The organism is Pseudomonas sp. B21-036, from assembly GCF_024748925.1.
Classification (GTDB): Bacteria; Pseudomonadota; Gammaproteobacteria; order Pseudomonadales; family Pseudomonadaceae; genus Aquipseudomonas; species Aquipseudomonas palmensis.
On sequence record NZ_CP087178.1, the window covers coordinates 5448531 to 5561025 of the forward strand.

Here is a 112495-nt window from a genome sequence, read left to right on the forward strand (position 1 = left end):
TACATGGAAGAGGCCGAACAGTTCGAGCACTGTCTGATGCTCGACCGTGGCCGCCTGATCGCCCAGGGGCTGAGCCGCGAGCTGGCCGGCGCCACCGCCAGCGGCAAGCTGGACGACGCCTTCACCTGCTACCAGAGCCAGCAGCAGGATGACCGCAGCCGCACCCAGGCGCCGCTGGTGATCCCGCCACGCCCGGCCGACGACGGCGACATCGCCATCGAGGCCCATGAACTGACCCTGCGCTTCGGCGACTTCACCGCAGTGAACAAGGTCAGCTTCGCCATCGGCCGTGGCGAGATCTTCGGTTTCCTGGGCTCCAACGGCTGTGGCAAGACCACCACCATGAAGGTGCTCACCGGCCTGATGCCGGCCAGCGAAGGCAGCGCCACCCTGCTCGGCCGCCCGGTCGACGCCAAGGACCTGGCCACGCGCAAGCGCGTCGGCTTCATGTCGCAGAGCTTTTCGCTGTATGGCGAACTGAGCGTGCGTCAGAACCTCGAGCTGCACGCGCGCCTGTTCGACCTGAAAAAGGCCGACAGCACCCCGCGCATCGCCGAACTGATCGAGCGCTTCGACCTGGGCGACATTGCCGACCAGCAGTCCGGCGCCCTGCCGCTGGGCCTGCGCCAGCGCCTGTCGCTGGCCGTGGCGGTGCTGCACCGGCCTGAAGTGCTGATCCTCGACGAACCCACCTCCGGCGTCGACCCGGCCGCACGCGACGACTTCTGGCGCCTGCTGATCGAGCTGTCCCGCGAGCAGGGCGTGACCATTTTCCTGTCCACCCACTTCATGAACGAGGCGCTGCGCTGCGACCGCATCTCGCTGATGCACGCCGGCCGTGTGCTGGCCTGCGATACCCCGGCCGCGCTGCAACAGCAGTTCGGCGGCCAGACCCTGGAAGACGCCTTCGTCACCTGCCTGGAACAGGCGCAGAACAGCAGCCCGGCGCCGACCGAGGCCCAACCGGTGAACACCACCGCCGAGGCCGCCAGCCCGCCGCCCCGCAGCGGCTTCAGCTTCGTGCGGCTGTTCGCGGTAGCCACCCGCGAAGGCAAGGAGCTGCTGCGCGACAAGGTGCGCCTGGCCTTCGCCCTGCTCGGTGCGCTGTTCATGATGGTGATCTTCGGCTATGGCATTTCGCTGGACGTGGAGAACCTGGCATTCGCGGTCTACGACCAGGACCAGAGCCCGCAAAGCCGTCTGTACCTGGAAGCGTTTCGCGGCTCGCGCTACTTCGCCGAGCAGGCGCCGATCCGCGACGCCGCGCAACTGCACAAGCGCCTGCAACGCTCGGAAATCAAGCTGGCGCTGGAGATCCCCCCCGGCTTTGGCCGCGACCTGAATGCCGGGCGCCAGCCGGTGGTGGCGGCCTGGCTCGATGGCGGCATGCCGTTTCGCGCCGAAACCAGCCGCAACTATGTGGAGGCCGTGCACCAGGCCAACCTCGAACAGCTCGCCGCGCTGAGCAGCCGCGCACAGCCAGGCCAGGCAGCGGTAAAGCTTGAAACCCGCTTTCGCTACAACCAGGACGTGATCAGCGTGAACGCCATCGGCCCCGGGGTGATGGCGCTGATCCTGGCGTTCATTCCCGCGATGCTCACGGCACTGGGCATCGTGCGTGAAAAAGAGCTGGGCTCGATCACCAACTTCTACGCCACGCCGCTCACGCGCCTGGAGTTCCTGCTCGGCAAGCAGGCCCCGTACCTGCTGGTGAGCCTGGTCAACCTGGCGTTGCTGGTGGCGATGAACCGCTGGCTGTTCGGCGTGCCCTTCAAGGGCAGCGCACTGGCCCTGGCCTGCGGCGGGGTGCTGTACCTGCTGGCCACCACCAGCCTGGGGCTGCTGATCTCGGCATTCACCCGCACCCAGATCGCGGCGATCCTGGGCACCATGATCATCACCAGCCTGCCGACCATCCAGTTCTCCGGGCTGATCGTGCCGCGCTCTTCACTCGATGGCGCGGCAGCACTGATGGGCCAGCTGTTCCCGGCCGGCTACTTCCTCGACATTGCCGTCGGCACCTTCACCAAGGCCCTGGACCTGCGCGAACTCTGGCCGCAGTGCCTGGCCCTGTTCGGGTTCTTCGCCGGCTTCACCGGGCTGAGCCTGATCATGCTGAAAAAGCAGGAGGTCTGATGCAGCGCCTGGCCCATATCTACCGCCTCGGTCTCAAGGAGCTGACCAGCCTGCGCCACGACAGCGTGCTGCTGCTGTTTCTGCTGTATGCCTTCAGCGTGGCCATCTACATGCCCGCCGCCGGCTCGGTGATCGGCGTGCACAACGCCAGCGTGGCCATCGTCGACGAAGACCACAGCCTGGTCTCGCGCAAGCTGGGCGAGGCGCTGCAACCGCCGGAGTTCCAGCCGGCGGTGACGCTGCCCTACGACCAGCTCGACCAGGCCATGGACAGCGGCCAGTACACCTTCGTGATCAATATCCCGGTGAACTTCCAGAGCGACCTGCTGGCCGGGCGCACCCCGGAACTGCAGGTGAACGTCGACGCCACCGCCATGAGCCAGGCGTTCATGGGCGCCGGCTACATCGGGCGGATCTTCGAACGCGAGCTGCTCGACTACGCCAAGCAGGCCGTGCAGAGCCCGGCGCTGCTGAGCCCACGGGCGCTGTTCAACCCCAACCTGGAGGGCGGCTGGTTTCTGGCGGTGATCCAGATCGTCAACAACATCACCATCCTGGCCATCGTGCTGACCGGCACTGCGCTGCTGCGCGAACGCGAGCACGGCACCCTCGACCACCTGCTGGTACTGCCACTGACGGCACTGGAAATCATGCTGGCCAAGATCGGCAGCAACGCACTGGTGGTGGTGCTGTGCACCTGGGTGTCGCTGGAGGTGGTGGTCAAGGGGGCATTGGGAGTGCCACTGGCCGGCTCCATGGGGTTGTTCCTGGGCGTGACCGCGCTGTACCTGTTCGCCAGTACCGCGCTGGGGATCTTCCTCGCCACACTGGCGCGCTCGACCCCGCAGTTCGGCTTGCTGGCGATCCCGGTGATCATCCCGATGCTGTTGCTGTCGGGCGGCAGCACGCCGCTGGACAGCATGCCGCAATGGCTGCAGTGGGTGATGCAACTGTCACCCTCCACCCACTTCGTCAGCCTGGGTGCCGCGATCCTGTTCCGCGACGCCGACGCATCGGTGGTGTGGCCGGACCTGCTGGCGCTGGCGGCGATCGGCCTGGCGTTCTTTGCGATCGCCCTGGCACGCTTTCGCCGCAGCCTGGCCTCGTGACTACTGCACGATCAGGTTGTTGAACAGCAGGTCGGCCACCACCGGCCGGCCTTCTTCGCCGTTGAGCACCTGCTGCACCTGCTTGAGGGCTTCCTGGCGAAGGTGTTCCTTGGCCTCGACGTTGCTCATGCCGTCCAGGCTCTGCTGGGTGAACAGGGCCACCAGCTGGTTGCGGATCAGCGGTTCGTGGTGCTTGACCGCGGCCGCATCCACATCGTTGTCCACGCGCAACGCCACATCGGCCTTGTACACGCGCAGCTTGGGGCCGCCATCAAGGGCATAGTTGCCCACCAGTGGCGGGGTCAGGGAGATGTACGACACCTTCGGCGCGCCCTCTCCGTCCTTGGCTTCTTCGGCCATGGCCGCCGCTGGCAGCATCAGGGCCAGTACCATCAAGATCCACGCTTTCACCAATTCGCTCCTCAAACAGTTGGCGCCAGCATACCCAGCGCCTTCGCCAAACCCAAGCCCGGGCTTATGCCGGCTTATCAGGCCGGGGCATGCTCGTTGACCCGACACCCTGCCCACCTACACTTATCGGCCACCACCCGCAAAGGAATAGCCCTGATGAAAGCCGTGTTGTGCAAAGCCCATGGTCCGGCCAGCGACCTGGTCCTCGAAGAGGTCGCCAGCCCAGTGCCCAAACGCAATGAAGTGCTGGTGCAGGTGCATGCGGCGGGGGTCAACTTCCCCGACACCCTGATCATCCAGGGCAAGTACCAGTTCCAGCCGCCACTGCCGTTCTCGCCGGGTGGCGAAGCAGCAGGGGTAGTGCTGGAGGTGGGCGAAAAGGCCGGGCCGTTGCAGGTGGGCGACCGGGTGATGGCGCTGACCGGCTGGGGCAGCTTTGCCGAGCAGATTGCGGTGCCGGGCTACAACGTGATGCCGATCCCGGCGCACATGGACTTCGCCACGGCTGCCGCATTCGGCATGACCTACGGCACCTCGATGTACGCGCTCACCCAGCGCGGGCAGTTGCAAGCCGGGGAAACCCTGCTGGTGCTGGGCGCGTCGGGCGGTGTCGGGCTGGCGGCGGTGGAGATCGGCAAGGCCCTGGGCGCGCGGGTGATCGCAGCGGCCAGCAGCGCCGACAAGCTGGCCGTGGCCAAGGCTGCCGGTGCCGACGAGCTGATCAACTACAGCGAAAGCGGCCTCAAGGACGAGATCAAGCGCCTGACCGGTGGCCAGGGCGTGGACGTGGTTTTCGACCCGGTGGGCGGCGAGCTGTTCGAGCAGGCGGTGCGCGGGCTGGCGTGGAACGGACGGATGCTGGTGGTGGGGTTCGCCAGCGGGCAGATCCCGCAGTTGGCGGTGAACCTGACGCTGCTCAAGGGCGCGGCGGTGCTGGGGGTGTTCTGGGGTGCGTTCGCGCAGCGCCAGCCGGCGGATAACGCCGCGAACTTCAAGCAGCTGTTTGCGTGGCATGCCGAGGGCAAGCTGAAACCACTGGTGTCGCAGACCTACCCACTGGCCGATGCCGGGGCTGCAATCGAGCAGTTGGCGGGGCGCAAGGCGGTGGGCAAGCTGGTGGTGTCTGTGCGATAGCCAAGCCCGCTCCCGCACTGCCCTGTGGGAGCGGACTTGACCCGCGATAGAGGCGTGAACGTCAGCTCATGTCCCAGGCCAGCAGCACCTGCTTGCACCCACGGCACACGAACTTGTAGAACCCGGTATCCCCGCCCGGCGCATACCCCACCGCGGCCCACGACCAGTCCTCCACGGTCATGCCGTTGTACTCGGCCCAGTGCTCCCGGGTCGCCGGCGTGGCCTCACTGATGTCCTCGGCGCTGGCGTCCCCGTGGAACTCGCAGGCGTCACCGCAATGGTGCATCCACTGGCTGTCCTGCCATGTGGGATAGCCCGGCGTGCGGTAGGCGATCTCGTCGAGCACCTCAGGCTTTATGCCCGCCTCCCCCATCGCATACACATCATGGAAACTGCCGTCGTAGCGCCTGGCCGCCGAACCATCGGCGATGCACCACGGGCAGATATCGCCCTCGAGTGTCTGCGCGGTGTACAGCGTGCCGTCATACAGGTAACCACGCGCCTGCCCGCAGCACACGCAAGCCTCGCTGCTGGCCACGATGTAATGAACCTTGCCGGGGTAATAGGTAAAGACCGGAAGTGGTGTTGTCATGGCATTCCTTCTCACAGCTGCTTGAGCGCAAGGTCACGCAGTTGCTGCGGCCAGGCGTCGATGAACATCAGGTCGGGCTGCCCGGCGCAGCGCCGCTCGATAGACGGCAGCGCTGCCTCGAACGCCTGCTGCGCCTGCTTGAACTGCAGCAGGGTGGGCGATGCGGGTGACGTCCTGGCCAGCAAGCCGATGGACGTGGCCACGCTGTCCATCTGCCACAGCGGCTGATGCGAGCGGATCTGACGGTAGGTGGTCAGGTAATAGTTGAACAGCTTGCACTGCAGCTGCGGCAACGCGGCCTGGGCATCCAGGGTCATCGCCATGGACTGCTCATCCATGCGAAAGAGCAGGCTCTGCACCACATCGGTTTTCACCGGCTCGCCCGCGGCCACCGTCCAGGGTTCGAACCGCACCTTTGCGATGGCCGCTTCTGCAGACGCACTGAACAACGCATGATCACTGTGCTTGACGGTTACATGGCTGACCGAGCCATCGCGCGAATCGACCTGGTAGCCGATGCGCACAGCGCCCTCCAGGCCCACCAGCCTCATGGCCCTCGGATACACCGGGGCCGGGGGCTGTGCGAACGTGGGCACATGCTCGGCCTGCACGGCGCAGCACCAGCACAACAGTATTCCAAGCCAGCGTTTCATCCCTGATTCCCAACACGTCCATTGATAAGGGGCGCGATGGTACCGCAGGCTTCACGCCTTGTCCGCCGAATGACAACGCTTGAAGCGTGCCTCCAGGTTGCGGTCGGGCATGGCATGGGTGCGCAGCGCCGAAAGGGTCTGCTCGACATAGTCGCGGGTGGTGCCGTAGCGGCCCTTGGCGCTGGCCAGGATATGGCTGAGCAAGGTGTCGGGCAGGTTGCCGGCATAGCACGGCAAGTGCCGCTCCAGCACGAAGCCCAGTGCCTGCACCTTGCTGCCGTCCTCGAGGCGGCAGTTGAGCCAGTGCGGACGGTACGCCGGGTACGGCATCTCGCGCTGCCACAGCGCCAGCAATGAATCCTCCAGGCGCTCTTCGGGCAGCCGATAGGCAAAGCCGCTGCACGAGCCACCACGGTCCAGGCCGAACACCAGCCCCGGGCACTCCGGAGTGCCGCGGTGCTCGTGGGACCACAGGTACAGGCCGCGATGATAGCCATGCACGCGTGCCCGCCGGCGCTCGGCCGCGCTGCATTCCGGTCGCCAGATCAGCGAGCCATAGGCAAACAGCCAGACCGGGCCGCCCTGATGGCGGGACATGGTGTGATCAACCGATTGTCGAAGTTGCTCGTGGGTCAGTTGCTGACCGAAGTCGAGCACCGGAGGGTACGCCAAACTCGAGGGTGCAGTTTCAATTGCCGACATGATCGCCGCCAGAATTCCTCGTGAACTACTGAAGTGGCCCACTGTAAAGTCATTGCACTAACAATACATCGACCGTACGGCAGATGGCCGCTCGAATACAAGCCCCCGCTGCAAACAAAGCCCCCAGCACCGGGGCTTTCAGGCCTGCTGTTTCAAGTGTAGTAATAGTTTTTGGCGGTGCTTGCAATAATTAACGCGGCCAGCACTTATAACCAACGAGGCACAATCGGGTTATTTGAATCGGCGCGTTATTGCAACGCGCCGTTATTACCTAAGTTAGCCGCGCGGGGCATAAGCGAATACATCGGCGCGCATCTGGTGTGCGTCCATGCCAGCGTCCACCAGGGCATCGAGGGTGGCGTAGATCATGGTGGGCGAGCCACTGGCATACACGTGCACGCCCGCAAGGTCGGCAATGTCTTCGCACACGGCCTCGTGCAGCAGTCCGCAGCGCCCCTCCCAGCCGCACAAGTCGCTCACTACCTTGTGCAGGAACAGGTTGGGCAGCGTTGCCCACTCGTCCCAGTGCTCGATCTGATAGAAGTCTTCCGGGCGGCGCACTCCCCAGTACAGGTGCACCGGGTGCTTGAAGCCGCTGGCCCGGCAATGTTCGATCAGGCTGTGCATCTGCGCCATGCCGGTACCGGCAGCAATCAGTACCAGCGGCCCGTCCGGCAGTTCGGCCAGGTGCGTGTCGCCAAACGGCAGCTCCACCCGCGCCATGCGGTTGCGCTGCAACTGTGCGATCAGTTCCAGTGCACTGCTCTCGCGGGCCAGCACGTGCAGCTCCAGGTCACGCCCGCTGTGTGGCGCCGAGGCCAGCGAGAACGCGGCCTTGTCGCCAGCTTCGCGCTCGATCATCAGGTACTGCCCGGCGTGGTAGCGCGGCGGCTTGCCGGCCGGCGCGCGCAGACGCACGCGCCACACGTCGCCGCCCACCTCGACACATTCGCTCAACTGGCAGGCCAGCTTGCGCACCGGCAGCTCGCCCAGGGCCAACACGCCATCCCACAGCAACACGCAATCCTCCAGCGGCTCGGCGATGCAGGTGTACAGCTCGCCATGGTCCTTCACCTCGCCATCCTGGCGCACACGGCCTTCCACCAGCAGTGCCGCGCACACATGGCAATTGCCATTGCGGCAGCTCTGCGGGCAGTCATAGCCCAGACGACGGGCCCCATCCAGTATGCGCTCACCAGGGTTCAGTGCCAGCACCGCCCCGGAGGGCTGCAAGGTAACCTGCATCAGTCTATTCCCAACTGTGTCCACAGCTCATCGATGCGTCGGGTGACGGCCTCGTCCTTGACGATGACACGCCCCCACTCGCGGGTGGTTTCGCCCGGCCACTTGTGGGTGGCATCCAGGCCCATCTTCGAGCCCAGGCCGGAAACCGGCGAGGCGAAGTCCAGGTAGTCGATCGGCGTGTTGTCGATCATCACGGTATCGCGCTTGGGGTCCATGCGCGTGGTGATGGCCCAGATCACGTCGTTCCAGTCCCGCGCGTTGATGTCGTCGTCGGTGACGATCACGAACTTGGTGTACATGAACTGGCGCAGGAACGACCACACCCCCAGCATCACGCGCTTGGCGTGCCCTGGGTACTGTTTTTTCATGGTGACCACCGCCATGCGGTACGAGCAGCCCTCAGGCGGCAGGTAGAAGTCGGTGATCTCGGGGAACTGCTTCTGCAGGATCGGCACGAACACTTCGTTCAGCGCCACGCCCAGAATCGCCGGCTCGTCAGGCGGACGCCCTGTGTAGGTGCTGTGATAGATCGGCTTGGTGCGGTGGGTGATGCGCTCCACGGTGAACACCGGGAAGCTGTCGACTTCGTTGTAGTAGCCGGTGTGATCGCCATACGGGCCTTCGGGCGCCATCTCGCCGGGGTGGATCACGCCTTCGAGGATGATCTCGGCGGTGGCGGGCACCTGCAGGTCATTGCCGCGGCACTTGACCAGCTCGGTACGGTTGCCGCGCAGCAGGCCGGCGAAGGCGTACTCGGACAGGCTGTCGGGCACCGGGGTCACCGCGCCGAGGATGGTCGCCGGGTCGGCGCCCAGTGCCACGGCCACCGGGAACGGCTGGCCAGGGTGCTTCTCGCACCACTCACGGTAGTCCAGCGCGCCGCCACGGTGGCTCAACCAGCGCATGATGACCTTGTTGCGGGCGATGACCTGCTGGCGATAGATACCCAGGTTCTGGCGGTCCTTGTTCGGACCTCGGGTCACGGTCAGGCCCCAGGTGATCAGCGGCGCCACGTCGCCCGGCCAGCAGTGCTGGATCGGCAGCGCGCCAAGATCGACGTCGTCCCCCTCGATCACCACGTCGTGGCAGGGCGCATCCTTGACCACCTTGGGCGCCATCGAGATGACCTTCTTGAAGATCGGCAGCTTCGACCAGGCGTCCTTCAGCCCCTTGGGCGGCTCGGGCTCCTTGAGGAAGGCCAGCAGCTTGCCGATCTCGCGCAGTTCGCTGACCGACTCGGCGCCCATGCCCATGGCCACGCGCTCCGGGGTGCCGAACAGGTTGCCCAGCACCGGGATGTCGTAACCGGTAGGGTTCTCGAACAGCAACGCCGGGCCCTTGGCACGCAGGGTGCGGTCGCAGACCTCGGTCATTTCCAGGATCGGGGAGATGGGGACCTGAATGCGCTTGAGTTCGCCGCGCTGTTCCAGGCCGCGGATAAAGTCGCGCAAATCGCGATACTGCATGCGGGAGCCTCGTGTTCGCCGTAGCGGTCGGGGTGCAAAGTGTAGCGCCGAACCCCGCCCGCCAGAATAGACAATGTACAGATAGCAAAAAGCCGGGTTTCCCCGGCTCTTGCGTACCGCCCGTGTTACTTGCGCTTCATCGACAGGAAGAACTCGTCGTTGGTCTTGGTCTGCTTGAGCTTGTCGACCAGGAACTCGATGGCAGCGATCTCGTCCATCGGGTGCAGCAACTTGCGCAGGATCCACATGCGCTGCAGCTCGTCGTCGGCGGTCAGCAGCTCTTCGCGACGGGTACCCGAACGGTTGATGTTGATGGCCGGGAACACGCGCTTCTCGGCAATGCGACGGTCCAGGGGCAGTTCCATGTTGCCGGTACCCTTGAACTCTTCGTAGATCACTTCGTCCATCTTCGAGCCGGTCTCGACCAGCGCGGTGGCGATGATGGTCAGCGAACCGCCTTCCTCGATGTTACGTGCAGCACCGAAGAAACGCTTCGGCTTCTCCAGGGCGTGGGCGTCGACACCACCGGTCAGCACCTTGCCGGAGCTCGGGATCACGGTGTTGTAGGCACGGGCCAGACGAGTGATCGAGTCGAGCAGGATGACCACGTCCTTCTTGTGCTCGACCAGGCGCTTGGCCTTCTCGATGACCATCTCGGCCACTTGCACGTGACGGGTTGGCGGCTCGTCGAAGGTGGAGGCGACCACTTCGCCGCGCACGGTGCGCTGCATCTCGGTCACTTCTTCCGGGCGCTCGTCGATCAGTAGCACGATCAGGTGGCACTCGGGGTTGTTGCGGGTGATGTTGGCCGCGATGTTCTGCAGCATGATGGTCTTGCCCGCTTTCGGCGGGGCGACGATCAGGCCGCGCTGGCCCTTGCCGATCGGCGCGCACAGGTCGATGACGCGACCGGTGAGGTCTTCGGTGGAACCGTTGCCGGCTTCCATCTTCAGGCGCTTGTTCGGGAACAACGGCGTCAGGTTTTCGAAGAGGATCTTGTTCTTCGCGTTTTCCGGACGGTCGTAGTTGATGGTGTCGACCTTGAGCAGCGCGAAGTAGCGCTCGCCTTCTTTGGGCGGGCGGATCTTGCCGACGATGGTGTCACCGGTACGCAGGTTGAAGCGACGAATCTGGCTGGGCGAGACATAGATGTCGTCCGGGCCGGCCAGGTACGAAGCGTCAGCCGAACGCAGGAAGCCGAAACCGTCCTGGAGAATCTCCAGCACGCCGTCACCGGAGATTTCCTCGCCGCTTTTCGCGTGCTTTTTCAACAGGGAGAAAATCACGTCCTGCTTGCGCGAACGGGCCATATTTTCTATGCCCATCTGTTCGGCCAATTCGAGCAGATCGGTAATCGGCTTTTGCTTGAGTTCAGTCAGATTCATAAGGGGAATGACGTAATCATGTAAGAAGGGGGAATTAAGCTTCTGGCTTAATGAAGCCGCGCCGCAGAGAAGGCGACAGGATCGCGTACTAATTCGAATTGAGGTGCGTCGGCGACGGCGTGCAGGGGGCACTGAAAGAAACAGTGCGAGGCCGAATGTATCACTTGCATTTTCTGGCGTCTAGTCACCAGACAGAGAAAAGCCCCGACGAATGCGGGGCTTTTTTCGACTCAGATATTGGCGTCGAGGAACGCCTGCAGCTGAGACTTGGACAATGCGCCGACCTTGGTCGCCTCGACATTGCCGTTCTTGAACAGCATCAGCGTCGGGATGCCACGCACGCCGTGCTTGGCCGGGGTTTCCTGGTTTTCGTCGATGTTCAGCTTGGCGACGGTCAGTTTGCCCTCGTAGGTAGCGGCGATGTCGTCCAGAACCGGAGCGATCATTTTGCATGGGCCGCACCATTCAGCCCAGTAGTCGACCAGCACCGGACCTTCAGCCTTGAGCACGTCGGCTTCGAAGGTGGCGTCGGTGACGTGTTTGATAAGATCGCTGCTCATGGAAGTCTCCAAGGTCGTAAGCAAAAAAACGTGGCCCATCATAGCCGCCATCGCCGTAGACAGGAAGCCACGCGCGATTGACTGTAACTATAGTTGTGCGAGACGTTGCATATCGACTGTCACACAAAAGTCATAAAAAAGACTCGCAACTGCGTCAGGTCAAGCCTTGCCACACTGCGCGTTGGCGTCGGCGGCGGATCGTGGCACGATTGCCGGGTTATCGACCGAGAACCCATCACCATGCCGCAAAACCCAGCCAAGAATCTGTCCCTGATAGCCGCCATCGACCTGGGCTCCAACAGTTTTCACATGGTCGTGGCCAAGGCCCACCACAACGACATTCGCATCCTGGAGCGGTTGGGGGAAAAGGTTCAGCTGGCCGCCGGCATCGACGAAGAGCGCCAGCTCAGCGAAGAGTCCATGCAACGCGGGCTCGACTGCCTCAAGCGCTTCGCCCAGCTGATCAACGGCATGCCTGACGGCGCGGTGCGCATCGTCGGCACCAACGCCTTGCGCGAAGCGCGCAACCGCGGCGAATTCATCCGCCGCGCCGAAGCCATTCTCGGACACCCGGTGGAGGTGATTTCCGGCCGTGAAGAAGCACGCCTGATCTACCTGGGCGTCTCCCATACCCTCGCCGACACCCCCGGCAAGCGCCTGGTGGCCGACATCGGCGGCGGCAGTACCGAATTCATCATCGGCCAGCGCTTCGAGCCCCTGCTGCGCGAAAGCCTGCAGATGGGCTGCGTGAGCTTCACCCAGCGTTACTTTCGCGACGGCAAGATCACCCCGGCGCGCTATGCCCAGGCCTACACCGCCGCGCGCCTGGAGCTGATGAGCATCGAGAACGCCCTGCACCGCCTGACCTGGGATGAAGCCATCGGCTCCTCGGGCACCATCCGCGCCATCGGCCTGGCCCTGAAGGCCGGCGGCATGGGCAACGGCGAGGTCAACGCCGAAGGTCTGGCCTGGCTCAAGCGCAAACTGTTCAAGCTGGGCGATACCGACAAGATCGATTTCGAAGGGGTCAAGCCCGACCGGCGCACCATCTTCCCGGCGGGCCTGGCGATCCTGGAGGCGATCTTCGACGCGCTGGAACTGCAACGCATGGACCACTGCGAAGGTGCCCTGCGCGAAGGCGTGCTGTACGACCTGCTGGGCCGCCACCACCACGAAGACGTGCGCGAACGCACCCTGACCTCGCTGATGGAGCGCTACCACGTCGACCAGGGGCAGGCGGCACGGGTCGAGCGCAAGGCGCTGCATGCCTTCGACCAGGTGGCCAAGGCATGGGATCTTGAAGACGGGATCTGGCGCGAACTGCTGGGCTGGGCGGCCAAGGTGCACGAAGTGGGCCTGGACATCGCCCACTATCATTACCACAAGCACGGCGCCTACCTGATCGAGCACTCCGACCTGGCCGGCTTCTCCCGTGAAGACCAGCAGATGCTGGCACTGCTGGTGCGCGGGCACCGGCGCAACATCCCCAAGGACAAGTTCGCCGAATTCGGCGACGACGGCGTGAAGCTGATTCGTCTGTGCGTGCTGCTGCGCTTCGCGATCCTGTTCCACCACATCCGCGGCACCCAGCAGATGCCGACGGTCAAGCTGCATGCCGCCGGCCAGAGCCTGGATGTGGAGTTCCCGGCCGGCTGGCTGGAACAGAACCAGCTGACCCAGGCCGATTTCGGCCTGGAAGCCGAATGGCTGGCCCGGGTCGGCTTTACCCTCAGCGTACGATAAGCACCGGGTTGCTCAGGCGCTCGAGCAGAGTGGCCTGGGCACTGCGCGGGTTCTGGTTGCCGGTCGGCGTGCTGCGCACATAGCGGCCGTCCGACTGCAGCAGCCACGCGTGGGTGTTGTCGGTCAGGTACCCCTCCAGCTCCTTCTTCACCCGCAGGATCAGCTTCTTGCCCTCCACCGGGAAGCAGGTCTCGACACGCTTGTCGAGGTTGCGCTCCATCCAGTCGGCACTGGAAAGGAACATCTGCTCTTCCCCGCCATTGAGGAAGTAGAACGCCCGGGTGTGTTCCAGGAAACGCCCGATGATCGAGCGCACGTGGATGTTGTGCGAAACGCCCGGAATGCCCGGACGCAGGCAGCACATGCCACGCACCACCAGGTCGATGCGCACGCCCGACTGGCTGGCCTTGTACAACGCCTTGATGATCTTGGGGTCGGTCAGCGAGTTGAACTTGGCGATGATGTGCGCCGGCTTGCCTTCCAGGGCGAACTGGGTCTCGCGCGCGATCATGTCGAGCATGCCCTTCTTGAGGGTGAACGGCGCGTGCAGCAGCTTCTTCATGCGCAGGGTCTTGCCCATGCCGATCAGCTGGCTGAACAGCTTGCCGACGTCCTCGCACAAGGCGTCGTCGGAGGTCAGCAGGCTGTAGTCGGTGTACAGGCGGGCGTTGCCGGCGTGGTAGTTGCCGGTACCCAGGTGCGCATAACGCACGATCTCGCCGGCCTCGCGCCGCAGAATCAGCATCATCTTGGCGTGGGTCTTGAACCCGACCACGCCATAGATCACCACCGCACCCGCCGCTTGCAGGCGGCTGGCCATCTGCAGGTTGGACTCTTCGTCGAAACGCGCGCGCAGTTCGATCACTGCGGTGACCTCCTTGCCGTTACGCGCCGCATCCACCAGCGCGTCGACGATCTCGGAGTTGGCGCCGCTGCGGTACAGGGTCTGGCGCACGGCCAGCACGTGCGGGTCTTTCGCCGCCTGACGCAGCAGGTCGACCACCGGGGTGAACGACTCGAAGGGGTGCATCAGCAGGATGTCCTGCTTGCTGATGACACTGAAAATGTTCTCGCTGTTCTGCAACAGCTTGGGAATTGCCGGGGTGAACGGGGTGTACTGCAGCTCCGGGTGACTGTCCAGGCTGGTGATGCTGAACAGGCGCGTGAGGTTGACCGGGCCATTGACCTGGTACACCTCGTGCTCGCTCAGGCTGAACTGCTTGAGCAGGTAATCGGACAGGTGCTTGGGACAGGTATCGGCCACTTCCAGGCGCACCGCATCGCCATAGCGACGCGAGAACAGCTCGCCACGCAGGGCACGGGCCAGGTCTTCGACGTCCTCGGAGTCCAGCGCCAGGTCGGCGTTGCGGGTCAGACGGAACTGGTAGCAGCCCTTGACCTTCATGCCCTGGAACAGGTCGTCGGCGTGCGCATGGATCATCGACGACAGGAACACGTAGTTGTCGCCGGGGCCACCGACGTCTTCCGGCACCTTGATCACCCGCGGCAGCAGACGCGGCGCCGGAATGATCGCCAGGCCCGAATCACGGCCGAACGCATCGATGCCTTCGAGCTCGACGATGAAGTTCAGGCTCTTGTTCACCAGCAGCGGGAACGGGTGGGTCGGGTCCAGGCCGATCGGGGTAATGATCGGCGCGATCTCGTCGCGGAAGTAGCGGCGCACCCAGGTCTTGAGCTTGGTGGTCCAGTGACGCCGGCGGATGAAGCGAATCTGGTGCTTTTCCAGCTCCGGCAGCAGCACGTCGTTGAGGATCGCGTACTGGCGGTCCACTTCGCTGTGCACCAGCTCGCTGATGCGCGCCAGCGCCTGGTGCGGCTGCAGGCCGTCGGCGCCGGCCTGCTCGCGAGCGAAGGTGATCTGCTTCTTCAGGCCCGCCACACGAATTTCGAAGAACTCATCCAGGTTGCTGGAAAAGATCAGCAGGAACTTCAGTCGCTCCAGCAGCGGGTAGGACTCGTCCAGCGCCTGCTCCAGCACGCGGATGTTGAACTGCAGCTGGGACAATTCGCGATGGATGTACAGGCTGCTGTCGTCCAGGCCCGGCACGGCAATCGCCGGCACCGCCGGGGCCGGAGCCACCACGGGCGCCTCGGCTTCGACCACCGGCGCGGGCTCGAGGTCCGGCGGGGTTTCGACCAGTTGCTCGGGCACCGGCTGGGCATCCTTCACTTCGACTTCGGTAAGTGCTTCGTTATTCATCTAGCGTTCCTGAAGGGCGTTACTGCCCTCTCATCAATTGTGCGGCGCGAACAGCGAAATAGGTCAGGATGCCGTCGGCGCCCGCCCGTTTGAAAGCGGTGAGGGATTCGAGGATAACCCCTTCCGAGAGCCAGCCGTTCTGGATCGCGGCCATGTGCATCGCGTACTCGCCACTGACCTGGTAGACGAAGGTCGGCACCTTGAACTCGTCCTTGACCCGCGCAAGGATATCCAGATACGGCATGCCTGGCTTGACCATTACCATGTCGGCGCCTTCGGACAGGTCGGCGGCCACTTCGTGCAGGGCCTCGTTGGTGTTGGCCGGGTCCATCTGGTACGAGGCCTTGTTGGCCTTGCCCAGGTTCAGCGCCGAGCCGACCGCGTCGCGGAACGGGCCGTAGTAGGCGCTGGCATACTTGGCCGAGTAGGCCATGATGCGCACGTTGACATGACCGGCCAGCTCCAGGGCTTCACGGATCGCCTGGATCCGCCCGTCCATCATGTCCGACGGGGCCACCACCTGGGCGCCGGCCTCGGCATGCGACAGCGCCTGGCGCACCAGGGCGTCGACGGTGATGTCGTTCTGGACGTAGCCTTCCTCGTCGAGGATACCGTCCTGGCCGTGGGTGGTGAACGGGTCCAGTGCCACGTCGGTGATCACCCCCAGCTCCGGGAAGCGGTCGCGCAGGGCGCGGGTGGCGCGCTGGGCAATACCGTCCGGGTTGTAGGCTTCGGCGCCATCCAGCGACTTCCTGTCCAGCGGGGTCACCGGGAACAGGGCCAGCGCCGGAATACCCAGCTTCACCCACTCCTCGGCGGCCTGCAGCAGCAGGTCGATGCTCAGGCGCTCCACGCCCGGCATCGAGGCGACTTCCTCGCGACGGTTTTCGCCGTCCAGCACGAACACCGGCAGGATCAGGTCGTCAACAGTCAGTGTGGTTTCGCGCACCAGGCGACGGGAAAAGTCGTCACGGCGGTTGCGACGCAGGCGAGTGGCAGGAAACAAACGGTTAGCGGGGGTAAAGCTCACGGCAGACTCCTGAGCCCGCGCAGGCGGGCGAGCGCGACAGTTATAAGCAACCATTATGACGCCCGTATGACGACCTGAGGCAACCCTGCGACTTATGGACGCATTCATTCTCCTTGTAGGAAATGTTCACGTCGAGACACATTTGGACACTTTCCCTAAAGCCTCCCAGGGGGTAGGCTGCGCGTTCATTTCGCCAGCACCCAGAAAATGCTTGAACAATTCCTGCAGGATTTCGGCTATTTTGCCCTTTTTCTAGGCACCTTTTTTGAAGGTGAGACCATACTGGTTCTCGCCGGATTTCTTGCGTTCCGTGGCTACATGGATATCAACATGGTGGTGCTGGTTGCCTTCTTCGGCAGCTATGCCGGCGACCAGCTGTGGTACTTCATGGGGCGTCGTCACGGGCGCAAGCTGCTGGCGCGCAAGCCGCGCTGGCAGATGATGGGGGACCGTGCGCTGGAGCACATCCGCCGCCACCCCGACATCTGGGTGCTGAGTTTCCGTTTCGTCTACGGCCTGCGCACGGTGATGCCCGTGGCCATCGGCCTGTCCGGCTACCCGCCGCGCCGCTACCTGCTGCTCAACGGCATCGGTGCCGCAGTATGGGCACTGGCCCTGGGCGCGGCCGCCTACCACTTCGGCGCCATCCTCGAAGGGCTGCTGGGCAACGTGAAGAAGTACGAGCTGTGGGTACTCGGTGCCCTGGTGGTACTGGGCGCCCTGCTGTGGCTGCGCCGGCGCTTCAAGGCCGCGCGCATTGCCCGCCAGGAAGCCGCCGAGGCCCAGGCCGAACAGGCGCGGGCCCAGGCCCGGGAGCAGCACCCTGGCGAAGGTGGCGACCGGCCATAGGCCTGGCTGCTCGCTCTCACGACTGAACACTCCCCCTGCATTGCGATCTATGTAGAGAGCCTGGCGAGAATGGCCAAATCAGGGGACATTTAGCGCCTTGAACGGGAGTAGTGAGCATGACCAAGAAAAAAGTTGCGGTGATCCTTTCCGGTTGCGGTGTGTACGACGGTGCCGAAATTCACGAGAGCGTCATCACCCTGCTGCGCCTTGACCAGCGTGGCGCCCAGGTGCAGTGCTTTGCACCGAACATCGCGCAGATGCATGTGATCAACCACCTTACCGGCGAAGAGATGCCCGAAACGCGCAACGTGCTGGTGGAGTCGGCGCGCATTGCCCGCGGCGAGGTCAAGGACCTGCGTGAAGCGAATGCGGACGACTTCGACGCACTGATCGTGCCCGGTGGCTTCGGCGCTGCGAAAAACCTCTCCAACTTCGCCGTGGAAGGCGACAAATGCTCGGTCAACCCCGATGTGCTCGCACTGGCCGAAGCCTTCGCCGAAGCGGGCAAGCCGGTGGGCCTGATCTGCATTTCGCCGGCCCTGGCGGCCAAGATCTACGGGCCAGGCGTGGTCTGCACCATCGGCAACGATGCCGACACCAGCGCGGCCGTGGTCAAGATGGGCGGCACCCATGAAGAATGCGATGTGCACGACATCGTCGAAGACACTCAGCGCAAGCTGGTCAGCACCCCCGCCTACATGCTGGCGCAGAGCATCGGCGAGGCGGCGGGCGGGATCTACAAGCTGGTCGACCGGGTGCTGGAACTGACCCACGAGGCCGACTGAGGCATCACTGCGGGTAGGCGCGTGCCAACCGCGTGAGAATACGGTCCAGCGCATTGGCGAAGGCCTGTTTCTCACGCTCGCCGTAGGGCGCCTGCCCACCACCGACCTGGCCCTGCTCGCGCAGGTCGGTGAACAGGTTGCGCACCGCCAGCCGCTCGCCCATGTTGCGCTCGTCGAATTCGCGGCCACGCGGATCGAGCGCGGCCACCCCCTTCTTGACCAGCCGATCGGCCAGCGGCACATCGCTGCAGATCACCAACTCGCCGGGCACGGCGTGTTCCACCAGGTAGTCGTCGGCAGCATCCGGCCCACTGGGCACCACGATGAGCCTGACGCAGGCAAAGGCCGGCTTGATCTGGCCCTGACCGGCGACCAGCACCACCTCGAACTGGCGCTTGAGGGCAAATTTGACCAGTTGGTCCTTGGCCGCCTTGGGGCAGGCATCGGCGTCGATCCAGACACGCATGGTTGGGTTATCCACCGCAAAAAGAACAAGGGGCACAGTATCCCTGCATTGGCGCGGCGTTGCAGCATTCGCCGACAAGCCAGCGCAGGGGCCCTCGATCAGTGCACCGAAACCCGCCGCCCTGCCAGCCAGCTGCGCCCGTACAACACTGCAATGGCCACCAGCGCCAACGCCTGCGCGGCCAGCGAATACGCATCGGCATGAATCCCGAGCCAGTCGAAGTCGAAGAACGGCACCGGCCGCGTACCGAACACCCCCGCCTCCTGCAACGCCTTCACCCCATGCCCGGCGAACACCACCGACAACGCGCACAGCAGCGCCGCGTTGATGCTGAAGAACAGCGACAGCGGCAACTTCGCCGACCCGCGCAGAATCACCCACGCCAGCCCCACCAGCAGCACCAGCGCCGTCGCCCCGCCGGCCAGCACCGCATCGTGCGCCGCAGGCCCGGCCTGCAGCCACAGGGTTTCGTAGAACAGGATCACCTCGAACAGTTCGCGGTAAACCGAAAAGAACGCCAGCACGGCAAAGCCGAAGCGGCCGCCGCCCCCCACCAGGCTGCTTTTGATGTAGTCCTGCCAGGCCGCCGCATGGCGCCGGTCGTGCATCCACACCCCCAGCCACAGCACCATCACGCAGGCGAACAGGGCGGTGCAGCCCTCCAGCAGTTCACGCTGTGCGCCCCCCACGTCGATCACGTAGGCAGCCAGTGCCCAGGTGGCAAAGCCCGCCACCAACGCCAGCGCCCACCCCACGTTGACGCTGCGCACTGCCGACTGCTGCCCGGTATTGCGCAGGAAGGCCAGAATCGCCGCCAGCACCAGGATTGCCTCCAGCCCCTCGCGCAGCAGAATCAGCAGGCCGGAGATGAAGCTCAGCGACCAGCTCAGGCCATCGCCACCCAGCAGCTTGGCCGATGCTTCGAGCTCGGCCTTGGCCGCCGCCAGGCGTTGCGTCACCTGCTCCACCGGCAAGCCGTCCTGCAACCCCTGGCGGTAGGCCATCAGGGCCTTTTCGGTGTTCTTGCGCAGGTTGGCATCGACGTTGTCCAGGGCGCTTTCCACCAGCTCGAAGCCCTCCAGGTACGCCGCCACCGACAGGTCGTAGGCCTGCTCGTGGTCGCCGGCACGATAGGCGGCCAGGCTCTGTTCGAGGGTGGTGGCGGTGTAGTCGATCAGTTGGCCAGGGCCGCGTTGCGCCGCTGGCGGCTTGGCGCGCTGGGCACGAAAGGCGGCCGCCGCCTCGCCACCCTGGGAGTCACGCACCTGCGCCGGGGTGAGCTGCGCCAGCTCGGCCAGGCTGAAGCGCCGGTCGGCCTGCACAGCACCAGGCTCGGCGCTGAAGCCGGCAATGTAGCTGGCCACATCCCAGCGCTGGCGCTCGTCGAGCTGGTCGGCGAACGCCGGCATGTCACTGCCCTCGATGCCCTGCTCCATCACCCGGTACAGCTCGGCCAGGCTCAGGGTGTCGAGCCGCGCCGCCTGGCGCAGATCGCCCGGCGGTGGTTCCAGCCCCAACCCCGCAGGCCCATCGCCGGCGCCGCCGTCACCGTGGCACACCGAACAGTGCTGGGCGTACAGCGGTGCACCGCGGGCCGGGTCCGGGGTAATCACCGGCGCTAGCGGCGCGGCACTGCTCAAGGCACTGCCCAGGGCCAGCAGCGGCCCTAGCAGCCAGGCGAACACACGGGGGCGGGGCGTCATGGGAGCCAATCTCGAACAGGAATGAGGAGGATTGCATTGTTCACTTCCACTTGCGCCGGCTCAAGCACCACCCGGAAGTTTCATGAAAAATTTTGAAACAAGTTTATCTCCTACCCCGGGAATCGACTTATTCCTACACCACACGGGAAATGTGACTACTGGCACATCCAAGAAAAAATGAAGCACAAGGCCATTAATTAGCCAGTCATTGCGTCTATAATGCCGCGCCTTTCGTTATAGCGAATGGAAATACAGGCTCCTCTGCTAAGAGGATTTGGAACTAGCGTCCAAAGGGATCACCGCCACTCGCCGGCGCCTAATGTCACTTTTCAGGGAAGAGATTCAAGATGGCCTCCCGTGTCCTCACCGTCGCCACGCTGTGCGCGATCGTCCAACTGACGGGCTGCGCAGCGTTTCGCAGCTACGATAGCGAACTCCAGGAAACCAACCAGCAGCTGGCCAGCGGCAACGTCGACGCGGCCCTGGCCCTGCTGGAAAAGAACAACAAGGGTGAGGACAAGGACCTTCTCTACTACTTCGAGAAAGGCGAACTGCTGCGCTCCAAGGGCGACCTGAGCGGCAGCCAGGATGCCTGGCGCGAAGCCGATAGCGTGGTGTTCAAGTGGGAAGAGTCGGTGAAGCTGGACACCGCCAAGTACCTGAGCCAGTTCGGCAGCTACCTTGTCAACGACAAGGTGCGCCGCTACGAAGGCTACGACTACGAAAAAGTCATGCTGACCACCCAGATGGCCCTGAACCTGCTGGCGCAGAATGATTTCGACGGTGCCCGCACCGAAATCAAGAAAACCCACGAGCGTGAGGCCGTGATCGCCGAGCTGCGCGACAAGGAATACCTCAAGCGCGAAGAAGAGGCCGAGAAGGAAGGCGTCAAGACCGAGTACAAGGACCTGCAGGGCTACCCGGTGGCCGCCCTGGACGCGCCTGAAGTGGTCGGCCTGAAGAACAGCTACCAGAGTGCGTTCAGCCACTACCTGTCCGGCTACGTATACGAGGCACTGGGCGAAAAAGGCCTGGCTGCACCGGGCTACCGCAAGGCGGCCGAACTGCGCCCGAACACCGCGCTGCTCGAGCGTGCGCTGCTCGACCTCGACAAGCCTGCCGCCAAGGGCGCCGACAGCGACGTGCTGATCGTGGTGCAGAGCGGCCTGGCGCCGGCCCGCGACTCGGTGCGCATCCCCCTGCCCCTGCCAATCAGCGGCAATCTGGTGATCACCCCGCTGTCGTTCCCGATCATCAAGGAAGACACCTCCACCGCGCACTTCAGCGAGATCTACCTGAACGACAAGACGCTCTCGCTGACCGCGCTCAACAGCACCACCGCCATGTCGCGCCGCGCGCTGCGTGACGACATGCCAGGCATCATCCTGCGCACCAGCGTGCGCGCCATCACCCGTGGCGTGGCGCAAAAGCAGCTCAACGACGTCAACCCGCTGGCTGGTCTGGCCGTGGGCATCGCCTCGGCCGTCACCGAAGGCGCCGACACCCGCACCTGGCGCACCCTGCCGGACGACACCCTGGTTGCCCGCGTGCGCCTGGCCCAGGGCGAGCACCAGCTGAGCCTGCCGTCGAACCTGGGCGGCAGCAAGATCGCCGTGAAGATCGATCGCCCCTATCAGGTCGTGGCCCTGCGCGTCGTGGGCAACCGCGTCTACGCCGGTGGCCCGGCCCTGCAAGTCACCCAGCCTGCGCCGGCCGCCGCCGTCGCCAGCCTCAAGTAAGCCAAGGAATCGCCATGCGCCTCAAGCTTCTCGCCGCGCTCGCCACCGCCACCCTGCTGGCCGGCTGCGCCACCCCACCACCGCCCGCACCGGGCAGCGCCGCCAGCAAGGTGGTCGTGATGGGCAAACTGAGCAACATCGATATCGGCCCGATGCGGGTTGCCCGCGAAAACGGCTTCATGACCGTCAAGGTCTCGCTGACCAACACCAGCCGCAGCAACAAGACGATGTTCTATCGCTTTGCCTGGCTGGGCAACGACGGCTTCCCGGTCGCCAGCGAAGAAAGCTGGAAGACCCTGAGCCTGTACGGCTCGCAGTCCACCGTACTGCCAGCGATTGCCCCGGTCCCCCAGGCCACTGACTTCCGCATTGAAGTCCAGGCCCAGTAATTTTCAATTTTCAGGAGATGCTCAACATGATGTTCGCTCGTTTTTCCCTGCTGGCCGTAGTGGTCGCGCTGGCCAGCGGCTGCGCCAACAACTCCCCTGTACTGGGCGGCAAGAACATTGGCTACGGCGACAGCAAGGCCGTTGAACTGGTCACCAACGAGTTCGGTTCCACCGACCTGCAGATGATCGCCGAAAGCATGACCCGCTCGCTGGCCCAGTCCGGCATCCTGCAGGGCCGTCCGGTGGTTCAGGTCTACGACGTGAAGAACAAGACCAGCGAGTACATCGATACCCGCGAGATCACCACCTCGATCAAGACCCAGCTGATGAAGACCGGCACCGCCCGCTTCGCCAGCGACAACAACCAGATGCAGAGCCAGGTCGACCAGCTCAAGCTGCAGAACCAGAGCGGCCTGTACAAGAAGAACACCGTGGCCAAGACCGGCAACATGATCGCTGCCAAATACCGCCTGGAAGGGTCGATCAGCTCGATCGTCAAGCGCAGCAGCGACTACAAGGACGTGTTCTACAAGTTCAGCCTGCAGCTGATCGACGTGGAAAGCGGCCTGGCCGAGTGGATGGACGAAAAAGAAATCCGCAAGACCACGGAGCGCTAAGCAATGCGTGCATGGATGGGCATCATCGGCCTGGCTTGCGCGTTCGGCGTGCAAGCGGCCCCCAAGGTAGCGGTCACCGACCTGGCTTATCAGGAGCGCGTGGAGCAGTACATCCACATGGTCTCGGCGAGCAGCAACTCGAATGCGAGCATGTACCACGCCAACGCGTCGTCCAGCTACAGCGAGTTCGAAAGCAGCCAGAGCTACATCGAGCAGACCGAGCTGCGCAAGTTCAGCGGTGACATCAAGGGCGAGATCCTCAAGTCCGGCATGTTCCAGCTGGTGCAGGGCACGCCGTACACGGCCAAGGCCAAGCAGGACGTGTATGACGTGATCGCGCGGATCAAGGCGGGCAACTACAAGGGCGCCGACTACGTACTGTTCGGCACCCTGTCGGATATCGACTTCCAGCGCGATATCACCTCGATCGACAACACCAACAGCTACTCGGCGATCCTGGGCCTGACCCTGGTGGCCGATTTCAGCCTGATCAACACCCGTACCTACGAGATCACCTCGGCGTTCACCGCCATGGGTGAAGGCCAGGACACCAAGCTGGTGAACAGCCAGGACGTGCGGGTCAGCCTGAACCGTCCGCGGGTGGTGCGTGAAGTGTCCAAGGAACTGGGCATGGATGTGGCCAGACAGCTCAAGGAGCAGCTGGTGGGTGTGATGCCGGATCAGGAACGTGCGCCGATGCGCAACAACCTGCCGCCGGATGAGCCGGCGCAGATCTTGCGCTGAGCATGCAAAAGGCGACCTTCGGGTCGCCTTTTTTATTGGGTGTCTGTGCTGGCCTCTTCGCCGGCAACGCCGGCTCCCACAAGAACAGTGGTGACCCGCGATGGAATGCGCAGCCTTCCGGTCTTAGACCGGCGCCCGGCGAATGGTCGCCAGCAATGTCGCCGCACCCAGGAACAACCCGGCAAACGTGCGGTTCATGCGCCGCTGCTGCCGGGGTGTGCGCAACAGGCGCAGCACCCGCGCCGCCAACCCGGTATAACCCGCCATCACCAGCAGGTCCACCGCCACCATGGTGCCGGCGATCGTCAGGTACTGCGGCAGCAGCTCGGCATGCGGATTGATGAACTGCGGCAGCACCGCAAGCATGAAGATCAGCGCCTTGGGGTTGCTGACGTTGACCAGAAAACCACGGAACACCAGGCTCAGCGGCTTGCCGATGGGGCGTACCGTCGAGTCGTCGGCCAGGTCTGCCGGCAGCGCTCGCCACTGTTTCACGGCCAGGTAGATCAGGTAGGCAACGCCAAACCATTTGATGACCTGGAACGCGGTAGCCGAGGCAGCGAGTACCGCGCCCACGCCGGCGGCAATGATCGCGATCTGCATCACCAGCCCCAACTGCAGGCCCAGCGCGTTCCAGTAGCCGCGCCAGAAGCCGTACTGCAGACCGCAGGACATGGACGCAATGGCCCCCGCCCCCGGCGAAAGACTGATTACCCAACAGGCAGCAAAAAAAGCCAACCACGTTTCCAGCGACATCACACACCTCGGCCCGGACCCTTGTTCAAGGGTTCCACGCTAATGCGCCGCTGAAAAAATCACCACATTTTTTTGCAGCCGGTGTTCAGGCCCCGGGTTTCGGGCTTTCGCTTACCACGGCCAGGCCGTCCGAACCGCGCCAGCGGCGCACGCTCTTCTGGAAGAACTGGCTGTTGGGCACCTGCACCAGTGCGCCGCCCGCCTCGGGCAGTTCGACCAGGGTGGTGAACAGCAGGTTGATCGCGGTCACGCGGCCCTTGACCCCCGGCTTGTCGAGGGTCTCGACCAGCTCGACAACGTCGCCGATGCGAAACGGCCCCACGGTGAAGATCAGCACCGCGCAGAGCAGGTTGGACAGTACGCTCCACATCGCGAAGAAGGCCACCGCCGCCACCGCGACAAAGCCCGACAGGGCCGTCCACAGCACCGTGGCCGAAACACCCAGGCGCTCCAGCACGAAGATCAGCGCGCTGCCCATGATCAGCCAGCGCAAGCCGCCGCGCAGCGGCACCATCAGCTCCGGCGGCAACGGGTAACGCTCGCTCAGGCGAGTCAGGCAGCGCGCCACCAGGCGTTGCAGCAGGTACGCCGCGACCAGGATCAGCAGTATCTGCAGGCCCATCCAGAAGGGGCCGATCCACTCGACCGGCAGCAATCCCTGCATCGACTCCATCAGGACAACGCCTCCAGCTCGGCCTGCATGCTTTCAAGCACTTCGAGCGCTTGCATCCAGGCTTCTTCCAGCTCGCCTTCGCGCACCTTCAGCTTGGCCTGGCGGGCCAGCAGCTCGCGCAGCTCGTCCTTGCGCGCCGCTTCATACAGCGCGCTGTCGCTCAGGCTGGCATCGACCCCGGCCAGCTCTTCATGCAACTTGGCCAGCTCGGCTTCGAGCTTGTCGGCCTGGCGCTTGTGCGGGGCCAGTTGCTGGCGCAACGCCGCCGCAGCCTGGCGCTGGGCCTTCTTGTCGGTCTTGTCGGGGTTGACCGGTGTGGTGCTGACCGGGGCATTGCGCTGACGATACTCGACCAGCCAGCGGGTGTAGTCGTCGAGGTCGCCATCGAAGGTCTCGACCTTGCCGTCTGCCACCAGCAGGAAGTCGTCGGTGGTGCTCTTGAGCAGGTGACGGTCGTGGGACACCACCAGTACCGCGCCACTGAACTCCTGCAGGGCCATGGTCAGTGCCAGGCGCATCTCCAGGTCCAGGTGGTTGGTCGGTTCGTCGAGCAGCAGCAGGTTGGGCCGCTCCCAGGCAATCAGCGCCAGGGCCAGGCGGGCCTTTTCGCCGCCGGAGAAGTTCAGCACCGGCTCGTCGATGCGCGCACCGCGAAAATCGAAACCGCCGAGGAAGTCGCGCAGGGTCTGCTCGCGCTCGGTGGGGGCCAGGCGCTGCAGGTGCAGCAGGGGGCTGGCCTTGCTGTCCAGCGAATCGAGCTGGTGCTGGGCAAAGTAGCCCACCACCAGGTTCTCGCCGCGCACCAGGCGTCCGGCCAGCGGCTCCAGCTCGCCGGCCAGGTTCTTGATCAGGGTCGACTTGCCGGCGCCGTTGGGGCCCAGCAGGCCGATGCGCGCACCCGGGGTGAGCTGCAGCTTGACCTTCTCCAGCACGGTCTTTTCGCCATAGCCCAGGCGGGCTTCGGCAAGGTCGAGCAGCGGGCTGGAGATCTTCTCGGACTCGCGGAAGGTGAAGTCGAACGGCGAGTCGACATGCGCCGCCGAAAGCTCCTCCATGCGCTCCAGTGCCTTGATGCGGCTTTGTGCCTGGCGCGCCTTGGTGGCCTGGGCCTTGAACCGGGCGATGTACTTTTCCATGTGGGCGCGTTGCGCCTGCTGCTTCTCGTACGCCTGCTGCTGTTGCGCCAGGCGTTCGGCACGGGCGCGCTCGAAGGCGCTGTAGCCGCCGCGGTAGAGGGTCAGCTTGCACTGTTCCACGTGTGCCACGTGGTCGACCACCGCATCCAGGAAATCGCGGTCGTGGGAAATCAGCAGCAGCGTGCCGGGGTAGCTCTTGAGCCAGTCTTCAAGCCACAGGATCGCATCCAGGTCCAGGTGGTTGGTGGGCTCGTCGAGCAGCAGCAGGTCGCTGGGGCACATCAGTGCCTGGGCTAGGTTCAGGCGCATGCGCCAGCCGCCGGAGAAGTCGCCGACGCGCCGGTCCATCTGTTCGTTGCTGAAGCCCAGGCCGGCCAGCAGCTTGCGGGCGCGGGCATCGGCGGTATAACCGTCGGCGCTGTCGAGCTCCACATGCAGGCGGGCCAATGCATTGTTGTCGTGCGCGGCCTCGGCGGCTGCGAGCGCAGCCTGTACCTCGCGCAGGCGCACGTCGCCATCGAGCACGTAGTCCACCGCCAGGCGATCGAGGGTATCGACCTCCTGGCGCATGTGCGCGATGCGCCAGTCGCCGGGCAGCTGGCATTCGCCCGAATCGGGCGTGAGCTCACCGCGCAGCAAGGCGAACAGGCTGGATTTGCCGGCGCCGTTGGCACCGATCAGGCCGGCTTTCTGGCCGGCGTGCAGGGTCAACTCGGCGCCTTCTAGCAGGCGCTGGGGACCACGCTGTAAAGTGAGGTTCGAAAGTCTGATCATAATGGCCGCGGAGTCTACCAGCTTCGATGGCAACTGGCGCGAGTAGGACCATGCACACCGACCTGTGGAATTTCGCTCTGCACCTGTATGCCCGGCCGGGCGTGGAGGCTGCCTGCCTGGCCTTGCAGGACGAAGGGGCCGATGTGTGCCTTCTGCTGTGCGGGGCGTGGCTTGAAGCCGGCAGGGCCGGGGTGACCCCCGAGCGCGTACAGCACCTGCAACAGCTGGCCGCTGCCTGGCAGCAGCATGTGGTGACACCGCTGCGTCAACTGCGCCGCCAATGGCGTGCAGACGCGCAGCACGACCCGCAGCTGACGCACTTGCGCGAGCAGGTCAAGGCACTGGAACTGGAGGCGGAGCGAACATTGCTGGCGCGTCTGCAACAGGCTAGCGAAGGCTGGATGAATCAGGGTGTGGCAGGTGACTGGCTGGCCGTGCTGGCCCCCCAGGGCACCCGGCACCACGACGCGCTGCAGGTGCTGCGCGTCGTGGCGGTGGCGGATCAGGAAGCAGTCGAGGGCGACTGAGTCACTGGGGTCGTCACGGGTGCAGCGGCAGGCGAAGCAGCAGGTGCGGCTGTGGTGGCCGCAGCAGGTGCCGAAGTCGCCGGTTTGGCAGCAGCGGGTTTGGCGGCGGGCTTGGCAGGGGCCTTGGCAGCAGCAGGCTTGGCAGCTGGCTTGGCCGGAGCCTTGGCAGCGGCGGGTTTGGCAGCTGGCTTGGCGGCTGCAGGTTTGGCAGGCGCCTTGGCCGCAGCAGGTTTGGCAGCTGGCTTGGCGGGCGCCTTGGCAGCGGCAGGTTTGGCAGCTGGCTTGGCGGAGGCCTTGGCAGCGGCAGGTTTGGCAGCTGGCTTGGCGGGGGCCTTGGCGGCTGCGGGTTTGGCAGCAGACCTTGCCGGAGCCTTGGCGGCTGCAGGTTTGGCAGCTGGCTTGGCCGCGGCTGGCTTGGCCGCGGCAGTTTTGGCCGCTGGCTTGGCGGCGGCTTTGGTAGCGGCTGGCTTGGCTGCAGCCTTGCGGGCCGGGGCCTTGGTGGCCGACTTGGCCGCTACCGGAGCAGCCTTGGCCGAACGCGAGGTCAGGGCCTTGGACGCTGCTTCCTGCACCTTGCCGACGCCTTGGGCGAGCTTCAGGCTTTCCTGCGCATCACGCTTGAGCTGCACGATGTACAGGCGGGTTTGCGACTGGCGATCCTTGAGCGAATCGAGCAGGGTTTCCAGTTCGCCTACGGCGCCCTTGGCCTTGTTCTGCGCCTTGTTCTTGCCGGCGACCGCAGCGTCCTGAAGTTTGAGACGCGACTTGTGAAGTTTTTCCTGCGCCTTGCCCCGTTGTTTTTCCAACTTGGCCAACAGTTTTTCAGCATCAGCCAGTGCTTGCGAGCAGGCACTTTCCAGATGCTCGAGCAAACTGCCCGAGAGTTGATGTAGCAGGTGTAATGGCGTACTGACTGGCTTCTTACTGGCCGACATGGCTTACCTCCTGGCTGACGAGAATGCGGCTCATACTAGACCTTCTGCTGCTACCGCCGCTAGGGCATGTTGACAGTAAGTAGGACGCCGCGTTGCATGCCTGGGCAAAGTTGTTATGGCTGCAGCTGCGCACAAGTGTAGATGCTGTTAAAAAGGCTGTCGGAATTTGCTCTATGCAAAGATTCATCCGGCCCTCACCATGCACTCAAACCACCTGGAGTGAGCCTGTGCCACGCTACCTGTTACTGCCCTTGCTGCTCGCCCTGCCCTGCGCATTCGCAGACACCACCGAGCCACCGGCAAGTGCTCACGACCTGTCCTATAGCGTCGGCGCCAGCCTGGGTGAACGGTTGCGCAACGAGATGCCCGAGCTGGAGCTCGATGCCTTGATCCAGGGGTTGCAACAGGCCTACGCGAACAAGCCCCTGGCAATCAGCCAGGCACGGCGCGAAGCGATTCTCAGCCAGCACGAGGCCCAGGCCAGCGAGGCCGCCGAGCAGTCGCAGGTGGAAATGCTGATGGCGGTGGAAACCCGTTACATGGCCACCGAACGCGCCCGTGCCGGAGTACGAGAACTACCCGAAGGCGTACTGGTGACCGAACTGGTCAAGGGCAATGGTGCCTCACCCAGGGCCGATGGCCGGGTGCAGGTACGCTACGTCGGCAAGCTGCCCGATGGCAGCGTGTTCGACCAGAGCGAACAACCGCAGTGGTTCAGCCTCAAGAGTGTGATCGAGGGCTGGCAGGTGGCGTTGCCACAGATGGCTGTCGGGGCGAAATGGCGTGTGGTGATTCCGTCGGCCAAGTCCTACGGAGCCGATGGCGCAGGCGATCTGATTCCGCCATTCACGCCACTGATCTTCGAGATCGAACTACTGGGGGTTGCCGACTGAATGTCGGCAACGGAGGAGACAGGGATCAGGCCTGGACGGCCTCTTCTTCCTTGTGCGCGTTGTGCAGCACTTCGATCAGGCAATCCTCAAGCTCGAAGCGCTCGTGGAGCAGGCTGCCCAGCTCGCTGAGCTTCTTGGCGAAGCGCTCCTGGTCGGTACAGTTGCCCTTGTCGCAGTGATCGTTGAAAGCCGACGCGATATCGGTAATGGCACTGATACGAGGGCTGATCTGCTTCGCCAGTTCCAGGCCCTTGTCATCTCCGAACGCCTTGGCTTCAGCCACCAACTGCTCACTGACCTCGAAGTGCCAGGCGGAGACGTAATCGACCAGTATCGCGCAGAAGCCGAGGTTCTTGTCCTTGTCCGCAAAGGCCGGTTTGGCATCGCGCAATGCGCGAAAGGCCGTGACCAGTTCGGCCCGCTCGTCCAGCCAGCGGTCAATCAGCTTGTGAACCCCACCCCAGCGTTCCTGAGCATTCTGACAACTATCTAACATGGCGGTGTCTTCCCTTCTGGGTCATGCCGCTGCGCCCCGTCGTGCGAGGTATGCACAACAAAGGGAGAAAGCAGCAGAACGGCATCGAGCAGCAGTGTTTTGGGTATGCGTGCAAGGGAGATTATTCCCGCGCGCCCTTGCCTTCAAGGTACGCAGGCGACAAGTTTCATACAAGTGTTTAATCGCCGCACCCGCGGCCATCGGTCGATTGCCTGGCCCCCGCCGGCAAGCGTCAGGGTTTCAATGACTTGCCCGTGGCCGCTGGCTGCACGTACAGCAGCCGCGCCAACGCCAGCGCCGCCAGCAGCAGGAAGGCCAGGAGGCTCCACTCCGGCAGGCTCAGGTCCAGAAAGCTCCAGGTGATCGAAGCGCAATCGGCCGAACCGAGCAGCATGGCGTGCAGCACGTCGGCAAGGCTGCCTTGCTCGATGAGCGCACCGAGGGGCATCGAGCAGGCCTCACCCGCCGCCACCCCGCTGCCCTGCAACCAGATCTGGCGCACCGCCAGCAAGCCGCCCCCCAGCGCCAGGCCCAACGCCGCAGCCGCATAGCGACGCGCACCCGGCTGACCCGGTGCATGCAGGCGCGCGGCCAGGCAGACACCGGCAAACACAACCAGCAATACACGCTGGCTCTGGCACAGCGGGCAAGGCACCAGCCCTTTGGTGAATTCGAGGTAAAACGCACCGGCGAGAATCAGTAACGACGCGACGAAAGCCAGGGAGAACAATGAGCGCAAACAGGCCAATGGCATGGCAAGTCCAGGTGCGGGAAAGACATGTAACAACGGTAGAGGAAAATCGAGCCTTGTTTCAAGGCACGACAGGCGCGATAAATCGCTGAAACATAAGGGAAGTGTCGAAGAGTTGAGGTGGATATTTCCTCTGTAACTCAGCGAAAAGTTACCCACCCCCGCAACCAGCCAAACAGTACGGGTTTAACCTGGGGCTAAACCCGTACGACGTCAGGCCCGGACGGCTTCAGGCAGAGGCAAGGCCAGCAGGCGCTCATCCAACAGGCCCAGGCCCTCCTGAAACAGCTGGTTGCTGCGCTCGGTGTCGCCCAGGCCGGCCAGCAGACGGGCCAGCTCGGCGCAGGCCTCAGGGTTGCGCTGCCGGCGCAGGCTGTCTTCGAAGTAGTCGCGCGCCTTGCCCCACAGACGATTCTGCAGGCTCAGACGACCCAGGGTCAGCAACAGGCTGGGATCGTCCGGGTGCTGCTTGAGCCAGCCCTCGGCCGTCTGCAACTGACGCGCCGGGTCGCCGCCTCGCACCAGCCCGTACAGCCGGGCCAGGTGGCTTTCGTATTCGCGCTGCAGGGCCGTACGCAGGACCTTCTCGGCGTCGCTTTCGGCGCCCAGCTGGCGCAGTTGCTCGGCATACGCCAGCACCAGTTGCGGCTCCTGGCGTTGTGCCGAGGTCAGTTGCTGCCAGGCACGTTCAAGGGACTGCTGTGCGGTCTGGTCGTCCTGCTCGCGGCGTGCGGCCAGGCTCAGGTTTTCGCCCCAGGCCCGCCGCTCCAGCTCGGCCAGTTCCGCGGCAGACAACACCTTGTCCTTGCGCAGCTCCGGCAGCAGGCGGATCACCGCGCTCCAGTCGCCACGCTGCTGGTACAGACGCTGCAACTGGCGCAGCACCTGCACGTTGTGCGGGTGGCGCTCGTGCATCGCCTGCAGGGTCACCAACGCTGCCTCGGTGTCACCGCGGTCGACCTGCAACTGCGCGTGGGTCAGGGCGATGGCCAGCTCGGCTTGCGGCTGGCGTTCCAGGGCACGTTCCAGCAGGTTGTCGCTGTCCTCGGTGCGCCCCAGTTCGTTGGCAGCGCGGGCCGCCCCGAGGTAATAGAGCAGCGGCTGGCGTTCGGCCTCGGCAGCGCGATGCAGATGGCGCTGCGCACTGGCCCAGCGGCCCTCGGCCAGGTCCAGTTGCCCCTGCTCGATGGCCAGGCGTGTACGCCGGCTGCGGTTGCGCCGCGACCATGGGTTGACCACCCCGCCCGAGGTGAACACCAGGCCCAGCACGAAGCGCACCATCAGCACCACGAGCACCACGGCCAGCAGCAGGGCCAGGGTCGCCCACAGGCTCGACTCGTAGCGGAAGCTGTCGTAGGCGATCAGCACGTACCCGCTATGCCGGGCCACGGCGATACCCAGCAGGGTCGCGGCGACGATCGCCACCACCACCCACAGGTAGGCACGTTTCATGGGGTGCCCTCCTCATGACCTTGTGCCGCCGGCTGGCGCGTGATCGATTCTTCGGCGGGCAGGTGGCGACGCTCGAGGTAGGCCTGGACCGCACCGAGGCTGTCGGCCAGGTCCGGCGTCACTACCGACACCGGCTCGTTCGCCACCGCGTTGAGCTGTTCGAGCATCGACTGGCTCTGCTCGTTGTCGTGGTTGAAGTTGGCCAGCAGCACGCTGCGCGCTTCATCCAGCGCCTGGGCATAGACCTTCGGCTCGCCGTTGAGCGCGGCCCACTGCGCCTGCTCCAGGGTCAGGCTCAGGGCCAGGCGCACCTGGTTCAGGGCCTGGCCGGCCAGCAACGGCTTAACGTTCTTGTCGGCATTGAAATCGATACGGAAGTAGCGCGACAGCTGCGCCCACCACTGTGACCAGCGGCTGGCACCGTCGCCGTCGGCAGCCAGGCCGAACAGCGGTTCGCCGCCTTCTTCGAATTCGGGGGCCATGGCGGTGAGCTGCACTACCTGCTCGCGCAGCGCGGCCAGCTTGAGGAACAGCCCGGTGCGGTCCGGTTGCTTGACGCTGTTCAGGGTGGCCAGGCTGCGTGCCAGCTGTTCGCGGGCAGCGAACGAGGCCGGGTCGCTCTGCTCGCGCAGGATCTGGTCGGCGCCTTCGACCAGCGCCCGAGCGCTGGTGATGTCCTGCAATGCCGACAGGCGCAGGCTGGCCAGGCGCAGCAGGTGCTCGGCCTCGGCCAGGCGCCAGTCCTTGCGGCTGGCACCGAGCACGGTCTCCAGGCGCTGGCTCAGACGTTGCTGGTCGCCCTGCAATTGCGCCACCAGGCGCCGGCGCTCTTCGAGCTCGGCGGCCGGTGGCAGGTCGGCCAGGCGTGACGACAGTCGCTGCTCGCCCTGCTGCAAGGCCTGGGCCTGGGCATTCAAGGCCTGCAATTGTTCGCTCTGGAGCTGGTTGGCGCCCTGCAGGTGGCGCACCTGCCAGACACCCCAGCCACCGATTGCGACACCTGCCGCACCCAGCAGCAGGGCGAACAGTGCCAGACCGGTGCCGGCCCGCTTGGCAGGGGCGGCGGGCGTTTGCGCGGGCGCTTCTGGCGCCGGCTGCAGATCATCGTTGGGCAAGGCAGTTTCGCTCACGTATCCATCCTTTGCATTGGGGCACCTCGCCAGACAGCTTAGCGCCTTAGGAGGCGGGCGCAGGGGTTTCCTGCAACGCCGCCAGCAAAGCCGTGGCACTGGCACCACGGCAATCCACTACATTCTGTGCGCCAGCGGCGCGGGCCTGCTCGGCAACACGCGGGCTCGGCACGAACAGCGGCCACGCGGCCAGTCGCGACCAGTCGCTGCCAGCCAGCTGGCGCAGGTGTTCAAGACCCTGCCCACTGCTGACCACCACGCCGTTCAGGCGTTCCGCATCGATGCGTCGCATCAGCGTGCCGACCGGGTACTCGGGCAGGCAGCGGCGGTACAGGGGCAGATAATCGACACTAGCACCCTGCGCGGTCAATCGCTCGGCCAACAGCTCGCGACCGTCTTCGCCGCGCATGATCAGAAAGCGCGGCTGGGGCTGTGCGGAAACTTCCTTCAGCCGGGTCAGCTGCAGCAGGGCTTCGCTGTCATCCCCCTGTGGCGGGAAGTGCACTTCGCAGCCATGGGCCTGCAGGATCGCGGCGGTAGCCGCCCCCACCGTGAACCACGGCAGGGCCGGCGTGCGGGGCCAGTACTGGTCGAGCAGGGCCAGGCCGAGCCGGGCTGCCGGCTTGCTGACCACGATGACCGCAGCATAGTCGGCCAGGCCGAGCACGGTGCTGCGCTGCGCATCGGTCACCGGCAGCGCTTCGATCTCGAGCAGCGGCAGGCTGCTGCCGAACACCCCGGCCTGGGCCAGGGTCGCGGCCAGTGCCGCGCAGTCGTCGGCCGGCCGGGTCAGCAGCAGGCGCCAGCCGTTCACGGGTGGCCGGCCTCGCCATACACCGCCTTGAGAATGTCTTCGGCGCCCTGGTTCAGCAGGTCTTCGGCGACGCGTACACCCAGTGCATCCGCGTCTGCGCGCGGTGCACGTGCCTCGGCGCTGAGCAACAGGCCACCGGCCGGCTCGCCCACCAGGCCGCGCAACCACAGCTGCTCGCCCTCGAGCACGGCGTAACAGGCGATCGGTACCTGGCAGCCGCCGTTGAGGTGCTTGTTCATGGCCCGTTCGGCCACCACGCGGTCAGCCGTATCGGCGTGGTGCAGCGGCGCGAGCAAGGCATGGATTTCGGCGTCGGTGGTGCGGCACTCGATGCCTACCGCGCCCTGGCCACCGGCTGGCAGGCTGTCGTCGACGCTGATGCTGGCGGTGATGCGGTCTTCGAAACCGAGGCGGATCAAACCGGCAGCCGCCAGGATGATCGCGTCGTACTCGCCGGCATCGAGCTTGGCCAGGCGGGTGTTGACGTTGCCGCGCAGGAAGCGGATCTCGAGGTCGGGGCGGCGGGTCAGCAACTGCGCCTGGCGACGCAGGCTGGAGGTGCCGACAATGGCGCCTGCCGGCAGTGCATCGAGGCTGGCATAGGTGTTGGAGACAAAGGCATCGCGCGGGTCTTCGCGTTCGCAGATGCAGAACAGGCCCAGGCCTTCGGGGAAGTCCATCGGCACGTCTTTCATCGAGTGCACGGCGATGTCGGCTTCCTGCTCCAGCAGCGCGGTTTCCAGCTCCTTGACGAACAGGCCCTTGCCGCCGATCTTCGACAGTGGCGCGTCGAGCAGCTTGTCGCCGCGGCTGACCATCGGCACCAGGGTCACCACCAGGCCGGGGTGTGCCTGTTCGAGGCGGGCTTTTACATAGTCGGCCTGCCACAGGGCAAGGGCACTTTTGCGCGTGGCAATGCGGATTTCACGAGTGGACATGGATCGATCCGTACGAGATAGATGCGCGGGATGATAACAGCTCAATCCGGGCTGCTAGCAGATCTATGTCAGTGGAGGGGTCGACCGTCCCTGGTCAAGCAGTGCTCCCGCCCCGCCCTAAAGCTGCTGCATCATCTTGCGTACGCCGGCCACATGGCGGCGGCTGACAATCAGGGCATCGCCATTGAGGCCCTTGAGAAAAAGCTGGAAATGCCCCAGCGGCGTGCGCTGCAGGCGTTCGATACGGTCGCGGGCCACCAGCGCGTTGCGGTGGATACGCACGAAGCGCTCGCCGAACTCGTCTTCCAGAGCCTTGAGCGGTTCGTCCAGCAGCACCTCGCCGCCCTCATGACGCAAGGTCACGTACTTGTGATCGGCGATGAAGTAGATCACCTGGTCGATGGGAATCAGCTCGATGCCCTTGCGGGTCCTGGCGCTGATGTGGCTGCGCGGCCCGTTGCCGCTTTCGGCGCCGGGGCGGGTCAGCGCCGCCAGCTGCACGCGGTTCGGGCGCTCGGCCTTGCGCAGCGCGTCGCGCAGGGCATCGGCCTGAACCGGCTTGAGCAGATGGCCCAGGGTGCTGTCCTTGAACGCCTGCACGGTGAATTCGTCATCCCCCGTACAGAACACCACGGCCGGTGGCGCTTCGCGCTCGCACAACCGGGCCGCCACCTGCAGCCCGTCCATGCCGGGCATGCGGATGTCGAGCAGGACCACCTCGGGCTTGAGGCTGTCGATCAATGCCAGGGCCTCTTCGCCATTGGTGGCGCTGGGCTCCAGCACGGTATAGCCCTCCAGCTCGCCGAGCATTCGGCTCAGGCGTTCCCGGGCTTGGGGTTCGTCATCAACGATCAGGACATTCATATAGCGCTGGATTCCTGCGTGAGTCTCGCACAAGGATAGCGTAGACAGGTGAAGTGACGACCGTCACGGCGATCCACGCTCAGACTCGCACGAGGGCTAAAGATTCACTGGGAGGGCGAAACCTGCCAATCCTCTGTCCAACTGTAGACGGTTGCAGGCACGCTGCCGTTCAATCGATAAATATCCTTTTGCATCGCCCCTGTCGTGGCCCCCGGCTGCGACACAAACCCGCAGTTGCGCCGACCGCCGAGCCCCGTGAGCCCCGGCAACCCTGCTATCATCTGCGCCACTTTTTCCGTTCACGCCTTACACGAGTGAATCCATGAGCACCGACAAGACCAACCAGTCCTGGGGCGGCCGTTTCAGCGAGCCGGTCGACGCCTTCGTCGCCCGCTTCACCGCCTCCGTCACCTTCGACCAGCGCCTGTACCGCCACGACATCATGGGTTCGATCGCCCACGCCACCATGCTGGCCAAGGTCGGCGTGCTCACCGATGCCGAGCGCGACAGCATCATCGACGGCCTGACCACCATCCAGGGCGAAATCGAGGCCGGCAACTTCGACTGGCGCATCGACCTCGAAGACGTGCACATGAACATCGAGGCACGCCTGACCGACCGCATCGGCATCACCGGCAAGAAGCTGCACACCGGGCGCAGCCGCAACGACCAGGTGGCCACCGACATCCGCCTGTGGCTGCGCGACGAGATCGACCTGATCCTGGCCGAGATCACCCGCCTGCAAAAAGGCCTGCTGGAGCAGGCCGAGCGCGAAGCCGACACCATCATGCCGGGCTTCACCCACCTGCAGACCGCGCAGCCGGTGACCTTCGGGCATCATCTGCTGGCCTGGTTCGAAATGCTCAGCCGCGACTACGAGCGCCTGGTGGACTGCCGCAAGCGCACCAACCGCATGCCGTTGGGCAGCGCCGCACTGGCCGGTACCACCTACCCGATCGACCGTGAACTGACCTGCTCGCTGCTGGGCTTCGAAGCGGTGGGCGGCAACTCGCTGGACGGCGTGTCCGACCGTGACTTCGCCATCGAATTCTGCGCGGCGGCCAGTATCGCGATGATGCACCTGTCGCGCTTTTCCGAAGAGCTGGTGCTGTGGACCAGCGCGCAGTTCCAGTTCATCGACCTGCCGGACCGCTTCTGCACCGGCAGCTCGATCATGCCGCAGAAAAAGAACCCCGACGTCCCCGAGCTGGTACGCGGCAAGACCGGCCGCGTGTTCGGCGCCCTGACCGGCCTGCTGACCCTGATGAAGGGCCAGCCGCTGGCCTACAACAAGGACAACCAGGAAGACAAGGAACCGCTGTTCGATGCCGCCGATACCCTGCGCGATTCGCTGCGGGCATTTGCCGACATGATCCCGGCGATCAAGCCAAAGCACGCGATCATGCGCGAAGCCGCGCTGCGCGGGTTCTCCACCGCCACCGACCTGGCTGATTACCTGGTACGCCGCGGCCTGCCGTTCCGTGATTGCCACGAGATCGTCGGCCACGCGGTGAAGTACGGCGTGGACACCGGCAAGGACCTGGCCGAGATGAGCCTGGACGAACTGCGCCAGTTCAGCGACCAGATCGAGCAGGACGTGTTTGCCGTGCTGACCCTGGAAGGCTCGGTGAACGCGCGCAACCACATCGGCGGCACCGCACCGGCCCAGGTACGTGCAGCCGTGGCCCGCGGCCAGGCGCTGCTGGCCAGCCGCTGAGGCATTCGCCAGGCCCGCCTGGCGGGCCTGGCTGCGCTGAAGTCAGCGCTTGCCGGTACGCACCATCTCGAGGAAGGCCGGCATCTGGGCTTCCTTGTCTGCGGCGTTTCTCTGCACGTTGGGGTTCTGCTTGAAGTGTTCGAGCAGGGCCTTGGCCTGCGGGAAGTCCGCCAGCACATCCATGTCGAACACCTTCTTGCCCACCGCATACGCCAGGTCGACGCTGTAGCAGAACAGGATGTCCGCCAGGGTCATCTGCTCGCCCGCCACATAGGGAGCGAAGGCACCGTTGCGCTTGAGGGCGGCAAGACCCGCCAGCAGCTCGGCCTTGGCCTTTTGCTTGATGGCCGGGTCCACCTGGGCACCGAAGAACGCCTCGGGGTAGCAGGCTCGGGCCGGCAGCTCGATGTACAGCTCGATCTCCTTGGCCAGTTCGCGCACCTTGGCCTGGGCGAACACGCCCTCGGGCAGCAGCGCCTTGCCGGGCTGGGTCTGCTCGATATAGTCAAGGATCAGGTTGGTCTCACTGAGAAAGCCGTGCTCGGTCTCCAGCACCGGCACCTTGCCGCAGGGGCTGATCTTCAGTGATGCGGGGCCGGGGCCGCCGAAAAACAGCACCTCTTCGAAGGGCACGCCCTTTTCCAGCAGCGCCAGTTTGACCATGTTGTAGTAGTTGCTGACTGCAAAACCGTGAAGCTTGAGCATGAAACATGCCTCCAGGCCGAAAGGGGTTGGCCTGGCCTTTATAGACGCTACCGCAGGCACTGACCAGCATCATGCAGTTGCTCGATAGCCAGGCATTGGCGTGCACTGCATGGCAAACTGGATGCCCATTCCGAGGAGAGCGCCCATGAGCGAGCCCACCGATATCGACAATGACGAAGAAGCGTTCGCCGAATCGACCCTGATCCAGGCCATCGAGAACCAGATCGAGAACGACAACCCGCCAGCGGCCAAGGCCACGTTCAACAAGCTGACGCTGGTGGGCTACGAGCGCGAGGACATCCTCAACCTGATGGCCCACGTGCTGGCCTGCGAGATCGACGCCATGCTCGAGGACGACCGGGCGTTCGATACGCAGTGGTACGAAACCGCCCTGCGTGCGCTGCCTGAGTTGCCACCCGAAAAGGACTGAAGCAATTACCGGCTGGCGTGGCTACACTGCAACTTCATGTACCCCTGCAAGGGTGCTGCCCTCCACTTCAGGAAAGTCCGGAGTATCTATGTCGTTTACCCCCGAGCTGATTGCCGAACTGGAAATACTCGCGCTGTTCAACCTGGACAGCACGCAGGAAGGACTGAAAGTCCATGCCACCGCAGCACCCCAGGCGATTGCCGCCGCCAAGCGCCTGTTCTCCAAGGAACTGATCACCCAGGAAGACGGCGGCTACCTGACCCCGCTGGGCCGCGATGCGGCGCAGAACGTACAGCAGTTGCTGATCATCCTGAACACGGTCGCCGAGCCGGCTTGAGAGCTTCGCTGAAGCCTTCGCCGGCAAGGCCGGCTCCTGCAGATCGATACAGGAGCCGGCCTTGCCGGCGAAGGCCACACCCGGTCAATACGTCAGGCGCTGACAAAATGGCGCCAGAAATCAAATAGATTTCAGCCCCTCGCCCCGTAGCGGCTAAACTCGCCATTGCTCCCGTGATGGCCAGTTAGAGCCCTGCAATGAACCACCCCCACGAAATTCGACCCGACCTCGACGAAGGCATCGATCGCAAGGTGCTCAGCCAGTTGCGCAAGCGCTTCCTGGCCATCAACCAGGGTCGACTGGCACGCGCCATGGAAGGGTTGTCGAGCCGCCAGCAGCAGGTGCTCAACCTGCTGGCGCTGTTCTTCCACGTCAATCACCCGCTGCTGCCCGGCTACGTATCGGGCACCACTCCGGCGGGCATCTCGTGCTACGAGCCCGACGACGAGGCGCTGGCCGAGGCCCAGCGCCTGACCCGCTCGTTCACCTACCGCAAGCGTCACGGCCAGCCACCGCGCCCGCTGCTGGGGCTGTACCTGATGGGCAGCCTGGGCACCCTGGCCCAGGCCGATGAAAGCGACATGGACGTGTGGCTGTGCCACGCCCCCGGGCTCAGCGAGGCCGAGCTGAGCGAGCTGCGCAGAAAGTGCGTGTTGCTGGAGGTCTGGGCCGCATCCCAGGGCGCCGAACTGCACCTGTTCCTGATCGAGCCGGAGCGCTTCGTCACCGGCGAGCGCAATACCGCACTGAGTTCCGACGACTGCGGCACCACCCAGCACTACCTGCTGCTGGACGAGTTCTACCGCACCGCGCTGTGGCTGGCCGGGCGCACGCCGCTGTGGTGGCTGGTGCCGGTCTACGAGGAAGGCAGCTACGCGCATTACACCCAGACCCTGCTGTCCAAGCGCTTCATCCGCGCCGACGAGAACCTGGACCTCGGCCACCTGGCCCACATCCCGCCCGGCGAGTTCGTGGGCGCCGGGTTGTGGCAGCTGTTCAAGGGCATCGAGTCACCCTACAAGTCGCTGCTCAAGCTGCTGCTGACCGAGGTGTATGCCAGCGAACATCCGCACGTGCAGTGCCTGAGCCTGCAGTTCAAGCAGGCAGTGTTCGCCAACCGTCTCGACCTCGACGAGCTGGACCCGTACATGATGGTGTACCGGCGTATCGAGCAGTACCTGCAGCACCGCGGCGAGGCCCAGCGCCTGGAGCTGGTGCGACGCAGCCTGTACCTGAAGGTGAACAAGAAGATCAGCCTGCTGGCGCGCCAGCGCAGCGGCGGCTGGCAGCGCGACCTGCTCGAGCGCCTGACCCGCGAGTGGGGCTGGGACGAGCGCCAGCTGATGCTGCTGGACAGCCGCAGCCAGTGGAAGGTGCGCCAGGTGGAAGCCGAACGGCGCATCCTGGTGGCCGAACTCAACCACAGCTACCGTTTTCTCGGCCAGTTCGCACGCAACCCGCAAGCTGCCACGCGCCTCGACCAGCGCGACCTCAACGTGCTGGGCCGACGCCTCTACGCCGCCTTCGAGCGGCGCGCCGGCAAGGTCGAGTTCATCAACCCGGGCATCGCCCCGGACCTGGCCGAAGACACCCTGACCCTGGTCCAGGCACCCAATCGCCAGGAGCCTGGGCAAACCCATTGGAGCCTGTACAGCGGCAACCTGAACGCCCATGAGTGGGAGCAGTTCGTGCCGTTCAAGCGCTGCCGCGAACTGCTCGAACTGCTGGCCTGGGCGCACCGCAACGGGGTGATCGACAGCACCACGCGCCTGGCGCTCAACCCCGGCAGCAGCGACCTGAGCGAGTACGAGCTGTTCAACCTGCTGGGCAGCCTGCAGCAGAGCGTGGCCCTGCCGTTCAAGGAAGTCAGCGAGGCGCGCCTGCTGCAACCGAGCGTGGCGGACGAGATCCTGCTGCTGGTCAACGTCGGCATCGACCCGCTGCAGCATCACCGCGACCTCAACATCCTGATGACCACCGAGCGCACCGACTCGCTGAGCTACGCCGGGGTGCGCGAGAACCTGGTGCTGACCCTGGACCAGGTGACCCTCAACAGCTGGAACGAAGTGCTGGTGCAGCGGTATGACGGCGAGCACGCCCTGATGCGCAACCTGCGCGACTACCTCAACAGCCTGGGCAGCAAGGGCCACCTGCCTACGCTGAACGTGCGCTGCTTCTGCCACAACCGCGCCCAGGCCATCGCCCAGCGGGTCGAAGAGGTGTTCGCCACCGCTCAGGCGCTGCTTGCCGAAGGCCTGGGGCATCGCTACCTGATACAGGTGCAGCATCACACCCATGTACTGGAATTGCACCACGGGGCGGTCAACCTGGTCAGCCTGGACAGTCAGGATGCACTGTTGGCATACCTGGGCGAGGAACGTGCCGATTACACCCCGCTGCACCTGGACGCCAACGTGCTGGAAGACCACGACCTGGCGCTGGTGCTGCCCCAGGGCCAGCCGCAGTGCCTGCAGGTGTTCTACCGGGTGCAGGAGAACTGGGCCGACGTCTACGTGCTGGATGAATTCAATGCGCTGTGGCAGCAACGCCTGCCCTACCACGACGACAGCAGCCTGTTGCTGCCGCTGCAGCGCTTCCTGCAATCGGTGGTGTTCCGGCACAACGCACGGCTGCCGCTGGAAGAGCTGCCGGCACAGGGCGCGCTGGACATCCTCTACTATCAGCTGTCGCCCCCCGGTATCGGCCGGGCACGCCAACTGGAGCCGCGCCAGGCACCGCCCACCACGCTGGGCAGCACCGCCTACGAAGTGCAGGCGATCATCCAGGCAGGCGTCGAAGACGCCCTGCAGGTGACGTTGTACTGCAACCAGAAGGAGTTTTCGGAGCTCGAGTATGGCGACCAGCTGTATGCGGTGGTCGCCCGCGAGATCGTCGGCCAGCGCCGTGACGCCCAGCGCTACCGCTGCTACATCACCGACCTGGACCTGTCCGACCTGCTTGCCGAAGGCCAGGGCTCGAGCATCCTGTACCTGCGCTACAAGCAGGAACTGGAGCGGGTGCTGAACCAGGCGCTGGAAGCGGCCTGATCAGAGGTCGAAGTCGCCTGCGGCTTCGGGCTGGTACTCGACTTCGAGCAGCTTGAGCTTGAGGGTCTTGCCGCCGGGCACTGGCCAGTCGATCTGCTCGCCCACCGACAGGCCGAGCAATGCGCTGCCCATCGGCGCCAGGATCGAGACCGTGCCTTCGGCGCCGGCATCCTTCGGGTACACCAGGGTCAGGTGGTAGTCCTTGCCGCTGACTTCATCGCGGCAATGCACGCGCGAGTTCATGGTCACGACACCGGCCGGAACCTCCTCGTGGCTCACTACCTGCTCGGCGCGGTCCAGCTCGTCCTGCAGGGCGAGCACACCCGGCGAGTCCTGCGTCTTTTCATCGAGGCCATCGATCAGACGCTCGAGACGCTGTACGTCCAATCGGGTGAGGATAAGGGAAGGCTTGGTGCTCATGATCCAGTCAGACTCCTTGTTCATGGGTAAAAGTGCTGGGCGTTATAAAGCAAAACCCCGCCCAAGGGCGGGGTTTGCATGTTTTTCGGCCAGGCCGATCAACCTCGACACTACCACAGCACAATAAATACACAAGAGGCTCGCCGTCGCAGCCTAGCCGGCCGCCTGGCGTCGTGCCTGTGCCTGGGCGCAGATCTCGCGGCGGCGCTGGTCGTCGGCGCTGCGCCACTGGCGAATGTCCTCGACATGGCGAAAGCAGCCCAGGCACACCTTGGCCTCGTCCAGCCGGCAGAGGCTGATGCAGGGCGACGGCACCGCCGGGCTGACATTGCTGTACAGCGGCTTGGCCGGTTTGGCAGCAGTGCTCATCTCAGATCTCGTCGAAGTCGAGCTTTTCGCCGACCCGCTCCCAGACGATGCGCTCGAGCATCTCGCCGAGCAGCTCCTCGGTCTTCTCACAGGTCCATTTGCCGCTGGCTTCGTCATAGTCGAAATGGAAACCACCCGACTTGTCGGCCAGCCACAGCTGGCGCAGCGGCTCCTGGCGGCTGAAGATCAACTGGCTGCCGTTGTCGAACTTGATGGTAAGAACGCCCGCCGAGTTCTCCATGTCCAGGTCCAGGTCGGTTTCATCGAACAGGTCTTCCAGGGCCTGTTGGGTCGCGTCGACCAGGTCGTGAAAACGCGCTTCGCTCAAACTCATTGCAAGAACCTCGAAAATGTCTGCACACACGCAAGCCGGGCAAGATACGAGCGCCGCGCCACGAATGCAAAGGTTAACGCCCGCAGCCGACACCCTGCACGGGCGCCTGTCCGACGGCGCAGCGGCTACATAGGCAAGGCGCCGGGCGCTCGGTATACTCGGGCGCAATACTGCTTAAATTCAAAGGATTTCGCCATGAAGCGCCTGATTTCCTCCCTCGCGGCGCTAGTCGCGATTGCCTGCCTCGTCTCCGCTTGCGGTCAGAAAGGCCCACTGTACCTGCCTGAAGACGGCAAAGACGGCAAAAAGTCGCAATCGCACCAGCACTGATTAAGGGATCCCCATGGACGCTTTCAACTACCGCGACGGCGAGCTGTTCGCGGAAGGCGTGGCGCTGTCGGCGATTGCCGAACGCTTCGGCACGCCTACCTACGTGTACTCGCGGGCGCATATCGAAGCCCAGTACCGTAGCTACGCCGATGCATTGCAGGGTGTTTCGCACCTGGTGTGCTTCGCCGTAAAAGCCAACTCCAACCTCGGCGTGCTGAACGTGCTGGCACGACTGGGCGCAGGCTTCGACATCGTCTCGGGCGGTGAACTGGAGCGTGTGCTGGCCGCCGGCGGGCGCGCCGACCGTGTGGTGTTCTCCGGCGTGGGCAAGACCCGCGACGACATGCGCCGCGCCCTCGAAGTGGGCGTGCACTGCTTCAACGTCGAGTCCACCGACGAGCTGGAGCGCCTGCAGGTGGTTGCCGCCGAAATGGGCGTACGCGCGCCGATCTCGCTGCGGGTCAACCCGGATGTCGATGCCGGCACCCACCCGTACATTTCCACCGGCCTCAAAGAGAACAAGTTCGGTATCGCCATTGCCGATGCCGAAGAAGTCTACGTGCGCGCCGCGCAGCTGCCGAACCTGGAAATCGTCGGCGTCGACTGCCACATCGGTTCGCAGCTGACGACGCTGGAGCCCTTCCTCGATGCCCTCGACCGCCTGCTGGCGCTGATCGACCGCCTCGGCGAGTGCGGCATCTACCTGCGCCACCTGGACCTGGGCGGCGGCGTGGGCGTGCGCTATCGCGACGAAGAGCCGCCACTGGCCGGCGACTACATCAAGGCCATCCGCGAGCGCGTGGGCGACCGCGACCTGGCGCTGGTATTCGAACCGGGCCGCTACATCGTGGCCAATGCCGGCGTGCTGCTGACCCGCGTCGAGTACCTCAAGCACACCGAGCACAAGGACTTCGCCATCGTCGACGCGGCGATGAACGACCTGATCCGCCCGGCGCTGTACCAGGCCTGGATGGACGTGACCGCCGTGCAGCCGCGTGATGGCGAGCCGCGCAGCTATGACGTGGTCGGCCCGATCTGCGAGACCGGCGACTTCCTGGCCAAGGACCGTGCGCTGAACCTGGCCGAAGGCGACCTGCTGGCCGTGCATTCGGCCGGTGCCTACGGTTTCGTCATGAGTTCGAACTACAACACCCGTGGTCGCTGCGCCGAAGTACTGGTGGATGCCGATCAGGCCTTCGAAGTGCGCCGTCGCGAAACCGTGGCCGAGCTGTTTGCCGGCGAAAGCCTACTGCCGGAGTGACCCCATGCTGCTGCGTTTTACCAAGATGCACGGCCTGGGCAACGACTTCATGGTCCTCGACCTGGTCAGCCAGCACGCGCACATCCTGCCCAAGCACGCCAAGCAATGGGGTGACCGGCACACCGGCATCGGTTTCGACCAACTGCTGATCGTCGAGGCGCCGAGCAATCCGGACGTGGACTTTCGCTACCGGATCTTCAACGCCGACGGGTCCGAGGTCGAGCAGTGCGGCAACGGTGCACGCTGCTTCGCGCGCTTCGTGCTGGACAAGCGCCTGACGGCGAAAAAGCGCATCCGCGTCGAGACCAAGAGCGGCATCATCGAACTCGATGTGCGCGGCGACGGGCAGATCAGCGTCGACATGGGCCCACCGCGCCTGGTGCCGTCCGAGATCCCCTTCGACGCCCCCGCCCAGGCCCTGAGCTACCCGCTGGAAGTGGCCGGTCGCACGGTCAACCTGGCCGCCGTGTCGATGGGCAACCCCCATGCGGTGCTGCGCGTCGACGACATCAACAGCGCCCCGGTGCACGACCTCGGCCCGCAGATCGAGAACCACCCGCGCTTCCCGCAGCGGGTCAACGTCGGCTTCCTCCAGGTCATCGACCGCCACCGCGCCCAGTTGCGCGTGTGGGAGCGCGGCGCCGGGGAAACCCAGGCCTGCGGCACCGGTGCCTGCGCCGCGGCGGTGGCTGCCATCAGCCAGGGCTGGATGGATTCGCCGCTGCTGATCGACCTGCCCGGAGGGCGCCTGTCCATCGAATGGGGCGGCCCGGGCCGGCCTGTAGTGATGACAGGCCCTGCCGTACGCGTGTATGAAGGACAGGTTCGCCTATGAGTGAGTACCAGCCATGACCGACCAGCCCCACACGCCCACCGCAGAGCCCGACGCCTCCGACGCCCAGGGCTCGACGCCCAGCGTCGGGGCCCAGGACGTGGTGGCTTACCTGCGTGCCAACCCGGCGTTCTTCGCCGAGCATGACGACCTGCTGCTGGAGCTGCAGGTCCCTCACCAGCGCGGCGACAGCGTGTCGCTGGTGGAGCGCCAGCTCAAGCTGCTGCGCGACCGCAACATCGAGATGCGCCACCGCCTCTCGCACCTGATGGACGTGGCCCGCGACAACGACCGGCTGTTCGAGAAGACCCGCCGGCTGATCCTCGACCTGCTCGACGCCGACAGCCTCGAGGCCGTGGTGATGGCCGTCGAGGACAGCCTGCGCCAGGAGTTCAAGGTGCCGTTCGTGAGCCTGATCCTGTTCGGCGATACCGTGGCCCCCGTGGGCCGCTGGGTCAACCCGACCGAAGCGCAACAGGCCATCGGCGGCCTGCTGTGCGCGGGCAAGACGGTCAGCGGCACCCTGCGCGACCACGAGCTGGACTTCCTGTTCGGCGAGGCCCAGCGCCCCGAAGTCGGCTCCAGTGCCGTCGCCGCGCTCGACTATCAGGGCCTGCATGGCGTGCTCGCCATCGCCAGCCACGACCCGCAGCACTACAAGAGCAGCGTCGGCACCCTGTTCCTGAGCTACATCGCCGAAGTGCTCGGCCGCGTGCTACCGCGCTTTACCCAGACCCTGCGCCCGGTACGCTGATGGAGCGCCAGCTGGACGCGTTCATCGCGCACCTGCGCAACGAGCGCCAGGTGTCGGAGCATACCCAGCTGGCCTACCGGCGTGACCTGGCCAACGTGCTGGCCTACTGCGGGAAAACCGGCATCGCCAGCTGGAGCGCCCTGCAGATCCAGCACCTGCGCCAGTTCGTGGCGCGCCAGCACCATGCCGGGCAGTCGTCGCGCAGCCTGGCGCGCATGCTTTCGGCGGTGCGCGGCCTGTACCGCTACCTGAACCGCGAAGGCCTGTGCGACCACGACCCGGCCAACGGCCTGGCCGCGCCCAAGGGCGAGCGCCGGCTGCCCAAGACCCTCGATACCGACCGCGCGCTGCAATTGCTCGAAGGCGCGGTGGACGACGACTTTCTCGCCCGCCGCGACCAGGCCATGCTCGAGCTGTTCTACTCCTCGGGCCTGCGCCTGTCGGAGCTGACCAGCCTCGATCTCGATCAGCTCGACCTGCCGGCCGGCCTGGTGCAGGTGCATGGCAAGGGCAGCAAGACCCGCGTGCTGCCGGTAGGCCGCAAAGCCCGAGAGGCACTGGAAAAGTGGCTGGCGCTGCGCGGCATCAGCGCCCCGCAGGACAATGCGGTGTTCGTCAGCCAGCAAGGCCGGCGCCTGGGCCCGCGGGCGATCCAGCTGCGGGTCCAGGCGGCGGGCAGCCGCGAGCTGGGGCAGAACCTGCACCCGCACATGCTGCGCCACTCCTTCGCCAGCCACCTGCTCGAATCGTCCCAGGACCTGCGTGCGGTGCAGGAAATGCTCGGGCATGCCGACATCGCCACCACGCAGATCTACACTCACCTGGACTTCCAGCACCTGGCGAGCGTCTATGACAGCGCCCACCCAAGGGCCAAACGCAGCAAGGACAGTGACTCATGAGCATTCAGCTGATCACCTTCGACCTGGACGACACCCTGTGGGACACCGCCCCGGTCATCGTCAGTGCCGAGGCCGTACTGCGCGACTGGCTGGCGGCGAATGCACCCGACCTGGGCGCGGTGCCGGTGGAGCACCTATATGCCATTCGCGAGCGCCTGGTGCAGGCCGAGCCGGGCCTGCGGCATCGCATCAGCGCCTTGCGGCGCAAGGTGCTGTTCCATGCCATGAGCGACGTCGGCTACAGCGAAGCCAGGGCCCACGCCCTGGCCAACGAGGGCTTTGAAGTGTTCCTGCATGCGCGCCACCAGGTGGATATTTTCCCCGAGGTGCAGCCGGTGCTGGAGGTGCTGCGCCATCGCTACACCCTGGGCGTGGTCACCAATGGCAATGCCGACGTGAGGCGCCTGGGGCTGGCCGACTATTTCAGGTTCGCCTTGTGCGCCGAGGACCTGGGCATCGGCAAGCCCGACCCGCAGCCGTTTCTCGAAGCATTGCGCCAGGGCCAGGCCGAGGCCGGCAATGCCGTGCATATCGGCGACCATCCGGGCGACGACATCGCTGGGGCCCAGCAGGCCGGCCTGCGCGCGATATGGTTCAACCCGCAGGGCAAGGCGTGGACAGCCGAGGGGCAGCCGGATGCCGAGATCCAGCGCCTGTCGCAGTTGCCTGAGCTGTTGCTCAGTTGGCGTTAGCCCCGCTGGCCCCATCGCGGGTCAAGCCCGCTCCCACAAGGGTTGCGGTGATCGTTGTAGGAGCGGGCCTGCCCCGCGATAGCATCAGCAGCGGCAACCCATAACGCCACCCACAAAAAAGCCCGCAGCGACGGCGGGCTCTTCTGTTCGACGGCACCCCTCAGATAGGACGGCTACCGTACTTGTTGTCTGGCTTCTTGGGCGGATCGGCGACCACGTTGGCCTCCACTTCCTGCACCTTGCCGCCACGCGACAGGAACTCTTCCATCGCCTTGGCGAGCGCATCGCGCTCCTTCTGCTTGGCTTCCATGCTGGGCATTTCGTCGACCGAGACCGCAGCCTTGGACTTGCCCTTGGCTACCGGTGCGGGGCTGTCGTCACCGCTGTCATCGGCAACGTCGTCGGCAGCCGCTTCCAGGCCTTCATCGGTATCGTCTTCGTCGCCCACTTCGAGGTCGTCGTTTTCCAGATCATCGTCGCTCATGTTCTACCTCATGACTTGCGAAAAGCAGATAAGTTATAGACCAACAGCGCCAGGTGCGGCCACTGCCGGAAAAATCCAGGGCCACGGGTAGCCCGCGGCCAGCGGCGCCCGCCCTACCGCCTGGCGAGCACCGTGCGGGCCCATGCAGGGCCCGACAAAAAGAAAGAGCTGCCGGCATTGCTTCACCAGCTGACCCCGCCGTGAGCGGCCTGTTCAATGCCAAGCCTAGCAAAGGGTATCGAAGTGCGCGGACAGGTCATCCGCTCCCTACGGCGCGCATTCTAGCGTGATGTGTGAAAAAGCAAAGTGCCTAAATATCCTTGTTCGCTGTAAGTTTTATGCTTGATGGCCATTACAGCGTCAAGCGCCTGCAAATGCCCCCGTGGAAACCGTTTGCGTGCCCTTGGATGGACAAAATCCAGGCAAAAAAATGCCCGGCAAGCCGGGCATGTTTTTTCGAGCATGTTACAGGTTGTAGCCACGCTCGTTGTGCTGCGCGAGGTCGAGGCCGACCGCTTCTTCCTCTTCGTTGACCCGCAGGCCCATCACCAGGTCCAGCACCTTCAGAATCACGTAGGTGACGATGGCGGTGTAGATCACCGTGAAGCCCACGCCCTTGGCCTGCACCCAGACCTGTGCGCCGATATCTTCGACGGTACCGAAGCCGCCCAGTGCAGGGGCCGCGAACACGCCGGTGAGAATCGCGCCGACGATGCCGCCGATGCCATGCACGCCGAAGGCGTCCAGGGAGTCGTCATAGCCCATCTTGCGCTTGAGGCTGGTGGCGCAGAAGAAGCACACCACACCCGATACCAGGCCGATCACCAGTGCGCCCATCGGGCCTACGGTGCCCGCAGCCGGGGTGATCGCCACCAGGCCCGCCACCACACCGGAGGCGATGCCCAGGGCGCTGGGTTTGCCGTGGGTGATCCACTCGGCGAACATCCAGCCCAGCGCAGCGGCGGCCGTGGCGATCTGGGTCACCAGCATGGCCATGCCGGCGGTGCCGTTGGCAGCGGCTGCGGAGCCGGCGTTGAAGCCGAACCAGCCGATCCACAGCATGGCCGCGCCCATCAGGGTGTAGCCCAGGTTGTGCGGGGCCATCGGGGTGGTCGGGAAACCCTTGCGCTTGCCCAGCACCAGGCACGCCACCAGGCCCGCGATACCCGCATTGATATGCACCACGGTGCCACCGGCAAAGTCCAGTACGCCCCAGTCCCACATCAGGCCGCCGGCACCGGACCAGACCATGTGCGCGATCGGTGCGTAGACCAGGGTGAACCACACGGCCATGAAGATCAGCATGGCCGAGAACTTCATGCGCTCGGCAAAGGCACCGACGATCAGGGCAGGAGTGATGATGGCGAAGGTCATCTGGAAGGTGATGAACACCGCCTCGGGGAACAACGAGGTCAGGCTTGCGGGGGTGACGCCGGCCAGGAAGGCCTTGGAGAACCCGCCGACGAAGGAATTGAAGTTGACCACGCCCTCTTCCATACCCGTGGTATCGAACGCCAGGCTGTAGCCGTAGACCATCCACAGAATGCTGATCAGGCCGGTGATGGCGAAACACTGCATCATCACCGAAAGCACGTTCTTGGAACGCACCATGCCGCCGTAGAACAACGCCAGGCCCGGGATGGTCATGAACAGCACCAGCGCGGTGGCGGTCAACATCCAGGCGGTGTCGCCGGAGTTGAGCACGGGGGCGGCTGCCTCCTCTGCCATGGCCATGCCAGGCATTACGAGGGACAAAAGGGCTCCTAGCCCTGCGAACTGACGCAGAGTCATATTGTTATCTCCTGGGGCGTTGGGGTTTGGGGCGGCGTTACTTAGATCGCGTCGGTATCGGTTTCACCGGTACGGATGCGGATGGCCTGTTCCAGATTGACCACGAAAATCTTGCCGTCACCGATCTTGCCGGTGTTGGCCGCCTTGGTGATCGCCTCGATGACCCGGTCCAGGTCCTTGTCGTCGATGGCGACATCGATCTTCACCTTGGGCAGGAAATCGACTACGTATTCAGCACCGCGATACAGCTCGGTGTGGCCTTTCTGCCGTCCGAAGCCTTTGACTTCCGTGACGGTAATGCCCTGCACGCCGATTTCGGACAGCGACTCGCGCACGTCGTCCAACTTGAATGGCTTGATGATGGCAGTGACTAGCTTCATGAAACTCTCTCCCGAATTGGTGGACTTGCCCCAGGAAAACAAACCCGTCTCAAGTCTAAGCGCAGTGCCTGGCTTTGTAACGCTTCGTCGGCCTCAATCCCAAGGCCCGACACCAGTGCATGAGTCACTTGGCTCTAAGCAGAAACCTTGCCATGTCTGCCAAAGCCACCAATTACAAGGGCTTGCGTGCCTTGCTTGGAATTGGCCAGTCGCCAGCAGGGCAAACACGCACAAAAACGGTGCGCTACCGATCGGGGGAATGCGCGAAAAGCGTGCGGGGCGAGCGGGCGGGGGGTGCGTGTTACACTGGACGCCTCTTTGCATTTACCGGACGGACCAACATGCTCGCGCCCAAAGCCTTTCTCGATGCCCTGAGCGACCAGGCCTCGCGCCTGTTCAGCGGTGACACCGCGCAGCCGCGCAGCGAACTGGAAAGCCAGTTCAAGGCGCTGCTGCAAAGTGGTTTCAGCAAGCTGGAACTGGTCAGCCGTGAGGAGTTCGACAGCCAGATGGTAGTGCTGGCCCGCACCCGCGCACGCCTGGAGGCGCTGGAGGCCAAGGTCGAAGAGATGGAAGCGCGGCTGAACCCGGCGGCTGCCGAGTAGAGCGCAGCGCAGCCTTCGTCGGCGGGGCCGGCGCCTGCAGGGTCATGCAGGGGCCTGCCTCACCTTCTCATACCGCACATCCCCCTCCTCCAACTGCGCCACCACCTCCCACCCCCAAGCGGCGATAGAAGCCATTGGCACGCACGCCGTCGCGGCCCGAAGGCTGCACCGGGGCGCCGTGATCTTGACCAGCGCTCCTGGCCCCGTCAACCGCTGCAAAACCTCGACTCACTCTCCCCCGCGCACCCTGCGCGCGCACCACTATCCTTGCCCCAGCCGCAGGACGCGGCATTGTCCCGATCATGGAGTGTGCATGTCCCTCGCCCTTGTCCACAGCCGCGCCCAGGTGGGCGTACTGGCCCCTGCGGTCACCATCGAAGCGCACCTGGCCAACGGCCTGCCCAACCTGACCCTGGTCGGCCTGCCCGAAGCCACGGTAAAGGAAAGCAAGGACCGTGTGCGCAGCGCCATCCTCAACTCCGGCCTGGAGTTCCCCGCGCGGCGCATCACCCTCAACCTCGCCCCCGCCGACCTGCCCAAGGATGGCGGACGCTTCGACCTGGCCATAGCCCTGGGCATCCTGGCCGCCAACGGGCAGATGCCGATCGCCTCGCTGCACGCAGTGGAATGCCTGGGCGAGCTGGCGCTGTCGGGGGCGGTGCGCTGCGTGCAGGGCGTGCTGCCTGCCGCCCTTGCCGCCCGCGAAGCCGGGCGCGCCCTGGTGGTGCCACGGGAGAATGCCGAGGAGGCCTGCCTGGCTTCGGGCCTGGTGGTGTACGCCGTAGACCACCTGCTGGAACTGGTCGCGCACCTCAACGGCCAGCAGCCCCTCGAACCCTACAAGGCCAACGGCCTGGTCCTGCACAGCCAGCCCTACCCCGACCTCAACGAGGTGCAGGGCCAGCTTGCCGCCAAGCGTGCCCTGCTGATCGCAGCGGCCGGGGCCCACAACCTGCTGTTCAGCGGGCCACCCGGCACCGGCAAGACCCTGCTCGCCAGCCGCCTGCCCGGCCTGCTGCCACCGCTGAACGAGCGCGAAGCGCTGGAGGTGGCGGCCATCCAGTCGGTCGCCAGCCCGCTGCCGCTCAACAGCTGGCCGCAGCGTCCGTTTCGCCACCCGCATCACTCGGCGTCGGGGGCCGCACTGGTCGGCGGTGGCAGCCGCCCGCAACCCGGCGAGATCACCCTGGCCCACCATGGCGTGCTGTTTCTGGATGAGTTGCCGGAGTTCGAGCGGCGCGTGCTGGAAGTGCTGCGCGAGCCCCTGGAATCGGGCGAAATCGTGATCGCCCGGGCCAAGGACAAGATCCGCTTCCCGGCCCGCTTCCAACTGGTGGCAGCGATGAACCCCTGCCCCTGCGGCTACCATGGCGACCCCACCGGTCGCTGCCGATGCAGCAGTGACCAGATCCAGCGCTACCGCAACAAGCTCTCCGGCCCGTTGCTTGATCGCATCGACCTGCACCTGACCGTCGCCCGTGAAGCCACGGCGCTCTCGCACTGCACCGACAACGGCCCCGCCAGTGCCCACATCGCAGGGCAGGTGGCTGCCGCACGCGAACGACAACAACAGCGCCAGGGCTGTGCCAACGCCTTTCTCGAGCTGCCCGGCCTGCGCCAGCACTGCGCGCTGTCCACTGACGATCAGCACTGGCTGGAAACCGCGTGCGAACGACTAACCTTGTCGCTACGGGCCGCGCACCGCCTGCTCAAGGTGGCGCGTACGCTGGCCGATCTGGAACAGGCCGCACACATTGCGCGTGTGCACCTGGCCGAGGCCCTGCAGTACCGCCCCGGGCCTTAGGTGCCTTGACGCCCATCGGTTTGTGCAATGCCGGGCGCAGCCTCATCATGCGCCCTCACTGTTCAACGCTGCCGCCGTAGCAGCCCCCTGGAGCCGAGCGATGCCACACGAAGGCAGCCTTTTGCAAACAGCCGTCATCTTCCTGCTTGCCGCGGTCATTGCGGTGCCCCTGGCCAAGCGTTTGCAACTGGGCGCCGTGATCGCCCCGGATACCAGCCACGGCGACAGCCTGGCACACCTGATTACGTCCAAATCCTAAAATCACGCAGGACCTTTCCTTACCGTTCCAAGCCGGGAAAATCCGGGATAAGCAACTGCTAAGTTGCGCTCTTCCCAGCTTGCGACACCCACTCATGACCAAGAAAAACGTTCTCCTTTCCCATTGCTTCCATTGCGCGGGTGAATCATGAGCCAGCGCATGAATATCTTCGGCAAGGGCCAAGGTCTGGACGGAGATCTCACCAGTACAGGTGCAATCTGCATAGCCAGTCATGCGCGCGGCCAGGTGCACGACATCCCTTGGCTACTTGAAGGCGACAGGACCACACCCTGCCCTCACTGCGGTGCAGAAGGCACGATCATCGAGGGTGAATCGCGCTGGCGACAGGACGGCCTCAGCACAGCCGTGGATGGCTCACTGGTTCAGTGCAAATGTCCGCTGGGCAGCAACTATGTCATTGCACCGCTACATCAAGGGCCTGCCATCAGGAGCAGCATTCCACTCCAGCCTAGCGCATCGACGCTCGGATTTGAGTCGACTCCCTCACCACGACAAGCAGTCAGCACAATGACAACATTCGCGCAGCCCAGACTGGAGCCGGGCTTTCATATTGTCCAGCACAGCCAGTCATTCAATCAGGTGCTGCATGGGCTGGCTGACCCGCAGAGGCACCTGGCCATTCGTCTGCAGCGTCTCAACCCAACCTTTGAGAACGGCTTCAAGGCAGGGGAAATCTTTGTCATCGGTGATCCAGGAAGTGCACAGATGTGTACGCGTGAGGAACTGCATCTGATGGAAGCGGCAGAACTGGCGCGAGATAGTCTTGCCGGTCTGAGCCCCGATGAGGCCGATTTCATGATGAGGCACCAGGCCGAAATCGCAGGATTACTAAGTGACGTGAGTCTGTCGATGGGGGTGGCCCAGGCCATGATGGCGAGGTCATTCGAAGACCTGAAGAATACACTGCATCAGGTCGAGCTCTTGCATCAGCAGCAATTCTCCAAGCATGGCCATTTGAAAAGCCCACAGTTCTTCGCTTCCCGTAAAGAACTTTTCAAGCGAATGGAAGCGCAGTTGCGGATAGCCTTCCTCAACAAACCGATGAACCTGGGCAGCCATGACACCTTGCGCAGAGGCCTTGGAATATCGAGCAGGAGTCTGGTGCATCATTGGAGCAAAGCGGGCGTCCCAGGACAAATTCCGGGATATGCAACGCACCTGGAGAAGGTGGCAAGGATGTCAACGTACCTGAAGACCGGCGGGCACATCGGCGTAGTGATAGGTGCTGCTTCTTCGTACTTCAAGATTCGAGAGGCGTGCATGGCTGGAGAAACCAAGGCGTGTAAAAAGATACGCTTCACCGAGGCTGGCAGTTTCTTGGGAGGGCTTAGTTTTGGTTCACTGGGGGGCGCCGCTGCAAACAGGGTTTTCGCGTTAGGTTGCTTGAGTTTAGGACCGGTGAGTGCGACCGTTTGTAGTGTCGCCATCGTCGGTGCAGGGGCTTTAGCAGGGAGTCTGGGTGGTATGTCAGGTGGTGAATGGCTAGGGGAAGTTATCTATGAGCACGCCCAGCCATGATGGCCTTCTGGGAGTCCCACTGGGCGCTGGCGTTTATGTTAACCCCCTGCTTCTTGGGGATCGGGGGCCTCTTGTCAGAGGTACAACTTGCCCATTCTCGACATTTTTCAAGTTTGCTTCACGCCTTTCGGCGCAGTGACTGTCTGCCCAGATTCTTGCAGATATGGGGAACACACGGCTTCATTTCTCGATGCATGATCGTATCAGGACTCAGCGGGATCATGTTGTATGCAAGACGCTCCATCAAACGAGGGCAGCTGGATCCGAAGGACTTTCATGAATTCCCTCTTGCGCTCAAAAGGCGCCTGACTATTACCTCATGGCTGATCATCATTGGGTTTGCCTGGTTCATGTTTGGCGTAGGCCTGCTCAACTTGAGCAAGCCGTAACGGACGGTAAACCGCCGGCTCCCCAAGCCCCTGACGCAAAAACAGGCAAGTGTTGAAGAGCAGGCAATAAGGCATTTACCAATCGAATCTGAGCGCTACAGCAACGCGCTCAAGCGCAGCTGCGACGCCTGCGAGCAGAACACCAGCCGCGCATCCCCGGCCGACATCACCACGGGCACCAGGTCCAGGCGAATGCGCGGCAGCAGGCGGTTGAGCATCTGCTGGCAATCCCGGCGCAGGTAGCTGTCTTCGCCGGTCAGGCGACTGACCAGGCGGAAAGTCAGCGAGTCCCGCGCCAGTACCAGCAAAATGTAGCGCCGCGTGCCGGTCTCGCGCAGCAGCCACACGCCGGTCGCCAGTTTCAGCAGCGGCGTGAGCGTCTCGATCAGCTTGTTGCGCTCCACGGGCACCAGGTCGTGGGGCACCCACTCGCCGTCTTCACCGTCATCGTCGCTATCGGCACGCTGCAGGGCATCGGCCTCGCGCCGATAGTGCTCGGCCGCGCCGCGGTCATCGCTGCGCAGGGCCAGCACGCTGAGCTTGCGCAGGCTGTACAGCTGCAACGGCCCGCGCTGCTCGGCCACCTGCCGCCACAGTGCTGCGGCGGCGTCCGGGCGCCCGGCCTGGGCATGACACTCGGCCAGCTGATAGCGCACCGCCGCGTCCGGCGCCTGCTGCAGTGCATCTTCCAGCAAACGCAGCGCCTCATCGCCCGCCTCGCCAAGGGTGCGGTACAGCCAGGCCAGCCGGGCAATCTCGTGGCCCGACAGCGCACGGATACGCCGTTTGCGCTGCAGGTCGTGCTGCTCGGCCACCAATGCCTCGCGCTCGTCACGGGCGCGCTGGCAATGCCGGGCATTGTCATCGGCCTGCTGTTCGTCCAGGCGCTGCGCCAATGGCAGGTGCTGCTCACCCAGCCAGGCCTGCGCCGCGCTGGGCTGGCTGCGCTGCCACACCAGTGCCGCATCGGGCTGATCGGGTGCCCCCCCCAGCGCCGCCAGGCGGTCGGCCAGCGCCGGGTGGGTATCGCTGTCGTCGGTCTCGTTGCACAGTGCGCCATGCAGCCAGCTGCGGGCCTCGGCAATGTCCTGCGGCAGGCTCGGCGCACCGCTGCGGGCCAGGTCGGTCAATGGCGTGGCGCTGCCGGCAAGAAACACCTTGGGCCAGAACGCCTGCTCCAGTGCCCGCCCCTGCAAGGCCAGGCCGACCAGCGCCTCGCGCATCGCCTCGACCCCGCCTACCCGCGCCGCCTCGGCGTCGGCCTGGTACTCGCAGCGCCGCGCAAAATCCATGCTCACGGCCAGAAAACGCGGCACGTACCAGCCCACGAACAGACGCAGCGGCGCGCTCGACAACGAGCGATGGCGCTCCAGCCGCTCGCTCGCCGCCTGCCATTGCAGCCGTGCGAAATACACGCGGCTGGCATAGCGGCCATGACGCTGGGCGATGTGCGCGCACTCATGCGCCAGGATCGCCGCACAGGCCCGTGGCGACAGCGTGTCGAGCAAGGGCAGGCCCAGCCACATCACGTTGCGCGTCCTGCGAAACAGTACGTGGTGCTGGCGGATACTGGCGTTGAAGTCGTCGTTCAGGTACACCGCATCCAGCGCAGGCGCGCCGAGTGCCAGGCGCAACCGCTCGATTTCCTCGAACAGCTGCGGCGCGTCCACTGCCTGCAGGGCGATGCCGTCCTCGCTGGAATCGGCACGCGTCGCAAAGGGCAGCTTGAGCATGCTGTAGCCGAACATGCCCGCTGGCAGGGTCACGAACCCGGCCAGCAGCCCCGCAGCACCGGGCAGCCACATGCACATCGCCAGCGGCAGCGCGCACAGGGCCAGCCCGCCCACCAGCAGAAAGCCGTTGCCCAGCAGCAGCCAGGCACGAAGTCGCAACCGTTGCAGTGCGGCCATGGGCGTTACTGCGCCGGCTTGGGCGGCAGGTCGTCGGCGCCGACCTTGCCACGCCCCAGGAACGCACCGAACACGCTGGTGACACTCTTGAGCAGGCTGTGGGAGTTGAGCACCTCGTACTGGACTTCTTGGATGCCTTCGTTGTCGGGCAACTGGGTCACGGCATGCTGCGCCCACTCGATGGCAGCGAAGCGGCTTTGCTGAACGCCCTGCCCGCGCAGGTAGGCCAGTGCGATCTCGGCACTGGTACGCGCCGAGACCCAGTCATCATCACAGTCGACCAGCGAACGCAGGTACTTCACGCCGGTTTCCTGTTCTTCGGCAGTGCCGAAGTCGCGCAGCAGGATGCCGATGCGGATGCGCGCGCGCTGTTCTGCCCGCGACGATTGGCGGGCGCCTTCGAACAGGCGCAGCACCTCGTCGAGGTTGGCACGCACACGCATGTCCAGTTCGTCGTCGAAGAGCTTTTTCCAGGCCAGGTTGAACATGCTCTGCGGGCAGCCGTCCTGGGCACCGCGCTCCAGCCAGCGCAGGCTTTCGCCCTCGTCCACATAGCGTTGCGGGGCCTCTTCACGGGCACCGGTGTGTACCTCGTGCAGGAAATAGGCCGCGCCCGGCAGGCCACGCTCGCCCCATTGCACCGCCAGGAAGTAACCCTCGTCGTGGCGCCCACCGTCCCACAGGAATGACGGCAGGCTGACGATGTCCAGGCCCGAGTCCCCCAGGTCGTGTTCGCCCAGCACCCGCGCGCGGTCCAGCAAGGCCGGCACACACTGCGGGTCCTTGTCGAAACCCCACAGGCCGAACTGGTGACCGACAGCCTTGATCGCCACCGGCACGCCCAACTCGTTCATCGCGCACATGCGCTCGACCGCCACCTTGAAGGCACCGGTTTCGTCGGCCATGTTGGCCACCATGGTGAGGTAGACGAAGCTGTGGAACGGCCCCTCGACATGGCGGAAGTACTCGCCTTCGGGGAAGGCCTGCACGCTCGCGACCTGCATCGCCATCGCACGTGGCTGGTTGTCCAGCGAATAGCTGCAGAACTGGCCGAAGTAACCCAGCGCATAACCGCGGTAAGCTGGCAGCAGGTCGCGCTGCAGCCAGGCCTCGAAGTGCTCGAGGTACTCGCGTGCAGCGTTGAATTCCTCCTTGGCGGGGTAATCCTCGTGGATGTCGTAGAACGCCAGCCAGCGGATCGCATTGCGCTGCGCCTCGCTCAGCGCGGCGCACAGCGGCCCGCTGGCAAAGCCTTCGATGTCTTCGTAGCTGCCGCCCCAGCGCGGCAACAGGTAGTTGGCATAGTTGAGCAGCGCTTCCAGGCAGTCCGGGCGCCACTCCATCACGCGGTGCAGCCAGTAATCCTGCCCCTGGTCCATCTCGTGCGCCTGGCGTTGCGGCAAGCCGGCCGGCAGCGCCGTGGGGGCCTGTTGCAATGGCGTCAGGCCGTAGTGGGCCAGGTGTTCGACCGCCATCTCCAGTGTTTCGGGGTCCTGGTTGTCGCTGGCCATGCCCTTGGCAGGCTCGCCACCGAACAGCGCGTTCAGCCACGCCGGCTCGTGGAAGTGCGCGCACAGCTCCATCAGGGTGACGCCTGCAGCCACCGGCTGCGGCGAACGTTCGAGCGCCGCCAGCAGGTGCACCGCCGACAGTTCACAGGCCAGCGCCGCGCCCAGCCAGCAGTCGTCGGTCACGCTGTTGGCCCAGCCGTTGCCGCGGATATTGCCGGCGCGGCCATAGCAGTAGTTGCCCAGGAACAGGCGCGGATGGAAGGCATCCGGGCAGGCGGCGACCCAGGCCTGCAGAAAGCGTGCGATCTCCGGCGCCGGGGTCACACTGAAGTCGAACAGCGTGCCGGTGCGGGCGGTGTCCAGATAATGGTGGGTGCCAGGCTCGGCGCTGCTCCACTCGGCCTGCAGGGCATCGAAGTAGCTGTTCAGCTCGGCGAAGGACTCGGTACGAACCAGGTCACGCAGGTGGAGGCGAATATGGGGAATGTTGTGCAAGTGGCACCCTTCAAGTCCGTTTTAGCGAGCGCGTTCAGCGCAAAGGCGCTCATGATGGCGGCGAAGGCTAAACGACACTACCGATTGGATCCAGTCCAATTGAAAAAATCGCGGGTGTTAATGATTCTCGACCGGGCGCGAGCGGTACGGGGCGTTGAAAATGCGGGCAGGTGGACGGCATGCGGGCAATGCCGAAGGCCATCGACCAGGGCATCCCTGTCGATGGCCGCGCACTGGAGCGGGGGTTACAGCAGCACGCGCAGGCACTGCCCGGCGTGGTACAGCGAAAAGCCGGTTTCGTAGAAGCCGGTGCGCAGCAACGGGGCCGATACCGGTTTCATCGGGGCGAACGGGATCGGCAGTGCATCCGGATCGTCCTGCAGCAGGTACTGTGCGAAGGCCTTGCCGATCACAGTACCGGTGGTGTTGCCACGGCCGTTGTAGCCGGTGACCGCAACGATGCCCGGGGCCGGTTCGAACAGGCGCATCAGGTGGTCCGGGGTGAAGTCGATACAGCCGGTCCAGTGCATTTCCCAGTCGACCTTGCCCAGTTGCGGGAAGTAGTGCCCCTGGATGCGGTCGGCCCAGCTGCGCACGAACCACGCCGGCTTGTTGTCGACCCGGCCCATGCTGCCCAGCAGCAGGCGGCCCTGGTCGTCGCGACGGATGCTGCTGAGCACCGTGCGCGTGTCCCACGAGCCCTGGCCGTGCTTGAGCACGTTGTCGGCCGCAGCGCCCTGCAGGGGCTTGGAAGCCACCTGGTAGTAGTAGCCGCGAAAGTACTGCTTCTGCAACGCGGTCCAGTCGCCCTCGGTATAGGCACCGGTGGAGATCACCACCTTGTCGGCGCTGACCGCGCCCTGGGCAGTCTTCACCAGCCAGGCGCTGCCTTCGCGGGTGAGCCCGGTGACAGCGGACTGCTCGAACACCTGCCCACCCAGCCGGCGTACCGCAGCGGCCAGGCCCCGGGTGTAGCCCATGGGGTTGATGGTGCCGGCGCGGCGGTCGAGCAGCGCGGCGGAAATCTTGTCGGTACCGCAGTATTCCTGGCACTGCGCACCGGTCAGCAGCTCGACATCGGCACCGCGTCGGCTCCATTGCTGGTGACGCGACTGCAGGTCGGCTACGCCGTTGGCGTTGTGCGCCATGTGCAGGGTGCCTTCGTTGCGTGCCTGGCAGTCGATGCCCAGGCGTTCGATCATGGCGAACACCTCGGCCGGGGCTTCACCCAGTACCTTGTTCAGGCGGCTGCCCTGTTGCTGGCCCAGGGTGGCCTCGACATCGTCGGGGTGGATCCAGGTGCCGGCATTGACCAGCCCGACGTTGCGCCCCGAGCCACCATGGCCGATGACACGGGCTTCGAGCAGCGCGACGGACTTGCCCTGCTCGAGCAGGTTGATGGCCGTGCACAGACCGGTGATACCCCCGCCGATCACGCACACATCGGCCTTGATCTGTGCCGTCAGTGCGGCGGCAGGCGCCGCAGGCGGAGTGACGAACTCCCACAGACATTCTTGACGCAGGTCGGTCATGGCCGCCTCCGTTGGTTGGCCTTGGAACGGGAAGTACCCTTCACCGGCAAGGCCGGCCCCTACACGGTTGCGGTAGGAGCCGGCCTTGCCGGCGAAGGGGCCGACGCGGTTATCAGTCGAACACGATGCCCTGCGCCAGCGGCAGCTCGCGCGAGTAGTTCACGGTGTTGGTCTGACGACGCATGTAGGCCTTCCACGAATCGGAACCCGACTCACGGCCACCGCCGGTCTCTTTCTCGCCACCGAACGCGCCACCGATCTCGGCACCGCTGGTGCCGATGTTGACGTTGGCGATGCCGCAGTCGCTGCCCGCCGCGCTCTGGAAGCGCTCGGCCTCACGCAGGTCGGTGGTGAAGATGCACGAGCTCAGGCCCTGTGGCACTTCGTTGTTCAGGCGCAGCGCTTCGTCGAACTCGTCATAGGCCAGCACGTAGAGAATCGGCGCGAAGGTTTCATGGCGCACCACCTCGCTCTGACCAGGCATCTCGACGATCGCCGGGCTCACGTAGTAGGCATCCGGGTACTGCTGCTGCAACTGGCGCTCGCCGCCGAACACGCTGCCGCCTTCATCACGGGCACGGGCCAGGGAGTCCTGCATGGCGGTGAACGAACCCTTGTCGATCAGCGGGCCGACCAGGTTGTCCTGGCGCGGGTCGCCGATACGTACCTTGGCGTAGGCGGCTTTGACGCGGGCCACCACTTCGTCCTTGATGGAGCGGTGCACGATCAGGCGACGCAGGGTGGTGCAGCGCTGCCCGGCGGTACCCACGGCGCTGAACAGAATGCCGCGCACGGCCAGGTCCAGGTCGGCGCTCGGGGCCAGGATCATTGCGTTGTTGCCACCCAGCTCGAGGATGCTGCGACCGAAGCGTGCCGCCACGCGTGGGCCGACTTCGCGCCCCATGCGGGTGCTGCCGGTGGCGCTTACCAGCGGTACGCGCGGGTCGTCGACCAGTGCCTGGCCGGCGTCGCGGTCGCCGATGATCAGCTGCGCCAGGCCTTGCGGCGCTTCGCCAAAGGCTTTCAGGGCTTTTTCGAACAGCGCCTGGCAGGCCAGTGCGGTCAGCGGGGTCTTTTCCGATGGCTTCCAGATCACGGCGTTGCCGCATACCAGCGCCAGGGTGGTGTTCCACGCCCACACGGCCACCGGGAAGTTGAAGGCGCTGATCACGCCAACCACGCCCAGCGGGTGCCAGGTTTCACGCATGTGGTGGCCCGGGCGCTCGGAGGCGATGGTCAGCCCGTACAGCTGGCGCGACAGGCCGACGGCGAAGTCGCAGATGTCGATCATTTCCTGCACTTCGCCCAGGCCTTCCTGGGTGATCTTGCCGGCTTCGATGGATACCAGTTCGCCCAGCTGCGCCTTGTGCTCACGCAGCACTTCACCAAACAGGCGGATCAGCTCACCGCGACGCGGCGCCGGCACGTTGCGCCAGGCCAGGAAGGCCTGTTCGGCCTGTTCGATCTTGCCCAGTACCTGAGCCTTGGACTCCAGGTGCACCGAGGCAATCGCGCTGCCGTCGATCGGGGTGTGAACGGGATGGTTGCCATGGGTGTAGGCAGAGGCCGGTACACCCAGGCGGTCGAGCAATCCATCAACCATTATTCTTCTCCTGCAAGGCGGTGAGTGGTTGTAATTGGTGATGGGATCAGTATTAATCCGATCACTCTGGCGCTACAAACGACCTTTATTCTGCACATCATTCCGCCAGGTAATGATTCGACGGGTGAGTGATACCGCTATGTCCAAACGTCTGGTGCCGTCGATGGCCGCCCTGCAATGCTTCGAGGCGGCCGCCCGACACCTGAGCTTCACCCGCGCTGCGCAAGAGCTGCACCTGACCCAGAGCGCGGTGAGCAAGCAGGTGGCGCAGCTCGAAGACATGCTGCGCCATCATCTGTTCCTGCGGATCCGCCGACGCCTGCAGCTGACCCCGGCGGGCGCGCTGTACCTGGCCGAGGTGAACAAGATCCTCACCCAGGTCGACATGTCCAGCCGCTACATCCTGTCCTACGGTCAGCAGACCGAAGTGCTCAAGGTGGCCACCCAGCCGAGCTTCGGCGTGCGCTGGCTGATCCCGCACCTGAAGGGCTTCGGCAAGCGCTACCCGAATATACACCTGGATATCTGCAACGAGATGGAGCCTTTCGCCCTGCTGCAGAACACCGCCGACGTGGTGTTCTTCTATGGCCAGGGCACCTGGCCGGGGGCCACGTGCATCGAGCTGTTCGGCGACGAGGTTGTGCCGGTGTGCGCCCCGGAACTGCTGCAGGGGCATACCCTGACCGAGGCCGGCGAGCTGGCCGAGCGCGTGTTGCTGCAAAGCACCTCGCGCCCGGAGGCCTGGCACGAGTGGTTTCTGGAACAGGGCCTGCACTCGGCCAACAGCTACCACGGCCCGCGCTTCGATACCTTCTATATGTGCGTGGGCGCCGCGTTGTCGGGCTGCGGCGTGGCGCTGGTGCCGCGCTATCTGGTGGAGCAGGAACTGGCCGAGGGCAAGCTGGTGATACCGTGGCCCTACGCGATGCGCAGCAGCGGCGCGTACTTTGTGGCGTTCGCCGAGCATGCCGCCGAGGTACCCAAGGTGCGCAGCCTGGTGGAATGGATCCGTGAACAGGCGACCGCGCCGAGGTCCTGAATTACAGGAATGATCCCTCGAATTTTTTTCGCTTGTGCCCGGCCTGCATTCCTCGCTTTCATGTAAGGGTGACTTTTACCACCAGGAAGCTTTCGATGCCCGCTCAAGATTTCGTCAGCCCGGACAGCATTCGCGCGCAGTTTTCCGCGGCCATGTCGCTCATGTACAAGCAGGAGGTGCCGCTCTACGGCACCCTGCTGGAACTGGTGAGCGAGATCAATCAACAGGTGATGACCCAGCAGCCCAAGGTGGCCGAGGCGCTACGCTGGACCGGCGAGATCGAACGCCTGGACCAGGAACGCCACGGCGCCATCCGCGTCGGCACCGCCCAGGAACTGGCGACCATCGGCCGCCTGTTCGCGGTGATGGGCATGTACCCGGTGGGCTACTACGACCTCAGCTCGGCCGGCGTACCGGTGCACTCCACCGCGTTTCGCGCGGTGCACGAGCAGTCGCTGCACATCAGCCCGTTCCGCGTGTTCACCTCGCTGCTGCGCCTGGAGCTGATCGACAACCCGGCCCTGCGCGAGCTGGCCGCATCGATCCTGGCCAAGCGGCAGATCTTCACCCCGCGTGCCTTGCAGCTGATTGCCCAGTTCGAAGCCGACGCAGGCCTGAATGCCGCCGACGCCGAGGCGTTCGTCAATGAAGCACTGCACACCTTCCGCTGGCACTACGACGCGACGGTCACGGCCGAGCAGTACCAGCAACTGCACGACCAGCACCGCCTGATCGCCGATGTGGTGGCCTTCAAGGGCCCGCACATCAACCACCTGACGCCGCGCACCCTGGACATCGATGCGATCCAGGTCGGCATGCCGGCCAAGGGCATTCCGCCCAAGGCCGTGATCGAGGGCCCGCCACCGCGTCGTTGCCCGATCCTGTTGCGTCAGACCAGCTTCAAGGCCTTGCAGGAGCGCGTGGCATTCACCGACCAGCAGGGCAGCGAAGGGGGCAGCCATACCGCACGCTTCGGCGAGATCGAGCAACGCGGCGCGGCGCTGACCCCCAAGGGTCGCGTGCTGTACGACCAGTTGCTGGACGCAGCGCGGGCCGACCTGGGCGGCGTGCCGGCCGAGGCCAATGCCGAGCGCTACATGAGCCTGCTGGGCAAGCGTTTCGAAGCCTTCCCGGACGACCTGGCGCAGATGCGCGAGCAGGGGCTGGCGTACTTCCGCTACTTCCCGACCGAAGCCGGCCTGAGTGCCCGCGACCAGGCGCAGCGGCCGACCTCGCTGAACGCGTTGATCGAAGCCGGGCATGTGCACTTCGAAGCCCTGGTCTACGAGGACTTCCTGCCGGTGAGTGCGGCGGGGATCTTCCAGTCCAACCTGGGCGAAGGCGCGCAGAGCGAGTACGGCAGCAATGCCAACCGCGACGCGTTCGAGCAGGCGCTGGGCAAGTCGGTGCAGGATGAGCTGGCGCTGTATGCCGAGAGCGAGCGGCGCTCGCTGACAGCGTGTGCGCAGGCGTTGAACCTGCCTGGGCTGATTTAACAGCTTCGCCGGCAAGGTCGGCTCCTACACTGCAGGAGCCGGTCTTGCCGGCGAAGGGGCCCTCAATGCCCCACCTCAAACCGCCCCACTTCTGCCCGCAGTTGCCCCGCCAAGCCCTCCAGCTCCCGCGCCGTAGCCGCCAGGTTGGCTGCCACCTCGCGCTGCTCGCTGTTGGCCAGCGCAATACTCTGCAAGTTGCTGCTCAGCAACGTCGCCGTGCTGCTCTGCTCCTGAGTCGCGGTGGTGATCGCGGCAAACTGCTGCCCCGCCGCCCGGCTCTGCTCGTCGATGCGCGCCAAGGCCTCGGCGACCTTGGCATTGCGTTGCAAGCCGTCCTCCATCAAGCGGTTGCCCTGCTCCATGGTGCTGATGGCGTTGCCGGTCTCCTGCTGAATGCTGGCGATCATGCCGGAGATCTCGTCGGTGGCTTCGCGGGTGCGCGCCGCCAGGTTGCGCACCTCGTCCGCCACCACGGCGAACCCGCGCCCCTGCTCGCCCGCCCGTGCCGCCTCGATGGCCGCGTTCAGCGCCAGCAGGTTGGTCCGCTCGGCAATCGAGGTGATGGTGCCGACAATGCCGCCAATCTCCTTCGAGCGCACCCCAAGGGTATCGATCACTGTCGCGGTGCTGCCCAGCGCCTGCGCGATCTGCTGCAACGAGGTGGACGCTTCGTCCATCGATGCACGGCCAATGCGCGTCTGCTGCGCGTTGTCCTGGGCCATGCGTTCGGTGCTGCCCATGTTGTCAGCGATGTTCAGGGAGGTGGCGCTGAACTCCTCGACTGCACCGGCCATGCTGGTGATTTCGCCCGACTGCTGCTCCATGCCCTCGCAAGCACCCGACGACAGCCCCGCCAGCGCCTGAGCACGCTGGCTGACCTGCTGCGAGGCATCACGAATGTGCAGCACAGTGCTCGCCAGCGCTTCGCTCATCTGATTGAAACTGCGCGCCAGTTGGCCGATTTCGTCGTGGCTGGCCACCGCCAGGCGGGCACTCAGGTCGCCCGCGCCCAGGGCCTGGGCCTGACGCACCAGGTCGGCCAGCGGCCGCAGCTTGCGGCGCAGCAGCCACAGGGTGGCGCCCACCGCCAGCATCATGGCCAGCAGGCTGCCAATGGCCAACCTTGCGCCCACGCTCCAGGTCACGGCACGAATCTCGGCCTTGGGCATGCTTGCCAGTACTGTCCACGGGCCGTCGGCAAAGGGCATGGCCACGCTGTAGAGGGTTTCGACCCCATCGTTCCAGAAGCGCCCTTCCCCTGCATGCGCGGCAAACCCGCCCAGTTGGTGGGCAGCCAGTGCCGTGTCGCTGACACCTGCCGGCGCCACCAACCAGTGTTGCTGTTCGTCCAGCAGCGCCAGCGAACCCGTCTGGCCGATACGGAAGCGCCGGAGGTTGTCGAACTGGGCGTTCTGCGCGTCGGTATAGTCGAAGCCGACGAACAGGACCGCGATGACCCGACCCGACACGTCACGCACCGGTGTGTACTGGGTCATGTACGAGCGCTCGAACAGCACGGCACGCCCCACGTAGGGCTGCCCGGCCATCAGCCGCGCGTAGGCCGGGTGCTGGTGATCGAGCTGAGTGCCGATGGCGCGGCTGCCGTCCTGCTTGGTCAGCGATGTGCTGATACGAATGAAGTCCTCACCGCTGCGCACGAACACGGTGGCAACACCCGCCGTCATCTGGCGAAAGTCGTCAACCTCGCGAAAATCGTTGTTCAGCGCATGGTCCGCCAGGTACAGCGCCGGCGTGGCCACTCCAGCCACGCTGAGTGACTGGTCGGAGGCAAGCCACAGCCCGCCGGCAAAGCGTTTTTCGAACAGGCCACTGAGGCGCTGGGTACTCTCGCGCAAGGTGCTGTGGAACGTGTCGAGCTGGTCGGCGAGCAGCCGCGCCTCGCTGGCCAGGTGTTCCTGGCGGGTGATCAGGTTGGCGCTGTCGAGCGAGCGCAGGGCAAACAGCGTACTGCCGGTAATGACGACCGCCAGCACGGCGGCCAGGGCAATACCGAGTTGCGAGGCAATTCGGGCACGGGGTTGGGACATGGAAGCTCCTGGCAATGGGGGCCGGATCATCCTGATCACGCTGCACCGTCGGCATGGGGAAGTGAGCCATTCTGGTTGCGGCTCTCGACCCCACTGATTCGGCGGCGTCATCGATTACTTGAGTGCATCACAGGGATATTCTGCGCAAACGTTCAATCGCCGATGTTGGGCTCATTTGCCCCCAGTATCTGCACCTTGGGCAGGTCCATCGCACGGGCCTCGCCCTGCAGGAAGTCGCTGAGCCGGCGCAGACGCTCGCCACCGGGACGCGTGCGTGGCCACACCAGGTAGTAATTCAGGCCGCTGGCCACCGCCGTCGGCCAGGGCAGGCTCAGGCGCCGCTGGGCGACATCCTCGGCCACCATCAGCAAGTCCCCCATCGACACACCATACCCTCGCGCGGCAGCGATCATGCCCAGCTCGAGGGTATCGAACACCTGGCCGCCCTTGAGCGAGACCTGTTCGGTCAGCCCCATCTGCGCCAGCCAGCTGCGCCAGTCGCGCTTGTCGGGCGTGGGATGCAGCAGTTCGCAGGCCTTCAACTGCTCCACGTCCCAGGGCGTCTGATCAAGCAGCGCGGGCGCACCCACCGGTATCAGCAGTTCAGGGAACAGCGGGCTGACTTCCCAGTCCGGCGGAAAATGCCCGTCGCCCAACAGCACTGCGCAATCGAAGGGTTCATGGTTGAAATCCACATGGTCGACGTCCATCCAGGCACTGGTGAGCTGCACCTCGTTGCCCGGCTGCAAGTGGCGAAAACGGCTCAGGCGCGCCAGCAGCCAGCGCATGGTCAGGGTCGAAGGGGCCTTCATGCGGATCACCCCATCTTCGCTGTGCAGGGTGTTGCAGGCACGCTCAAGTGCGGCGAAACCCTCGCGCACACCGGGCAACAGCAGGCGCGCCGCCTCGCTCAACTGCAGGGTGCGGCCATTGCGCAGAAACAGCCGGCAGGCGAAGTGCTCCTCCAGCGTGCGGATGTGCCGGCTGACCGCACTCTGGGTTATCGATAACTCATCGGCGGCACGGGTGAACGAACTGTGCCTGGCAGCGGCCTCGAACGCCCGCAAGGCGTAGAGAGGCGGTAAACGGCGTGACATGCGGGCGTGCTCCAGCAATGAAATACGGGTTGGCACGAATCATACTCACATGAGTTTTAATCATGCCAATGATCGTTTTTATCCTTTTGTGCAATGGCCCGCAAAGGCCGAGAATCCACGGCTCACCCTTCCCTTTTCAGGAGCTGCATCATGCAGGCTGCGCCCGTTACCGAACTCAAGGCATTGCTACGGCTGGCCGGGCCGCTGATCGCCTCGCAGTTGGCGCACATGCTGATGCTGCTCACCGACACCCTGATGATGGCCAAAATCAGCCCCGAGGCCCTGGCTGGTGGCGGGCTGGGCGCGGCCAGCTATTCCTTCGTGTCGATCTTCTGCCTGGGAGTGATTGCCGCCGTCGGTACCCTGGTCGCGATTCGCCAGGGTGCGGGCGACAACCCCGGTGCCACGCGCCTGACCCAGGCCGGGCTGTGGCTGGCCTGGGGCATGGCCATCGTCGCCGCGCTGGTACTGTGGAACCTGTCGCCGGTGCTGCTGATGCTGGGCCAGACACCGGGCAACGTGGCTTTTGCCAGCCAGTTCCTGCTGGTGCTGCCGCTGGCCCTGCCCGGCTACCTGAGCTTCATGGCGTTGCGCGGGTTCACCAGTGCACTGGGGCGTTCGACGCCGGTGATGGTGATCAGCCTGGTCGGCACCGTGGTCAATTTCCTGCTCAACTACGCCTTGATCGAAGGCATGTTCGGCCTGCCGAAGCTGGGCCTGATGGGCATCGGCCTGGTGACCGCGCTGGTGGCCAATGCCATGGCCATCGCACTGGCGCTGTACATCCGCCGCCATCCGGCCTACGCGGACTTCCCGATACGCCAGGGCCTGAGCCGCCCGCACCTGCCGGCGTTGCGCGAGCTGTGGCGCCTGGGCCTGCCGATTGGTGGCACCTACACCGTGGAGGTCGGGCTGTTTGCCTTCGCAGCGCTGTGCATCGGCACCATGGGCACCACCGACCTGGGCGCGCACCAGATCGCCCTGCAGATCGTGTCGACCGCGTTCATGATCCCGGCGGGCCTGTCATACGCGGTGACCATGCGTGTGGGCCTGCATTACGGCGCCGACCGCCTGCTGGCGGCGCGTCAGGCCGGGCGCGTGGGCATCGGTTTTGGCGCGGCGATGATGCTCGGTTTCTCGCTGCTGTTCTGGCTGATGCCCGAGGCGCTGGTGGGGCTGTTTCTGGACCGCCAGGACCCGGCCTTCGCCGATGTGATCCGGGTGGCGGTGAGCCTGTTGATGGTGGCGGCGTGGTTCGAGCTGTTCGACGGTATTCAGACCATCGCGATGGGCTCTATTCGCGGGCTCAAGGACGCCAAGACCACGTTCCTGGTGGGGTTGGCCGGGTACTGGCTGATCGGCGCACCGGCGGCGTGGGTGTTCGCGTTTCCCATGGGCGGCGGCGCGGTAGGCGTGTGGTGGGGGCTGGCGCTGGGGTTGGCGTGTGCGGCAATCGGGCTGACGGTGGCGTTCGAGTGGCGGATGCGGCGGTTGCTGGGCAGTTCGCAGATGGCACAGGTTTCTGTACAACCTTGAGGGCCTGTTCGCCGGCAAGGCCGGCTCCTACCCTGTTTCGCGCATACCGGCGACGGGGGCTACAGCGCCACTGCGCCCTGCCCCGCCCCCTGCACCAGATACTCGACCAGTTGCTCGATCGGCAACGGCCGGCTGATCAGAAAGCCCTGCACCTGGTCGCAGCCAAAGCTGCGCAGCAACGCCAGCTGTTCCTCGGTCTCCACGCCCTCGGCCACCACCTCCAGGTTCAGGTTGTGCGCAAGGTTGATCATGGCGTGCACCAGCTTGCGGTTCTCTTCGCGCTGCTCCATGCCACCGACAAAGCTGCGGTCGACCTTGAGCAGGGCGATCGGCAGGCTGTTCAGGTGCACGAACGACGAAAAGCCGGTGCCGAAGTCATCCAGCGAAAACCGCACCCCCAAGCGTCCCAGCGCGTCCATGGTCTGCTTGACCAGGTCGTTGCGCCGCATCACTGCGGTCTCGGTCAGCTCGAACTCCAGCCAGCCCGCATCCACCCCGTGCTCGACGATCAGCCGCCCCAGCGTGGCCAGCAGCTGGCTGTCCTGAAACTGGCGAAATGACAGGTTGACCGCCATGTGCAATGGCGCCAGCCCCTGCTCGCGCAGTGCCTGCATGTCGCGCAGGGCACGCGAGATCACCCAGTACCCCAGCGGCACGATCAGCCCGCTCTGCTCGGCCAGCGGCACGAATTCGCTCGGTGGCAGCAGGCCACGCTCGCTGTGGCGCCAGCGCACCAGTGCCTCCAGGCCGACGATCCGCCCGTCGCTCAGGTCCAGGCGTGGCTGGTAGTGCAGTTCCAGTTCGTCGCGGCGCAGGCCTCGGCGCAGCTCGCTTTCCAGGTCGGCCAGGCTGCGTGCGTTGCGGTTGATGCGCTCGTTGAAGATGTGAAAGGTGCAGCCCTGGGTGCTCTTGGCCTGCTGCATGGCGATGTGCGCGTGCCACATCAGCGGGTCGGCACCAGCCTGCGCACGGGCATGCGCCACGCCCAGGCTGCACCCCAGCAGCAGGCTTTCGCCGTCGATCCAGTAGGGTTCGGCCAGGGCCTCGGTGATGCGCTCGGCCATCCACTCGGCACGCTGCGGCTCGCGCCGGGTGTCGATCAGCAGGGCGAATTCGTCGCTGCCCAGGCGCGCCACCTGATCGCCTGCCTCGAGCTGGCGCTTGAGCCGGCTGACCACCTGCAGGATCAGGCGGTCACCGGCCTGGTGGCCGAGGGCATCGTTGGCGTGGCGGAAGTTGTCCAGGTCCAGGTGCCCGAGGGCCACACCGCGCCCGTCGTTTTCGGCCAGGCGCGCGGCCAGCAGGGTCTGGAAACCCTGGCGGTTGGCAATGCCGGTCAGCGGGTCCTGCTCGGCCAGGCGCTGCAGGGTGGCTTCGAGCACACCTCGCTCGCGCACATGGCGCAGGCAGCGGCGCAGCATGTCGCCGCTCAACTGCTCGAACACCAGCCAGTCGCTCACCCCCGGCGGCGCCTCGGGCGGCTCCTGCTCCAGCAGCAGCACCATGGGCAGGTCGCAACGCCCCGGCGCCGGCTGCAAGCCCGGGGTGGCCAGCACCAGCGCGTTGCGGTCGCGGGCGAACAGGCTGTCGACCGCGTCCCAGCCGGGTGCGGTCACCAGCACCGCGCCACCGCCCAGCGGCAGCAGGCATTCACCAAGGGCAACGGCCCAGTGCGGCCCGTCCGCCAGCAGAAGCAGACGCAACGGTTGGACAAGCGTAGACAAGCTGGCTCCTTAGCACGAGAACGCGGTCAATGACGATGTGGGCGGGATGCTCGATCCTGAACCATCAAATGTAAATGGTTTTCACTTTAACTCACGACATTCCTTCGTCCTGATCCCGCGGTATTTCGCCACGCATCCTGCGGGAAAGTATCAAAAGCGGCAAATTAAGATCGCGTGGTACGTCACACTGTCAGACGGTCGCGGCACAATTGCTCTGCGCCTGCTAAAATGCCCGGCTATTTTTCAGCGACCCCCGGTTAACGTCATGTCCCGACTCAACCCCCGGCAACAGGAAGCCGTGAGCTACGTCGGCGGCCCTCTTTTGGTGCTCGCCGGTGCTGGCTCCGGCAAGACCAGCGTGATCACGCGCAAGATCGCCCACCTGATCCAGAACTGCGGCATCCGTGCCCAGTACATCGTGGCCATGACCTTCACCAACAAGGCGGCGCGCGAGATGAAGGAGCGCGTGGGCACCCTGCTGCGCGGCGGCGAGGGGCGCGGCCTGACGGTATCGACCTTCCACAACCTTGGCCTGAACATCATTCGCAAGGAGCATGAACGGCTGGGCTTCAAGCCGGGTTTCTCGATTTTCGACGAAACCGACGTCAAGGCCCTGATGACCGACATCATGCAGAAGGAATACTCCGGGGACGATGGCGTCGACGAGATCAAGAACATGATCGGCGCCTGGAAGAACGACCTGATCCTGCCGCCCGAGGCCCTGGAGAACGCGCGCAACCCCAAGGAGCAGACCGCCGCCATCGTGTATGCGCACTATCAGCGCACGCTCAAGGCGTTCAACGCGGTCGACTTCGACGACTTGATCCTGCTGCCGGTCAAGCTGTTCCAGGACCACCCCGACATTCTGCAGAAGTGGCAGAACAAGGTGCGCTACCTGCTGGTGGACGAATACCAGGACACCAACGCCAGCCAGTACCTGCTGGTGAAGATGCTGATCGGTACGCGCAACCAGTTCACCGTGGTGGGCGACGACGACCAGTCGATCTATGCCTGGCGGGGCGCGCGCCCTGAAAACCTGATGCTGCTCAAGGACGACTACCCGTCCCTGAAGGTGGTGATGCTGGAGCAGAACTACCGCTCCACCAGCCGCATCCTGCGCTGCGCCAACGTGCTGATCTCCAACAACCCCCACGCCTTCGAGAAGCAGCTGTGGAGCGAGATGGGCCACGGCGACGAGATCCGCGTGATCCGCTGCAAGAACGAGGAAGCCGAGGCCGAGCGCGTGGCCATGGAGATCCTCAGCCTGCACCTGCGTACCGACCGCCCGTACAGCGACTTCGCCATCCTCTACCGCGGCAACTACCAGGCCAAGCTGATCGAGCTGAAGCTGCAGCACCACCAGATCCCCTACCGCCTGTCGGGCGGTAACAGTTTCTTCGGGCGCCAGGAAGTAAAAGACCTGATGGCCTACTTCCGCCTGCTGGTGAACCCGGACGACGACAACGCCTACCTGCGCGTGATCAACGTGCCGCGCCGCGAAATCGGCTCCACCACCCTGGAAAAACTCGGCAACTACGCCACCGAGCGCAAGGTGTCGATGTATGCCGCCAGCGAGGAGCTGGGCCTGGGCGAGCATCTGGACAGCCGCTTCACCGATCGCCTGCAGCGCTTCAAACGCTGGATGGACAAGGTGCGCGAGCAGGTCGCGCTGGAAGACCCGATCGCCGCGCTGCGCAGCATGGTGACCGACATCGACTACGAGAACTGGATCCGTACCAACAGTTCCAGTGACAAGGCCGCGGACTTTCGCATGGGCAACGTCTGGTTCCTGATCGAGGCGTTGAAAAACACCCTCGAGAAGGACGAGGAAGGCGGCATGACCATCGAGGAAGCCATCGGCAAGCTGGTGTTGCGCGACATGCTCGAACGCCAGCAGGAAGAGGAAGAAGGCGCCGAGGGCGTGCAGATGATGACGCTGCATGCCTCCAAGGGTCTGGAGTTTCCCTACGTGTTCATCATGGGCATGGAAGAGGAAATCCTCCCGCACCGCTCCAGCATCGAGGCCGACACCATCGAGGAGGAGCGGCGCCTGGCCTACGTGGGCATCACCCGCGCACGCCAGACCCTGGCCTTCACCTTTGCCGCCAAGCGCAAGCAGTACGGCGAGATCATCGATTGCGCGCCAAGCCGCTTCCTCGATGAATTGCCCGATGACGACCTGGCCTGGGAAGGCCTGGACGATACACCCACGGAAGTCAAAGCCGTGCGTGGCAATACGGCCCTGGCCGATATCCGCGCCATGCTCAAACGATAGATAATCCACCTTTGCCCTGGCTTGTTGCCGGGGCCTTTTGGCTACATCGAGGAATTACACCAGTGGAAGCACTGCACCAGAAGATTCGCGAAGAAGGCATCGTGCTTTCCGATCAGGTTCTCAAAGTCGATGCGTTTCTCAACCATCAGATCGACCCTGCGCTGATGCAACTGATTGGCGACGAGTTCGCCCGTCTGTTCGCCGATGCGGGCGTGACCAAGATCGTCACCATCGAGGCCTCGGGGATTGCCCCGGCGGTGATGACCGGTTTGAAGCTGGGCGTGCCGGTGATCTTCGCCCGCAAGCACCAGTCGCTGACCCTGACCGAGAACCTGCTGGTGGCTTCGGTGTACTCGTTCACCAAGCAGACCGAGAACACCGTGGCGATTTCGCCGCGTCACCTCAACAGCAGCGACCGCGTGCTGGTGATCGACGACTTCCTGGCCAACGGCAAGGCGTCGCAGGCGCTGATCTCGATCATCAAGCAGGCCGGCGCAACCGTGGCCGGGCTGGGCATCGTGATCGAGAAGTCGTTCCAGGGCGGACGTGCCGAGCTGGACAGCCAGGGCTATCGCGTCGAGTCGCTGGCCCGGGTGAAGTCGCTGGACGGTGGTGTGGTCAGCTTTATCGAGTAAGGCTTACCGACCGCTTCGCCAGCAAGGCTGGCTCCTACAGGTGCTCCACCGCCTGCAGGAGCCGGCCTTGCCGGCGAAAGCGTTCTACGCGGTAGTTTGCAAAGCCGCCAGCAGCAACCGCTGGTACAGGTCCTCCTTCAGCCCGTCCGGCTCGCTCAGGCCCATGCGCCGCAGATGCTCGGGATACCGCTCCGGCCCCGGCGCATCCAGTGCCGCCTTGCCCAGCTCCAGCGCCTCGCTCAACTTGAACTTGCTCTTGAGCCAGTTCAGCGCGCGCAGCAGGTCCTTCTCTTCAGCGGTGAAATCGCTGCCCAGCGGATACTCGGCAAACAACCGCGCATGCCGCCCACGCAATGCCTCCAGCCGCTGCGGCGTGTTCTGCGTGAAGCGCGCATCCAGCTCGAAATCCTGCGCCAGCTTGCCGGCCTTTTTCGCCTGCTCCATCAGCCCGGGCTGAAACCGCGAATCGCTGATCGCCAGCAACCGCGCAATCACCTCGGCGTCGGTCTGCCCGCGCAGGTCGGCAATGCCGTATTCGGTCACCACGATATCGCGCAGATGCCGCGGGATGGTGCAGTGCCCGTAGGTCCACAGCAGGTTGGAACTGACCTCCCCGCCGGCTTCGCGCCAGCTGCGCAGCAGCAGGATGGAACGCCCGCCTTCCAGCGCGTGGGCCTGGGCGACGAAGTTGTACTGCCCGCCCACCCCGCTCAGTACGCGACCGTCCTCGAGCTGGTCGGCCACCCCCGCCCCCATCAGGGTCATGGTGAACACCGTGTTGATGAAGCGTGCATCGCGGCGCTGTTCGCGCTTGAGGGCCTCGTCGCCGTACAGCTCGTTGATGAAGCTGATCGCGTGCATGGCAAAGGATTTGCGCTGCGCCAGCGGCATCTCGCGCAGGCGCTGGTAGAACGCCTGCGGCCCGAGGAAGAAACCGCCATGCACCAGCACCCCGTCGGCCACCGGCCGGCGCACCACGCCCGCCTCCGCCAGCGCGAGCAATCCGTTCACGAACATCTCGCTGCAGCCATACAGGCCCTGGGCAAACGGCGCAGTGCCGCCTTCACGCTCGATCAGCACCTGCCAGGGCGCCAGGTCGAGGTCGGCGAGCAGCGCCTGGTACTCCGGCGCATCCCCCTGGCGCGCCAGCAACGCGGCGGCCAGCGCATCGCCCATGGCGCCGATGCCGATCTGCAGGGTGCCGCCGTCGCGCACCAGGGTGCTGGCGTGCACGCCGATGAAGTGGTCCTGGGTGGTGACGGGCATGTTCGGCGTGGAGAACAGCCGAGTGGTTTCCGGGGCGTCGATCAACAGGTCGAAATCGTCCTGCGCCAGTTCGCTGTCGCCCGGCATGTAGGGCAGCTCGTCGTGCACGTGCCCCAGCATCAGGATGGTTTCGCCGGCTGCACGCCGGCGCGCGATCATCGGCAGCAGGTCGAGGGTGATGTCGGGGTTGCAGCTCAGGCTCAGGTGCCCGGGGCGCTCGGGGTGGGCGGCAACGATCTGCGCCACCAGGTTCAGGCCCTTGGCATTGATGTCGCGGGCCGCATGACTGTAGTTGCTGCTGACGTAGTCCTGCTGGGCCATGTGGCTGTGCAGCATGCTGCCCGGCTGCATGAAGAACTGCTCGACGCGGATGTTGGCCGGCAACCGGTCGCGGCGCAGGTCCTGCAGGTATTCCAGTTCGGGGTAGTCGGCGAACACGCGCTCCACGAAGGGTTCGAGAAAGCGCCGCTGCAGGCCGTCACCCAGGTCCGGGCGGCCCAGGCTCAGTGCGGTGTAGATGGTCAGTTGCCGCTCGGGCAGCTCACGCACCCGTGCATACAGCGCATTGACGAAGCTGTTGGGCTTGCCCAGGCCCAGTGGCAGGCCCATGTGGATGTGCGCCGGCAAACGCGCCAGCACTTCGTCCACGGCGATCTCGATCGAACAGCGGTGCGCCATCTCGGCCTCCTAGGCATCCGTGATTCCAGGGTTGGACCGAGCATGCCCCGCGTTTGCTGCAATGGCCAGCGTCAGAAACGACAAAGCCCGCACGTGGCGGGCCTTGTAGCTGCAGCGTCGGGCTTACTTGAGGCCGGACATCTTCTCGATGGCGGCCTTGAGGTCGTCATCCGAGCAGTCGGCACAGGTGCCTTTTGGCGGCATGGCGTTGATGCCGGTGATGGCCTTGGCCAGGATGCCGTCCAGGCCGCCCTGGTGGTCGGCGCGCTCTTTCCAGGCGGCGGTATCGCCGATCTTCGGTGCGCCCAGCAGACCGCTGCCATGGCACGCGTTGCAGTGCTTGGCGATGACTTCATCCGGGGTCTTGGCACCGCCACCGCCGGCAGTGGCGGCCACTTCCATGCCCTTGCATTCCTGCCCTTGTACACACACCTGACCGACCGGCTCCAGCCGCTTGGCGATGTCGTCATTGGTCACAGCCTGGGCGTTGACGGCCCATAGGGCTACTACGGCTGCTGGTACGGCCAGCATTGTCTTGATTAGATTCACGCGTACACCCTCATGGTGGCTAGTCACGCCCGCGGCCACGGTTTCGCAGGCCGCGCAAGTATAGCGGGAACCCCGCCTCACCGAAACAACCCTAAAGACCAAAGGGGTTTAGCCGCGACAATCCGCCGCGCATTGGCGACGCGCGTGGGCTCAGAAGTTGGCCGGGGTGGCGGCACTGATCAGCCGGGCCGGCTCATCGTAGGGATTGCGGAATCGATGCGGCTTGGTGCTCTCGAAATAGTAGCTGTCGCCCGCCTCGAGGATGAAGGTTTCAAGCCCCACCACCAGCTCCAGACGCCCTTCGAGCAGGATGCCGGTCTCTTCGCCGTCGTGGGTGAGCATCTCTTCGCCGGTGTCGGCACCGGGCGGGTAGATCTCGTTTAGAAAGGCAATGGCGCGGCTGGCGTGGGCCTTGCCGACCAGCTTCATGGTGACTGCGCCGTCGGATATATCGATCAGTTCGTTGGCCTTGTACACGATCTGGGTCGGGTTCTCGGGCTGCAGCTCTTCGGAAAAGAACTCCACCATCGACATCGGAATACCGCCCAGCACCTTGCGCAGCGAGCTGATCGAAGGGCTCACGCTGTTCTTCTCGATCATCGAGATGGTGCTGTTGGTCACGCCCGCCCGCTTGGCCAGCTCGCGTTGAGACAGGCCTTTGAGCTTGCGAATGGCTTGCAGTCGTTCACCGACGTCCAAGGCCTGGGCCCTCCTAAACGAACACGTGGGGTCGAAATTGAACGGTATCATCGCAACAGCGTTCAGTATTTACAACACTTCGACCCGCAGCCCGTCCGCTTTGGCGCCTCAATTGCCGCTGTACACCATCGGCACCCGACGCAGGTTGCAGAAGATCTGATACGGGATGGTGCCCGCCTGGATCGCCACGTCGCTGGCCAGCACATGCTTGCCCCACAACTCCACCGGGCTGCCCAGCCCGGCCTCGGGCACATCGGTGAGGTCGATGCACAGCATGTCCATCGACACGCGGCCAATCAGCTGGCTGCGCTTGCCGGCCACCAGCACCGGGGTACCGGTGGGTGCCAGGCGCGGGTAGCCGTCGGCGTAGCCCATGGCGACCACGCCCACGCGGGTGGGGCGCGGGCTGATGAATTTCGCGCCGTAGCCCACCGGCTCGCCGGCCGGCAGTTCGCGCACGCAGATCACTTTGGATTCCAGGGTCATCACCGGCTGCAGGCGCTGAGCCTGGGCCTGCAGCACCTCGAAGGGCGTGGCGCCATACAGCATGATGCCCGGACGCACCCAGTCGCTGGGCACCTGCGGCCAACCCAGCACCGCCGGCGAGTTGCGCAGGCTGACCTCGGCACTCAGGCCCTGGCGCGCGGCTTCGAACACCGCCACCTGCTCGCTGCTGGCCGTGCTGTCGAGTTCGTCGGCACGGGCGAAGTGGCTCATCAGCACGATGCGCGCCACCTTGCCGCTGGCCAGCAGACGCTGGTAGGCGCCGTGGTAGTCCTTGGGGTGCAGGCCGACGCGGTGCATGCCGGTGTCGAGCTTGAGCCATACGGTGATCGGGCGGGTCAGGCCGGCCTGTTCGATGGCTTCGAGCTGCCACAGCGAATGCACCACGCACCACAGGTCCTGCTCGGCAATCAGGGGCAGCTCGCTGGCTTCGAAAATGCCCTCGAGCAGCAGCACCGGGGCCTTGATGCCGGCAGCACGCAGCTCCAGCGCCTCTTCGATGCAGGCGACGGCAAACCCGTCGGCCTCGCCCTCCAGCGCCTGGGCGCAGCGCACCGCGCCGTGCCCGTAGGCGTCGGCCTTGATCACGGCCAGCGCCTTGGCGCCGGTCAGTTCGCGGGCGAGTTGATAGTTGTGGCGCAGCGCTTGAAGATCGATCAGGGCACGGGCGGGACGCATGACGGCAGCCTTCTGGCAGTCGGGTGAGTTGGGAAACGGATTACGGCAGGGCGGCGACGATCGAGATCTCGACCAGCATCTGCGGATTGCACAGCCGGGCCTGAACGGTGGCGCGGGCCGGGGCATTGCCTTTAGCCAGCCACTGGTCCCACACCGTGTTCATGGCCTGGAACTGGGTGTCGATGTCGCTGAGGTAGATGGTCGCCGACAGCACGCGGCTCTTGTCGGTACCGGCCAGGTCCAGCAGCCGCTCGATGTTGGCCAGCACCTCGCGGGTCTGCTGGCCGACGTCGCCGTTCAGGTCATTACCCACCTGGCCCGACAGGTAGACGGTGCCGTTGTGGGTAACGATCTGGCTCATGCGCTCATTGGTGAGCTGGCGCTGGATTGACATGCTTTGCAGTCTCCTGACTGTTGCTGTAGCGGGAAATGTCGAGGCCTTCGGCGCTGATCTGCGGCTTCTTGCGCGCCATCAGGTCGGCCAGCAGGCGACCCGAACCGCACGCCATGGTCCAGCCGAGGGTGCCGTGGCCGGTGTTCAGGAACAGGTTGCGAAACGCCGTGGCGCCCACGATCGGCGTGCCGTCGGGGGTGGTCGGGCGCAGGCCGGTCCAGAAGCTGGCCTGGCTCAGGTCGCCGCCGCGAGGATAAAGGTCGTTGACAATCATCTCCAGCGTTTCGCGCCGACGCGGGTTGAGCGACAGGTCGAAACCGGCGATCTCGGCCATGCCGCCGACGCGGATGCGGTTGTCGAAGCGGGTGATCGCGACCTTGTAGGTCTCGTCGAGAATCGTCGAGGTCGGGGCCATGGCCGGGTCGGTGATCGGCACGGTCAGCGAGTAGCCCTTGAGCGGGTACACCGGGGCCTTGATGCCCAGCGGCTTGAGCAGTTGCGGCGAGTAGCTGCCCAGGGCCAGCACGTAGCGATCGGCGGTTTCCAGCTTGCCGTCGATCCATACGCCGTTGACCCGGTCGCCCGCGTGATCGAGGCGCTCGATGTTCTGCCCGAAGCGGAATTCCACGCCCAGGTCGCGCGCCATTTCGGCCAGGCGCGTGGTGAACAGCTGGCAGTCGCCGGTCTGGTCGTTGGGCAGGCGCAGGGCACCGGCGAGGATGTCGGTGACATTGGCCAGGGCAGGCTCCACGCGGGCAATGCCGTCGCGGTCGAGCAGCTCGTAGGGCACACCGGACTGTTCCAGCACGGCGATATCCTTGGCCGCGTTGTCCAGTTGCGCCTGGGTGCGGAACAACTGGGTGGTGCCCAGGGTGCGGCCTTCGTAGGCAATGCCGGTTTCGGCACGCAGCTCGTCGAGGCAGTCGCGGCTGTACTCGGACAGGCGCACCATGCGCTCCTTGTTCACCGCATAGCGGTTGGCCGTGCAGTTGCGCAGCATCTGCGCCATCCACAGGTACTGGTCGATGTCGGCGGTGGCCTTGATGGCCAGCGGGGCGTGGCGCTCGAGCAGCCACTTGATGGCCTTGAGCGGCACACCGGGTGCAGCCCAGGGCGAGGCATAACCCGGCGATACCTGGCCAGCGTTGGCGAAGCTGGTTTCCATGGCCACCGCCGGCTGGCGATCGACCACCACCACTTCAAACCCCTGACGAGCCAGATAGTAGGCACTGGCGGTCCCGATGACGCCGCTACCAAGTACCAGAACGCGCATGTTGTTATCCCTCGAGGCGGCGTACCGCACACATTTGTTGTTTAAGGCATGGATGGGCGCAGTATAGGAAGGTAGAGGCAGTGCTTTTCACTATATAAAAGCCTATATTTGGCGAGAATTCTCGGCAGGGTCGGCTTTTACGGAGGGGCATCCACTATGAGAACCCAGCATCAAAGCAAACGTGAACTGGACAAGATCGACCGCAACATCCTGCGCATCCTGCAGACCGACGGGCGCATCTCGTTCACCGAACTGGGCGAGAAGGTCGGCCTGTCGACCACCCCGTGCACCGAGCGGGTCCGGCGTCTGGAGCGCGAAGGCATCATCATGGGCTACAACGCCCGGCTCAACCCGCAGCACCTCAAGGGCAGCCTGCTGGTGTTCGTCGAGATCAGCCTGGACTACAAGTCGGGGGACACTTTCGAGGAGTTTCGCCGCGCGGTGCTCAAGCTGCCCCACGTATTGGAATGCCACCTGGTATCGGGCGATTTCGACTACCTGGTGAAGGCGCGCATCTCGGAGATGGCCTCCTACCGCAAGCTGCTGGGCGACATCCTGCTCAAGCTGCCGCACGTGCGCGAATCCAAGAGCTACATCGTGATGGAAGAGGTGAAGGAAAGCCTCAACCTGCCGATTCCGGACTGAGCCTTACACCAGCACCTGGCGGGTGCTGGCGATGTACTGGTGCACCAGGCGCTCGGCCTGCGGGTCGATCATCTCGGCAGGGCCGCGACCATTGGGGCACGGCAGGCGCGGGGTGGTGCCGAACAGGCGGCAGATCAGCGGCCGCTCCTCGTACACCGTGCAGCCCTCGGGGCCCAGGTGCACACAGTTGAGCTCATCCAGCGCGGCCTGTTGCTCGGCCGCGCTCTTGCGTGGCAGGCGCGCCATTTCCTCGCTGGAGGTGGTCACCGGGCCGCAGCAATCGTGGCAGCCCGGCACGCAGGCGAACGACGGGATCTGCTCACGCAGGAAGCGGATCTTGTGACTGTTGCAACTCATGGCAGACTCGTGGCGGGAAAGGCTGAAGCGCCATTTTGCCCCACGGTTGCCTGCCGATCAAAGCACCGCCTATGCTGTGTCAAATTTTCCACACAGCCCTACCAGGATCCTTCAAACGTGCATACCACTTCCTACTACGCTGCCCACAGCGCCGGGCAACCGGCGTACCCGCCCCTGCAAGGCGAGCTGAACTGTGATGTGTGCGTGGTGGGCGGCGGCTTTTCGGGCCTCAATACCGCCATCGAACTGGCCGAACGCGGCCTGAGCGTGGTGCTGCTCGAAGCGCACAAGATCGGTTGGGGCGCCAGTGGACGCAATGGCGGGCAGCTGATTCGCGGGGTCGGACACGGCCTGGACCAGTTCACCCCGGTGATCGGCAGCGAGGGAGTGCGCAGCCTCAAACTGATGGGCCTGGAAGCAGTGGACATCGTGCGCCAGCGCATCGAACGCCATGCCATCGACTGCGACCTGACCTGGGGCTACTGCGACCTGGCCAACAAGCCACGGGAATTCGAGGGCTTCAGCGAAGAGATCGACGAGCTGCGCGGACTGGGCTACACCCATGAGCTGCGCCTGGTGCAGCCCGACCAGATGCACACGGTGGTCGGCTCGCGTCGCTACGCCGGCGGCCTGGTGGACATGGGCTCGGGGCACCTGCACCCGCTGAACCTGGCGCTGGGCGAGGCCGAGGCCGCGCGCCAGCTGGGCGTGCAGGTGTTCGAGCATTCCCGTGTCACCCGCATCGAGCACGGCCCGCAGGTGCATGTGCACACCGCCAAGGGCTCGGTGCGGGCGAACACGCTGGTGCTGTGCTGCAATGCCTACATCAACGACCTGGACCGCGAGCTCAGTGGCAAGGTGCTGCCGGCCGGCAGCTACATCATCGCCACCGAACCGCTGAGCGAAGCCCTGGCCAACGAGTTGCTGCCGCAGAACATGGCGGTGTGCGACCAGCAGGTGACCGTGGACTACTATCGGCTCTCGGCCGACCGGCGCCTGCTGTTCGGTGGCGCCTGCCACTATTCGGGGCGCGATCCGCAGGACATCGGCGCCTACATGCGGCCCAAGATGCTCAAGGTGTTCCCGCAACTGGCCGACACCCGCATCGAATACCAGTGGGGCGGCATGATCGGCATCGGCGCCAACCGCCTGCCGCAGATCGGCCGCCTGCGCGACCGGCCCAACGTTTACTACGCCCAGGCCTATGCCGGCCACGGGCTCAACGCCACGCACCTGGCCGGGCGGCTGCTGGGCGAGGCGATCAGCGGCCAGCAGAGCGGGCGCTTCGACCTGTTCGCCCAGGTGCCGCACATCACCTTCCCTGGCGGCAAGCACCTGCGCTCGCCGCTGTTGGCGCTGGGCATGCTGTGGCACCGCCTCAAGGCACTGGCCTAGGGTCTCCAGAACGGCCTGAGACCTTCCTTCACGGCCTGGTCTCGGGTCAGGCCGATATCGCGCAGCTGCTCGGCATCGAGCTGCAGCAGTGCATGGCGTGAACGCCACCGCCGCATCATCACAGCCCAGCGACTCGGGCTGGCTGGCGCCTCATGTCGCGCCACCTCGCCTTTGGTGCACAGTGGCAGGCCTGCATCGCTCGCGCCGTTCATCGCTTCATTCCTCCAGGGTGGGTAACCGTGCAGCCATGATGCGCGGGTGCTGCAAGGCATTACAGATTCAACCGCCAGGTATTATTTCCATACAGATGTGTCGATAACGGCGCTGAATGCTGTATTTTTGCCCAATCTGTACCGGTTGCCAGCCGCTTGCCCGCCCAGGAGTACGCCATGACCCTCTACGTCAACCTCGCCGAACTGATTGGCGCACGCATCGAGCAGGGCCTCTACCGCCCCGGCGACCGCCTGCCGTCGGTGCGGGCCCTGAGCGTCGAGCATGGCGTGAGCCTGAGTACCGTGCAGCAGGCGTATCGGGTGCTGGAAGACCACGGGCTGGCGGCGCCCAGGCCCAAGTCCGGCTATTTCGTGCCTGACCATCGCCCACTACCCGCCCTGCCCGACGTCAGCCGCCCGGCCCAGCGCCCTGTGGATATCTCGCAATGGGACCAGGTGTTCGAGCTGGTGCGCAGCGTGCCGCGCAAGGACGTGGTGCAACTGGGCCGCGGCATGCCCGATGTCGGCAGCCCCACCCTCAAGCCGTTGCTGCGCAGCCTGGCGCAGCTGAGCCGGCGCCAGGACATGCCCGGCCTGTACTACGACACCGTCGCCGGCACCGAAGCCCTGCGCGAGCAGGTGGCGCGGCTGATGCTCGATTCGGGCTGCAGCCTGAGCACGGCAGACCTGGTGATCACCACCGGCTGCCAGGAAGCCCTGTCGATCAGCGTGCGCGCGGTGTGCCAGCCGGGCGACATCGTCGCGGTCGAATCACCGAGCTTTCACGGCGCCATGCAGACCCTCAAGGGCCTGGGCATGAAAGCGTTGGAGATCCCCACCGACCCCCTCACCGGCATCAGCCTCGAAGCCCTGGAGCTGGCCCTGGAACAGTGGCCGATCAAGCTGATCCAGCTGACCCCCAGCTGCAACAATCCATTGGGCTACATCATGCCCGAGGCGCGCAAACGCGCCCTGCTGACCCTGGCCCAGCGCTTCGACGTGGCGATCCTGGAGGACGACGTGTATGGCGACCTGGCCTACACCTACCCGCGCCCACGCACCATCAAGTCGTTCGACGACGACGGCCGCGTGCTGCTGTGCAGCTCGTTCTCCAAGACCCTTGCACCCGGCCTGCGGGTGGGCTGGGTGGCGCCGGGGCGCTACCTGGAGCGGGTGATGCACATGAAGTACATCAGCACCGGCTACACCGCCACCCAGCCGCAGCTGGCGATTGCCGACTTCATCGAGGGCGGCCACTACCAGCCGCACCTGCGCCGTGTGCGCGGCCAGTACCAGCGCGCCCGCGATCAGATGATCGACTGGGTGAGCCGCTACTTCCCCGCCGGCACCCGCGCCAGCCGGCCCCAGGGCGGCTTCGTGCTGTGGGTGGAACTGCCGGAAAGTTTCGACACCTTGCGCCTGAACCGGGCTTTACTAGAGCAAGGTGTGCAGATTGCGGTGGGCAGCATCTTTTCGGCGTCGGGCAAGTTCCGCAACTGCCTGCGCATGAACTTTGCCGCCCGCGCCACTGCCGAAATCGAAGCGGCCGTGCGCAGGGTCGGCGAAACCGCCATTCGTCTACTGGCCGAGGATGAGCGCGGCGGGTAACGTTGCGCCGCCCCGCGTGGTCCAACCCCCAACTGCCTTCCTGCTCAAGGACATGCCCCTTTGACCAAACCCAGGGCCTTCGCGCTGTTACTGATGCTGGCGCTCACCCTTGCCGGGTGCGCCACCTCCAGCACGCCCCGTACCGTGACCCAGGCCCTGCCCGCCAGCGACTCGGCCTTTGGCCGTTCGGTGCAGCGCCAGGCCAGCGCCCATGAGGGGCGGTCAGGCTTTCGCCTGCTGCCCAACAGCACCGAGGCGTTCCACGCCCGCGCCGAGCTGATCCGTAACGCCCAGAGCAGCATCGACCTGCAGTACTACATCGTGCATGACGGGCTCAGCACCCGCGCGCTGGTGCACGAACTGCTGCAGGCTGCCGACCGTGGCGTGCGCGTGCGCATCCTGCTCGACGACACCACCAGCGACGGCCTGGACGAGGTCATCGCCACCCTGGCGGCGCACCCGAAGGTACAGATTCGCGTGTTCAACCCGCTGCACCTGGGGCGCAGCACCGGCGTGACCCGTGCCCTGGGCAGGCTGTTCAACCTGTCGCTGCAGCACCGGCGCATGCACAACAAGCTGTGGCTGGTGGACAACAGCATGGCCATCGTCGGCGGGCGCAACCTGGGTGACGAATACTTCGACGCCGAGCCCAACCTGAACTTCACCGACATCGACATGCTGGGCGTGGGGCCGGTGGCCGAACAGCTGGGGCACAGCTTCGACCAGTACTGGAACAGCGCCCTGAGCCGACCGATTGGCGACTTCATGTTCAGCACCCCGAACGCCGACGACCTGCGTGTGAGCCGCGAGCGCCTGGAGGCTTCGCTGAGCGAGGCCAGGGTAAAGCGCAAGGCACTGTACGACCGCCTGATGGCCTACAAGACCCACCCGCGCCTGGATTCCTGGCGCAACGAGTTGATCTGGGCACACAACCAGGCGCTGTGGGATGCGCCAAGCAAGGTGCTGGCCCAGGCCGAGCCAGACCCGCGGTTGCTGCTGACCCAGCAGTTGGCGCCCGACCTGAACGACGTGCACCATGAGCTGATCCTGGTATCGGCCTACTTCGTGCCTGGCGAGACCGGCCTGCTGTACCTGACCAGCCATGCCGACGCCGGGGTGTCGGTGAGCCTGCTGACCAACTCGCTGGAGGCCACCGACGTGCCGGCGGTACACGGCGGCTATGCGCCGTACCGCAAGGCGCTGCTGGAACACGGGGTAAAACTGTACGAACTGCGCCGCCAGCCCGGCGACCCCAGCAGCGGGCGTATCCATCACTTCGGCAGTGCATCGGACTCGAGCCTGCACAGCAAGGCGATCGTGTTCGATCGGCAGAAGACCTTCATCGGCTCGTTCAACTTCGACCCGCGCTCGGTGCTGTGGAACACCGAGGTCGGCGTGCTGGTGGACAGCCCGCAACTGGCCGAGTACACCCGCGACCTGGCGCTGCAGGGCATGGCCCCGGCGCTGAGCTACGAGCCGCGGCTGGTCGACGGCAAGCTGGTGTGGGTGACCGAGGACAATGGGCAGTTGCACACGTTGACGACAGAGCCAGGCGGGCTGTGGCGACGATTCAATGCGTGGGTGAGCAAGGCGGTGGGGTTGGAGAGGATGTTGTAGGGTGAAGCTATGCGGCTTGTTCGCTGCGGTGATCGCTTGGGTTAGCTTGCCGATACCGTTGCGGTCGTAGGCAGAGCGATAGGTTTGCGACTTCTTGCGCAGTACTGTGCAAGAAGTTGCGCAGTTGGCTGCAGGCCACGTTGAGTATGGCCCGCAGCAATGTATGCACAGGTTTATCCACATTTTGGTGCGCAAGAAGTTGCGCAGCTGGGTGAAAGCGACGAAAGGTGAAATCCCCCGAGAATAGCGCTCCTCGAGGGGATTCAACCGGTACAAAGCGGCCCTAGGCCGTGGCAGGCTCGAAGGCATTCGGCCGCATCGCCAACAGCACCAGCCCGAACGCGCCCGCCGCCATCAGCAGCGGCAACGCATGCCCGCTCACCCACTGGCTACCGGCCCCAGCAGCCAATGGCCCGATCAGGCAGCCGATGCCCCACAGCTGCGCCACGTGGGCGTTGGCGCGCACCAGCGCATCATCGCGATAGCGTTCGCCGATCAGGATCAGCGACAGGGTGAACAGGCCACCGGCACTGGCGCCGAACAGCACCCACAATGGCCAGATCGCCGGCGTGTGCATCAGCACCGGAATGGCCAGGCTCGACACCAGCAGGGTCATGGCGCAGCCGGTGAACAGCGTACGGCGAGACATGTAGTCGGCCAGCGCCCCGATCGGCAGTTGCAGCACCGCATCGCCCACCACCACGGTACTGACCATGAACAGCGCCAGCTCGGTGGTGAAGCCCTGCTGCAGGCAGTACACCGGCAACAGGGTGAGGATCATCGCCTCGAACGCGGCGAACAGCGCAATGGCCCAGGCGATTACCGGTAAGCGCCGGCAGAAGCCCACCAGGTCACGCAGGCCCACACCACAGGCTTCAGCGCTGGGCGCCCCGCTGCGACCGATCAGCACCAGCGGTGCCACCACCAGCAACCCGGCCCCGATCCAGAAGCCCAGGTCATCCTCCGAACCCAGCACGCCCAGCAGCAGCGGCCCGGCCAGCTGGCTGAGGGCATAGCTGCTGCCATACAGCGCCACCAGGCGGCCACGCCATTGCTCGACCACCAGCTGGTTGATCCAGCTTTCGCCAAGGATGAACACGATGGTCAGGATCACCCCGATCAGCAGGCGCAACGCCAGCCACACCGGATAGCTGGGCAGCAGCGCCAGCAGGCCGATGGACAACGCACCGGCCAGCAGGCACAGGCGCATCAGCGTGGCGGTGCCGAAATACGCCGCCAGGCGGCTGGACAGGCTGGCGCCAACCAGCACGCCAATTGCCGGCATCGCCGCCATCACGCCAATGGCAAAGCTGCCATAGCCCCAGCTCTCCAGACGCAGCGATACCAACGGCATGCTCACGCCCAGGGCAAGGCCGACGCTCAGAACCGACGACAGCACGGCGAAGTAGGTAGCCCAACGCATGTGTACTTCCTCGCAGAATGATGGATCGCCACAAGCAACACAGCCGGGCCTGCGCTAACGCAGGGCCCGGCTGTGGCGCGGATCGCTCGGGGCGCGGCACCAGGCCGCGCCCATGACCTTACAGCTTGATCCAGGTGGCCTTGAGCTCGGTGTACTTGTCCAGTGCGTGCAGCGACTTGTCACGGCCGTTGCCCGACTGCTTGAAGCCACCGAACGGCGCAGTCATGTCGCCACCGTCGTACTGGTTGACCCATACGCTGCCGGCACGCAAGGCCTTGGCGGTCTTGTGCGCCTTGCTGATGTCGGCGGTCCATACACCTGCGGCCAGGCCGTAAGGGGTGTCGTTGGCGATCTGGATGGCTTCTTCGACGCTGTCGAAGGTGATCACCGACAGTACCGGGCCGAAGATCTCTTCCTTGGCGATGCGCATGGCGTTGCTCACGCCGTCGAAGATGGTCGGTTCGACATAGGTGCCGCCGGTTTCTTCGAGGATGCGCTTGCCGCCCACCAGCAGCTTGGCGCCATCGGTGTGGCCAGCCTCGATGTAGGACAGCACGGTGTTCATCTGCTGGGTGTCGACCAGGGCACCAACGGTGGTGGCCGGGTCCAGCGGGTTGCCAGGCTTCCAGGCCTTGAGGGCCTCCAGTACCAGCGGCAGGAACTTGTCCTTGATCGAGCGCTCGACCAGCAGACGCGAACCTGCGGTGCACACTTCGCCCTGGTTGAAGGCGATGGCACTGGCCGCGGCGGCGGCAGCGGCGTTCAGGTCCGGGGCATCGGCGAACACGATGTTCGGGCTCTTGCCGCCGGCTTCCAGCCACACGCGCTTCATGTTCGATTCGCCGGCGTAGATCATCAGCTGCTTGGCGATCTTGGTCGAGCCGGTGAACACCAGGGTATCGACGTCCATGTGCAGGGCCAGAGCCTTGCCGACGGTGTGGCCGTAGCCAGGCAGCACGTTCAGCACGCCGGCCGGGATACCGGCCTCGATGGCCAGCTGGGCGATGCGGATGGCGGTCAGCGGGGACTTCTCGGACGGCTTGAGCACCACCGAGTTACCGGTGGCCAGCGCCGGGCCGAGTTTCCAGCTGGCCATCAGCAGGGGGAAGTTCCACGGCACGATGGCCGCCACCACACCCACAGGCTCGCGGGTTACCAGGCCTAGCTGGTCGTGCGGGGTGGCCGCGACTTCGTCGTAGATCTTGTCGATGGCTTCGCCGTTCCAGCTCAGTGCCTGGGCAGCGCCCGGCACGTCGATGTTCAGCGAGTCGTTGATCGGCTTGCCCATGTCGAGGGTTTCGAGCAGGGCCAGCTCCTCGACGTTCTGCTTGAGCAGCGCGGCGAAACGGATCAGGGTAGCCTTGCGCTTGGCCGGGGCCAGGCGTGACCACACGCCGGACTCGAAAGTGGCGCGGGCGTTTTCCACGGCGCGCTGGGCGTCGGCCTCGTCGCAGCTGGCGACCTGCGCCAGAAGGCGTCCGTCAACCGGGCTCAGGCACTCGAACGTGGCGTTGGAAACGGCGGCGGTGTATTCACCATTGATGAAAGCACGGCCTTCGATCTTGAGTTGCTGGGCACGCTGTTCCCAGTCCGCACGAGTCAGGGTGGTCATACGAAACTCCTCCTGTTGTTGAAATGCAGCGCCGCACGAGGGGCCAGGGCGCTGTCAGAATACGGCCGGAGCGATTGTCGCTCTACGGCACTCGACACCCTAAACTCTGGCACCTGAATTATCAATATATTTGACAATACATGGCCAAATGCCTAGTGATGTGCACTTTATTTAACAATCAGGGGACCCAAACATGAATATCCAGCAGATTGTCGATTTCGCACAGGTTCTGACCGAGGCCGAGCGCTACCGCCCGGCTGCCGAAAAAGTGCTCAAGGGCGACCCGGAGCAGGTGGTCTACAACCATTACGCCAGCCCTTGCGGGCAATTCGCCGCTGGCGTGTGGGAGGGAGCGCCCGGGCAATGGACCGTCAATTACACTGAACACGAATACTGCGAGATCGTGCACGGCGTATCGGTGCTGCGCGACGAAGAAGGCAACGCCAAGACCCTGCGCACCGGTGACCGCTTCGTGATCCCGGCCGGCTTCAAGGGCACCTGGGAGGTGCTGGAGACCTGCCGCAAGATCTACGTGATGTTCGAGCCCAAGGCATAGGCCATAGATAGATACCGCCGCGCCAGCCCTCCCTGGCGCGAGCATGGCGAGGTCCTTATCCGGACCCACCTGAACTCAAGGAGCCTCACCATGCAAAAGGATCAACCGGTCGTCTGCCCCATCGAAGCGTTGCAGCTGAGCAACGACGAAGTGCTCACCTGCATCGGCCGCCTGGTCGGCACCCGCTACGTGCCGACCGTGAAGGCCTACATCAGCGAACTGACCGGGCGCCAGCGCGTGGTCGGCATCGGCGAGATGTCGACCCGCGAAATGGACCCGCAACGCGTGAACATCAGCGGCAACGAGGCGGGCCTGATCAGCGGTTTCCATTTCGGCTGAACAGAAAATCGCCATAAAAAAAGGCCCGCATCGTGAGATGCGGGCCTTTTTTCGTAAGCCGGGATCAATTACTTGATCTTGGCTTCCTTGTAGATCACGTGCTTGCGAACAACCGGATCGAATTTTTTGATTTCGATTTTGTCCGGAGTGGTGCGCTTGTTCTTGTCGGTGGTGTAGAAGTGGCCGGTATTAGCGGTCGACACCAGACGGATCAATTCACGCATGATTTTCTCCCTTAGACCTTGGCGCCGTTACGGCGAATTTCGACCAGAACGGCATCGATGCCGCGCTTGTCGATGATACGCATGCCCTTGGCAGAAACGCGCAGACGCACGAAACGCTTCTCCGACTCGACCCAGAAGCGGTGATGCTGCAGGTTCGGCAGGAAACGACGACGGGTTTTGTTATTCGCGTGGGAAATGTTATTCCCGGTTACCGGACCCTTACCGGTAACTTGACAGACTCTCGACATGCCTCAGCCCTCTAAAACCACATGCCCAACCCGGCATGGGTTGGCCGCTTAATCTCTCAGTCTTTGGCGCCAGGCGCCGTGTTTCTTCAGGGTCTTATCGGCAAGATCTGCAGATGCGACAAACCGAGCCCCTAGAAAAGAGCGCTGCTTTATACCAGAAAGGCCGGGGTACAACAACATTTGATGTGATCGCACGATGCATGAATCAACCCAGGCCGCCCGGATGCAGGGCTTCCAGCGACAAAACCGCTCGTCGCAATATTCCTTGAAAAAGGAGTTGGCCATTTACGGCCTTGCGCACTAGGGTAGGAGTTTTCCAGACTGCACGGGCAGATGGGCCATTGATCAGCCAAGGAGTCACCATGCGTCGTGCCGCTTTACCCCTGTTGCTCGCAGCGCTGCTAAGCCCCGCACTGGCCCAGGCAGGCGCCTTGAGCGTATGTACCGAGGCCAGCCCCGAAGGCTTTGACGTGGTGCAGTATAACGCGCTGACCACCACCAATGCTTCTGCCGATGTGCTCATGAACCGGCTGGTGGAATTCGACGCCACCAGCGGCAAGGTGGTGCCGAGCCTGGCCGAAAGCTGGACGGTATCGGCCGACGGCCTGGTCTACGACTTCAAGCTGCGCCCGGGGGTAAAGTTTCACAGTACGCCGTACTTCAAGCCCAGCCGCGTGCTGAACGCCGACGACGTGCTGTTCAGCTTCCAGCGCATGCTCTACCCCGCCCACTCCTGGCACAAGATCACCCAGAGCGGCTACCCGCATGCCCAGTCGTTGCAGCTGCCCAGCCTCATCAAGCAGGTGGAGGCACCCGATCCGCTGAGCGTGCGCTTTACCCTCGACCATCCGGACGCGACCTTCCTCGCCACCCTGAGCATGGGCTTCGCCTCGATCTATTCGGCCGAATACGCCGACCAGTTGCTCAAGGCCGGCACCCCGGAGAAGCTCAACAGCCAGCCGATCGGCACCGGCCCGTTCGTGTTCCAGCGTTTCCAGAAGGACGCAGTGATCCGCTACCGCGCCAATGCCGACTATTTTGCCGGCAAGCCGAGCGTCGACCCGCTGATTTTCGCGATCACCCCCGACGCCAACGTGCGCCTGCAGAAACTGCGGCGCAACGAGTGCCAGATCGCCCTGTCGCCCAAGCCGCTGGACGTTGCGGCAGCCGCCGAAGACGCAAACCTGAAGGTCGAGAAGACCGAGGCGTTCATGACCGCGTTCGTCGCGATCAACAGCCAGCACCCGCCGCTGGACAAGGTCGAGGTACGGCAGGCGATCAACCTGGCGCTCGACAAGACCAGCTACCTCAAGGCCGTGTTCGAAGGCACCGCAGTCGCCGCTGAAGGCCCCCTGCCGCCCAACACCTGGAGCTACGCCAAGGACTTGCCGGGTTACCCGACCGACGCGACCAAAGCCAAGGCGCTGCTGGTCAAGGCCGGGTTGCCGGACGGCTTCAGCACCACAATCTGGACGCGCCCTTCGGGAAGCCTGCTCAACCCCAACCCGAGCCTGGGGGCACAACTGCTGCAGGCAGACCTGGCGAAGGTCGGCATCAAGGCCGAGATTCGCGTGATCGAATGGGGCGAGCTGATCCGCCGTGCCAAGGCCGGTGAGCACGATTTGCTGTTCATGGGCTGGGCCGGCGACAACGGCGACCCCGACAACTTCCTCAGCCCGCAGTTTGCCTGCCCGGCAGTCGAGTCGGGGACCAACTTCGCGCGGTACTGCGACAAGCGCCTGGACCAGTTGATCAGTGCCGGCAAGACCACCAACGACCAGAGCGTGCGCAGCCGCCTGTACCAGCAGGCCCAGGGGCTGATCCAGCAGCAGGCGCTGTGGCTGCCACTGGCGCACCCCACGGCAGCGGTGCTGATGCGCAAGGATGTGGAGGGCTACACGGTCAGCCCGTTCGGCCGGCAGGACTTTGCCACGGTGAAGACCGCACGCTGAACGACTCGCGCCTGCAGGCTTCTGACAGCGTCCTCTGGTAGCCCGAAGGACACTGCAGCAGCCTGCAGCGCGTGTTCAGCCGCCAGGTGACTCTCGCCATCGACTTACGATGGTTGCCCAGCGAACCGCACCGTACGGATAGCCGCATTGGATATTGAATACTGGACCGAAGCGGCTATCGCCGGCCTCACCGTGGCACTGATACTCGGCCCGGTGGTCTTCGGCGCACTGCTTCTCTACATTGCCACCCAGCGATTGGCCGAAGCACTCGAGCACCTTCACAACTCGCCGCTGGTTGACGCTCATCGGTACAGCCTCAACCTGGGCCTGCGCCAGCGATTCAGGGCAGTGGGCGACATTGCCGGCCTGTTGGCCTACCCCGATTGCCCGGTCGAGTTCGGGGGCCTGAGCGCAGAGGACATCAAGCGCTTCCCCGGCAACCTCAGAACGCTGCTGGTTCTTAGCCACCACCTCAGGCTGGCAATGCTGGCCGTTCTGGTGCTGCTGGCCCTTGCCCTGCAGGTGCTCAAAGCCGTTCAGCACCAGGGCGAGCCGACGGAGTTCGGGCTCGGCGGGTATTCACCCTATTGGCTGCCCCTTGCACTGCAACTGCCTTGCATCGCCGGCCTGGGGTGGGTCGCCACCCAGTACGCACAGGCTGGCATGCGCTACATGACCAGTGCATCCCGGTACCTTGCCAACTGCAAGGCGGTGGTGAATCGACAGCGCCCGGTGATGTACAACACGGTGTTTGGCAGAATCGTGTTTACCGTATGCATCGCTGCGCTTCTGGCTCATGCGAAGCTCTTCATCAGAACAGGATCGCTGCAGGCCGCAGACGTGGAGTCCTTTCCAGCCACGATCAGAACCGAGCTTGTGGTGCGTCACTACCTGCTGCTGGCTTCGGTTGTCGGGCTGGCTGCGTCGTTTGTTGCAACAAAGCTGATCGACTAGTACCGCCCACGCACAGCAGCGTCAGGCAGCGAACAAGCCCCGCTCCACCATCGACAATGGCTCCCCATCGCCGATGATGATGTGATCCAGCACCCGCACCTCGATCAGGCCCAGGGCTTTCTGCAAGCGCAGGGTCAGATTGATATCTGCCTGGCTTGGCTCGGAAACACCTGACGGATGATTGTGGCAAAGGATCAATGCTGCGGCATTTCTGGCCAACGCACGCTTGATGACTTCCCGAGGGTAGACGTTGGCACTGCTGATGGACCCGCGGAACAACGCCTCGAACCCTAGAGGACGGTGCTTGTTGTCCAGGTACAGGCAGCCGAACACCTCGCTTTCTTCATGACGCAGCATCGATTTCAGGTAACGCCGGACCGCCCCCGGGCTCTGCAACGCCGGGTCGCGGATGATGGTTTCGGCCAAGTGCCGGCGCCCAATCTCCATCACCGCCTGCAGTTGCGCATACTTCGCCGGGCCCAGCCCCAGCTCGCGCTGAAACGTCGGCTGATCGGCCTCCAGCAGTTGCCGCAAGCCGCCAAACTGCTGCAACAGGTGGCGCGCCAGGTCCACCGCGCTCTTGCCTGCCACACCGGTGCGCAGGAACACCGCCAGCAACTCGGCGTCCGACAGGCTCGCGGCCCCTCGCTCCAGCAACTTCTCCCGCGGGCGTTCCGCCGACGGCCAATCCCTGATACCCATAGCTGTCCCTCTGTCTGTGTGTGGCTGCTCCCCATTTCAGCCCTGTGCTATCGTAGCCCCCTCTTTTTACGCGACGATTCGGCCTGGGGAGGCGTCGTCGCCGCGTGCAAACACTGATCAAAGAAAGGCAAGCCTATGCAGCGGCTGTATCGGAAACGCATCGTTCTTGGCGTCGGCGGCGGCATTGCTGCCTACAAGAGCGCCGAGCTGGTTCGCCGACTCCTGGAGCACGGCGCGCAAGTACGCGTCGTCATGACCCACGGCGGGGCCGAATTCATCACCCCGCTGACCATGCAGGCCCTGTCCGGGCACCCCGTGCACATGGACCTGCTCGACCCTGCCGCCGAAGCGGCGATGGGCCATATCGAACTGGCCAAGTGGGCCGACCTGGTGCTGATCGCACCTGCCACCGCCGACCTGATCGCGCGCCTGGCGCAAGGCGTTGCCAACGATCTGCTGACCACCCTGGTACTGGCTACCGACGCCACCGTGGCGCTGGCACCGGCCATGAACCAGGCCATGTGGCGCGACCCGGCCACCCAGGCCAACCTGCAGCTGCTGCAAAGCCGCGATATCCAGGTGTTCGGCCCGGCCTCCGGCAGCCAGGCCTGTGGCGACGTGGGCCTTGGCCGCATGCTCGAAGCCACCGACCTGGCCTGGTGCGCCGCCGAAACCTTCAAGCGCCAGTCGCTGACCGGCAAGCACGTGCTGATTACCGCAGGCCCGACCCAGGAAAACATCGACCCGGTGCGCTACATCACCAATCATAGCTCGGGGAAGATGGGCTTTGCCCTGGCCGAAGCGGCGGTGGAAGCCGGTGCTCGGGTAACCCTGGTGACAGGGCCGGTGCACCTGCCCACACCCGACCGGGTGACCCGTATCGACGTGGTGAGCGCGCGGGACATGCTCGCCGCGTGCGAAGCGGCGATCCCGTGCGATGTGTTCATCGCATCGGCTGCGGTTGCGGACTACCGCCCCGAAGTCGTCGCCCCGCAAAAGCTCAAGAAAGACCCTACGACAGGTGACGGCCTGCTGCTGCAGATGGTGCGCAACCCGGACATTCTGGCCACCATCGCCACCCGCCCCGACCGCCCGTTCAGCGTCGGCTTTGCCGCCGAGACCGAACACCTGCTCGATTACGCCGCGCGCAAGCTCAAGGACAAGAACCTCGACCTGATCGTCGCCAATGACGTGGCCAACCCCAGCATCGGCTTCAACAGCGAGGAGAACGCCTGCAGCGTGATCGATCGCCAACTTCAAGCAACACTCTTTGCACAGACCAGCAAGGGCAAGATCGCCCGTCAGCTGGTAGCCTTCATCGCCGAACGTCTCAACCAGGTTTAACTCTGCATGCACGCCTTACAAGCCAAGATTCTCGATCCGCGCCTTGGCAGCGAATTCCCGCTGCCGCAATACGCCACCCCCGGTTCTGCCGGCCTCGACCTGCGCGCCATGCTCAAGGAAGAGACCGTCCTGGAGCCGGGCCAGACCATACTGATCCCTACCGGCCTGTCGATCTACGTCGGCGACCCGGGCCTGGCCGCGCTGATCCTTCCGCGCTCGGGCCTGGGCCACAAGCACGGCATCGTGCTGGGCAATCTGGTCGGCCTGATCGATTCGGACTACCAGGGCGAGCTGATGGTGTCGTGCTGGAACCGCGGCCAGACCCCTTTCACCATCGCCATCGGCGAGCGCATTGCGCAACTGGTGCTGGTACCGGTGGTACAGGCGCACTTCGACATCGTCGAAACCTTCGACGAAACCCAGCGTGGCGCTGGCGGCTTCGGCCATTCGGGCAGCCATTGAACAACGCGCGAGCCCTGCTGCCAGGCCTGTATTGGGGCCTGGCCGGCATGCTCGTCGCCGGGCTCGCGGTGTGGCTGACGCTGGTAATCCCTCTGCAACGCGAGCAACGTAACCTGCAGACGTATTTTCCGGCCTTCGGGCTGGTCATTGCGCTCGACCAGCAGATCGCCCGTCTGGTGTCCGAGGTCGACACCGTGGCCCGCCATCCGGCCCTGCTTGCCGCCGCCAAGGCGGCTGACGCCCGCCAGGCGCGCCAGGTGCTGGACGACTTCAGCTACCTCGAAGGGTTGGTCAGCAGTCGGTTGCTCACGCCCGGCCAGGCCAGGCGCGAGAGCCTCCACGACCGCTCACTCAGCCCGCCATTGCTGGACATGATCGGGCGAGCCGAACGCGGGGTACCACCGAACCTGGAGGCCCACCCGACCAACGGGCAACTGCATATCCACAGTGTCACGCCCATTCGAGGCAGTGCGACAGGCCCGGTGCAGGCTGTGCTGCTCATGACTTTCGAGCTGCAACGTGTAAGTGCTGCTCTGAAAATAGACATGCCGGAAATCGGCAAGGCCAGCCTCGTGCAAGGCGTGTTCGACGACCCTCAGGCCGTACTGGCCAGCGCAGGCGAAAGTGATAGCCCGGCAATAACCCCGATAGGGACCTTCAACGATGCATGGAGCCTGCACTTTCAGCCCGGGTCGATCTTTCAGAGGTGATCGACGGATGAATCGCCCGGCTCAAGAACTCTATGTCGAAAATGCCGTCAAAGCCGGACATCTTTAGCCGCGCGGCGCGCCGGGTGCCTGCAGCGCATGCCGACCGTCGACCCAACATAGCCCCTTCCAATTGGAGTTTCCCCAGGTGAGCAACATGGAACGCATGACCCCGAACCTCCCCGCCAGCATCTTCCGCGCCTACGATATCCGAGGTGTGGTCGGCGAAGGCCTCACCGCCGAAACCGCCTACTGGATCGGCCGCGCCATCGGTGCACAGAGCCTGGCCCAGGGCGAGCCGCATGTATCGGTTGGCCGCGACGGTCGCCTGTCCGGCCCGATGCTGGTCGAGCAACTGATCAAGGGCCTGGTCGAGGCCGGGTGCAAGGTCAGCGACGTCGGCCTGGTACCCACGCCAGCCCTGTACTACGCCGCCAACGTGCTGGCCGGCAAGTCCGGGGTGATGCTCACCGGCAGCCACAACCCGCCGAACTACAACGGCTTCAAGATCGTCATCGCCGGCGACACCCTGGCCAATGAGCAGATCCAGGCCCTCCTGATCCGCCTGCAGACCAACGACCTCACCCGCGGCGAAGGCAGCGTCGAGAAGGTCGAGATCCTGGACCGCTACTTCACCCAGATCACCGGCGACATCAAGCTGGCGAAGAAGCTCAAGGTGGTGGTGGACTGCGGCAACGGCGCCGCCGGGGTGATCGCCCCGCAGTTGATCGAGGCGCTGGGCTGCGAGATGATCCCGCTGTTCTGCGAGGTCGACGGCAACTTCCCCAACCACCACCCCGACCCGGGCAAGCCGGAAAACCTGGTGGACCTGATCGCCAAGGTCAAGGAAAGCGGCGCCGACCTGGGCCTGGCCTTCGACGGTGACGGCGACCGTGTCGGCGTAGTGACCAACACCGGCAACATCGTCTACCCCGATCGCCTGCTGATGCTGTTCGCCCAGGACGTGCTGGCGCGCAACCCGGGCGCCGAGATCATCTTCGACGTCAAATGCACCCGCCGCCTGACCCCGCTGATCGAACAGTACGGCGGCCGCGCGCTGATGTGGAAGACAGGTCATTCGTTGATCAAGAAGAAGATGAAGCAGACTGGCGCCCTGCTGGCCGGCGAGATGAGCGGGCATATCTTCATCAAGGAGCGCTGGTACGGTTTCGACGACGGCATCTACAGCGCCGCGCGCCTGCTGGAGATCCTGAGCAAGGCCGATAGCGATGCCGAAACGCTGTTCGCGGCGTTCCCGAACGATATTTGTACCCCTGAAATCAACATTGATGTGACGGACGAGGGTAAATTCAGCATCATTGAGGCACTGCAACGCGACGCCGACTGGGGCCAAGACGCCAACCTGACCACCATCGATGGTGTACGGGTCGACTACCCCAACGGCTGGGGCCTGGTTCGCGCCTCCAACACCACGCCGGTGCTGGTACTGCGCTTCGAGGCCGACAGCGAAGCCGAGCTGCAGCGAATCAAGGACGTGTTCCTTGCCCAGCTCAAGCGCGCAGCCCCTGATCTGCAACCAACGTTCTGACCGACCCCTTGTTCCAACTGGAGCCCTGCATGACCCTTGATCGTGATGCCGCCACCCATGTCGCCCAGGTACTGTCCGAAGCGCTGCCCTACATCCGCCGCTTTGTCGGCAAGACGCTGGTGATCAAGTACGGCGGCAACGCGATGGAGAGCGAAGAGCTCAAGACCGGCTTCGCCCGCGACGTGGTGCTGATGAAGGCAGTCGGCATCAACCCGGTGGTGGTGCACGGCGGCGGCCCGCAGATCGGCGACCTGCTCAAGCGCCTGTCCATCGAAAGCCGGTTTGTCGATGGCATGCGCGTCACCGATGCGCAGACCATGGACGTGGTGGAGATGGTGCTCGGCGGCCAGGTGAACAAGGACATCGTCAACCTGATCAACCGTCATGGCGGCAGCGCCATCGGTCTGACCGGCAAGGACGCCGAGCTGATTCGCGCCAGGAAGCTCACCGTCACCCGCCAGACGCCAGAGATGACCAGCCCTGAAATCATCGACATCGGTCATGTGGGCGAAGTGGTCGGGGTGAACACCGACCTGCTGAACATGCTGGTCAAGGGCGACTTCATCCCGGTGATCGCGCCAATCGGCGTGGGCGCCAACGGCGAGTCGTACAACATCAACGCCGACCTGGTGGCAGGCAAGGTGGCCGAAGCGCTCAAGGCCGAGAAGCTGATGCTGCTGACCAACATCGCCGGCCTGATGGACAAGCAGGGCACCGTGCTCACCGGCCTGACCACCGAGCAGGTTGACGAACTGATCGCGGACGGCACCATCTACGGCGGCATGCTGCCCAAGATCCGTTGCGCACTGGAAGCAGTACAGGGCGGCGTGCACAGCTCGCACATCATCGACGGCCGCGTGCCGAATGCGGTGCTGCTGGAAATTTTCACCGACAGTGGCGTGGGTACCCTGATTACCAATCACGAACCGCGCTGAGGCATCCGCCGGCAAGGCCGGCTCCTACAGGAGCGGGCCACCACAGGTACAAAAAAGGCGACCCGCGGGTCGCCTTTTTGTTTGCCTCAGATACCGTACTGGGCCCGGTAGGCCTCGACGGCCGGCAAGTGCTGCTTGAGCGCCGGGTCATCGGCGAGGAACTGCAGCACCTGGGTCAGCGATACGATGCTGACCACCGGAATGCCGAAGTCACGCTCCACTTCCTGGATCGCCGACAGGTCGCCGTTGCCACGCTCCTGGCGATTCATCGCGATCAGTACGCCCGCCGCCCTGGCCTGCTGGCCCTGGATGATCTGCATCACCTCGCGGATGGCCGTGCCGGCAGTGATCACGTCGTCGATGATCAGCACGTCGCCTGCCAGTGGCGAGCCCACCAGGCTGCCACCCTCGCCGTGTGCCTTGGCTTCCTTGCGGTTGAAGCACCACGGCACATCCAGCCCATGGTGCTCGGCCAGTTGCACCGCCGTCGCGGCAGCCAGGGGGATGCCCTTGTAGGCCGGGCCGAACAGCACGTCGAACGGGATCTTGCTGTCGACGATCGCCGCCGCATAGAACCGACCGAGCTGAGCCAGGGCAGCGCCACTGTTGAACAGGCCGGCGTTGAAGAAATACGGGCTGATGCGGCCCGACTTGAGGGTGAACTCACCGAAGCGCAGAACCCCACGATCGATGGCAAAACGAATGAATTCGCGCTGATACGGCTGCATGAAGAGTCCCGGCTACCACAGATTTAGCTAAATGAGTACAGCTCGGGTATCATACACGCACGAGATTTTTGGGGCCATTTATGCGGATCATCAGTGTGAACGTTAATGGCATTCAGGCTGCAGTCGAGCGTGGTTTGCTCAGCTGGCTACAAGCCCAGAATGCCGACGTCATCTGCCTTCAGGATACCCGCGCCTCGGCCTTTGAACTCGACGACCCAGCTTTCCAGCTCGATGGCTACTTCCTTTATGCCTGCGATGCAGAAGTTCCAGCCCAAGGCGGCGTGGCACTCTACTCGCGTTTGCAGCCCAAGGCAGTCATCAGCGGCCTGGGCTTCGAGACAGCCGATCGCTACGGGCGTTACCTGCAGGCCGATTTCGACAAAGTCAGTATTGCCACCTTGCTGTTGCCTTCGGGCATGAACGGTGACGAAGACCTCAACCAGAAATTCAAGTTGATGGACGACTTCGGCAAATACCTGGACAAGCAGCGCCGCAAGCGTCGCGAGTACATCTACTGCGGCTCGCTGTATGTGGCGCAGCAGAAGCTCGACGTGAAGAACTGGCGCGACGGCCAGCAGTCGCCGGGTTTCCTGGCGCCAGAGCGGGCCTGGATGGACGAGATCGTCGGCAACATGGGCTATGTGGATGCGTTGCGCGAAGTCAGCCGTGAGGGCGACCAGTACAGCTGGTGGCCGGACAACGAGCAGGCCGAGATGCTCAACCTGGGCTGGCGTTTCGACTACCAGCTGCTGACCCCGGGCCTGCGCCGCTTCGTACGAAGCGCTCGCCTGCCGCGTCAGCCACGCTTCTCCCAGCATGCGCCACTGATCGTGGACTATGACTGGACGCTGACGATCTGATCGCTCAGCCACAAAAAAGCCGACTGCGTGTCGGCTTTTTCGTATCTGGCCTTCGGGCCCTTTCGCCGGCAAGGCCGGCTCCTACCGGGTCAACGCAACCGCCGTAGGAGCCGGCCTTGCCGACGAAGCATGTCAGGTCAGCACACGCCAGGCCCACGGATAACGAAAGGCCTTGCCCTGCTTTACCTTGACCGCCGCAATGACGATCAGTACCGCCACCCCCAGCGAGATGATGGTCAGCGCCAGCTTGGCCATCGGTACGGTAAACCCCACCACGCACACCATGCCCAGCAGGGTTATGGTCAGCTGGAAGTTCACCGCCTCCTTGCCCTGGGCGTCGACGTACGGGTCGATGCCGCGCTTGAACCACCACAAGGCCAGCGGCGCGATCAGGTTGGCGAACGGCACCACCATGCCGGCAGCCGCCGCCAGGTGGCACAACATGCCCCAATGACGGGCTGCATCACCGGGCATCGGCGCGTTGGACGGCTCGGCCATGACGACTCCCGATCAGTCCGCCAGCGCGGCCTGCTGCAGTTGGAACAGGTCGGTCATGCCCTTCTGCGCCAGCGCCAGCATGGCGTTGAGCTCTTCAGGCTGGAACGGAGCCCCTTCGGCGGTGCCCTGGACTTCGATGAAACCACCGGCGCTGGTCATCACCACGTTCAGGTCGGTTTCGGCCGCCGAATCTTCCGGGTAGTCCAGGTCGAGCACCGGCACGCCCTGGTACATGCCGACCGATACGGCCGCAATCATGTGCTTGACCGGGTCGCCGCCCTTCAGGCCGCCACGCTTCTTGACCACGCGCAGGGCATCGACCAGCGCAACCATGGCACCGGTGATCGACGCGGTACGGGTACCGCCATCGGCCTGGATCACGTCGCAGTCGACGTACAGGGTGATGTCGCCCAGCTTGCTCATGTCCAGCGCGGCGCGCAGCGAGCGGCCGATCAGGCGCTGGATTTCGAGGGTACGACCACCCTGCTTGCCGCGGCTGGCTTCGCGCTGGTTGCGCTCGCCGGTGGCGCGCGGCAGCATGCCGTACTCGGCGGTCAGCCAGCCCTGGCCCTGGCCTTTGAGGAAGCGCGGTACGCCGTTCTCGACGCTGACCGTGCAGATGACTTTGGTGTCTCCGAACTCGACCAGTACAGACCCCTCGGCGTGTTTGGTGTAGTTGCGGGTGATGCGGATCGAGCGCAGCTGATCGGCAACGCGACCACTTGGACGTTTCATTTGGGCTACCTGTACTGGATATGAATCTGCCCGGCATTATAGGGCTACAGGGCCCTCGGTGGACATGCCTGCGGCCAAATGCACGGCCAGCCGATCATCGGCGCACCACGCCACAAGCCCCGATCTGCCCGCGCCGCCCGGTATTTGCGGCGCCCTGCCCGCTGCTTTGTAGCATCAGCGCATTGGGAGCCGGCGCCGCACTGCGTTACAATCCTGCGCCTTTGCAGGCTGTCGGCTTGCTCCCTAATCTGCGAGGTACTTCCCATGGTGCACAGCATGACCGCCTTCGCCCGCGTCGAGCAGGCCGGGACCCAGGGCACACTGATCTGGGAACTGCGCTCGGTCAATCATCGCTACCTCGAGCCGCACCTGCGCCTGCCCGAAGCCCTGCGCGACCTCGAAGGCGCGGTGCGCGAGTCCCTGCGCCAGGGCCTGTCGCGCGGCAAGGTCGAATGTACCCTGCGCTTCAATGAAGAGAACGCCGGCAAGCCGCTGCAGGTCGACCGCGAGCGTGCCGCTCAGCTGGTCGCCGCCGCCGAGACCGTGGCCGGCCTGATCAAGCAGCCCGGCCCCCTCAACCCGCTCGAGGTGTTGGCCTGGCCGGGCGTGCTGGTGGCCGATGCCAGCGACCCGCAGACGCTCAATGCCGAGGCCATGGGCCTGTTCGAACAGGCCCTCAAGGAGCTCAAGAACGGCCGCAACCGCGAAGGCGCGGAACTCGCCCGACTGATCAACGAGCGCCTCGACAGCATGAGCGAGGAAGTCACCACCCTGCGCGCCCTGGTGCCGCAGATGCTCGCCGCCCAGCGCCAGAAGGTGCTGGACCGCTTTGCCGACATGCAGGCCGAACTCGACCCGCAGCGTCTGGAGCAGGAGATGGTGATGCTGGCGCAGAAGAGCGATGTGGCCGAAGAACTCGACCGCCTCAGCACGCATGTCACCGAAGTGCGCCGCGTGCTCACGTCGGGCGGCGCCGCCGGCCGGCGCCTGGATTTCCTGATGCAGGAACTCAACCGCGAAGCCAACACCCTGGGCTCCAAAGCCTTTGACACACGCAGCACCCAAGCGGCGGTCAACCTCAAGGTTCTGATCGAGCAGATGCGTGAACAAGTACAGAACATCGAGTAAGGCCACCCCTACCATGACCCACAGCAGCGGCACCCTTTTCATCGTCTCGGCCCCTTCGGGCGCCGGCAAGACCAGCCTGGTCAAGGCGCTCACCGACGACCTCAACCACATTCGCGTGTCGGTCTCGCACACCACGCGGGCCATGCGTCCGGGCGAGCATGACGGGGTGAACTACCACTTCGTCGACCGCGCCGAGTTCGACCGCATGATCGCCCAGGGCGACTTCCTGGAGCAGGCCGAAGTCTTCGGCAACTGCTACGGCACCTCGCGCAGCGCACTGCAGCAGACCCTTGACCAGGGCCATGACCTGATCCTGGAAATCGACTGGCAGGGTGCACAGCAGGTGCGCAAGCTGATGCCCGAGGCGCGTTCGATCTTCATCCTGCCGCCCAGCCAGCAGGCCCTGCGCCAGCGCCTGACCAACCGCGGCACTGACAGCGACGAGATCATCGAAGGGCGCATGCGCGAGGCGGTCAGCGAGATGGTGCATTACGACGAATACGAGTTCGTCATCATCAACGACGACTTCGCCACGGCACTGGACGACCTCAAGGCGGTGTTCCGTGCCAACCGCCTGCAGCGCGGCCAGCAGCAGCAACGTCACAGCGAACTGCTCAGGCAACTGCTTGCCTGAGCAGCGTGCCCCGGCCGCTTAACCGCGGCCGGGCACCGTTGCGTGACGGCGCAGGGTCATGCCCAGGAAGAACGCCGGCGCACGCAGGCGCGACAGCATCATCAGCACCAGGCCCAGCAGGGTGATGATCATCGCGATCACGAACACCAGCCCCAACCCCCCTACATGCGAACCGCTGCCGAACGACGGCGAAGCACTGTCATAGGCTGTCTGCAGGAAGATCACCGAAAGAATGCCGCCGCCCAGCAACGGGCACAGGCCGCGCATCAGGAAGTGACGCAGGCTGTCGGTGAGGCTGTGGCGGAAGTACCACACGCAGGCGAACGCGGTCAGCGAGTAGTAGAAGCAGATCATCATGCCCAGGGCAGTGATGGTGTCGGCCAGCACGTTCTCGCTCAGGGTACGCATGGTGACGTAGAACACGCCTGCGGCCACGCCGGCACAGATGGTGGCATAACGCGGGGTTTTCGAACGCGGGCAGACGCTCGCGAAGCGCTCCGGCACTGCGCCGTAGTACCCCATCGCCAGCAGCGTGCGCGCCGGCGAAACGAAGGTCGACTGCAACGAGGCCGCGGTGCTGGCCAGTACCGCGATCGACATCAGGATCGCCAGTGGCCCCATCACCGGGCCGGCCAGGTGGGCGAAGACGTTTTCCTGGATACGCGGGTTGCCCAAGCCCAGGCCGATATCGCTGATGCCGGCAAACTGCAGGGTGGCAATTGCGGTCACCAGGTACAGGCCCAGAATCAGCAGCACGGTCAGGGTCGCTGCCTTGCCCGGTACGTCATCGCTGCCCACCGATTCTTCGCTGATGCTCAGACACACGTCCCAGCCCCAGAAGATGAAGATCGACAGCGACAGGCCGGCGGTGAAGGCCGAGAACGACTCCACCCCGAACGGGTTGAACCAGTCCATCTCGAAGGTCAGCGGCGGCGCCTCCGACGACCCGCCGAATGCGGCCATGGCAAAACCCAGCAGCACGATCAGTTGCAGCGCCACCAGGCCGTACTGCACGGTCATGGTGGTGGCGATGCCGCGACAGCAGATCCACACGGCCATGGCGATGAACACGCAACAGGTGGTCACATTGACCAGCAGGTTGTCGGCCAGCGCCGCCACCTCGTGTTTGCCGGTGATCTGCCCGAGGAACAGATAGAAGAAGTCCACCGCCACACCGGCGAGGTTCGACAACACGATGGTGGTGGCGGTGACCAGCCCCCAGCCACCGATCCAGCCGATCATCGGGCCGAAGGCACGTACCGACCAAGTGAACGAGGTGCCGCTGTCGGGTTCGGCGGCATTCAGCTCGCGATAACCCAGCGCCACCAGCAACATGGGCAGGAAACCGACGATGAACACCGCCGGCAGGTGGGCGCCGACTTCGCGTACGGTCGGGCCGAGGGCGCCGGTGAGGGTATACACCGGCGCAATAGTGGAAATGCCCAGCACGATGCTGGCCAGCAGTCCGAGCCGGCCCTTGGCCAGCCCTTTGGATCGCCCGCCCACACCTGGGGACAGGCCTGCTTTGTGTTCGCTCATGAGTAGTTGCCGTCACTATTGGTATTATTTTCCGGGCCCCCCGTGGGGTGCCCGCTATCACTCAATGAAACTTGTTGCAGTGCATCGCCGGCTCAGCCGGGTGACCTCATAGGGCCTTCTCCCGGCGTAGCGCATGGGCGATGCAGGCTTCGCGAAACGCCTCGAACAGGCGCAGCGACACCGGGTTTTCGGCAAAGCGGTATTCCGGGTGCCATTGCACACCGACCACAAAGCCTGGGGCGTCATCCATGGACACAGCTTCGATCAGTCCATCGGGAGCCAGGGCTTCGGCGCGCAGGCCGGCGGCCAGGCGATCGATGCCCTGGCTGTGCAGCGAGTTGACCATGAAGCGGGCAGGCAGCCCCATCTGCTCGAATTTCCCCCCGGGCTGACATGTCACCAGGTGGCGGGGGCTGTATTGCTCTTCCAGCGGCGCATCCTGCGACTCGCGATGGTCCAGGTAGCCTGGCAGCTCCTGCACACGCTGGTGCAAGGTGCCGCCCAGGCTGACGTTGAGTTCTTGGAAGCCCCGGCACACGCAGAACACCGGTACACCCCTGGCAATCGCGGCCTGCAGCAGCGGCAGGGTCAGCCGGTCACGAAACACGTCGTGGCGGGTGCCTTCCACGCTGGGGGCGCCATTGTAATGATGCGGCTCGACATTAGAAGGCGAACCGGTAAAAAGAATGCCATCCAGATGCTCCAGCACAAGGTTCGGGTCGCTTGCGACGTCCCGGGCCGGGAGAATCAGCGGCAATCCGGCAAAACCGGCCGCCTCGACATACTTGTCGCCCACGGTATGCGACGAGTTCTTGCCCAGTTGCTGGCGGCAAGCACTCACACCAATCAGGGGCAGCCGCCCTGCGCGCTCGTTCATCGGTTAAGCCTCCGTTGCAGCTTTATCCAGCCATCACACCGTATGCAGGTACCAGTTGTATTCGAGGTCGGAGATCGACACTTCGAACTCCGCCATCTCGCTTTCCTTGCAGGCCACGAAGATGTCGATGTAGTCGGGGCTGATGTACTGGTTCAGCACCTCGCTGTCATCGAGCTCGCGCAGCGCATCGCGCAGGTTGTTCGGCAGGCTCTGCTCCAGTTGCTCGTAGGAGTTGCCCTCGACCGGCTCGCCCGGGTCGACCTTGTTGGTCAGGCCGTGGTGAATGCCGGCCAGGATCGAAGCCATCATCAGGTACGGGTTGGCATCGGCGCCGGCCACGCGGTGCTCGATACGTACGGCATCGCTGCTGCCGGTAGGCACGCGCACGGCCACGGTACGGTTGTCCAGGCCCCAGCTCGGGGCATTGGGCACGTAGAACTGCGCGCCGAAACGGCGGTAGGAGTTCACGTTGGGGCACAGGAAGGCCATCGATGCCGGCATGGTTTCGAGCACGCCGCCGATGGCGTGGCGCAGGGTTTCGCTGTTTTCGGGGTCGTCGGTTGCGAAGATGTTCTTGCCGGTCTTCTTGTCCAGCAGCGAGATGTGCACGTGCAGGCCGTTGCCCGCCTGGCCAGGGTACGGCTTGGCCATGAAGGTGGAGTCCATCTCATGGTCGTAGGCGATGTTCTTGATCAGGCGCTTGAGCAGCACTGCGTAGTCGCAGGCCTTCATCGCGTCAGCCACGTGGTGCAGGTTGACCTCGAACTGCGCCGGGGCGCTTTCCTTGACGATGGCATCGGCCGGGATACCTTGCTCCTTGGCCGCTTCGAGCATGTCCTGCAGGCAGTCGACATACTCGTCCAGGTCATCGATCAGGTAAACCTGGGTCGATTGCGGGCGTTTGCCGGAGATCGGCGAGCGCGGCGGCTGCGGGCGACCGTTCAGGTTGTCCTGGTCGATCAGGTAGAACTCCAGCTCGAACGCGGCGCAGATATCCAGGCCCAGCGCGTCGAACTTCTCCACCACGCCGCGCAGCACTTCGCGCGGGTCGGCGAAGAATGGCGTGCCGTCCAGTTCATGCATGGTCATCAGCAGCTGCGCGGTGGGGCGCTTCTGCCAGGGCTCGAAGCTCAAGGTGCCGGGGATCGGGTAGCAGATACGGTCGGCGTCGCCGATGTCCAGGCCCAGGCCAGTGCTTTCGACGGTGGAACCGTTGATGTCCAGGGCAAACAGCGAAGCCGGCAGGTTGATGCCTTTTTCGTAGACCTTGACCAGGCTCGCACGCTCGATGCGCTTGCCACGCACCACGCCGTTCATGTCTGCAATCAGCAGATCGACAAATTGCACCTCAGGGTGGGCCTTGAGAAATTCACCCATCTCGTCGAGAGGGATGGCGCACGGGGAGACCGACGTCATGGCTAGGCATCCTTTGATTTTTTATCGGGCGGCAATGGAGGAGGTGTTACTGCGCTATCGGGAGCGGCGATGGTTTCATTTGTTCTTTTTAAGGTTCCCATCGTGGGGAATGCCGAACGCCGCGGCATTGCACGGTCGTTCCAGGTTCTGACAACGTCGCGGGTTGATTCACGACTGCCGCCTCACTATAGAATGGCCCCCACGCAACAGACATTGGCATTTAGGCAAGCAAAGAGTGCACCCATGCAATATCAGATCAGTCACGCCGACCTTTCCCTGGTGCTCGCGCTGGTACGCGGACGCTCCCTGGCCAAGGCTGCAGACCTGCTGCGGGTCGATGTGTCGACGGTGTTCCGCTCGATCCGGCGCATGGAGGCCGCACTGGGCACCGCGCTGTTCGTGAAGAGCCGCAAGGGCTACATCCCCACCGGCACCGCCCAGGCCCTGGCCGAGCAGGCCGAACGCGCCGAGCAGGCGCTGGATGCGGCGCGGGTGGCGCTGGAGCACGGCGAACAGGTGGTCAGCGGCACGGTGCGCCTGACCTGTACCGATGCGGTGCTGCACAGCCTGCTGCTGCCGGCCCTGGCCGACTTCATGCCGGCATACCCGGCCCTGTCACTGGAACTGGCGACCTCCAACACCTTCGCCAACCTCAGCCGGCGCGACGCCGACCTGGCGCTGCGCCTGACCAATTCGCCACCCGAGCACCTTGTGGGGCGCTGCCTGGGGGCGGCCTCGTATGTGGTGTGCGGGCGCGAGGAGTACCGCGAGCGGCTGGCCGAGGCCCCGGCCAGCGTGCCCTGGATTGCCCCCGACGACTCCATGCAGGACCACGCCACAGTGGTGTGGCGCAGCCAGCAGTTGCCGGGGGTGATGCCGCGCTATCGCTGCAGCGGAATCGCGGCGATTGCACAGCTGGTGGCGGCCGGGCTGGGGGTGGCTGCCCTGCCCGACTACATGGCCGACACCTTGCCGGGGGTGGAACAGTTGAGCGGTGCCCTGCCCGGGTGCAATACCGAGCTGTGGCTGCTGACCCGCCCCGATTGCCGTGCGCTGCGTTCGGTGCAGACCCTGTTCGACGAATTGACCCCGCGTTTGCGCGGGATGCTGGGGCGCCAGGAGGGTCAGGCCTGACTTTCGGGCCCCTTCGCCGGCAAGGCCGGCTCCCACAAGGCAGGTGCACAGTTCTGCAGGCGCCGACCTGCCGGCCAAGCATTTGAATCCACCCCCACAAGACAGTTGTGCTAGAGCCTCACAACTGGTTATTGTCGGCTTACACAGGTCTCGACGTGAAATCAGCGCTTCCCTAAAGGCTGGTGATTTTTTAAACTATCGAGTCCGCTCGCCCATTCGGGCTGAACACCGCATTTGCTACTGAGGAAGACCATGGCCCGCGTAACCGTTGAAGATTGTCTAGAACACGTGGATAACCGCTTTGAGCTGGTCATGCTGTCTACCAAGCGTGCCCGCCAACTGGCCACCGGCGGCAAAGAGCCGAAAGTGGCGTGGGAAAACGACAAGCCGACCGTCGTCGCCCTGCGCGAAATCGCCGAAGGCATCTGCACCCCAGAATTCATGGCCGAACAGGACATCGTCCACGAAGACCCGGTCTTCGCTGCATTCGGTGAGGACGAGGCCAACGAGGCCGTCTAAGTCCATGCCTGGTCGACGTTGTACGGCGCAGGGCCCACTTTCTCGGCAGGAGCTAACATCGTGCCGAGCATAGACGCCCTCGCCGATCGCCTCTCGACCTACCTCGGCGCCGACCAGGTCAACCTGGTACGCCGGGCGTATTTCTACGCCGAACAAGCCCACGACGGCCAGCGCCGTCGCAGCGGCGAGCCATACGTCACGCACCCGCTGGCGGTGGCAAGCATTCTTGCCGACATGCACATGGACCATCAGAGCCTGATGGCCGCCATGCTGCATGACGTGATCGAAGACACCGGCATCGCCAAGGAAGCCCTCAGTTCCCAATTCGGCGAAACCGTCGCCGAACTGGTCGATGGCGTCAGCAAGCTGACCCAGATGAACTTCGAGACCAAGGCCGAAGCCCAGGCCGAAAACTTCCAGAAGATGGCCATGGCCATGGCCCGCGACATTCGCGTGATCCTGGTCAAGCTGGCCGACCGCCTGCACAACATGCGCACCCTGGAAGTGCTGTCGGGCGAAAAACGCCGGCGCATCGCCAAGGAAACCCTCGAGATCTACGCCCCCATCGCCAACCGCCTGGGCATGCACACCGTGCGCGTCGAGTTCGAGGACCTGGGCTTCAAGGCCATGTACCCGATGCGCTCGGCGCGTATCTACCAGGCAGTCAAGCGTGCCCGCGGCAACCGCAAGGAGCTGGTCAACAAGATCGAGGAATCGCTCAGCCACTGCCTGGCCGTGGACGGTATCGAAGGCGAGGTCAGCGGGCGGCAGAAGCACATCTACGGCATCTACAAGAAGATGCGCGGCAAGCGCCGCGCCTTCAACGAGATCATGGACGTGTACGCCTTCCGCATCGTGGTCGACAAGGTCGACACCTGCTATCGCGTGCTCGGCGCCGTGCACAACCTGTACAAGCCGCTGCCGGGGCGCTTCAAGGACTACATCGCGATCCCCAAGGCCAACGGCTACCAGTCGCTGCATACCACCCTGTTCGGCATGCACGGTGTGCCCATCGAGATCCAGATCCGCACCCGCGAGATGGAAGAGATGGCCAACAACGGCATCGCGGCGCACTGGCTGTACAAGTCCAGTGACGACGAGCAGCCCAAGGGCACCCATGCCCGGGCGCGCCAGTGGGTCAAGGGCGTGCTGGAAATGCAGCAGCGCGCGGGCAACTCGCTCGAATTCATCGAAAGCGTGAAGATCGACCTGTTCCCGGACGAGGTCTACGTGTTCACGCCCAAGGGCCGCATCATGGAGCTGCCAAAGGGCTCCACGGCGGTCGACTTTGCCTACGCGGTGCATACCGACGTCGGCAACAGCTGCATCGCGTGCCGCATCAACCGCCGCCTGGCACCGCTGTCCGAACCGCTGCAGAGCGGCTCGACGGTCGAGATCGTCAGCGCCCCAGGCGCACGACCGAACCCGGCCTGGCTGAACTTCGTGGTCACCGGCAAGGCGCGCACCCATATTCGCCATGCCCTGAAGCTGCAGCGCCGCTCCGAATCGATCAACCTGGGCGAGCGCCTGCTCAACAAGGTGCTCAACGGTTTCGACAGCGCGCTGGACAAGATCCCCCAGGAGCGCATCCAGGCCATGCTGGCCGAGTATCGCCTCGAAGTGATCGAAGACCTGCTCGAAGACATCGGCCTGGGCAACCGCATGGCCTACGTAGTGGCGCGCCGCCTGCTCTCCAGCGAAGGCGAGCAGTTGCCCAACCCCGAGGGTCCGCTGGCCATTCGCGGCACCGAGGGCCTGGTGCTCAGCTACGCCAAGTGCTGCACGCCGATTCCGGGCGACCCGATCGTCGGGCACCTGTCGGCGGGCAAGGGCATGGTGGTGCACCTGGAGAACTGCCGCAACATCAGCGAAATTCGCCACAACCCGGAAAAATGCATCCAGCTGTCCTGGGCCAAGGATGTCACCGGCGAATTCAATGTCGAGCTGCGCGTCGAGCTGGAACACCAGCGCGGCCTGATTGCCCTGCTGGCCAGCAGCGTCAACGCCGCCGACGGCAACATCGAGAAGATCAGCATGGACGAACGTGATGGCCGCATCAGCGTGGTCCAGCTGGTGGTCAGCGTGCACGACCGTGTGCACCTGGCCCGCGTGATCAAGAAACTGCGTGCCCTGACCGGGGTGATTCGCATCACCCGCATGCGCACGTAGCCCTCCCCCTGCAAGGAGTCACCATGACCAAGACCGTCATCACCAGCGACAAGGCCCCAGCGGCCATCGGCACCTACTCCCAGGCGATCAAGGCCGGCAATACCGTGTACATGTCGGGCCAGATCCCGCTGGACCCGAAAACCATGGACCTGGTCGAAGGCTTCGAAGCCCAGACCGTACAGGTGTTCGAAAACCTCAAAGCCGTGGCCGAAGCTGCCGGCGGCTCGTTCAAGGACATCGTCAAGCTGAACATCTTCCTGACCGACCTGAGCCACTTCGCCAAGGTCAACGAGGTCATGGGCCGCTACTTCGAACAGCCCTACCCTGCCCGCGCCGCCATCGGCGTCGCTGCGCTGCCACGCGGCTCGCAGGTTGAAATGGACGCGATCCTGGTCCTCGAGTAATACCTCGCGCGGCGGGCCGGCCGGCTCGCCGCCGCACTGTTCTGGAAGGACCCCGCCATGCGCCACGCGCTTGCCCTGGCTCTGGCCGCCGCACTGTTGAGCGGCTGCGCCAGCCACAAACCCGAAGACTACAACGGCATCTGGATCAACCAGCAGGCCATCGATGCTGCCGCCAAAGGCGTGAGCCTGCGCAAGGCGCTGCAGGACAGCGGCGGCAACCTGGAATGGAAGGTCAACGTCGCGGCCGAACAGGCCAGCTACACCAACGGTTTCGAGATCGTCGAAGGCCAGCTCAAGGCCGGCGAAAAACAGCGGGACGTGGTATTCCCGGGGAATGAGATACAGACGCTGAGCCTGGATGGCGACGAACTGGTGCAGCACGCCACCCCGATGGCGCCGCAGCACAGCTTCCAGAAGGCCAGCTCTCCCGCCCCAATGGAAGCCCGCACCGGGACCACCTTCGAGCAGGCGCTGTACGGCGCCTACCTGAAGGGTGACTGGAAGGTGATCGAGGGCCCTGGTCAGGGCAATGTCGTGCGCTTCGGCGACACGGGCAGTGTCGAGGGCCTGCCCAATCTGGACCGCTACGCACTGTGCCTGGCCGGCGACTGCGCCAGCATGAGCGGCGAGTACGACAGCCTGTGGCTGGAGCGCAACCAGCAGGGCAACCCGTGGATTTTCAAGCGTGATGGCAAGACGCTGGAAATCCTGCGTGCCCTCAACAGCGCCCAGCCAGACGAGATGCCGCAGCTGTATCCCGGCGCCCGGCAATGGCTGCTCGAGCGCGACTGATCAGGTGAGCCCTCAGGGTTGCGCCGCCAGAATCGCCGCGTAGCCTTCCTTGTAGCTCGGGTACTGTGGCACCCAGCCCAGTG

General features: G+C 64.6%; 106 protein-coding genes and 4 pseudogenes (2 of these 110 only partly in view). 52 read left to right on the plus strand and 58 right to left on the minus strand.

What is annotated here, in order from left to right; genetic code table 11:
• Both rbbA and LOY33_RS24850 read left to right on the plus strand, forming a co-directional pair.
• Positions 1 to 2136 carry the 3' portion of a ribosome-associated ATPase/putative transporter RbbA gene (gene rbbA, locus LOY33_RS24845; RefSeq protein ID WP_258660428.1) on the plus strand. 600 nt of this gene lie to the left of the window's left edge, so the window shows 2136 of its 2736 coding nt (coding positions 601-2736); its start codon lies beyond the left edge, outside the window; its stop codon occupies positions 2134 to 2136.
• Positions 2136 to 3245 (plus strand): ABC transporter permease, encoded by a 1110-nt coding sequence (locus LOY33_RS24850; RefSeq protein ID WP_043863399.1) that lies wholly within the window; start codon positions 2136 to 2138, stop codon positions 3243 to 3245. Before rbbA ends, LOY33_RS24850 begins: the two co-directional genes overlap by 1 nt.
• On the opposite strand, the gene LOY33_RS24855 is transcribed toward LOY33_RS24850, so the two are convergent.
• The gene (locus LOY33_RS24855; RefSeq protein ID WP_054915500.1) at positions 3246 to 3656 is read right to left on the minus strand and encodes a flagellar basal body-associated protein FliL; all 411 of its coding nucleotides are present in this window, start codon (positions 3654 to 3656) and stop codon (positions 3246 to 3248) included.
• Positions 3657 to 3812: 156 nt separating this feature from the next.
• Between LOY33_RS24855 and LOY33_RS24860 the strand changes: the two genes are divergently transcribed.
• A complete protein-coding gene (locus tag LOY33_RS24860) occupies positions 3813 to 4790 on the plus strand; it encodes an NADPH:quinone oxidoreductase family protein (RefSeq protein WP_196932026.1) in 978 nt (325 codons plus the stop codon).
• 61 nt (positions 4791 to 4851) lie between these two features.
• On the opposite strand, the gene LOY33_RS24865 is transcribed toward LOY33_RS24860, so the two are convergent.
• From LOY33_RS24865 to trxA, 7 genes are all read right to left on the minus strand, one after another.
• Positions 4852 to 5382 carry a CbrC family protein gene (locus tag LOY33_RS24865; RefSeq protein WP_054915498.1) on the minus strand — a complete coding sequence of 177 codons (531 nt, stop codon included), beginning with the start codon at positions 5380 to 5382 and terminating at the stop codon, positions 4852 to 4854.
• A gap of 11 nt (positions 5383 to 5393) precedes the next feature.
• Positions 5394 to 6035, minus strand: coding sequence for an energy transducer TonB (locus tag LOY33_RS24870; protein ID WP_081315193.1), 642 nt, complete (start codon positions 6033 to 6035; stop codon positions 5394 to 5396).
• A gap of 51 nt (positions 6036 to 6086) precedes the next feature.
• On the minus strand, positions 6087 to 6737 hold the full coding sequence (locus LOY33_RS24875; RefSeq protein ID WP_043863394.1) for a gamma-glutamylcyclotransferase: 651 nt from the start codon (positions 6735 to 6737) through the stop codon (positions 6087 to 6089).
• Positions 6738 to 7013: 276 nt separating this feature from the next.
• Positions 7014 to 7982, minus strand: a complete 969-nt coding sequence (locus LOY33_RS24880; protein ID WP_043863393.1) for a CDP-6-deoxy-delta-3,4-glucoseen reductase — start codon at positions 7980 to 7982, stop codon at positions 7014 to 7016.
• On the minus strand, positions 7982 to 9448 hold the full coding sequence (gene ubiD / locus LOY33_RS24885) for a 4-hydroxy-3-polyprenylbenzoate decarboxylase (RefSeq protein ID WP_054915496.1): 1467 nt from the start codon (positions 9446 to 9448) through the stop codon (positions 7982 to 7984). The genes LOY33_RS24880 and ubiD overlap by 1 nt, the downstream gene beginning before the upstream one ends.
• A 125-nt stretch (positions 9449 to 9573) precedes the next feature.
• Positions 9574 to 10833: a transcription termination factor Rho gene (gene rho / locus LOY33_RS24890; protein ID WP_043863391.1), complete on the minus strand. Its 1260-nt coding sequence runs from the start codon at positions 10831 to 10833 to the stop codon at positions 9574 to 9576.
• 230 nt (positions 10834 to 11063) lie between these two features.
• Positions 11064 to 11393 (minus strand): thioredoxin TrxA, encoded by a 330-nt coding sequence (trxA, locus tag LOY33_RS24895; RefSeq protein ID WP_043863390.1) that lies wholly within the window; start codon positions 11391 to 11393, stop codon positions 11064 to 11066.
• 240 nt (positions 11394 to 11633) lie between these two features.
• Here trxA and ppx point away from each other — a divergent pair, with 240 nt between their 5' ends.
• Positions 11634 to 13136: an exopolyphosphatase gene (ppx, locus tag LOY33_RS24900; protein WP_043863389.1), complete on the plus strand. Its 1503-nt coding sequence runs from the start codon at positions 11634 to 11636 to the stop codon at positions 13134 to 13136.
• On the opposite strand, the gene ppk1 is transcribed toward ppx, so the two are convergent.
• Positions 13123 to 15357: a polyphosphate kinase 1 gene (gene ppk1 / locus LOY33_RS24905; RefSeq protein ID WP_043863388.1), complete on the minus strand. Its 2235-nt coding sequence runs from the start codon at positions 15355 to 15357 to the stop codon at positions 13123 to 13125. The two genes, ppx and ppk1, sit on opposite strands and share 14 nt — an antisense overlap.
• Positions 15358 to 15376: 19 nt before the next feature.
• The gene (gene hemB / locus LOY33_RS24910) at positions 15377 to 16387 is read right to left on the minus strand and encodes a porphobilinogen synthase (protein WP_043863387.1); all 1011 of its coding nucleotides are present in this window, start codon (positions 16385 to 16387) and stop codon (positions 15377 to 15379) included.
• 207 nt (positions 16388 to 16594) lie between these two features.
• Between hemB and LOY33_RS24915 the strand changes: the two genes are divergently transcribed.
• On the plus strand, positions 16595 to 17236 hold the full coding sequence (locus tag LOY33_RS24915; protein ID WP_088514618.1) for a DedA family protein: 642 nt from the start codon (positions 16595 to 16597) through the stop codon (positions 17234 to 17236).
• A gap of 116 nt (positions 17237 to 17352) precedes the next feature.
• Positions 17353 to 18021, plus strand: a complete 669-nt coding sequence (gene elbB, locus LOY33_RS24920) for an isoprenoid biosynthesis glyoxalase ElbB (RefSeq protein ID WP_043863385.1) — start codon at positions 17353 to 17355, stop codon at positions 18019 to 18021.
• A 4-nt stretch (positions 18022 to 18025) separates the two neighbouring features.
• Here elbB and LOY33_RS24925 read toward each other — a convergent pair whose 3' ends face one another.
• Both LOY33_RS24925 and LOY33_RS24930 read right to left on the minus strand, forming a co-directional pair.
• On the minus strand, positions 18026 to 18487 hold the full coding sequence (locus LOY33_RS24925; protein ID WP_043863384.1) for a YaiI/YqxD family protein: 462 nt from the start codon (positions 18485 to 18487) through the stop codon (positions 18026 to 18028).
• A 98-nt stretch (positions 18488 to 18585) separates the two neighbouring features.
• Positions 18586 to 20103 (minus strand): annotated as a pseudogene (locus LOY33_RS24930) (FTR1 family protein); the annotation flags it as partial.
• Between the two features lie 434 nt (positions 20104 to 20537).
• Between LOY33_RS24930 and LOY33_RS24935 the strand changes: the two are divergent.
• The 4 genes from LOY33_RS24935 to LOY33_RS24950 are packed head-to-tail and all read left to right on the plus strand — an operon-like array spanning position 20538 to position 23679.
• Positions 20538 to 21929, plus strand: coding sequence for a COG3014 family protein (locus LOY33_RS24935; RefSeq protein WP_054915494.1), 1392 nt, complete (start codon positions 20538 to 20540; stop codon positions 21927 to 21929).
• Positions 21930 to 21943: 14 nt separating this feature from the next.
• Positions 21944 to 22318, plus strand: a complete 375-nt coding sequence (locus LOY33_RS24940; RefSeq protein ID WP_043863382.1) for a YcfL family protein — start codon at positions 21944 to 21946, stop codon at positions 22316 to 22318.
• Positions 22319 to 22347: 29 nt separating this feature from the next.
• Entirely contained in the window at positions 22348 to 22935 is a 588-nt protein-coding gene (gene lpoB, locus LOY33_RS24945; protein ID WP_043863467.1) for a penicillin-binding protein activator LpoB, read from the plus strand.
• A 3-nt stretch (positions 22936 to 22938) separates the two neighbouring features.
• Positions 22939 to 23679 (plus strand): hypothetical protein, encoded by a 741-nt coding sequence (locus LOY33_RS24950; protein WP_043863381.1) that lies wholly within the window; start codon positions 22939 to 22941, stop codon positions 23677 to 23679.
• A gap of 123 nt (positions 23680 to 23802) precedes the next feature.
• On the opposite strand, the gene LOY33_RS24955 is transcribed toward LOY33_RS24950, so the two are convergent.
• The 3 genes from LOY33_RS24955 to LOY33_RS24965 all read right to left on the minus strand — a co-directional run bounded on the left by LOY33_RS24955 (position 23803) and on the right by LOY33_RS24965 (position 27018).
• Positions 23803 to 24435 carry a LysE family transporter gene (locus tag LOY33_RS24955; RefSeq protein ID WP_043863380.1) on the minus strand — a complete coding sequence of 211 codons (633 nt, stop codon included), beginning with the start codon at positions 24433 to 24435 and terminating at the stop codon, positions 23803 to 23805.
• 85 nt (positions 24436 to 24520) lie between these two features.
• On the minus strand, positions 24521 to 25108 hold the full coding sequence (locus LOY33_RS24960; RefSeq protein WP_043863379.1) for a mechanosensitive ion channel family protein: 588 nt from the start codon (positions 25106 to 25108) through the stop codon (positions 24521 to 24523).
• Entirely contained in the window at positions 25108 to 27018 is a 1911-nt protein-coding gene (locus tag LOY33_RS24965) for an ATP-binding cassette domain-containing protein (RefSeq protein WP_043863378.1), read from the minus strand. Before LOY33_RS24965 ends, LOY33_RS24960 begins: the two co-directional genes overlap by 1 nt.
• A gap of 50 nt (positions 27019 to 27068) precedes the next feature.
• Between LOY33_RS24965 and LOY33_RS24970 the strand changes: the two genes are divergently transcribed.
• On the plus strand, positions 27069 to 27545 hold the full coding sequence (locus LOY33_RS24970; RefSeq protein WP_058541743.1) for a TIGR02444 family protein: 477 nt from the start codon (positions 27069 to 27071) through the stop codon (positions 27543 to 27545).
• On the opposite strand, the gene LOY33_RS24975 is transcribed toward LOY33_RS24970, so the two are convergent.
• Positions 27521 to 28480 carry an AlgP family protein gene (locus LOY33_RS24975; RefSeq protein WP_258660443.1) on the minus strand — a complete coding sequence of 320 codons (960 nt, stop codon included), beginning with the start codon at positions 28478 to 28480 and terminating at the stop codon, positions 27521 to 27523. The two genes, LOY33_RS24970 and LOY33_RS24975, sit on opposite strands and share 25 nt — an antisense overlap.
• Before the next feature lie 227 nt (positions 28481 to 28707).
• Here LOY33_RS24975 and LOY33_RS24980 point away from each other — a divergent pair, with 227 nt between their 5' ends.
• Entirely contained in the window at positions 28708 to 29373 is a 666-nt protein-coding gene (locus tag LOY33_RS24980) for an FKBP-type peptidyl-prolyl cis-trans isomerase (RefSeq protein ID WP_258660445.1), read from the plus strand.
• 25 nt (positions 29374 to 29398) lie between these two features.
• On the opposite strand, the gene LOY33_RS24985 is transcribed toward LOY33_RS24980, so the two are convergent.
• The 8 genes and pseudogenes from LOY33_RS24985 to LOY33_RS25020 form a co-directional block, all read right to left on the minus strand.
• Positions 29399 to 29869, minus strand: coding sequence for an Rsd/AlgQ family anti-sigma factor (locus tag LOY33_RS24985; RefSeq protein ID WP_043863375.1), 471 nt, complete (start codon positions 29867 to 29869; stop codon positions 29399 to 29401).
• Positions 29870 to 30101: 232 nt separating this feature from the next.
• Positions 30102 to 30623, minus strand: coding sequence for a disulfide bond formation protein B (locus LOY33_RS24990; protein ID WP_043863374.1), 522 nt, complete (start codon positions 30621 to 30623; stop codon positions 30102 to 30104).
• A 210-nt stretch (positions 30624 to 30833) separates the two neighbouring features.
• Complete coding sequence (locus LOY33_RS24995; protein ID WP_058541740.1) at positions 30834 to 32072, minus strand: heme biosynthesis HemY N-terminal domain-containing protein; 1239 nt, start codon at positions 32070 to 32072, stop codon at positions 30834 to 30836.
• A complete protein-coding gene (locus LOY33_RS25000; protein WP_043863372.1) occupies positions 32069 to 33202 on the minus strand; it encodes a uroporphyrinogen-III C-methyltransferase in 1134 nt (377 codons plus the stop codon). The genes LOY33_RS24995 and LOY33_RS25000 overlap by 4 nt, the downstream gene beginning before the upstream one ends.
• Positions 33203 to 33248: 46 nt before the next feature.
• On the minus strand, positions 33249 to 34016 hold the full coding sequence (locus LOY33_RS25005; protein ID WP_258660448.1) for a uroporphyrinogen-III synthase: 768 nt from the start codon (positions 34014 to 34016) through the stop codon (positions 33249 to 33251).
• Positions 34013 to 34954, minus strand: coding sequence for a hydroxymethylbilane synthase (gene hemC / locus LOY33_RS25010; protein WP_258660450.1), 942 nt, complete (start codon positions 34952 to 34954; stop codon positions 34013 to 34015). The genes LOY33_RS25005 and hemC overlap by 4 nt, the downstream gene beginning before the upstream one ends.
• Positions 34955 to 35071: 117 nt before the next feature.
• Positions 35072 to 35818: a LytTR family DNA-binding domain-containing protein gene (locus LOY33_RS25015; protein WP_043863369.1), complete on the minus strand. Its 747-nt coding sequence runs from the start codon at positions 35816 to 35818 to the stop codon at positions 35072 to 35074.
• Positions 35815 to 35922: pseudogene (locus LOY33_RS25020) on the minus strand (sensor histidine kinase); the annotation flags it as partial. The pseudogene LOY33_RS25020 and the gene LOY33_RS25015, both read right to left, overlap by 4 nt.
• Positions 35923 to 36140: 218 nt before the next feature.
• Here LOY33_RS25020 and argH point away from each other — a divergent pair.
• Positions 36141 to 37535, plus strand: a complete 1395-nt coding sequence (gene argH, locus LOY33_RS25025) for an argininosuccinate lyase (protein WP_043863368.1) — start codon at positions 36141 to 36143, stop codon at positions 37533 to 37535.
• 42 nt (positions 37536 to 37577) lie between these two features.
• Here the strand turns inward: argH and LOY33_RS25030 are convergent, their stop codons facing one another.
• Positions 37578 to 38240 carry a glutathione S-transferase gene (locus tag LOY33_RS25030; RefSeq protein WP_043863367.1) on the minus strand — a complete coding sequence of 221 codons (663 nt, stop codon included), beginning with the start codon at positions 38238 to 38240 and terminating at the stop codon, positions 37578 to 37580.
• 145 nt (positions 38241 to 38385) lie between these two features.
• Here LOY33_RS25030 and LOY33_RS25035 point away from each other — a divergent pair, with 145 nt between their 5' ends.
• The 3 genes from LOY33_RS25035 (at position 38386) to LOY33_RS25045 (ending at position 42054) form a co-directional block, all read left to right on the plus strand.
• Positions 38386 to 38670 (plus strand): hypothetical protein, encoded by a 285-nt coding sequence (locus tag LOY33_RS25035; RefSeq protein ID WP_043863366.1) that lies wholly within the window; start codon positions 38386 to 38388, stop codon positions 38668 to 38670.
• 88 nt (positions 38671 to 38758) lie between these two features.
• Entirely contained in the window at positions 38759 to 39007 is a 249-nt protein-coding gene (locus LOY33_RS25040) for a TIGR02647 family protein (protein WP_043863365.1), read from the plus strand.
• Positions 39008 to 39204: 197 nt separating this feature from the next.
• Positions 39205 to 42054 (plus strand): class I adenylate cyclase, encoded by a 2850-nt coding sequence (locus LOY33_RS25045; RefSeq protein WP_258660455.1) that lies wholly within the window; start codon positions 39205 to 39207, stop codon positions 42052 to 42054.
• Here the strand turns inward: LOY33_RS25045 and rnk are convergent, their stop codons facing one another.
• From rnk to cyaY, 3 genes are all read right to left on the minus strand, one after another.
• Entirely contained in the window at positions 42055 to 42474 is a 420-nt protein-coding gene (gene rnk / locus LOY33_RS25050) for a nucleoside diphosphate kinase regulator (RefSeq protein WP_043863363.1), read from the minus strand.
• Between the two features lie 153 nt (positions 42475 to 42627).
• The gene (locus LOY33_RS25055; protein ID WP_054915485.1) at positions 42628 to 42843 is read right to left on the minus strand and encodes a DUF1289 domain-containing protein; all 216 of its coding nucleotides are present in this window, start codon (positions 42841 to 42843) and stop codon (positions 42628 to 42630) included.
• Position 42844: 1 nt separating this feature from the next.
• A complete protein-coding gene (gene cyaY, locus LOY33_RS25060) occupies positions 42845 to 43177 on the minus strand; it encodes an iron donor protein CyaY (RefSeq protein ID WP_043863361.1) in 333 nt (110 codons plus the stop codon).
• A gap of 195 nt (positions 43178 to 43372) precedes the next feature.
• Here cyaY and lptM point away from each other — a divergent pair, with 195 nt between their 5' ends.
• From lptM to LOY33_RS25090, 6 genes are read left to right on the plus strand one after another with little or no spacing between them, the layout of a single operon-like run.
• Positions 43373 to 43507: an LPS translocon maturation chaperone LptM gene (gene lptM / locus LOY33_RS25065; protein WP_043863360.1), complete on the plus strand. Its 135-nt coding sequence runs from the start codon at positions 43373 to 43375 to the stop codon at positions 43505 to 43507.
• 13 nt (positions 43508 to 43520) lie between these two features.
• Positions 43521 to 44768, plus strand: coding sequence for a diaminopimelate decarboxylase (gene lysA / locus LOY33_RS25070; RefSeq protein ID WP_043863359.1), 1248 nt, complete (start codon positions 43521 to 43523; stop codon positions 44766 to 44768).
• Positions 44769 to 44772: 4 nt separating this feature from the next.
• Positions 44773 to 45603 (plus strand): diaminopimelate epimerase, encoded by an 831-nt coding sequence (dapF, locus tag LOY33_RS25075; RefSeq protein ID WP_058541735.1) that lies wholly within the window; start codon positions 44773 to 44775, stop codon positions 45601 to 45603.
• A 13-nt stretch (positions 45604 to 45616) separates the two neighbouring features.
• Positions 45617 to 46354: a DUF484 family protein gene (locus LOY33_RS25080; protein WP_043863357.1), complete on the plus strand. Its 738-nt coding sequence runs from the start codon at positions 45617 to 45619 to the stop codon at positions 46352 to 46354.
• A complete protein-coding gene (gene xerC, locus LOY33_RS25085; protein WP_054915482.1) occupies positions 46354 to 47253 on the plus strand; it encodes a tyrosine recombinase XerC in 900 nt (299 codons plus the stop codon). Before LOY33_RS25080 ends, xerC begins: the two co-directional genes overlap by 1 nt.
• Entirely contained in the window at positions 47250 to 47945 is a 696-nt protein-coding gene (locus tag LOY33_RS25090; protein WP_043863355.1) for an HAD family hydrolase, read from the plus strand. Before xerC ends, LOY33_RS25090 begins: the two co-directional genes overlap by 4 nt.
• A 160-nt stretch (positions 47946 to 48105) precedes the next feature.
• On the opposite strand, the gene sutA is transcribed toward LOY33_RS25090, so the two are convergent.
• The 3 genes from sutA to glnK all read right to left on the minus strand — a co-directional run bounded on the left by sutA (position 48106) and on the right by glnK (position 50600).
• Positions 48106 to 48429, minus strand: a complete 324-nt coding sequence (gene sutA, locus LOY33_RS25095; protein WP_043863351.1) for a transcriptional regulator SutA — start codon at positions 48427 to 48429, stop codon at positions 48106 to 48108.
• A gap of 465 nt (positions 48430 to 48894) precedes the next feature.
• A complete protein-coding gene (locus LOY33_RS25100) occupies positions 48895 to 50220 on the minus strand; it encodes an ammonium transporter (RefSeq protein WP_043863350.1) in 1326 nt (441 codons plus the stop codon).
• Positions 50221 to 50261: 41 nt separating this feature from the next.
• Positions 50262 to 50600, minus strand: coding sequence for a P-II family nitrogen regulator (gene glnK / locus LOY33_RS25105; protein WP_002555808.1), 339 nt, complete (start codon positions 50598 to 50600; stop codon positions 50262 to 50264).
• Positions 50601 to 50941: 341 nt separating this feature from the next.
• Here glnK and LOY33_RS25110 point away from each other — a divergent pair, with 341 nt between their 5' ends.
• The 4 genes and pseudogenes from LOY33_RS25110 to LOY33_RS25125 all read left to right on the plus strand — a co-directional run bounded on the left by LOY33_RS25110 (position 50942) and on the right by LOY33_RS25125 (position 54807).
• Positions 50942 to 51205, plus strand: coding sequence for an accessory factor UbiK family protein (locus LOY33_RS25110; RefSeq protein WP_043863349.1), 264 nt, complete (start codon positions 50942 to 50944; stop codon positions 51203 to 51205).
• A gap of 313 nt (positions 51206 to 51518) precedes the next feature.
• Positions 51519 to 53009, plus strand: coding sequence for a YifB family Mg chelatase-like AAA ATPase (locus LOY33_RS25115; protein ID WP_258660457.1), 1491 nt, complete (start codon positions 51519 to 51521; stop codon positions 53007 to 53009).
• Between the two features lie 100 nt (positions 53010 to 53109).
• Positions 53110 to 53211 (plus strand): annotated as a pseudogene (locus tag LOY33_RS26180) (hypothetical protein); the annotation flags it as partial.
• A gap of 204 nt (positions 53212 to 53415) precedes the next feature.
• The gene (locus LOY33_RS25125; RefSeq protein ID WP_058541730.1) at positions 53416 to 54807 is read left to right on the plus strand and encodes a PAAR domain-containing protein; all 1392 of its coding nucleotides are present in this window, start codon (positions 53416 to 53418) and stop codon (positions 54805 to 54807) included.
• Between the two features lie 484 nt (positions 54808 to 55291).
• Here the strand turns inward: LOY33_RS25125 and LOY33_RS25130 are convergent, their stop codons facing one another.
• The 4 genes from LOY33_RS25130 to LOY33_RS25145 all read right to left on the minus strand — a co-directional run bounded on the left by LOY33_RS25130 (position 55292) and on the right by LOY33_RS25145 (position 62247).
• Positions 55292 to 57106 (minus strand): M48 family metalloprotease, encoded by a 1815-nt coding sequence (locus tag LOY33_RS25130; protein WP_058541728.1) that lies wholly within the window; start codon positions 57104 to 57106, stop codon positions 55292 to 55294.
• A 5-nt stretch (positions 57107 to 57111) separates the two neighbouring features.
• Entirely contained in the window at positions 57112 to 59112 is a 2001-nt protein-coding gene (locus LOY33_RS25135; RefSeq protein ID WP_058541727.1) for a DUF4034 domain-containing protein, read from the minus strand.
• Positions 59113 to 59357: 245 nt separating this feature from the next.
• A complete protein-coding gene (locus tag LOY33_RS25140; RefSeq protein ID WP_258660458.1) occupies positions 59358 to 60644 on the minus strand; it encodes an FAD-binding oxidoreductase in 1287 nt (428 codons plus the stop codon).
• Positions 60645 to 60756: 112 nt separating this feature from the next.
• Positions 60757 to 62247: an aldehyde dehydrogenase family protein gene (locus tag LOY33_RS25145; RefSeq protein ID WP_043863343.1), complete on the minus strand. Its 1491-nt coding sequence runs from the start codon at positions 62245 to 62247 to the stop codon at positions 60757 to 60759.
• A gap of 139 nt (positions 62248 to 62386) precedes the next feature.
• On the opposite strand from LOY33_RS25145, the gene LOY33_RS25150 reads away from it, so the two are divergent.
• Together LOY33_RS25150 and LOY33_RS25155 are read left to right on the plus strand one after the other, a co-directional pair.
• A complete protein-coding gene (locus LOY33_RS25150; RefSeq protein ID WP_043863342.1) occupies positions 62387 to 63286 on the plus strand; it encodes a LysR family transcriptional regulator in 900 nt (299 codons plus the stop codon).
• A gap of 95 nt (positions 63287 to 63381) precedes the next feature.
• On the plus strand, positions 63382 to 64782 hold the full coding sequence (locus LOY33_RS25155; RefSeq protein ID WP_258660462.1) for a VOC family protein: 1401 nt from the start codon (positions 63382 to 63384) through the stop codon (positions 64780 to 64782).
• Positions 64783 to 64844: 62 nt separating this feature from the next.
• On the opposite strand, the gene LOY33_RS25160 is transcribed toward LOY33_RS25155, so the two are convergent.
• Complete coding sequence (locus tag LOY33_RS25160; RefSeq protein ID WP_258660465.1) at positions 64845 to 66830, minus strand: methyl-accepting chemotaxis protein; 1986 nt, start codon at positions 66828 to 66830, stop codon at positions 64845 to 64847.
• Positions 66831 to 66982: 152 nt separating this feature from the next.
• Complete coding sequence (locus tag LOY33_RS25165; RefSeq protein ID WP_043863339.1) at positions 66983 to 67927, minus strand: LysR substrate-binding domain-containing protein; 945 nt, start codon at positions 67925 to 67927, stop codon at positions 66983 to 66985.
• Between the two features lie 150 nt (positions 67928 to 68077).
• Between LOY33_RS25165 and LOY33_RS25170 the strand changes: the two genes are divergently transcribed.
• Complete coding sequence (locus tag LOY33_RS25170) at positions 68078 to 69463, plus strand: NorM family multidrug efflux MATE transporter (RefSeq protein WP_058541723.1); 1386 nt, start codon at positions 68078 to 68080, stop codon at positions 69461 to 69463.
• A gap of 59 nt (positions 69464 to 69522) precedes the next feature.
• On the opposite strand, the gene LOY33_RS25175 is transcribed toward LOY33_RS25170, so the two are convergent.
• On the minus strand, positions 69523 to 71187 hold the full coding sequence (locus LOY33_RS25175; RefSeq protein ID WP_258660473.1) for a bifunctional diguanylate cyclase/phosphodiesterase: 1665 nt from the start codon (positions 71185 to 71187) through the stop codon (positions 69523 to 69525).
• A gap of 265 nt (positions 71188 to 71452) precedes the next feature.
• Here LOY33_RS25175 and rep point away from each other — a divergent pair, with 265 nt between their 5' ends.
• A complete protein-coding gene (gene rep / locus LOY33_RS25180) occupies positions 71453 to 73462 on the plus strand; it encodes a DNA helicase Rep (RefSeq protein WP_043863336.1) in 2010 nt (669 codons plus the stop codon).
• Positions 73463 to 73524: 62 nt separating this feature from the next.
• The gene (locus LOY33_RS25185) at positions 73525 to 74097 is read left to right on the plus strand and encodes a xanthine phosphoribosyltransferase (protein ID WP_043863335.1); all 573 of its coding nucleotides are present in this window, start codon (positions 73525 to 73527) and stop codon (positions 74095 to 74097) included.
• A gap of 84 nt (positions 74098 to 74181) precedes the next feature.
• On the opposite strand, the gene LOY33_RS25190 is transcribed toward LOY33_RS25185, so the two are convergent.
• The 6 genes from LOY33_RS25190 to dadA form a co-directional block, all read right to left on the minus strand.
• A complete protein-coding gene (locus LOY33_RS25190; RefSeq protein ID WP_058541721.1) occupies positions 74182 to 76041 on the minus strand; it encodes an acetyl-CoA hydrolase/transferase C-terminal domain-containing protein in 1860 nt (619 codons plus the stop codon).
• A 123-nt stretch (positions 76042 to 76164) separates the two neighbouring features.
• The gene (locus LOY33_RS25195; protein ID WP_043863333.1) at positions 76165 to 76572 is read right to left on the minus strand and encodes a cytochrome c5 family protein; all 408 of its coding nucleotides are present in this window, start codon (positions 76570 to 76572) and stop codon (positions 76165 to 76167) included.
• A 168-nt stretch (positions 76573 to 76740) separates the two neighbouring features.
• Positions 76741 to 77289 carry a cupin domain-containing protein gene (locus LOY33_RS25200; RefSeq protein WP_043863332.1) on the minus strand — a complete coding sequence of 183 codons (549 nt, stop codon included), beginning with the start codon at positions 77287 to 77289 and terminating at the stop codon, positions 76741 to 76743.
• A 108-nt stretch (positions 77290 to 77397) separates the two neighbouring features.
• Complete coding sequence (alr, locus tag LOY33_RS25205) at positions 77398 to 78471, minus strand: alanine racemase (RefSeq protein WP_058541720.1); 1074 nt, start codon at positions 78469 to 78471, stop codon at positions 77398 to 77400.
• Positions 78472 to 78511: 40 nt separating this feature from the next.
• Positions 78512 to 78865: a RidA family protein gene (locus LOY33_RS25210; RefSeq protein ID WP_043863330.1), complete on the minus strand. Its 354-nt coding sequence runs from the start codon at positions 78863 to 78865 to the stop codon at positions 78512 to 78514.
• Positions 78837 to 80138 carry a D-amino acid dehydrogenase gene (gene dadA, locus LOY33_RS25215; protein ID WP_043863329.1) on the minus strand — a complete coding sequence of 434 codons (1302 nt, stop codon included), beginning with the start codon at positions 80136 to 80138 and terminating at the stop codon, positions 78837 to 78839. The genes LOY33_RS25210 and dadA overlap by 29 nt, the downstream gene beginning before the upstream one ends.
• A gap of 156 nt (positions 80139 to 80294) precedes the next feature.
• On the opposite strand from dadA, the gene dadR reads away from it, so the two are divergent.
• Positions 80295 to 80783 (plus strand): transcriptional regulator DadR, encoded by a 489-nt coding sequence (gene dadR, locus LOY33_RS25220; RefSeq protein WP_042121505.1) that lies wholly within the window; start codon positions 80295 to 80297, stop codon positions 80781 to 80783.
• Between the two features lie 3 nt (positions 80784 to 80786).
• Here dadR and LOY33_RS25225 read toward each other — a convergent pair whose 3' ends face one another.
• Positions 80787 to 81140 (minus strand): YkgJ family cysteine cluster protein, encoded by a 354-nt coding sequence (locus LOY33_RS25225; protein WP_043863328.1) that lies wholly within the window; start codon positions 81138 to 81140, stop codon positions 80787 to 80789.
• A 117-nt stretch (positions 81141 to 81257) separates the two neighbouring features.
• On the opposite strand from LOY33_RS25225, the gene LOY33_RS25230 reads away from it, so the two are divergent.
• Positions 81258 to 82535, plus strand: a complete 1278-nt coding sequence (locus tag LOY33_RS25230) for an FAD-binding oxidoreductase (protein WP_043863327.1) — start codon at positions 81258 to 81260, stop codon at positions 82533 to 82535.
• Here the strand turns inward: LOY33_RS25230 and LOY33_RS25235 are convergent.
• Positions 82532 to 82747 carry a DUF1127 domain-containing protein gene (locus LOY33_RS25235; protein ID WP_043863326.1) on the minus strand — a complete coding sequence of 72 codons (216 nt, stop codon included), beginning with the start codon at positions 82745 to 82747 and terminating at the stop codon, positions 82532 to 82534. The two genes, LOY33_RS25230 and LOY33_RS25235, sit on opposite strands and share 4 nt — an antisense overlap.
• Positions 82748 to 82924: 177 nt before the next feature.
• Here LOY33_RS25235 and LOY33_RS25240 point away from each other — a divergent pair, with 177 nt between their 5' ends.
• Together LOY33_RS25240 and LOY33_RS25245 are read left to right on the plus strand one after the other, a co-directional pair.
• Positions 82925 to 84355: a PLP-dependent aminotransferase family protein gene (locus LOY33_RS25240; RefSeq protein ID WP_058541719.1), complete on the plus strand. Its 1431-nt coding sequence runs from the start codon at positions 82925 to 82927 to the stop codon at positions 84353 to 84355.
• A 93-nt stretch (positions 84356 to 84448) separates the two neighbouring features.
• Entirely contained in the window at positions 84449 to 85972 is a 1524-nt protein-coding gene (locus tag LOY33_RS25245) for a phospholipase D family protein (RefSeq protein ID WP_058541849.1), read from the plus strand.
• Positions 85973 to 86255: 283 nt separating this feature from the next.
• On the opposite strand, the gene LOY33_RS25250 is transcribed toward LOY33_RS25245, so the two are convergent.
• Positions 86256 to 87395, minus strand: coding sequence for an MFS transporter (locus LOY33_RS25250; RefSeq protein ID WP_043859849.1), 1140 nt, complete (start codon positions 87393 to 87395; stop codon positions 86256 to 86258).
• Between the two features lie 118 nt (positions 87396 to 87513).
• Positions 87514 to 89007 (minus strand): aldehyde dehydrogenase, encoded by a 1494-nt coding sequence (locus LOY33_RS25255; protein WP_043859850.1) that lies wholly within the window; start codon positions 89005 to 89007, stop codon positions 87514 to 87516.
• A 193-nt stretch (positions 89008 to 89200) separates the two neighbouring features.
• Here LOY33_RS25255 and LOY33_RS25260 point away from each other — a divergent pair, with 193 nt between their 5' ends.
• Both LOY33_RS25260 and LOY33_RS25265 read left to right on the plus strand, forming a co-directional pair.
• A complete protein-coding gene (locus LOY33_RS25260) occupies positions 89201 to 89563 on the plus strand; it encodes a cupin domain-containing protein (RefSeq protein WP_258660483.1) in 363 nt (120 codons plus the stop codon).
• A 90-nt stretch (positions 89564 to 89653) separates the two neighbouring features.
• Positions 89654 to 89902, plus strand: a complete 249-nt coding sequence (locus LOY33_RS25265) for a hypothetical protein (protein WP_370409248.1) — start codon at positions 89654 to 89656, stop codon at positions 89900 to 89902.
• Positions 89903 to 89970: 68 nt separating this feature from the next.
• Here LOY33_RS25265 and rpmG read toward each other — a convergent pair whose 3' ends face one another.
• Together rpmG and rpmB are read right to left on the minus strand one after the other, a co-directional pair.
• A complete protein-coding gene (gene rpmG, locus LOY33_RS25270; RefSeq protein ID WP_010225867.1) occupies positions 89971 to 90126 on the minus strand; it encodes a 50S ribosomal protein L33 in 156 nt (51 codons plus the stop codon).
• Between the two features lie 11 nt (positions 90127 to 90137).
• Entirely contained in the window at positions 90138 to 90374 is a 237-nt protein-coding gene (rpmB, locus tag LOY33_RS25275) for a 50S ribosomal protein L28 (protein ID WP_043859852.1), read from the minus strand.
• 362 nt (positions 90375 to 90736) lie between these two features.
• On the opposite strand from rpmB, the gene LOY33_RS25280 reads away from it, so the two are divergent.
• Positions 90737 to 92326 (plus strand): ABC transporter substrate-binding protein, encoded by a 1590-nt coding sequence (locus LOY33_RS25280; protein WP_058541936.1) that lies wholly within the window; start codon positions 90737 to 90739, stop codon positions 92324 to 92326.
• Between the two features lie 147 nt (positions 92327 to 92473).
• Positions 92474 to 93280, plus strand: a complete 807-nt coding sequence (locus LOY33_RS25285; RefSeq protein ID WP_058541937.1) for a hypothetical protein — start codon at positions 92474 to 92476, stop codon at positions 93278 to 93280.
• A 21-nt stretch (positions 93281 to 93301) separates the two neighbouring features.
• Here the strand turns inward: LOY33_RS25285 and radC are convergent, their stop codons facing one another.
• Positions 93302 to 93982, minus strand: a complete 681-nt coding sequence (gene radC / locus LOY33_RS25290) for a RadC family protein (protein ID WP_058541938.1) — start codon at positions 93980 to 93982, stop codon at positions 93302 to 93304.
• A 135-nt stretch (positions 93983 to 94117) separates the two neighbouring features.
• On the opposite strand from radC, the gene coaBC reads away from it, so the two are divergent.
• The 5 genes and pseudogenes from coaBC (at position 94118) to argB (ending at position 98979) form a co-directional block, all read left to right on the plus strand.
• Positions 94118 to 95326, plus strand: a complete 1209-nt coding sequence (coaBC, locus tag LOY33_RS25295) for a bifunctional phosphopantothenoylcysteine decarboxylase/phosphopantothenate--cysteine ligase CoaBC (protein WP_058541939.1) — start codon at positions 94118 to 94120, stop codon at positions 95324 to 95326.
• A gap of 6 nt (positions 95327 to 95332) precedes the next feature.
• Positions 95333 to 95788, plus strand: a complete 456-nt coding sequence (gene dut / locus LOY33_RS25300) for a dUTP diphosphatase (protein ID WP_043859857.1) — start codon at positions 95333 to 95335, stop codon at positions 95786 to 95788.
• The gene (locus LOY33_RS25305) at positions 95785 to 96498 is read left to right on the plus strand and encodes a hypothetical protein (protein WP_058541940.1); all 714 of its coding nucleotides are present in this window, start codon (positions 95785 to 95787) and stop codon (positions 96496 to 96498) included. The genes dut and LOY33_RS25305 overlap by 4 nt, the downstream gene beginning before the upstream one ends.
• A gap of 169 nt (positions 96499 to 96667) precedes the next feature.
• A pseudogene (locus tag LOY33_RS25310) lies at positions 96668 to 98044 on the plus strand (phosphomannomutase/phosphoglucomutase); the annotation flags it as partial.
• A 29-nt stretch (positions 98045 to 98073) separates the two neighbouring features.
• On the plus strand, positions 98074 to 98979 hold the full coding sequence (gene argB, locus LOY33_RS25315; RefSeq protein ID WP_043859860.1) for an acetylglutamate kinase: 906 nt from the start codon (positions 98074 to 98076) through the stop codon (positions 98977 to 98979).
• Positions 98980 to 99065: 86 nt separating this feature from the next.
• On the opposite strand, the gene pyrE is transcribed toward argB, so the two are convergent.
• A complete protein-coding gene (gene pyrE, locus LOY33_RS25320) occupies positions 99066 to 99707 on the minus strand; it encodes an orotate phosphoribosyltransferase (protein WP_043859861.1) in 642 nt (213 codons plus the stop codon).
• Positions 99708 to 99787: 80 nt separating this feature from the next.
• Here pyrE and LOY33_RS25325 point away from each other — a divergent pair, with 80 nt between their 5' ends.
• Complete coding sequence (locus tag LOY33_RS25325; RefSeq protein WP_043859862.1) at positions 99788 to 100567, plus strand: exodeoxyribonuclease III; 780 nt, start codon at positions 99788 to 99790, stop codon at positions 100565 to 100567.
• 132 nt (positions 100568 to 100699) lie between these two features.
• On the opposite strand, the gene LOY33_RS25330 is transcribed toward LOY33_RS25325, so the two are convergent.
• Positions 100700 to 101065 (minus strand): DUF4870 domain-containing protein, encoded by a 366-nt coding sequence (locus LOY33_RS25330; protein WP_058541942.1) that lies wholly within the window; start codon positions 101063 to 101065, stop codon positions 100700 to 100702.
• Between the two features lie 12 nt (positions 101066 to 101077).
• Positions 101078 to 101800 (minus strand): ribonuclease PH, encoded by a 723-nt coding sequence (gene rph, locus LOY33_RS25335; RefSeq protein WP_043861576.1) that lies wholly within the window; start codon positions 101798 to 101800, stop codon positions 101078 to 101080.
• Between the two features lie 264 nt (positions 101801 to 102064).
• Here rph and LOY33_RS25340 point away from each other — a divergent pair, with 264 nt between their 5' ends.
• Both LOY33_RS25340 and gmk read left to right on the plus strand, forming a co-directional pair.
• The gene (locus tag LOY33_RS25340; RefSeq protein ID WP_058541943.1) at positions 102065 to 102928 is read left to right on the plus strand and encodes a YicC/YloC family endoribonuclease; all 864 of its coding nucleotides are present in this window, start codon (positions 102065 to 102067) and stop codon (positions 102926 to 102928) included.
• A gap of 13 nt (positions 102929 to 102941) precedes the next feature.
• Positions 102942 to 103562 carry a guanylate kinase gene (gene gmk, locus LOY33_RS25345; RefSeq protein ID WP_043861574.1) on the plus strand — a complete coding sequence of 207 codons (621 nt, stop codon included), beginning with the start codon at positions 102942 to 102944 and terminating at the stop codon, positions 103560 to 103562.
• A gap of 18 nt (positions 103563 to 103580) precedes the next feature.
• Here gmk and LOY33_RS25350 read toward each other — a convergent pair whose 3' ends face one another.
• The 3 genes from LOY33_RS25350 to LOY33_RS25360 all read right to left on the minus strand — a co-directional run bounded on the left by LOY33_RS25350 (position 103581) and on the right by LOY33_RS25360 (position 107394).
• A complete protein-coding gene (locus tag LOY33_RS25350; protein ID WP_043861573.1) occupies positions 103581 to 105101 on the minus strand; it encodes an APC family permease in 1521 nt (506 codons plus the stop codon).
• Between the two features lie 106 nt (positions 105102 to 105207).
• Complete coding sequence (locus LOY33_RS25355; protein ID WP_054916675.1) at positions 105208 to 105978, minus strand: gamma-glutamyl-gamma-aminobutyrate hydrolase family protein; 771 nt, start codon at positions 105976 to 105978, stop codon at positions 105208 to 105210.
• A gap of 33 nt (positions 105979 to 106011) precedes the next feature.
• The gene (locus LOY33_RS25360; RefSeq protein ID WP_043861571.1) at positions 106012 to 107394 is read right to left on the minus strand and encodes a glutamine synthetase family protein; all 1383 of its coding nucleotides are present in this window, start codon (positions 107392 to 107394) and stop codon (positions 106012 to 106014) included.
• Positions 107395 to 107637: 243 nt separating this feature from the next.
• Between LOY33_RS25360 and LOY33_RS25365 the strand changes: the two genes are divergently transcribed.
• The 5 genes from LOY33_RS25365 to LOY33_RS25385 all read left to right on the plus strand — a co-directional run bounded on the left by LOY33_RS25365 (position 107638) and on the right by LOY33_RS25385 (position 112412).
• A complete protein-coding gene (locus LOY33_RS25365; protein ID WP_054916676.1) occupies positions 107638 to 108528 on the plus strand; it encodes a LysR family transcriptional regulator in 891 nt (296 codons plus the stop codon).
• Positions 108529 to 108780: 252 nt separating this feature from the next.
• A complete protein-coding gene (gene rpoZ, locus LOY33_RS25370; protein WP_043861569.1) occupies positions 108781 to 109047 on the plus strand; it encodes a DNA-directed RNA polymerase subunit omega in 267 nt (88 codons plus the stop codon).
• A gap of 60 nt (positions 109048 to 109107) precedes the next feature.
• Positions 109108 to 111216 carry a bifunctional GTP diphosphokinase/guanosine-3',5'-bis pyrophosphate 3'-pyrophosphohydrolase gene (gene spoT, locus LOY33_RS25375; RefSeq protein ID WP_043861568.1) on the plus strand — a complete coding sequence of 703 codons (2109 nt, stop codon included), beginning with the start codon at positions 109108 to 109110 and terminating at the stop codon, positions 111214 to 111216.
• A gap of 23 nt (positions 111217 to 111239) precedes the next feature.
• Complete coding sequence (locus LOY33_RS25380) at positions 111240 to 111620, plus strand: RidA family protein (RefSeq protein ID WP_058541944.1); 381 nt, start codon at positions 111240 to 111242, stop codon at positions 111618 to 111620.
• Between the two features lie 57 nt (positions 111621 to 111677).
• Positions 111678 to 112412: a hypothetical protein gene (locus LOY33_RS25385; RefSeq protein ID WP_043861566.1), complete on the plus strand. Its 735-nt coding sequence runs from the start codon at positions 111678 to 111680 to the stop codon at positions 112410 to 112412.
• 12 nt (positions 112413 to 112424) lie between these two features.
• Here LOY33_RS25385 and LOY33_RS25390 read toward each other — a convergent pair whose 3' ends face one another.
• Positions 112425 to 112495, minus strand: partial view of an SDR family oxidoreductase gene (locus tag LOY33_RS25390; protein ID WP_043861565.1) — the 3' portion only. 787 nt of this gene lie beyond the right edge of the window; 71 of the gene's 858 nt are visible here — the last part of the coding sequence; its start codon lies off the right edge, out of view; the stop codon is at positions 112425 to 112427.

Excerpts from the sequence above, each read along its gene's own strand:
- LOY33_RS25365 (WP_054916676.1), top strand. The coding sequence starts at position 107,638 with ATGCAATATCAGATCAGTCACGCCGACCTTTCCCTGGTGCTCGCGCTG.
- LOY33_RS25055 (WP_054915485.1), bottom strand. The coding sequence starts at position 42,843 with ATGAGCACTGCTGCCAAACCGGCCAAGCCGCTGTACAGCAATGTCAGC.
- LOY33_RS24915 (WP_088514618.1), top strand. The coding sequence starts at position 16,595 with ATGCTTGAACAATTCCTGCAGGATTTCGGCTATTTTGCCCTTTTTCTA.
- LOY33_RS25080 (WP_043863357.1), top strand. The coding sequence starts at position 45,617 with ATGACCGACCAGCCCCACACGCCCACCGCAGAGCCCGACGCCTCCGAC.
- LOY33_RS25235 (WP_043863326.1), bottom strand. The coding sequence starts at position 82,747 with ATGAACGGCGCGAGCGATGCAGGCCTGCCACTGTGCACCAAAGGCGAG.
- elbB (WP_043863385.1), top strand. The coding sequence starts at position 17,353 with ATGACCAAGAAAAAAGTTGCGGTGATCCTTTCCGGTTGCGGTGTGTAC.
- LOY33_RS25100 (WP_043863350.1), bottom strand. The coding sequence starts at position 50,220 with ATGACTCTGCGTCAGTTCGCAGGGCTAGGAGCCCTTTTGTCCCTCGTA.
- xerC (WP_054915482.1), top strand. The coding sequence starts at position 46,354 with ATGGAGCGCCAGCTGGACGCGTTCATCGCGCACCTGCGCAACGAGCGC.
- dadA (WP_043863329.1), bottom strand. The coding sequence starts at position 80,138 with ATGCGCGTTCTGGTACTTGGTAGCGGCGTCATCGGGACCGCCAGTGCC.
- LOY33_RS25040 (WP_043863365.1), top strand. The coding sequence starts at position 38,759 with ATGTCGTTTACCCCCGAGCTGATTGCCGAACTGGAAATACTCGCGCTG.
- LOY33_RS25110 (WP_043863349.1), top strand. The coding sequence starts at position 50,942 with ATGCTCGCGCCCAAAGCCTTTCTCGATGCCCTGAGCGACCAGGCCTCG.
- rpmB (WP_043859852.1), bottom strand. The coding sequence starts at position 90,374 with ATGTCGAGAGTCTGTCAAGTTACCGGTAAGGGTCCGGTAACCGGGAAT.
- rpoZ (WP_043861569.1), top strand. The coding sequence starts at position 108,781 with ATGGCCCGCGTAACCGTTGAAGATTGTCTAGAACACGTGGATAACCGC.
- lptM (WP_043863360.1), top strand. The coding sequence starts at position 43,373 with ATGAAGCGCCTGATTTCCTCCCTCGCGGCGCTAGTCGCGATTGCCTGC.
- rph (WP_043861576.1), bottom strand. The coding sequence starts at position 101,800 with ATGAAACGTCCAAGTGGTCGCGTTGCCGATCAGCTGCGCTCGATCCGC.
- hemC (WP_258660450.1), bottom strand. The coding sequence starts at position 34,954 with ATGTCCACTCGTGAAATCCGCATTGCCACGCGCAAAAGTGCCCTTGCC.
- dut (WP_043859857.1), top strand. The coding sequence starts at position 95,333 with ATGCACGCCTTACAAGCCAAGATTCTCGATCCGCGCCTTGGCAGCGAA.
- LOY33_RS25195 (WP_043863333.1), bottom strand. The coding sequence starts at position 76,572 with ATGCTGGCCGTACCAGCAGCCGTAGTAGCCCTATGGGCCGTCAACGCC.
- LOY33_RS24925 (WP_043863384.1), bottom strand. The coding sequence starts at position 18,487 with ATGCGTGTCTGGATCGACGCCGATGCCTGCCCCAAGGCGGCCAAGGAC.
- LOY33_RS25245 (WP_058541849.1), top strand. The coding sequence starts at position 84,449 with ATGCTGGCGCTCACCCTTGCCGGGTGCGCCACCTCCAGCACGCCCCGT.
- ppk1 (WP_043863388.1), bottom strand. The coding sequence starts at position 15,357 with ATGAATAACGAAGCACTTACCGAAGTCGAAGTGAAGGATGCCCAGCCG.
- LOY33_RS24995 (WP_058541740.1), bottom strand. The coding sequence starts at position 32,072 with ATGAAACGTGCCTACCTGTGGGTGGTGGTGGCGATCGTCGCCGCGACC.
- pyrE (WP_043859861.1), bottom strand. The coding sequence starts at position 99,707 with ATGCAGCCGTATCAGCGCGAATTCATTCGTTTTGCCATCGATCGTGGG.
- LOY33_RS24940 (WP_043863382.1), top strand. The coding sequence starts at position 21,944 with ATGCGCCTCAAGCTTCTCGCCGCGCTCGCCACCGCCACCCTGCTGGCC.
- LOY33_RS25255 (WP_043859850.1), bottom strand. The coding sequence starts at position 89,007 with ATGACCACCCTGACTCGTGCGGACTGGGAACAGCGTGCCCAGCAACTC.
- glnK (WP_002555808.1), bottom strand. The coding sequence starts at position 50,600 with ATGAAGCTAGTCACTGCCATCATCAAGCCATTCAAGTTGGACGACGTG.
- ubiD (WP_054915496.1), bottom strand. The coding sequence starts at position 9,448 with ATGCAGTATCGCGATTTGCGCGACTTTATCCGCGGCCTGGAACAGCGC.
- LOY33_RS25190 (WP_058541721.1), bottom strand. The coding sequence starts at position 76,041 with ATGGCGCACCGCTGTTCGATCGAGATCGCCGTGGACGAAGTGCTGGCG.
- alr (WP_058541720.1), bottom strand. The coding sequence starts at position 78,471 with ATGCGTCCCGCCCGTGCCCTGATCGATCTTCAAGCGCTGCGCCACAAC.
- LOY33_RS25115 (WP_258660457.1), top strand. The coding sequence starts at position 51,519 with ATGTCCCTCGCCCTTGTCCACAGCCGCGCCCAGGTGGGCGTACTGGCC.
- LOY33_RS24955 (WP_043863380.1), bottom strand. The coding sequence starts at position 24,435 with ATGTCGCTGGAAACGTGGTTGGCTTTTTTTGCTGCCTGTTGGGTAATC.
- LOY33_RS25030 (WP_043863367.1), bottom strand. The coding sequence starts at position 38,240 with ATGCTCAAGCTTCACGGTTTTGCAGTCAGCAACTACTACAACATGGTC.
- LOY33_RS24970 (WP_058541743.1), top strand. The coding sequence starts at position 27,069 with ATGCACACCGACCTGTGGAATTTCGCTCTGCACCTGTATGCCCGGCCG.
- LOY33_RS25325 (WP_043859862.1), top strand. The coding sequence starts at position 99,788 with ATGCGGATCATCAGTGTGAACGTTAATGGCATTCAGGCTGCAGTCGAG.
- LOY33_RS25015 (WP_043863369.1), bottom strand. The coding sequence starts at position 35,818 with ATGAATGTCCTGATCGTTGATGACGAACCCCAAGCCCGGGAACGCCTG.
- trxA (WP_043863390.1), bottom strand. The coding sequence starts at position 11,393 with ATGAGCAGCGATCTTATCAAACACGTCACCGACGCCACCTTCGAAGCC.
- LOY33_RS24870 (WP_081315193.1), bottom strand. The coding sequence starts at position 6,035 with ATGAAACGCTGGCTTGGAATACTGTTGTGCTGGTGCTGCGCCGTGCAG.
- LOY33_RS25160 (WP_258660465.1), bottom strand. The coding sequence starts at position 66,830 with ATGTCCCAACCCCGTGCCCGAATTGCCTCGCAACTCGGTATTGCCCTG.
- radC (WP_058541938.1), bottom strand. The coding sequence starts at position 93,982 with ATGGGTATCAGGGATTGGCCGTCGGCGGAACGCCCGCGGGAGAAGTTG.
- rnk (WP_043863363.1), bottom strand. The coding sequence starts at position 42,474 with ATGAGCACCAAGCCTTCCCTTATCCTCACCCGATTGGACGTACAGCGT.
- LOY33_RS25225 (WP_043863328.1), bottom strand. The coding sequence starts at position 81,140 with ATGAGTTGCAACAGTCACAAGATCCGCTTCCTGCGTGAGCAGATCCCG.
- argH (WP_043863368.1), top strand. The coding sequence starts at position 36,141 with ATGAGCACCGACAAGACCAACCAGTCCTGGGGCGGCCGTTTCAGCGAG.
- LOY33_RS25250 (WP_043859849.1), bottom strand. The coding sequence starts at position 87,395 with ATGCGTTGGGCTACCTACTTCGCCGTGCTGTCGTCGGTTCTGAGCGTC.
- lpoB (WP_043863467.1), top strand. The coding sequence starts at position 22,348 with ATGTTCGCTCGTTTTTCCCTGCTGGCCGTAGTGGTCGCGCTGGCCAGC.
- LOY33_RS25090 (WP_043863355.1), top strand. The coding sequence starts at position 47,250 with ATGAGCATTCAGCTGATCACCTTCGACCTGGACGACACCCTGTGGGAC.
- ppx (WP_043863389.1), top strand. The coding sequence starts at position 11,634 with ATGCCGCAAAACCCAGCCAAGAATCTGTCCCTGATAGCCGCCATCGAC.
- dapF (WP_058541735.1), top strand. The coding sequence starts at position 44,773 with ATGCTGCTGCGTTTTACCAAGATGCACGGCCTGGGCAACGACTTCATG.
- LOY33_RS25155 (WP_258660462.1), top strand. The coding sequence starts at position 63,382 with ATGCCCGCTCAAGATTTCGTCAGCCCGGACAGCATTCGCGCGCAGTTT.
- LOY33_RS25130 (WP_058541728.1), bottom strand. The coding sequence starts at position 57,106 with ATGGCCGCACTGCAACGGTTGCGACTTCGTGCCTGGCTGCTGCTGGGC.
- gmk (WP_043861574.1), top strand. The coding sequence starts at position 102,942 with ATGACCCACAGCAGCGGCACCCTTTTCATCGTCTCGGCCCCTTCGGGC.
- LOY33_RS24880 (WP_043863393.1), bottom strand. The coding sequence starts at position 7,982 with ATGCAGGTTACCTTGCAGCCCTCCGGGGCGGTGCTGGCACTGAACCCT.
- LOY33_RS25280 (WP_058541936.1), top strand. The coding sequence starts at position 90,737 with ATGCGTCGTGCCGCTTTACCCCTGTTGCTCGCAGCGCTGCTAAGCCCC.
- LOY33_RS25380 (WP_058541944.1), top strand. The coding sequence starts at position 111,240 with ATGACCAAGACCGTCATCACCAGCGACAAGGCCCCAGCGGCCATCGGC.
- LOY33_RS25330 (WP_058541942.1), bottom strand. The coding sequence starts at position 101,065 with ATGGCCGAGCCGTCCAACGCGCCGATGCCCGGTGATGCAGCCCGTCAT.
- LOY33_RS25355 (WP_054916675.1), bottom strand. The coding sequence starts at position 105,978 with ATGAACGAGCGCGCAGGGCGGCTGCCCCTGATTGGTGTGAGTGCTTGC.
- rho (WP_043863391.1), bottom strand. The coding sequence starts at position 10,833 with ATGAATCTGACTGAACTCAAGCAAAAGCCGATTACCGATCTGCTCGAA.
- sutA (WP_043863351.1), bottom strand. The coding sequence starts at position 48,429 with ATGAGCGACGATGATCTGGAAAACGACGACCTCGAAGTGGGCGACGAA.
- LOY33_RS25210 (WP_043863330.1), bottom strand. The coding sequence starts at position 78,865 with ATGTCAATCCAGCGCCAGCTCACCAATGAGCGCATGAGCCAGATCGTT.
- LOY33_RS24850 (WP_043863399.1), top strand. The coding sequence starts at position 2,136 with ATGCAGCGCCTGGCCCATATCTACCGCCTCGGTCTCAAGGAGCTGACC.
- cyaY (WP_043863361.1), bottom strand. The coding sequence starts at position 43,177 with ATGAGTTTGAGCGAAGCGCGTTTTCACGACCTGGTCGACGCGACCCAA.
- LOY33_RS25360 (WP_043861571.1), bottom strand. The coding sequence starts at position 107,394 with ATGACGTCGGTCTCCCCGTGCGCCATCCCTCTCGACGAGATGGGTGAA.
- LOY33_RS25340 (WP_058541943.1), top strand. The coding sequence starts at position 102,065 with ATGGTGCACAGCATGACCGCCTTCGCCCGCGTCGAGCAGGCCGGGACC.
- LOY33_RS25240 (WP_058541719.1), top strand. The coding sequence starts at position 82,925 with ATGACCCTCTACGTCAACCTCGCCGAACTGATTGGCGCACGCATCGAG.
- LOY33_RS25140 (WP_258660458.1), bottom strand. The coding sequence starts at position 60,644 with ATGACCGACCTGCGTCAAGAATGTCTGTGGGAGTTCGTCACTCCGCCT.
- dadR (WP_042121505.1), top strand. The coding sequence starts at position 80,295 with ATGAGAACCCAGCATCAAAGCAAACGTGAACTGGACAAGATCGACCGC.
- LOY33_RS25045 (WP_258660455.1), top strand. The coding sequence starts at position 39,205 with ATGAACCACCCCCACGAAATTCGACCCGACCTCGACGAAGGCATCGAT.
- LOY33_RS24950 (WP_043863381.1), top strand. The coding sequence starts at position 22,939 with ATGCGTGCATGGATGGGCATCATCGGCCTGGCTTGCGCGTTCGGCGTG.
- LOY33_RS24960 (WP_043863379.1), bottom strand. The coding sequence starts at position 25,108 with ATGGAGTCGATGCAGGGATTGCTGCCGGTCGAGTGGATCGGCCCCTTC.
- LOY33_RS24975 (WP_258660443.1), bottom strand. The coding sequence starts at position 28,480 with ATGTCGGCCAGTAAGAAGCCAGTCAGTACGCCATTACACCTGCTACAT.
- LOY33_RS24935 (WP_054915494.1), top strand. The coding sequence starts at position 20,538 with ATGGCCTCCCGTGTCCTCACCGTCGCCACGCTGTGCGCGATCGTCCAA.
- LOY33_RS25125 (WP_058541730.1), top strand. The coding sequence starts at position 53,416 with ATGAGCCAGCGCATGAATATCTTCGGCAAGGGCCAAGGTCTGGACGGA.
- LOY33_RS25265 (WP_370409248.1), top strand. The coding sequence starts at position 89,654 with ATGCAAAAGGATCAACCGGTCGTCTGCCCCATCGAAGCGTTGCAGCTG.
- LOY33_RS25035 (WP_043863366.1), top strand. The coding sequence starts at position 38,386 with ATGAGCGAGCCCACCGATATCGACAATGACGAAGAAGCGTTCGCCGAA.
- LOY33_RS24985 (WP_043863375.1), bottom strand. The coding sequence starts at position 29,869 with ATGTTAGATAGTTGTCAGAATGCTCAGGAACGCTGGGGTGGGGTTCAC.
- LOY33_RS24990 (WP_043863374.1), bottom strand. The coding sequence starts at position 30,623 with ATGCCATTGGCCTGTTTGCGCTCATTGTTCTCCCTGGCTTTCGTCGCG.
- LOY33_RS24860 (WP_196932026.1), top strand. The coding sequence starts at position 3,813 with ATGAAAGCCGTGTTGTGCAAAGCCCATGGTCCGGCCAGCGACCTGGTC.
- LOY33_RS25145 (WP_043863343.1), bottom strand. The coding sequence starts at position 62,247 with ATGGTTGATGGATTGCTCGACCGCCTGGGTGTACCGGCCTCTGCCTAC.
- LOY33_RS24965 (WP_043863378.1), bottom strand. The coding sequence starts at position 27,018 with ATGATCAGACTTTCGAACCTCACTTTACAGCGTGGTCCCCAGCGCCTG.
- LOY33_RS25170 (WP_058541723.1), top strand. The coding sequence starts at position 68,078 with ATGCAGGCTGCGCCCGTTACCGAACTCAAGGCATTGCTACGGCTGGCC.
- LOY33_RS24875 (WP_043863394.1), bottom strand. The coding sequence starts at position 6,737 with ATGTCGGCAATTGAAACTGCACCCTCGAGTTTGGCGTACCCTCCGGTG.
- LOY33_RS25350 (WP_043861573.1), bottom strand. The coding sequence starts at position 105,101 with ATGAGCGAACACAAAGCAGGCCTGTCCCCAGGTGTGGGCGGGCGATCC.
- lysA (WP_043863359.1), top strand. The coding sequence starts at position 43,521 with ATGGACGCTTTCAACTACCGCGACGGCGAGCTGTTCGCGGAAGGCGTG.
- rep (WP_043863336.1), top strand. The coding sequence starts at position 71,453 with ATGTCCCGACTCAACCCCCGGCAACAGGAAGCCGTGAGCTACGTCGGC.
- coaBC (WP_058541939.1), top strand. The coding sequence starts at position 94,118 with ATGCAGCGGCTGTATCGGAAACGCATCGTTCTTGGCGTCGGCGGCGGC.
- LOY33_RS25260 (WP_258660483.1), top strand. The coding sequence starts at position 89,201 with ATGAATATCCAGCAGATTGTCGATTTCGCACAGGTTCTGACCGAGGCC.
- LOY33_RS25165 (WP_043863339.1), bottom strand. The coding sequence starts at position 67,927 with ATGTCACGCCGTTTACCGCCTCTCTACGCCTTGCGGGCGTTCGAGGCC.
- argB (WP_043859860.1), top strand. The coding sequence starts at position 98,074 with ATGACCCTTGATCGTGATGCCGCCACCCATGTCGCCCAGGTACTGTCC.
- LOY33_RS25150 (WP_043863342.1), top strand. The coding sequence starts at position 62,387 with ATGTCCAAACGTCTGGTGCCGTCGATGGCCGCCCTGCAATGCTTCGAG.
- rpmG (WP_010225867.1), bottom strand. The coding sequence starts at position 90,126 with ATGCGTGAATTGATCCGTCTGGTGTCGACCGCTAATACCGGCCACTTC.
- LOY33_RS24865 (WP_054915498.1), bottom strand. The coding sequence starts at position 5,382 with ATGACAACACCACTTCCGGTCTTTACCTATTACCCCGGCAAGGTTCAT.
- LOY33_RS25385 (WP_043861566.1), top strand. The coding sequence starts at position 111,678 with ATGCGCCACGCGCTTGCCCTGGCTCTGGCCGCCGCACTGTTGAGCGGC.